We start from the raw sequence: 115,343 nt of genomic DNA on the forward strand, positions 1-115,343 counted from the left end.
GCCAGTCGTCCAGCTCTGCATGGCTCAGTTGCGGGCACAACACCGGCTCAAAATGTGGATAACCGGACAGGGATGGGTAGGTCGGCTTGATCACGCGGCGGCGCAAGTGTTGTACCGCTTCGTCCCGGGCCGCCGGTTCGCCACACCACCACGATGGTAACGACGCCAGTTGCAGCGGTTGGCCGGTGAGATGCTGGCAGATGGCAGGCAAGAAGGCGTGCAGGCCGGGCGATTCGAGAAAACTTGAGCCCAGCGCATTGGCCATCAGTACTTTCCCGGCGCGTACGGCCTGCAACAGCCCGGGCACCCCCAGCGTGGAGTCCGGACGCAGTTCCAGCGGGTCGCAAAAATCATCATCCATAGCTTAGCGCAGAATAGCTTGTACCGGCTCCAGTCCGCGCAGGGTTTTCAGAAACACTTCGTTGCCGCGTACCGTCAGATCATTGCCGTTGACCAGCGGAATCCCGGTGTAACGCGCCAGATAGGTGTGTTCAAAATAAGTTTCGTTATGTGGCCCCGGAGTGAGCAGTACCACGCGCGGCGTGCCATCACCACGACGGCCAAACGGGCTGAGTCGATGAATGGTATTGAGCAACTGGCGGTAGCTGGAAGCCAGATGCTGCACTGGCATGTGTCGGAAGGCTTGCGGAAACAGCCGCGAGACGATCAACCGGTTTTCCAGCAGATAGCCAAGGCCCGAAGGCGCTTGCGTGCGCTGTGAGATCACGCGCCATTGGCCGTCGGGCGTGCGGGCGAGGTCAAAGGCTGCAATGTGCAGATAAATGCCGCCCGGTGGCGTATAGCCGTCTAACTGGCGCAGAAAACCGGGGTGGCCCAACACCAGCGCCCCCGGCAGCAAGCCTTGTTGCAGCAACTGGCGCGGCCCATAGGCATCGGCCAGGATGCTGTTGAGCAGCTGCGCGCGTTGTGCCACGCCTTGTTCGATCTGCCGCCATTCGGCCGGTGGCAGGATGAAGGGCAGGCTGTCCAGCGACCACGGCCGTGTGCTGCCATTCTGCTCGGCATAAATATTGTAGCTGATGCCATTGTCGCGAATCTGACACGCGGCATCGGCCGCCTTGCGTGCCATGTCGGCTGGGCTGGCATCACCCTCCAGCGCGGCAAACTGGTGCCAGTGAGCGCGTAGCCGCTGACCATCGCTCCATTCTCCATAGTGCCCGTCTGGCAGGTGCGAAGCGGCCGCTGACAACTGGTGTTGCAGCGTGTCGGGTGGCGGTGAAACGGGGCGGGTATCGGGCATGGTCAGGGCTACAGCTGTGAATCAATAACCTGCCCGACGCCAGCAGGCGAGCGGGCAGGGGCGACAGTCTAACGGTTGTCACGCCGCAGATCGAGCGGAAACGGGAATTCCAGCCTGAGCTCAGCGGGCACGACGCTGCCGGATGGGCATCGCGGTAGTGCGTGCCATGATTGAGCGCAACATGCGTCGACATCGGCGTGCTCCAGAAAACAACAACCGCGCCCGGTTGCGGATGCGGCCTTAGTGCGTGGCATGCTGGCCGGTCAGGAATTCGTAATGAATGCGCGATCCCAAGTCGTTGATGCGTTCCAGAAAATCGGTCAGAAAACTGTGCAGCCCGGTTTGCAGGATGTTGTCCAACCGGCCAAAGCGCAGTTCGGCATGCAATTTTCCGGCACGGCGCTGCGTCTCGCGCGACCGGCCATTGGCCACATGGTTGAGGTTGGATTCTACCTCGGCCATGCAGGCGCGTAGCGAGCGCGGCATGTCGCCACACAGGATCAGCAGCTCGGCCACCCGTTCCGGGGTAATTCCATGGCGGTAGACCTTGCGGTAGTTTTCAAATGCCGAGACCGAGCGCAGTAGCGAGGCCCAGTGATAGAAGTCACGCGGCAGGCTGTCTTGCAGCTCGCTATCGGTTTCGGCCAACGTATAACCTTGCGAGGGCAGGCTGTAGTTCATGTCCAGAATGCGCGCAGTGTTGTCGGCGCGCTCCAGAAAGGTGCCGAGACGGGCAAAGCGGAAGGCTTCATCGTTGAGCATGGTGCCAATCAGTACGCCGCGCGACAGGTGCGAGCGGAACTTGACCCATTCAAAGAATTCGCCCGGTGCCTTTTCATGCAGGCCGTCGTCCAGCAGCGCATTCAGCTCCAGCCAGGTGTAGTTATAGGTTTCCCACAACTCGGTGGTCAGCGCCCCGCGTACCGCGCGGGCATTTTCCCGCGCCGCGCGCAGACAGCAGTAAATGCTGGACAGATTGCTGGTGTCGCACATCATGAAATCCAGCACATTGCGTGAGCTGACCTGCTCATGCTTGGCGTGGAACAGCTCTTTCAGTTCCGACAGGTTGAGCATGGCGCTCCACATTTCGTCCGGCTGCGAACCCAGCGGCGACATGAGCGAGGTTTGCAGATTGGTGTCCAGCATGCGGGCGGTATTCTCGGCGCGCTCGACGTAGCGGGCCATCCAGTACAGGTGATCAGCGGTACTACTCAACATGATGTCTTACCCCTTTGTGCATGGGTTTCAAGTCTTGTGTGGTGTGCAACCGTGCGACGATGGATGTCGCCTTAACATTCCAGTACCCAGGTGTCCTTGGTGCCGCCGCCTTGCGACGAATTGACCACCAGCGAACCTTCTTTCAGTGCTACCCGGGTGAGCCCGCCCGGTACCACCGATACGTTTTTGCCAGACAACACAAATGGCCGCAGGTCGATATGGCGCGGCGCAATGCTTCCACAAACGTCGGGCAGGCCGATAGCGCCAGCGTTGGCTGGGCAATGTAATCGCCGGGATTTTGTTGCAGCAACTGGCGGAAACGTTCGATTTCCGCGTGAGTGGAGGCCGGTCCTACCAGCATGCCGTAGCCGTTCGGCGCCGTGAACTTCCTTGACCACCAATTCCGGCAGATGCGCCAATACATAAGCCAGATCGGCTTACTTGCGGCATTGCCGGTGGGCACGTTGTTGAGAATGGGTTTTTCGCCCAGATAAAACTGGATCATGTCCGGGACAAAGGTATAGATCGCCTTGTCGTCCGCTACGCCGGTGCCGATGGCATTGGCCAGCGTCACCCGTCCTTCGCGGTAGGCCGACATCAGCCCGGGTACCCCCAGCGCCGAATCGGGGCGGAACGCCAGCGGGTCGAGGAAATCGTCATCCAGCCGCCGGTAAATCACGTCCACACGTTGTGGCCCCTGCGTGGTCTGCATGTATACCGTGTGATCGTCGACAAACAGATCCTGACCTTCCACCAGCTCTACGCCCATCTGCTGGGCGAGGAAGGCGTGTTCAAAGTAGGCCGAGTTGTAAACGCCGGGCGTCAGCACCACCACCGTTGGCTCATCCACCCCTTGCGGTGCCACGGCGCGTAGCGAATCCAGCAGCAGATCAGGGTAATGCGCAATCGGAGCGATGCGATTGCTGACAAACAGCTCCGGAAACAGGCGCATCATCATCTTGCGGTTTTCCAGCATGTAGCTCACGCCAGAGGGCACGCGCAGGTTGTCTTCCAGCACGTAATACTCGCCACTGCCATCGGCGTTACCCGCCCGCACCACGTCAATACCGGCAATATGAGCGTAGACGTCGTTCGGCACGTCCAGCCCCTGCATTTCCGGCCGATATTGGCTGTTATTGTGGATGTACTCCGGCGGCACAATCCCAGCCTTGACGATTTCCTGATCGTGATACACGTCACGAATGAACAAGTTGAGCGCCCGTACCCTCTGTTTCAGCCCGGCTTGCAGGGTTTTCCACTCATGCGCCGGAATGATGCGCGGAATCTGGTCAAACGGAATCAGCCGTTCCGTCCCCGCGTCATCGCCATAAACCGCAAAGGTAATGCCCACGCGACGGAAGATGACATCCGCCTCCTTGCGCTTGCTTACGAGGAAATTGTCCGGCTGTTGTTGCAGCCAGTTGTAAAAGGTCTGGTAGTGGGGCCGGATGTCTCGGTTGGCCGAAAACATCTCATCAAACAAAACAGGCATGGCTCGGCTCCTTGCTCAAATTGGGTATTCCCAGAGTTAGCAAGATACGAACCAGCTTTTTTCGTCTTTGATGGCTAATAAACGGGGCAAAAGCCACGCGCCAAAGCATTGCCCGGGCCGTTGTGGTGCAGGACGGCGGGCGTGTGAGGCTATGCCGTTCGCTTATTGGGCGCGGTTGCGCCGCGCTTGGGCGTGCATGCCGAATGTGGGCGAGTATGGTGCGACGCGGTCCTCGTTCTTCACCTCACTCCTCCATGATTGGGTATATCGGTTCCTGTCGAATAACCGATTACACACAAATTCTGAAATGCTCGCATCGGATAAAGCAGGCTTGCTTGCGGTGCCCGGCATCCTGAATGCATTAGAGGGGGTCAGCGTATTTGCTCGGGCCAGATCAGCTCGTTGGGAGGAATACATGCCTCAAACAGTGGCTTACTAAACAAATAACCTTGAATCAGTCGTATCCCCATTTGCTGCAGGCACAGGAATTCATCGTTTGTTTCGACGCCTTCAGCAATGACGTCAATGTTTAATTCTTCACAGATGCGTGCGACTCCGCGGACAATGCTTTGCCGGGCGGGTCTTTGATCAATCTGGCGGATCAGATCCATATCCAGCTTGACGATGTCTGGTTGAAAATCCGCCAGTAAGTTCAGTCCGGCAAAACCCGCGCCGAAATCGTCGATGGCGGTTAGAAAGCCAATGCGCTGATACTCGCGCAGGACTTCGGCCAACCATTTGCCATCGTTGATTCGCTCACCTTCCACCGTTTCGAAAATAATGCGTTCGACCGGAAAATCATGATCGTGTGCCGCTTGCAGTGTGGTACGGATGCACAGTTCCGGACGATAGATGGCGTTGGGCATGAAGTTGATCGATAGCTTGGTCTGCATGTCCAGTTTGGCCGCTGTTTCTATGGCACGAACCCGACAGGACTGGTCAAAACGGTAGCGATTTTCATCGTTGACGCGAGCCAGTACGCTGGATGCACTTTCCCCGTTCGGACCACGTATCAGTGCCTCATGCGCAAAAACCTGCCGGGTCTCTATATCGACAATTGGCTGGTAGGCATAGCTGAAACTGAAATCGAGTCCCTGACCATTGCGGCAGGCGTCGCAGGCGCGACGGTTGATGGTGGGGGCGATATCTTGAGGTGGTTGGATAGGCTGCATCGCATACTCTCACTGGGGTGGCGTGATCCGTTGCCTAGTATACGGAATGGTGGCGGGAAACTCCTGCTTTTAACGACAGCGATGTATTGAAGGTCTGGTATCTACTGATGCGGCCTGTCGTTGTTTGGACGGCCGTTTAGCCCGTTGTTTCGCTCGCCGATAAAAAAAGCCGCAGAGAGCGGCTTTTTTTATGGATCAATAATGCTTGTCAAGCGTCTTCAGCCGGTTTGGCTTTGGCGGTTGCCTTGGGTTTTCTGGCTGGTTTGGCTTTGACTGTTGGCGCGTCTTCGGTTTGAATCGCGTCTTGTTCGGCAGCGGTTGCGGTCGCGTTGACGACGTCTTCTGCGGTGACCGGAGCCTGTTGTTCTGGTGCGATTTCGGTCAGCAGGTGTTCCAGTAGTTTGCTGCGGGCCGCAATGTGGTGATCGAAGCGCCAGTCACGCAGTAACTCAATGGCGACGTCGAAATAACGCATATCAATTTCATAGAGTGCGCTCAAGTCGAATGAGCGCCCCATCTCCAGCGCAGCGGCAAGCTCTTTCAGTACCTTGAGCTGATCCGGATCTTTGCCTTCTTCAATAAAACGGCGGATTTTCTTGGCGGCATTCATAGGAGAGGCTTCCTTCCTGTGTTTCTGAATAGGTCAGTGGCGATTATCTCAGCCAATTTTCGGGCGCGTGTTTTTTACCCGATTGTCTTGATCTTGTGGCGGCTAGGATGCCACAGGCTATAGTCATCATTCTGTTACATTTTTATGAATTTGCACGATTTATTTGGTGATTTCCATGGTTTGGCATGTGGCGCGATGGGGGAAGAAGTCATTGGGTATGCGTGACCTGAGCAGCCGGATGACGGGGCTGATGCGTTGTCTGCTCCACTATCCGGCTGTTGGCCCGAAGCTGGGACAGATATGTCAGTGTCGCCGGGCGAGTCAGAGACGGGCGGGCTGCCGCTTTCGCGCGCTGACACCGGCTGGGCTGCTTGCCTTGGTATCCCGTCAGGGCTGATGTTGGGTCAGGGCAGGTCGTCAGCGCAACGCTCGGCCGAGGAAGCGTGCATCATCCCGGTCGTGAGCGCGTTGGCGCACGCGTTGTTGCTTAAGCAACGTTCGGCGTTGCTTAGCTGGGGTTTGGCTACCGCGTACAGAAAACTTTCGTGCTGATCGCGGGCCTGCTTTCTGCGAACACTCAGAGGAATACGGAAACTCATCCCGGCACCTCTTTCTCACGTGATCTGACACCGTGCAATCGGATTTGTACCGACTATTGAAACTTGACTGTGTTTCAAACATTTGTAAAGACGTCGCTCGGGGAAATTTAGAAATTAGTGGATAAATTGATCACCGGTTTGGCATATTTGCACAGTTAGTCTAAATAGATTTTTATAGAATATTGTATGAATAAAACAGTCTAATTGGTTATATATTGCTGGGGTAGGATGTGTTCCGATCATGCAAGGCAAATAGGGGACACTATGGAGTTGGGATACGCGGCAGCTGGCCTGCTGGTGGGGTTCATCGTTGGTTTGACCGGAGTTGGTGGCGGCTCATTGATGACTCCTATCCTGCTGTGGTTTGGTATTTCCCCTTCCACTGCTGTCGGAACGGATTTGCTGTATGCCGCGATTACCAAGGCAGGCGGTGTAACGGTTCACAACAAGCAAAACCATGTGGACTGGGCCATTACCGGCTGGATGGCGGCGGGTAGTGTGCCTGCGGCGTTGGTGACGCTGTGGGCTCTGTCGGCTTTGCATTTGTCTTCGCATGTCTTGGACTCGGTTTTTAAACTGGTGTTGGGTGTGGCATTGCTGCTGACCGCCGTGGCCATTTTGCTCAAGCCTTACCTCATGCGCTGGTTGCATCGGGACAACATTGCCCAGTCCGATGACCCGGTCGTTCCCAAGGTTGTGCCGACTGTGCTGATCGGGTTGGGGCTGGGGGTGCTGGTTACATTGAGTTCGATTGGTGCCGGGGCATTGGGCACGCTGGCGCTGTTTTTGCTATACCCCAAGTTGCCGACGGCGCGTCTGGTGGGTACGGAAATCGCCCATGCGATTCCGCTAACGCTGGTGGCTTACTTGGGGCACGCCAGCATGGGGAATATCCATTATTTGCTGGTGGCCAATTTGCTGATGGGGTCGTTGCCGGGGATCTGGATGGGCAGCAAGCTGACTCGGCAACTGACTGATAGCTGGTTGCGTGTAGCGCTGGCTGTGATGCTGATGGTGATCGGCTCGAAATTGGTGTACTGAACAGACTGCCGTACAAATTAAGAGATTATTGGCACGCCGGGTTGTTTGTCCTCTAGTGACAGGATAGGCAACACGGCGTGTCTTTTTGTTTGTGCGGGAGGAGATGCATGGGGCAGGTTACGGCAGGCAAAAAGACGGCCCCTTTCGGGGCCCAAGATTGCACCTTCGCTCAGGAGGTAAGGAGGATCGTGACAGCCCGGCCAGCGGGGTGCGTTGATCCATCCTTGCCGGCTCACGGGCGCCGGGACTGGCGTCAGCAAGCTAGCTTTCAGTGTGCCTGCGGCGAGCCTTGGTCAACAGCCTGTTTGTTGGGCGTTTGTGTGACGTTCTGTGACGGTCAGCGCTCAAGCCCGGCTGACAGCCATTTGTGCTACAAGGTTGGCCGAAAAAGCGTGACGGCTAGACGCCCGGCAGTTTCTGGCGAATCAGGTCGCGCAGGGTGAAACGGTTCGGGTGGATGGCTTGCATCAGGCTGACAGGCAGCGGGGCCGGTTCGTTATCCAGATAGGCGGCCAGAATTTCACCCGACAGTGGTGCGGTAATCATGCCGCGCGAGCCGTGGGCCGTATTCACATACAAACCTTCGACCCGGGGCGCGGCGGTGTCGAGTTTGAGCGTCGCGTCTTTGGAGAGGGGCAGGTAGCTGTCGATGAAGTCCTGTTGTCGCACCACCGGCCCGATGATCGGCAGGTAGTCCGGACTGGTGCTGCGGAAGGCGGCTCGACCGGAAAGACCGGACAGTGACGGGGTGCCCAGCGCTTGCCACAGCTTGGGGGCCATCTGGGCCAGCATATCCGGGTTTTCCGGTGCTCGGCCGGTTCGACAGTCAGATCATCGGTATTGAATTTAAACGTGGCGCCCGTGCAGTGCTGGTTAAAACGGGTTTGCGAGATATAGCCTTCGCCACACAGCACGGTTTGTAAATGCTTACTTGCCGGTGTCGCCGCGGTGACGGTGACTTGGCCGCGGATGCGCTTGATCGGCAGATGGCTGGTGCTATCAAAGGCTGTGGTTTCTGCTCCGCCAGCCATCACCACGATTGCGCCAATGGCCAACGGTTGCTGGCTATCGTACGCCGTCCAGTTACGGGTAATCGGGTCCCAGTCCAGCTCCACCACATTGTGGCTGGTACGTATCTGAATATTGGGGTGATCAGTCAGTTGCCGGATCAATGCTGGTGGATTGAGCCAGCCGCCCTGTGGGAAGAACAGCCCGCCACAGGGAAGTTCAATGCCTGCTTGCAGGCTGGCGGCGTCAGCATCGAGTGCTTGCAATAAGTCGGCCGGTAAACCGCAGGTGGCCAGTTCCTGCTGTTTTTTGGCTTCGGCAGCCGAATGCGCCAGTTGCAATACGCCACATTGCTGCCAGGTTGCTTCACCTTGCGGTAGCTGGTTATGCAGCGTGCGCAGGGTATAAGCGTAGCCGGAAAGTACCAGTTGGGTCAGCGGGGTGAAATGCGCGGACAGCTTGGCATAGAGCACGCCTTGTGGATTGCCGGACGCGGCGCTGGCAAGGGCCGGTAGCCGCTCCAGCAGCGTGACTTGCCAGCCGCGCTTGGCCAGACTGTGAGCCGTGGCGGCACCGGCAATCCCGCCACCCACCAAAATCGCACTACGCTCGGCCGGGCGTTGGGCCGGGCGTGCAAACCATGGCGCCTGCCAGCTGCCGGGCGGCGCGGAAACCAGCTTACCGCAGCTCATCTCGCGCTTGGCGCCATATCCGGCCACTTTGTGCACGGCAAAACCGGCAGCGGCCAACCCCCGGCGCACCACGCCGGCGCTGGTAAAGGTGGCGAAGGTGGCCTCTGGGGCGGACAGCCGCGCCAATTGCGCAAATAACTGCGGTTGCCACATCTCCGGGTTCTTCGAGGGGGCAAATCCGTCCAGAAACCACGCGTCCACGCTGGCATCCAGCTGCGGCAAAGTCTCCAGCACATCGCCCACAATCAGGGTCAGCGTGACGCGTCCTTGTTGCAGAATCAGCCGGTGCCAGCCCGGTGTGAGCGTGCCATACTGACTTAGCAGTTCGCTGGCATGGGGAGCCAGTTCCGGCCACAAGGCCAGTGCCCCGGCGCAAATCGGCGGGAGCCAGCGGGTATTTTTCTGTGGAAACAAAATGCAGGCGGGCCGTGGCTGGAGCGTGTTCGACAAAACATTGCCACGCGGCCAGAAAATTCAGGCCGGTACCAAAGCCGGTTTCGCCGATGGTGAACTGTCCTTCTGCTGGCAGAGCGGCCCAGCGTTCGGCCAACTGATTGTGGCGCAGGAAGACGTGGCGCGTTTCCTCGAGTCCGGATGACTTGGAAAAATACACATCGCCAAACGTCGTGGAAACGGGTTGGCCATCTTGCCAATCGAGTTGTGCAAATGGATTCATGCGAGCAGTCAGAAGGCCGTACGGCGTGGAAACGGGGGATTATTCTACCGCAAACCATTCATGCCATAGGCGCGCTATCGGTAAAAAATCGACAGGATTCTTCATGCTGATCAAGCGATAGCGGCCGCGCGCGCGGTTTTTTTCTGATCGGATTTTTACGGTTGTGCCGGTGTGATGAATGGCCTGCTTGACCCATGACAAATCCTTAGGTCGCAGCCCTTGAAAAGCGCCAAAACTTTCCCAAGATTCGAGTTAACAGGATTAACAAGGAGTCTGTCTCATGCGATTTGAAAAGCTGACGACCAAGTTTCAACAGGCACTGGGCGATGCCCAGAGCCCGGCGCTGGCCCATGACAATGCCTATATCGAACCGTCCCACCTGCTGCTGGCCATGCTGGATGACAGCGAAGGGGGCGTGGGGAGTTTGCTGGCTCGTGCTTAGGCGTTAATGTGCCGGGGCTGAAAACGGCGCTGAATGCGGCCATTCAACGCCTGCCGCGCGTACAGGGCACGGGCGGCGAGGTTAATGTCTCGCGCGATTTGGGGAATTTGCTCAACCTGACCGACAAGGCAGCCATGAAGCGCGGCGACGAATTCATTGCCAGCGAATTGTTCCTTGCCGCGTTGGCCGAAGACAAGGGCGAAACCGGCCGGTTGTTGAAAGAACATGGCGGTTCGGCCAAGGCGATCGAAGCCGCGATCGAGGCGGTGCGTGGCGGCCAGAATGTGGGCAGTCAGGATGCCGAAAATCAGCGCGAGGCGTTGAAAAAGTACACGCTCGACCTGACCGAACGGGCACGTGACGGCAAGCTCGACCCGGTGATTGGCCGTGACGACGAAATCCGTCGTGCCATTCAGGTACTGCTGCGCCGCACCAAGAATAACCCGGTGCTGATCGGTGAACCGGGTGTGGGCAAAACCGCTATTGTCGAAGGTCTGGCACAGCGGATTGTCAACGGTGAAGTGCCGGATTCTCTCAAAAACAAACGCCTGCTGGTGCTGGATTTGGCGGCTCTCATTGCCGGTGCCAAGTTCCGTGGTGAGTTTGAGGAACGGCTGAAAGCGGTGCTCAATGATCTGTCCAAGGATGATGGTCAGACGCTGATTTTCATCGACGAAATTCATACGCTGGTGGGGGCGGGTAAGGCTGACGGGGCGATGGATGCCTACAATATGCTCAAACCAGCGCTGGCGCGCGGTGAACTGCACTGCATTGGCGCGACCACGTTGGACGAGTATCGCAAGTACATTGAGAAGGATGCGGCGCTGGAGCGGCGTTTCCAGAAGGTGCTGGTGGATGAGCCGTCGGTGGAAGACACCATCGCCATCCTGCGCGGCTTGCAGGAAAAATACGAAATCCATCATGGCGTGGACATTACCGACCCGGCTATCGTCGCCGCCGCGGAGTTGTCGCATCGCTATATTACCGACCGTTTTCTGCCGGACAAGGCCATTGACCTGATTGACGAGGCCGCCAGCCGCATCAAGATGGAGCTGGATTCCAAGCCGGAAGAAATGGACCGGCTGGATCGCCGTCTGATTCAGCTCAAGATCGAACGCGAAGCGGTGAGGAAGGAAACTGACGAGGCATCGAAAAAACGCTTGCAACTGATCGAAGAGGAAATGGCGAAGCTGCAACGCGAATATGCCGATCTGGACGAAATCTGGACGGCAGAAAAGGCCTCCGTGCAGGGTAGCCAGAGCATCAAGGAAGAGATCGACCGGCTGAAAGTGGAAATGGACGATCTTAAGCGCAAGGGCGATTGGCAGAAGTTGGCCGAACTGCAGTATGGCAAGCTGCCGCAACTGGAGGCACGGCTGAAAGAGGCTGAAGCGTCTGGCACTGAAAGCAGCAAACCGAAGCGGTTGCTGCGCACACAGGTGGGCGCCGAGGAAATTGCCGAAGTGGTGAGCCGGGCTACCGGGATTCCGGTGTCGAAAATGCTGGAAGGCGAGCGCGAAAAATTGTTGCGCATGGAAAACGTGCTGCATGAACGCGTGGTGGGGCAGGACGAGGCGGTGCGCGCCGTGGCCGATGCCATCCGGCGTAGCCGCTCTGGCCTGGCTGATCCGAACAAGCCGTATGGTTCCTTCCTGTTTCTGGGGCCAACCGGCGTCGGCAAGACCGAGTTGTGCAAGACGCTGGCAAATTTCCTGTTCGACAGTGAAGAGCATCTGATCCGTATCGACATGTCGGAATACATGGAGAAGCATTCGGTGGCTCGCCTGATCGGGGCGCCTCCGGGCTATGTTGGTTACGAAGAGGGCGGTTATCTGACCGAGCAGGTGCGCCGCAAACCGTATAGCGTGATTCTGCTGGACGAAGTGGAAAAGGCTCATCCGGATGTGTTTAACATCCTGCTACAGGTCTTGGATGATGGCCGACTCACCGATGGGCAGGGGCGCACTGTCGATTTCAAGAACACCGTGATCGTGATGACCTCCAACATGGGTAGCCAGCAGATTCAGGCCATGGCGACCGATGATTATCAGGTGATCAAGCTGGCAGTAATGGCTGAGGTGAAAACGCATTTCCGTCCGGAGTTCATCAACCGTATCGATGAGGTGGTGGTGTTCCACGGGCTGGATGAGAAAAACATCAAGTCGATTGCACGCATTCAGCTCAAAGGGTTGGAGCAACGTTTGGCCAAGCTGGAGCTGGATTTGCAGGTTACCGACGATGCGCTGGGGTTGTTGTCCGAGGCTGGCTTCGATCCGGTTTATGGCGCACGTCCGCTCAAGCGGGCGATCCAGACCGAGCTGGAAAACCCGTTGGCCAAGGCGATTCTGGCTTCAAGTATCCGCCGCAGTCCACCATTGTGGTCGATGCCAAAGACAGTCAGCTGGTGTTCGGGTAAGAAGCGCTGCCGCATGGAAAAAAAGCCTATTGGTACTTTTTTGTACCCATACGGTAGATCATGCCGTTGGCGGGGTGAAGTCGGGATGACGATGGCAGCTTAACAAGTGATCATTTACCACCCCAACGGCTTGCAGGTAGGCATAGATGATGGTGCTGCCGACAAAATTCATCCCGGCCTGCTGCAGCGCTTTGCTGAGTCGATCCGACAGGTCGCTGCGTGCCGGAATGTCTGCCATGCTGGTGGGGCGGTTGATGATGGGGTGTGTTCCCACCTGCTGCCAGAGCCAGTTGGCAAAACTGCCATGCTCGCGCTGCAATTGCACAAAGACGCGAGCATTGCGGATGGCACTTTTCAATTTCAGACGGTTACGAATGATGGCGGGGTTGTGCATCAGCCGCTCGACATCCTCGTCCGTCATGGCCGCGACAGCGGCCGGGTCAAAACCGCAAAACGCTGCCCGATAGCCCTCGCGCTTGCGTAGCACGGTAATCCAGGCCAGACCGGCTTGAGCGCTTTCCAGTAGCAGCATCTCGAACAGTTTCTGGTCGTCATGCTCGGCAACGCCCCATTCCTGATCGTGATAGGCCGTATAGAGAGCATCGGAGCCGCACCATGGGCAGCGTGGCAGAGGCAGCGTCATGCGGTATTGATGGCCAAAAACTAGTTCTGGTTATGCAGCAGGATGTCGCAGTTCAGACCGGTTTTCTGCAGGCCCTTACGCGTTACCGTGTTGATCACCAGCGGGTTGCGGATATTGGCGCGCAACGAGCCGAGCAGTACCTGACCATCTTCTGACGGTTCTTTGTACAGCATGACCAGGATCACGGCTGGTTCCGGCGTTTGCAGCTCCAGCAATGCGGTTTCGTCATCGTTCAGATCGATTTCGTAACGCACGCCCAGTTTCAACGGGTTGGTCAGGCTGAAGGTGACATCGGCGTCATCCGGGGACTGCAACCAGTACAGATCTGGTTCGGTCTGGCTCTCATTATGAAACAACTTGAAGCGGGTGCAGTTTTCCAAGGCCGGAATGCCTTGCGGGAACGTGATGATGGTGGATTCGTCGATATCCACATTGCCCAACAGACTGGAGTCGAACCGCATGATGTGTCTCCCTGGTTGATCGTACCAAGCATTATGCATGAAACACGGGGCAAGAACGATCTGTCGTGTGCAAGGCGAGATGCAGAGGGGCTGGCTTGCCGCTAAAATCGGCAAATTATGGAATGTGTTGACCTTTATCCCCGTATCGAAACGGCGCTGACGTGCGCAGAGGTTGGCCGAAAACTGTCGCTGACGGTCGCGCTGGAGGCCGATTGGCAGGCGCAACGCTTGCGGCGTGACAACGCGGCGCCGCTGTATCGTTTGCCTGAGGCGGGGCGGCCGTTGCGCCCGCCGTTGGTGTCGCCCTCACAAGTGCCCAAGCGTTCGTTGGCCACCACAGAAGGCCATGCCGCGCTGATTCACGCCATTGCGCATATCGAATTCAATGCCATCAATCTGGCGCTGGATGCGGCGTGGCGCTTTCGCGACATGCCGGATGCCTTTATTGGTGACTGGCTGCGCATTGCGGCGGAAGAAGCTGGCCACTTTGCGCTGTTGCAGCAAAGGTTGGCCGAAATCGGTTATGCCTATGGTGATTTCCCCGCCCACGATGGGTTATGGTCGATGACTTACAAAACCGATCACGATCCGCTGGTGCGCATGGCACTGGTGCCGCGGGTGCTGGAGGCACGTGGGCTGGATGCCACGCCGGGAATCCAGCGGCGTTTGCAGAGTATGGGAGACCATGCTTCGGTGGCGATTCTGGATGTGGTATTGCGCGAGGAGATCGGCCACGTCAAGGTCGGCAATTACTGGTTTGCCTGGCTATGTCAACAACGTGGCCGGAGCCCTTGGCAACGTTTCGCCAGTTGCTGGCCGACTATGGGCTGGAGCAGTATCGCGGGCCGTATAATCTGCTGGCGCGTCAGCAGGCCGGGTTTTCGCCGAAGGAGCTGGAAATGCTGGAGCTGGCGCTATCAGCGCCGCACTGAGCGTGGTGACAGGTTGGCCGAATGAATGGGGAGCACATGATGTTTGCGACATTTTTCCTGCGATTGCAGCGACAGCGCCTGTTGGCGGGGTGGCTGGTGGTGTTGTCTACGCTGGTGTTTGTCATCGCCGCGGCGTTGTTGAACAGCGGCGATGGCGCGGTGAGCATGCTGCGTGGCCTGATCTGTGGAGTTTTGTGGCTGTTGGCACTGGTGGGGCAAATCACCGGCGTGTTGGCGCTAGCCCGAAAACCATGATGGAAAAGGGTATTTAAAACATAGGGTTAATGTTTTGGTTTGCCGTGGCGTCAGGCTTGACGACGGGCCAGCTTGCCGCGCATAATCGCGCCGCACAACCAAAAACAACGTGGGAAAACAAGGCTCCGCCAAGGCGTGGGGCCTTTTCATTTTTATCTTTCGGAGACGCCCCGTGATGGATTACCAGGCATTCCTGCGCCAGCTGGAAACCCACACCTTGCCGGTTGCCGATTTTAACCATCAGGCACATCTGTACGCCGCCCGGGCTTATCGCCGTCTGTATCCGGCGGGCGAGGCGGCCGTGCGGTGCTCGCGGGCGTTCTCACGTTACGTAATGGCCCAAGGGTCTATCCGGAAGTACCACCACTCGTTGACCATGGCCTTGCTGGCGATCCTCTATAGCCTACTGGATGCGTGCCCCGAACTGACCGAAGACTGGGACGCCTTTTGCCAGAATTGCACCGACGTGATCGAAGATGCGCGGGCGGTGGTGCTGGAACATTATTCTGCCGACAGGCTGGACGAGGAGGCGGCGCGCAAGGCGTTTGTGGCCCCGGACAAAAAACCGCTGCCCACGGCCTGTCTTTTGCACTGAAACACACGATAGCCATCAACATGAAATCACCGGAACTACTGTTGCCTGCGGGCACGTTGGACAAAATGCGCGCGGCCTATGATTTTGGCGCCGATGCGGTCTACGCTTACCAGCCGCGCTACAGCCTGCGGGCCCGCAATAACGACTTCAAACTGGAAGAACTGCAAGTCGGCATCGACGAAGCCCATGCGCGCGGCAAACTGTTTTTTGTTGCCAGCAACCTGCTGCCGCATAACAGCAAGGTCAAGACCTACATGGCCGACATGGAACCGGTCATTGCCATGAAGCCCGATGCGCTGATCATGGCCGACCCCGGCTTGATCATGATGGTGCGGGAAAAATGGCCGGAAGTGCCGATCCACCTGTCGGTACAGGCCAATACCGTCAACTACATGGGCGTCAAGTTCTGGCAGAAGATGGGCGTGTCGCGCATCATCCTGTCGCGCGAACTGAGCCCTGGACGAAATCGAGGATATTCGTCAGCAGTGTCCGGATATCGAGCTGGAAGTGTTCGTGCACGGAGCGCTGTGCATTGCCTACTCCGGCCGTTGCCTGCTGTCCGGTTATTTCAATCACCGCGACCCGAATCAGGGGACCTGCACCAACGCCTGTCGCTGGGACTACAAGGTGCATGACACCCAGGCTGACGATGCCGGTGATGTGCAGACCATCAAGTTTGATTTCAACAAGGCGCTGGAAGAAGCCAACCAGAGCTTTGCGTCCTGCGGCGGTGCCGAACGCCACCCGCTGGCCGACAAGACTTACCTGATCGAAGAGGGCAGCCGTCCGGGTGAACTGATGCCGATCATGGAAGACGAGCACGGCACCTACATCATGAACTCCAAGGACCTGCGTGCTGTGGAGCAGGTGGAAAAGCTGGTGAAAATTGGTGTGGACTCGCTGAAAATCGAAGGTCGTACCAAAAGTCTGTATTACGTGGCGCGTACCGCTCAGGTGTATCGCAAGGCGGTTGACGATGCAGTGGCCGGACGGCCGTTTGACTTGTCACTGTTGGCCGAACTGGATGGTCTGGCCAATCGTGGCTACACGCCGGGCTTTCTGGAGCGCCATCAGACGCAGGATTACCAGAATTACCTCACCGGCCATTCCAAGGCAAAACAGAGCCAGTACGTGGGCGACGTGCTGGAGGTGGATGCCGACGGCTGGGCGCTGATCGATGTGAAAAACCGCTTCGCACTGGGCGATCAGCTGGAAATCATCCACCCGAGCGGCAATCGTGTCATTACCCTCAACGTCATGACGCGTAACGGCGAGCCAGCGGAAGTGGCGCCCGGGAGCGGCGTAAAAGTGAAGATTCCGGGCATGCAAGGATTGGAAAAGGCACTGATTGCACGCCTCTTGTGATCAAATCTAGTGCAAGCCGTAACCGGCTTGGCGCATGAAAATGGGCGGACACCATGTGTTCGCCCATTTTTATTGTTTTGTCCGTTACCTTGTTAGGTTGTGTTGGTAGCTGTTGTAAGCGGCCTACGCTTTTTTTCCTGAGATATGTTGGCGAGAACCCCTCTGGACGGCGGCGTCCATTGCCCGTGGCCTCCAGCTTTGTTTGATCATATTTGATGTATGGATAGCCTACTGCTGCGCATGATCAGTGCGGCCAAGCCTTTGGAATATATGAGTTTTCTTTCCCCTCTGTAGTGCCTGCTTTGCCATCTTGTGCCCGGGCCGTGCGCATCGTTGTGCGTCAGCGCCGCGCCAGTGCGATCTGTTTTTTCCGCTGTTTTGACGCTTGTCATTTTTTGCACTGCAAAACGTAGAGTGATTGCGTGCTGATCGGGTTGCCGCTACAACTCTGTTCAGTGGCCAATGACTTGTGCATTTTCTTAAACGCGGTGTCGAGGTGGCGCAAAACGTCGAAATTGCCACGTGTTGTACAAGGTTGCACGGTTCTTGCTAGGTAGGAAACAACGGCGGATGACATCCGCTGGCAGTTGTGTCGGATTGAATGTCAATGCAGTGCGTGAGGGCCTGACTCGGTATCGGATCGGTCGGGCATGTATGGTCTTGCGATACAAAGGAAGCCGTATGATGAAGCAGAAACTCGCCATGAAAGTTGTCTGTTCTTTGCTGATGGTATTACCTAGTGCTTAAGCGTGCTGGCAGACAGCAAAGTGCTGAATGTCTATAACTGGTCCGACTATGTGGCCAAGGACACTGTACCCGGTTTTGGCAAAACCACGGGCATCAAGATCAAGTATGACGTCTATGACAGCAACGATACGCTGCAAGCCAAGTTGCTGACCGGGCGTTCTGGTTACGATGTGGTGACGCCTTCGGCCAACTACATGGGCAAGCAGATTGCGGCGGGGATTTATCAAAAGCTCGACAAGAGCAAGATTCCCAATCTGGCCAATCTTGATCCGGTACTGATGAAGCAGATTCAGGTCGCCGACCCGGGTAATGAACACGGTGTGCCGTGGGCCTGGGGACGATCGGCCCGGGTTATAACGTGACCAAGGCACGCGCGTTGCTCGGCAAGGATGTGCCGCTGGATAACTGGGATGTGTTGTTCAACCCCAAACACGTCTCCAAGCTCAAGAGCTGCGGCGTGTCCATGCTGGATAGCGCTGCCGATGTGTTTAGCGCGGCTCTGCACTATCTGGGCAAGGACCCCAACAGCAAGAATCCGGCCGACTATCAGGCCGCTTTTGAAATGCTGAAGAAGATCCGGCCGTCGATCACCCGCTTCAGTTCTTCCGGTTACATCAATGAACTGGCCAATGGCGACGTCTGTCTGGCCTACGGCTGGTCCGGTGATATCAACATCGCCAAACGCCGCGCCAAGGAAGCCAAGCGCAGTTACCAGCTGGCCTATTACATCCCCAAAGGCGGTGCGCCGATCTGGTTTGACATCATGGCCATCCCGAAAGATGCCAAGAATGTCGATGCCGCTTACAAGTGGATCAACTACGTCGAAGATCCCAAGGTTAACGCCGCCATCACCAATGAGGTGTTCTACCCTTCGGCCAACCTTGCCGCCCGCAAATACGTGAAGCCGGAAATCGCCAACGATCCGTCGATCTATCCGCCAGCTTCGGTCATCAAGACCTTGTTCCTGCAAACGCCGCTGCCAGCCAATATTACCCGGCTGGAAACGCGCTTGTGGACCCAGTTCAAGTCTGGGCGTTAATAGGGCCTGACACCTCGCTGCCCGCTTGATCGTGACGGGCGGCGAGGTGCAAGGTTGTCCGAAATCCATCGCCTGCCCAGTGCTGCCGTAGGGTAGAGGGCGGGCGCTTCATGGCAGCGGGCATGCTGACTGACAAGGTGGGCGGTAACATGAAAACGTGGCTGAAACGCTGGATACCTTCCGGCCGGACAACGGCGATCGGAATACCGTTTGTATTCCTGTTGCTGTTTTTCCTGATTCCATTCCTGCTGGTGATTTCCATCAGCTTTTCGCAGCAGCAGATGGGGATCCCTCCCTATTCGCCACTGACCAAATTCGAAGATGGTGTGTTCAGCCTGATGCTCAGCGTCAGCAATTACACCTTCGTGTTGAGTGACAGCCTGTACTTTGCGACCTATGTCAGCTCGGTACAGATTGCCTTTGTCTCCACGCTGATCTGTTTGCTGATTGGCTACCCCATGGCCTATTACATGGCGCGGGCGTCGGAAAGCAATCGCAACACCTTGATGTTGCTGGTGATGTTGCCGTTCTGGACGTCGTTTCTGATCCGCGTCTATGCCCGGGTGGGTATTCTGGAAAATGATGGCCTGCTCAACCACTTCCTGCTGTGGCTGGGAGTGATCAGTGAGCCGCTGCGCCTCTATCACACCAACTGGGGCACCTATATCGGCATGGTGTATTCCTACCTGCCGTTCATGATCATGCCGCTTTACGCGCATCTGGTAAAAATGGACATGACCCTGATTGAGGCCGCGTATGACCCGGGCGCCAAGCCGTGGAAAGCGTTTCTGACGGTAACTCTGCCGCTGTCCAAGAATGGCATCATCGCCGGTAGCCTGCTGGTGTTCATTCCGGCGGTGGGCGAGTACGTGATTCCGGAGCTGCTCGGCGGCGCCGATACCCTGATGATTGGCCGCGTCATGTGGAACGAATTCTTCAATAACATCGACTGGCCGATGGCGTCTGCCGTCACCTGCGCCATGGTGCTGTTGCTGCTGGTGCCGATGGCACTGTTTCAGCACTATCAAGTCAAAGACATGGAGAGCAAGCGATGATCAAGCCAAGCAAGCCATTGTCGTACACCGTGCTCGGGCTGGGGTATGCGTTCCTTTATCTGCCCATCCTGTTGTTGATCATCTATTCGTTTAACGAATCGCGGCTGGTGACCATCTGGTCCGGGTTTTCCTTCAAATGGTATGGCGCGCTGCTGGACGACGATGAACTGATGAGTGCCGCTGTGCTCAGCCTGAAAATTGCCCTGATGTCGGCGTTTGCTTCCATCATTCTCGGCACTGGGCCGGTTTTGTGCTGGCACGCTTTGGCCGTTTCCGCGGCTTCACCCTGTTCTTTTAAGCATGATCAATGCCCCGCTGGTGGTGCCCGAGGTGATTCAGGGTATTTCGCTGTTATTGCTGTTTGTCGCCATGGAGCAGTTCATCGGCTGGCCGCAGGGGCGGGGCATGCTTACCATCTGGATCGGCCATGTCATGTTGTGCATGTCGTATGTGGCCATCATCGTCCAGTCACGCGTCAAGGAGCTTAACCGCTCGCTGGAAGAAGCCGCCATGGACTTGGGTGCGCGCCCGCTCAAGGTGTTTTTCGTGATTACCTTGCCGCTCATTTCACAGGCGCTGGTATCCGGCTGGCTGCTGTCGTTTACCTTGTCGCTGGATGATCTGGTGCTAACCGCCTTCCTGTCTGGTCCGGGGTCTTCTACCTTGCCGCTGGTGGTGTTCTCCCGCGTGCGTCTGGGCCTGAATCCGGAAATGAACGCACTGGCTACCTTGTTCATTCTGGTGGTGTCGGTGGCGGTGATCGCGGCCAACTATTACATGCGTGCCTCCGAGCGCAAACGCGAACGCGAAATGCAGATGGCGTTCCAGCAAGGCTGATCGGGAACGCTCTCACCCACAAGGCAGCGCAAGCTGCCTTTCTTTTGCCAGCGCCAAGATGCCCGGCAAGGTTGGCCGAAAGCCTGCCGATTGGCGGAAGCCGGGTGGAGCAGACATTGCCCGAGGCTGGCGCGTAAGCTTACAATCGACGCCTAGCGATTTTTCGGCAGCAAAAACGGCAATTTGTTTTTGTTTCCATGGCAATTCTCGGGATTTACATGACTATTCTGCAACTGATCAATGCGCGTGTTCAGGCCGCGCTGGCCGCCAGCGCGCCGGACGCTCCCGCCGTGGTACAGCTTAGCCAGCAAGGCCGGTTTTGGCGATTACCAGGCCAACGGCGTAATGGGAGCGGCCAAGGCTCTCAAGACCAACCCGCGTGAACTGGCCCAGAAGGTGCTGGCCGCGCTGGATCTGAGCGATATTGCCGACAAGGTGGAAATCGCCGGTCCCGGCTTCATCAATATTCACCTGTCGCCAGACTATCTGGCACGCCGTGCCGAGGCTGCGCTGCATGACAGCAAGCTGGGTATCACCCCGGTGGCCGCACAACGCGTGATGGTGGAATATTCCTCGCCTAACCTTGCCAAGGAAATGCACGTTGGTCATTTGCGTTCCACCATCATCGGCGATGCGCTGGCACGGGTGCTGACGTTTATCGGCCATGACGTGGTGCGCGCCAACCATGTGGGCGACTGGGGCACGCAGTTTGGCATGCTGACCGCGTTTCTGGTGGAAAGCCGTCAGGCGGGCAGTGAGCTTGCGCTCAATGATCTGGAAGACTTCTACCGCAAGGCCAAGGTGCGTTTCGACGAAGATCCGGCCTTTGCCGACCGGGCGCGTGAGTACGTGGTCCGGCTGCAAGGCGGCGATGCCGAGGTACATAAACTGTGGGAACAGTTTGTCGATATTTCGCTGCGCCATTGCGAAGCGGTCTACCGCAAGCTCAATGTCGGCCTGACGCGCGAACATGTGCGCGGGGAATCAGCCTATAACGCCGACCTGCCGGTCATCTTACAAGCCTTGCGCGACAAGGGTCTGCTGGCCGACAGCGAAGGCGCCAAGGTGGTGTTCCTCGACGAATTCCGCACGCAGGAAGATCAGCCGATGGGCGTGATCATCCAGAAAAAGGACGGCGGTTATCTCTACACCACCACCGACCGGGGGCGATCCGCTATCGCCACAACGTACTGCATCTGGATCGTGTTATCTACGTGGTGGATGCGCGCCAGAGCCAGCATTTCCAGCAATTGTTCAGTATCAGCCACAAGGCCGGTTTCGCGCCGGACAGTATGAAGCTGGAACACGTCGGATTTGGCGTGATGATGGGTGACGACGGCAAGCCGTTCAAGACCCGGAGCGGCGGCACTGTTAAACTGATCGAGTTGCTGACCGAGGCGCAGGAACGTGCCTACGCGCTGGTTTCAGAAAAGAACCCGGACTTGTCGGAAGAGCAGAAACAGCAAATTGCCGAAGCGGTGGGCATCGGAGCGGTGAAATACGCCGATCTGTCCAAAAACCGCATGAGCGATTACATCTTCAACTGGGACACCATGCTGGCGTTCGAGGGCAATACCGCGCCTTACCTGCAGTATGCCTACACCCGCGTGCAAAGCGTGTTCCGCAAGGCAGATGACTACGATGCCCGGGCACCGGTAATCATCACCGAAGCGGCCGAGAAACAACTGGCCGTGGCGCTGGCGCAGTTTGAGGACACCCTCAACGCGGTGGCCGAGGGTTGCTACCCGCATTACCTCAGCCAGTACTTGTACCATATCGCCACGCTGTTCTCGCGTTTCTACGAAGCCTGCCCGATTCTCAAGAGCGAAGGTTCCGTGCGCGCCAGCCGCTTGCAACTGGCCGCCCTGACAGCCAAGACCTTGAAAACCGGCCTCGACCTGCTCGGTATCAAGGTACTGGAAACCATGTAATTCCGTCACCAGCCCAAAGGTTGGCCGAAAAACAAAACGCCCGCGGCAGCACCATCGGGCGTTTTTTTATGGTGTTCGGCCAACTTCAAGCGCCGTCGCCGATGGCCTTTGTGCTCTCCAGCAGCCAGTCGCGGGCTGCGCCTTGTACGTGTGGCAGCAGCCGTTGCCGTACTTCGGCGTGATAGGCGTTGAGCCAGTCGATTTCATCCGTGCGCAGCAACTCAAACGCAATGCAGCGGGTGTCGATCGGGCACAAGGTCAGGGTTTCAAAGCGCAGAAAATCGCCAAAATCGCTGCGCCCATCTTCCACATTCAAAACCAGGTTCTCGATGCGAATGCCCCAGCGGCCGGGACGGTACAGACCCGGTTCCACCGAGGTGATCATGCCCGGCAGCATGGCCATATCCGGGTTGGGCTGACTGCGCGAGATGGATTGTGGCCCTTCATGCACGTTGAGAAAGTAGCCGACACCGTGACCGGTACCGTGGCCGTAATCCAGTTGGTGCTGCCAAAGTGGTGCACGGGCCAGAGCATCCAGCATCGGTGCGAGTGTGCCGCGCGGAAAGCGGGCGCTAGCCGGGCGATATGGCCCTTTAATACCAGCGTGAAATCACGTTTTTGCTCGGCACTCGGGGTGCCTACTGCCACCACACGGGTAATGTCTGTCGTGCCATTCAGATATTGCCCACCCGAGTCGATCAGTAACAGGCCGTTGCCACAAATGGAGGCATGGTGTTCCGGCGTGGCACGATAATGGGGCAAGGCGCCATTGGCATTAAAGCAATGGTGGCAAAACTGGGCGAAACAAAGTGCGGTTGCCGGGCGCGGGCGGCGGTAATCTGTTCGTCGATGGTCAGCTCAGTCATCGGCTCGCGGTTGACCGCCTGACTGAACCAGGCGAAAAACTCACACAAGGCGGCGCCGTCCTGTTCCATGGCGCGGCGTACCTGTTGCGCCTCAGCTGGCGTTTTGCAGGCTTTGAGTAGTGTGCTGGGATTGCTCGCTTCGATCACTGGCAAGGTGGCGGGGATGGCTCGTCGCAGGCCCTGCGTGACGCGGCGTGGGTCAAGTAGCAAGCGTTGTCCTGCTGGCAATGCCGCCAGCGCTGCCTTGATCTGTTCATATTCGGCCAACACCACGCCATCTTCGGCCAACTTGCCAGCCAGCTCTGCTGGAATCTTGCCAGAACTCACAAACAAGGTTGCCTGTTGTTGGCCGATCAAGGCGTGCGCGAGGAAGACCGGGTTGTAACTGACATCGGCGCCGCGCAGGTTGAACAGCCAGGCAATGTCATCCAGCGTCGAGATCAGGTGCCAGTCGGCGTCCGCTTGGCGCATAGTGCGGCGAACCTGTTCCAGCTTGTCGGCGCGGCTTTGCGGGGCAAACGGGCTGACGTGTTCATAGACCGCTGCCGTCGGGAGCGCGGGGCGCGACGGATTAACCCGCTGCAGTAAATCCAGCTGGCTGTTCAGCGCAATGCCATGCGCGGCCAGCCGGCGTTGCAATGACTCGGCCAATGCCAGTGACAACACATCGCCATCGACGGCAACCGTTTGCCCGCGCGTGAGGTGGTTCGCCAGCCAATCCAGATGTTCGTCACTGCTGGCGTTAAGCACTTTCATCAGGGCGATACCACTGCCAGCCAGCTCTTTTTGTGCCTGTTCCCAATAACGGCTATCGGCCCATAAACCGGCAAAATCCGGGGTCACGATCAGCATGCCCATGGAGCCGGTAAAACCGGATAGCCATTGTTAAGCTTTTCCAGCGCTCCGGCAGATACTCCGACAAGTGCGGGTCGGACGAGGGCACCAGGCAGGCATCGACACCCGCTCCTTGCATGGCCAGCCGCAGGGACTGGATGCGTTGTCGGATCAAATCGTGCGGAAGAAAATCGGTAAGCATGGCGGGCTAACAAGTGAGGTGATAGTAATAAGTATTGTGGTAGCCAGCGCCGAGACTGACAAGGATGCGCCAGCGTAGAGGAATAAGCCAAACAAAAAACCGGGCACAAGGCCCGGTTTTGATGTGGCTGAATGATCCGCGATCAGGCGCGTTCCACTGCCAGAGCGACGCCCATGCCGCCACCAATGCACAAGGTGGCCAAGCCTTTCTTGGCATCGCGGCGCTGCATTTCGTGCAGCAGGGTGACCGAGGATACGGCAGCCAGACGCGCCAATCGGGTGACCCATGGCGATAGCGCCACCGTTGACGTTGACTTTGTCAGCACTCCAGCCCAGTTCGCGGGCAACGCCCAGAGCCTGAGCAGCAAAGGCTTCGTTGGCTTCTACCAGATCCAGATCATCGACCGACCAGCCAGCCTTGGCCAGAGCCTTGCGGGTGGCAGCAACCGGGCCGATGCCCATGATTTCCGGTTCGCAACCGGTCAGCGCATACGACTTGATGGTTGCCAACGGCTTCAGACCCAGTTCGGCAGCCTTCTTGGCGCTCATCAGCATGACAGCAGCAGCACCATCGTTGATACCGGAGGCGTTACCGGCGGTAACGGTGCCGTCTTTCTTGAATGCCGGGCGTAGCTTGGCCAGCGTTTCGGCCGTTGTGCCCTTGATGTATTCGTCGCTATCGAAGACAACCGGGTCGCCCTTGCGTTGCGGTACCAATACCGGAACGATCTCGTCCTTGAACTTGCCAGCCTTTTGCGCAGCTTCGGCACGGTTTTGCGAAGCCAGTGCCAGAGCGTCCTGCTCTTCGCGCGTAATACCGTATTTGGCGGCGACGTTTTCGGCGGTAATCCCCATGTGGTACTGGTTGTATACGTCCGTCAGGCCGTCGGCCACCATGGTATCTACCAGCTGGGCGTTACCCATGCGGAAGCCATCGCGGGAGCCCGGCAGGATATGCGGGGACATCGACATGCTTTCCTGACCACCGGCAATCACGATTTCCGAGTCGCCGGTAGCAATGGCCTGGGCACCCAGATGCACCGCGCGCAGGCCGGAGCCACATACTACGTTCAGGGTGGAAGCCGGGGTGCTGACCGGCAGGCCAGCCTTGATCAAGGCCTGACGGGCCGGGTTCTGACCCACGCCTACAGTGAGTACCGGCCGAGAATCACTTCGCTGACGTCTTCAGCTTTTACGCCGGTTTTTGCCAGCAAGCTCTTGATTACCGTAGCGCCCAGTTCCGGGGCGGGGACTTTGGCTAGCGAGCCTCCAAAACTGCCAACGGCAGTGCGGCTAGCGGCAACAATGACGACTTCTTGCATGCGGTTTCTCCGTGTTGTGGTGTTACAGGCAGATAACTGCCCATATCAAACAAGGGCTCCGGCTATATGACCAGCCGGAGCGGTAAAGCAATTACTGTAGGCAGGCCACCACCGTCGGCATGGATTTGGCCAGTACATAGGTACCCGGTGCCGGGCAAAGCGGCGGTAGTTCCTTGTTGCCCGTGCTCTTGGGCGCGGCCACTTTCTTGCCGGATTGCGGTGCCAACCGGGCATCCCAGTCTTTCCACCAGCTGCCGGGACGGCTTTCGGCTTTTTCAAACCAGATTTCCGGATCATCCTGCAGCTCTTCGTTGACCCAGTAGTTACGTTTGTCCTTGGTAACTGGGTTGATCGAGAAGTTCGATATGACCAGAAGCACCCAGTACATAGCGGATGGACGGCGCGCCTGTCAGGTATTTTATGCCGGAATAGACTGTTTTCCACGGAACAATGTGATCTTCACGTGCCGCGAACAAATACATCGGCACATCCAGCTTGGAAATATCGATGGATACGCCGCACAAATTCAGGGCGCCCGGCCGGATCAACGAGTTGTTCTGGTAGAACTCGCGCAGGAAGAAGGTGTGCATCGGCAACGGCAGATCGACCGAGTCGTTGTTCCAGTACAGCAGGTCAAACGGTGGCGGAGTTTTGCCCATCAGGTAGTTGTTGACCACGTAGTTCCAGATCAGATCGTTGGCGCGCAGGCTGGCAAACGTACGGCCAATTTCGCGGCCGCTGACGATGCCGCCGTTGGCGATCTTGGCTTCCCGCGCTTCCAGCAGGCGATCATCGATAAACACCTTGACTTCACCGGGTTGGCGTGGTCGATCATCGAGGTCATCAGCGTGGCGGAATCAAACCATTTCAGTCCGCGAGCCTGCATCACGCACATGGCTGTGGTCAGAATGACGCCGCCAATGCAGAACGCCAGCACGTTCATGGTGGGCTGTTTGGTGATCTTGCGTACCGCTTCGGCGGCTGCAATCACGCCTTTTTCGATATAGGTTTCCCGGGTGAACTGCTTCATTTCCGGTACGGCTGAACGCCAGCTGACCAGAAATACCTTGTAACCCTGAGCGACAAAGTGGCGCACCATTGAGTTATCCGGTTGCAGGTCCATCAGGTAATACTTGTTGACGCACGGCGGTACGATCAGCAGCGGTTTTTCATAGACTTGCTCGGTGGTCGGCGTGTATTGAATCAGCTCCAGCAGTTCGTTGCGGAATACCACTTCGCCCGGGGTGGTGGCGATATTCTTGCCGATTTCAAATTTGCTTTCGTCCGACATGGAGATGTGGCCTTTTTGCACATCGTCCATCATGTTCTTCATGCCCTCGACCAAGCTCTCGCCCTTGGTTTCAATGGCGCGCTTGATGACTTCCGGGTTGGTCAGCATGAAATTGGTGGGGGACATGGCGTCCAGATACTGGCGGGTGGCAAAGGCTAGCCGTTCTTTCGATTCGCCTTGTAGTTGCGCCTGATCCACCAGCTCGGTCATCCACTTCGAGGTTTGCAGGTAGCTTTGTTTCAGGAAGCTGTAGAACGGGTTTTCGTTCCATTCCGGGGCGGCAAAGCGTCGGTCGTTGACCGGCGCAGCTTCCGGTTCCGGCTCTTTTTCTGCCCCAAAAACTGCATCCACAGGTTCATCTGCTGCTGGTACAGATTGCTTTGCATCGCCACAAACTGGTTGGCGCCGTTCAGCATCTGCGACCAGGCGTCCGTCATCGGGTTGGCCGGAACACCATTGTTGGCAGGCAATCCACCGGTAAACGTATTGACGAATTGCTGCATCCACTTCTGATTGGTCTCGGAGAGATTGGAAAAGAAGTTTTCCAGAGAGGCGTTGGTGTCTTGGGTCAAGGTGATCTCCTTAACGTGCAGTGATGTGTGGTGGATTATGCTTGCCAGACCCGGTTGCCTGAGATCAGCCACGATGAGCTTGGCGTATGCAACAGACTGTAACAGGTCTGTATGACATTTTCACGGGGGTGTGTGTTCCGCAGCAAAATAATATGTGACAGCGTTCTGGTGCTTGGGGTGGCTTGGCACGCCATGATCATGTGCGGCCTTATAGTGAATCCAGTCGGGCGACCAAGGTGTGCGCTCGTAAGCGCTGGGGACATCTGCAATAATCGCTCTCCCGGTAATTAGGAGGCAAGACGATGGCTGAGGTAAAACTGGAGGGCGTGGACGTCCGTGTGGGCAATATCTTTTGCATCGGGCGCAATTACGCCGCACACGCGGCGGAGCTTGGCAATCAGGTGGAGCAAGAGCCGCTGGTGTTTCTGAAACCTACCTCGGCGTTGCTGATGACGGGGCAGCCGATCCATTTGCCTGATTACTCGTCGGACGTGCATCACGAATGTGAAATGGTGCTGCTGGTGGGCAAGGGCGGGGTTGATATCCCTGCCGATCAGGCCTTGTCACATCTTGCTTAGCTACGGGATCGGTCTGGACCTTACGGCGCGAGATGTGCAGTCGGTGCTGAAGCAGAAGGGCTTGCCATGGACCAAGGGCAAAGGTTTCCGTGGCGCGGCCTGTGTGTCGGACTTTGTTGCGGCAGAGAAAATCACCGATCCGCAACAGCTGTCATTCTCGCTTACGGTCAATGGCCAAGCGCGCCGGTGCAGGTAACACTGCGCTGATGCTGTTCCCGGTGGCTACCCAGATCAGTTACCTGTCGCACGTGTATGGCCTGTCGGCGGGCGATTTGATTTACACCGGCACTCCGGCCGGTGTGGCGGCGATGCATTCTGGCGATGTGCTGGAGTTGTCGCTGGCCGACCTCGTCAGCGCGCGCTGGGAGGTGGCCTGATGTCTCAGCCCATGTTGGCCGAAGAAGGGGATGACAAGGTTCGGCTCGACAAATGGTTGTGGGCGGCCCGCTTCTTCAAGACGCGCCAGTTGGCGCATGAAGCGTTGGAGCTTGGTCGGGTGACGGTAAATGGCGATCGGGTAAAGGCCTCGCGCATGATCAAACCGGGTGATCGTCTGCTGCTGCGCATCAATCAGCTCGAATACCATGTGCAAGTGCTGGCATTGGCCACCCAGCGTCGTCCGGCGCGGGAAGCGCAATGCCTGTATCACGAGGATGAGGCGTCGATACAGGCGCGCGAGCAGCGTCAGGCCTTGCTGAAGGCCGAGCATGCCAGCTTTCCGCATGGCGATGGCCGTCCGACGAAAAAGGCGCGCCGCGAAATCTCCCGTTTCAAGGACTCGTACTAGCGGTGGCAAGGTTGGCCGAAAGCCCGGCGAGCATGTTAAAGCTTACCAGTAACGGCAACACTGATGCCGTTTGCGCTGTTTTACTTCTGCTATTTTGCGTTTCAGGGCGTGTTCAATCCGTTCTGGGGTTTGTATTTGCAGTCGTTGTCATTCACGCCGTGGCAGATTTCGGTGCTGGTGGCGCTATCCACCTTGGCGCGTATTGTGGCGCCGGGGTTTTGGGGCTGGCTGGCTGATCGTCAGCAGCGGCGGCGGCCCATTGTCATTGCGACATCGCTGGCGGCGGCCGCCATCTTTGCCTTGGTTGGCCAGTTGCATTCCTTCGCCGGAGTGTTTGTCACGCTGGCTCTGGCGTTGTTCTTCTGGGCAGCGTCCTTGCCGCTGGTGGAGGCCAGTACCGCCCGGCTGACGCGCGCCCAGCCGGGCCGTTATAGCCGGGTGCGGGTGTGGGGCTCCATCGGTTTTGTCGTTGCTGCCACGCTGGGAGGTTATGCGCTGGAGTGGCTGTCGCTGGCCTGTCTGCCGTGGCTGGCGTTGGGCGGCTTGATGGTGGTGGCGCTGGTCGCCTTCAAACTGCCCGAGGTCGCCTGTCACAGTGCCGCAGACGAGGCGGCTTCCATCTGGCTCACCCTGCGTCAGCCCAAGGTGCTTGCCCTGTTTGGCTGTTGCTTCCTCATGGCGTTTGCCCATGGCCCGTATTACACCTTCTACTCTATCGGCCTGAAGGACGCTGGCTATGGGAAAAGCCTGATCGGCCTGCTGTGGTCATGTGGCGTGGTCAGCGAGATCCTGATTTTCCTCGCCATGCCGCGCATCATGGGGAAACTGTCGCTGGAACGGCTGATGCAGCTATCGTTGCTAGCGGCCGTGTTGCGTTTTGGCCTGATTGCCGGTTGGGTCGGCATCCCGCTGGTGGCATTTGGGGCGCAGACGCTGCATGCCCTGACTTTTGCCTTGCATCATGCTGCTTCGATCGGTTTGATTCATCGGATGTTTGCACCACAGCATCATGGCCGGGCGCAGGGGCTGTATATCATTGCTTCGTTCGGTTTGGGTGGCAGCGGTGGTGGGCTGCTGGCTGGGTTACTGTGGCCGCAAGGTGGTGTCTGCGCGACATTTGCTCTGTCGGCGCTGGTGGCTCTGTTGGGGGTGCTGGTCAGCCTGAAATGGCTGTCGCCCAGCCGTGAAAGTCACTAAATCGGACAGCCTGTCCAAAATATTGGACAAACCGTCCAAGCTGTCGTAAGCCTTGTATGACGCGGGTTTGCCGTTTTTTCGGGCGAGATTTGGCGCTCGGCCAAACCAGACTTGTAACAAGGTTAGACACTATGACAGAATGACTTCATCCACGGACCGCAACAGCTGGTCGAGCCCGCTTGCCGGGGCGGCTGGCCTTGCTGTCCTCTTCGTATTTCGAGACTCAGAAAAGACAAAGAGACATGACGGCGCAGACCCTGTATGACAAGCTGTGGGAAAGCCATGTGGTACGCGAGGAAGCCGATGGTACGGTACTCCTCTACATCGATCGCCATTTGGTCCATGAAGTTACCAGCCCGCAGGCTTTTGAAGGCCTGAAACTGGCTAATCGTTCACTGTGGCGCAAGGATTCCATCGTCTCCACGGCGGACCACAACACCCCGACCGACCATTGGGACGAAGGCATCAAAGACCCGATTTCCCGTCAGCAGGTTGAAACACTGGATGCCAACATCAAGGCATTTGGCGCACTGGCTTACTTCCCGTTCAAGGACAAAGGGCAGGGGATTGTGCATGTGATGGGCCCGGAGCAGGGCGCGACGCTGCCCGGCATGACCGTGGTGTGTGGGGACAGCCACACCTCCACGCATGGCGCCTTCGGTGCGCTGGCTCATGGGATTGGCACCTCCGAAGTGGAACACGTCATGGCAACGCAGTGTCTGGTTGCCAAGAAGTCCAAGAACATGCTGGTCAAGGTTGAAGGCGTGCTGGGCAAGGGCGTAACCGCCAAGGATGTGGCTTTGGCCATCATCGGCAAGATCGGCACCGCCGGTGGTACCGGTTATGCCATCGAATTTGGCGGTTCCGCCATCCGTAGCCTGTCGGTCGAAGGCCGCATGACCTTGTGCAACATGGCCATTGAAGCCGGTGCCCGTTCCGGCATGGTCGCCGTCGATGAAAAAACCATCGAGTATGTCAAAGGCCGTCCGTTTGCCCCCAAGGGCGTAGACTGGGATCAGGCCGTGGCGTACTGGAATACGCTGCATTCCGACGAAGGCGCCCAGTTCGACGCGGTGGTTGAACTTGCCGCCGAGGCGATCAAGCCGCAAGTTACCCGGGGTACCTCGCCGGAAATGGTGCTGGATATTGATGGTTGCGTGCCGGATCCGGCCAAGGTGTCCGACCCGGTGAAAAAGGCCGGTATCGAACGCGCCTTGTCGTACATGGGCTTGCAGGCCAATACGCCGATCAATCAGATTGCGGTGGATGTGGTATTCATCGGCTCCTGTACCAATTCGCGCATTGAAGATTTGCGTGAAGCGGCCACGGTTGCCCGCGGTCGTCAGAAGGCTGCCAACGTCAAGCAGGTGCTGGTGGTGCCGGGTTCTGGTCTGGTCAAGGCACAAGCCGAGGCCGAAGGTCTGGACAAGGTGTTTATCGCCGCTGGTTTTGAATGGCGCGAACCGGGCTGTTCCATGTGTCTGGCGATGAACGCCGACCGTCTCAATCCGGGCGAGCGCTGCGCTTCCACCTCCAACCGCAACTTTGAGGGCCGTCAAGGCCAAGGCGGGCGTACCCATCTGGTCAGCCCGGCGATGGCTGCTGCGGCCGCAGTGACCGGCCACTTCGTCGATGTGCGTTCACTCTGAGGACGTGACGATGAAACTGAAACTACTGGTCGTGCTGGCAGCCGGTCTGCTGCTGGCAGGGTGTAACACAGTATCGGGCGTTGGCAAGGACATCCGCAGCGCAGGTTCGGCTATCGAAAGAGCGGCAAAATGAAAGCATTTACAACACTTGACGGGCTGGTGTGCCCGCTGGATCGCGCCAATGTGGATACTGACGCGATTATTCCCAAGCAGTTTTTGAAATCCATCAAGCGTTCCGGCTTTGGCCCGAACCTGTTTGATGAATGGCGTTATCTCGACCACGGCGAGCCGGGCATGGATAACAGCAAGCGCCCGCTCAACCCGGATTTCGTGCTGAATTTCCCGCGCTATCGTGGTGCTCAGGTGCTGCTGGCGCGCGAAAACTTCGGCTGCGGGTCCAGCCGTGAACATGCGCCGTGGGCGCTGGAAGATTACGGCTTCCGCGTGGTGATTGCCCCCAGCTTTGCCGACATTTTCTTCAATAACTGCTTCAAGAACGGCGTCGTGCCCATCGTGCAGCCGGTGGAGGTCGTGGATCAGTTGTTTGCCGAATGTCAGGCCAACGAAGGCTATCGCCTGACGGTTGATCTGGCGGCACAAACCGTGACCACGCCGTCCGGCGCGAGCTTCGGCTTTGACATTACCGCGCACCGCAAGCATTGTCTGCTTAACGGGCTGGATGAAATCGGCCTGACCTTGCAGCATGCTGACGAAATCAAGGCGTTTGAAGCCAAGCGTCGCCAGCAACAGCCTTGGCTGTTTGCCTGAGTCGCACCACTATTGCCTCAAGGTTGGCCGAAAGGCCAGCTAACGGAAGCGGCGTAGCCAACGGCTCGCCGTTTCTTGCTGAATCTGACGGGAAAAAATCATGAAAATTGCAGTCTTGCCGGGTGACGGCATCGGTCCGGAAATCATTGCACAAGCCAAGCGCGTTCTGGACGTCCTGCGTCAGGAAGGCCTGCCTATCGAGATGGAAGAGGCTCCGCTGGGTGGCGCCGCTTACGATGCTTTCGGCCAACCTTATCCGGCCGTGACGCAAAAATTGTGTCGTGAAGCCGATGCCGTGCTGCTGGGCGCCGTTGGTGGTCCGCAATATGACAAGCTGGATCGTCCGCTGCGTCCGGAACGTGGGCTGCTGGCCATCCGCAAGGATCTGAACCTGTTTGCCAACCTGCGCCCGGCCATCCTTTATCCGGAATTGGCCAATGCGTCCACCCTGAAGCCGGAAGTGGTGTCCGGGCTGGATATCATGATTGTGCGCGAGCTGACTGGCGACATCTATTTCGGCCAACCGCGCGGCATCGCTGTGAATGAACTGGGCGAGCGCGAAGCCTACAACACCATGCGTTACAGCGAGAGCGAAATCCGCCGCATTGCCCATGTTGCTTTCGGCATCGCCATGAAGCGCAACAAAAAGCTGTGTTCGGTAGACAAGGCCAACGTATTGGAAACCACCGAGTTCTGGAAAGAAATCATGATCGACGTGGCCAAACAGTATCCGGAAGTGGAACTGTCGCACATGTATGTCGATAACGCCGCCATGCAGCTGGTGCGCAATCCCAAGCAGTTCGATGTCGTGGTCACCGGTAACATCTTTGGCGATATCCTGTCGGATGAAGCGTCCATGTTGACCGGTTCGATCGGCATGTTGCCGTCGGCATCGCTGGATCAGAACAACAAGGGTCTGTACGAGCCTAGCCATGGTTCCGCCCCGGATATCGCTTAAGAAGAATCTGGCCAACCCGCTGGCCACCATCCTGTCTGCCGCCATGATGCTGCGCTATACCTTCAATCAGGAAGCGGCTGCGCTGCGCGTGGAAGATGCAGTCAAGACGGTACTCAAGCAAGGCTACCGTACGGCAGATATTTACGAAGAAGGTTGTCGCAAAGTGTCGTGCTCGGAAATGGGCGACGCGGTGGTTGCTGCCTTGTAATCATGCCCACAACAGGGCTTTAGGGTCATCCCTCTTGCCCGTGGCAGGTTCTGCCCGCACAATCCAAAAAAATAACTGGCCCGTCCTGTCAAACAGTACGGGCCACAACTGACTTTAAAGAGACCATCAGGAGATTCCCGTGAGAGTAGGCTTTGTAGGCTGGCGTGGCATGGTTGGTTCCGTGCTCATGCAACGCATGCGTGAAGAAAACGATTTTGCCGTCATCGACGAACCGGTGTTTTTCACCACCTCCAACGTCGGCGGCAAGGCTCCGGATATCGGCCGCGAGTTGCCGCCGCTGAAAGACGCCAAGAGCATTGATGAACTCAAGGCCATGGACGCCATCGTCACCTGTCAGGGCGGCGACTATACCAGCGAGATTTTCCCCAAGCTGCGGGCCGCTGGCTGGAATGGCTACTGGATTGATGCCGCCTCCACGCTGCGCATGGACGACAAGGCCATCATCATCCTGGACCCGGTCAACAAGAACGTCATCGAAGATGGTCTGGCGCGTGGCGTAAAAGACTACATCGGTGGTAACTGTACCGTATCGCTGATGTTGATGGCGTTGGGTGGCCTGTTCCAGAACGATCTGGTGGAATGGGTAACCTCGATGACCTATCAGGCTGCCTCTGGTGCTGGCGCACAAAACATGCGCGAGCTGCTCACCAGCATGGGCGCGATCAACGCTCAGGTTTCCGGTTTGCTGGCCGATCCGGCGTCGGCAATTCTTGATATCGACCGCAAGGTTTCCGATTTCCTGCGTTCCGATGCTTACCCAAGCCAGAACTTTGGCGTGCCGCTGGTTAAACAGCCTGATTCCGTGGATCGACAAAGACCGGGTAATGGTCAATCCAAGGAAGAATGGAAGGGCGGCGTCGAAACCAACAAGATTCTCGGTCGTTCGGCCAACCCTATCCCGGTGGATGGTTTGTGCGTGCGCGTCGGCTCGATGCGTTGCCACAGCCGGGCGCTGACCATCAAGCTGAAGAAAGATGTTCCGCTGGATGAAATCGAAGCCATGCTGGCTGCTGCCAACCCGTGGGCCAAGGTTATCCCGAACGAACGCGATGCCTCGATGAAAGAACTGACACCGGCCGCCATTACCGGTACGCTGACCACACCGGTCGGCCGCCTGCGCAAGCTGGCCATGGGTGGCGAATACCTGTCTGCCTTCACCGTGGGCGATCAGCTGCTGTGGGGTGCGGCCGAACCGTTGCGCCGTATGTTGCGCATTCTGATTGAGCGTTAAAATAGCGCTCAACCCTTTAATCGGTCCCGTACCGGATTGCATGTTACGAAAGGGCGCTCAGGCGCCCTTTCTTTTGTCAGGATTTAAAATGTCTCACTCGATTCAGCTTGCCGTTGTTGGCGCCACTAGCCTGATTGGTCAGGCCATTCTCGACCTGTTGGCCGAACGCCAATTGCCATTGGCCCGGGTTTTTGCCGTGGATGGCGCGGAACATGATGGTGCCACCGTGTCATACGGCAATCTGGAGCTGGATGTACACCCTATCGACGATTTCAACTTTGAAAATGTCGGCTTGGCCATTTTTGCAGCAGGTAGCGAATTGGCACGTCAATATGTGCCACAAGCGCGTGCGGCGGGTGCCAGCGTGGTTGATTTCAGTGCGGCCTTCCGTCAAAGTGACGCGGTGCCGCTGGTAATCCCGGCGATTAATGGCGAACAACTGCAGGAGTTGGCCGAAGCGGCATTGGTGGCTGCTCCCAACTGTACCGTAACCCCGCTGGCCTTGGCCTTGCAGCCATTACTGCCGCTCGGACTGGAACGGTTGACGGTGTCCACCTATCAGTCAGTCTCCGGCATGGGGCAAGCGGCCATGGAAGAATTGGCCGAGCAGACCACCTCGCTGTTTTCCCAGCGTGATGCTGAACCAACATTGTTTCCCAAGCGCATTGCCTTCAATCTGCTGCCGCAAGTGGGTGAGCTGGACGAAAATGGCGTAGCCGAGGAGGAGCAGTCGGTCAGAGCTGAATTGCGACGGCTGTTCGATTTACCGCAACTGCCAATTGAAGCAACATGTGTCCGTGTGCCGGTATTTTTTGGTCATGCCTGGTCAGTCAGCGTCAAGCTTTCCCAGAATGTTGATCTTCAACAAATCCGTCAGCGCTTGCTTGCGGCAGGCTTGCAAGTGGTGAGTAGCCGGACCATGGCGGCTACATTACCCCGATGGAAGCGACCGGCAATAACGGCATCTGGATCAGTCGGCTGCGCTACAACGATGATGTACTGTGTTTCTGGCTAAGCGCTGATAATGTCCGGGTGGGGGCGGCTCTCAACTGCGTATTGTTGGCCGAAGCCCTGCTGCAACAGGCAACGCAGGTGAAATAAAAAAAACGGTTCAGGAATCGGCTGGCTTTGTGGTTATGTAATCTAGCTAAAAATGATTCCCGGGCCTAATATGGCGATTAATCCCGATTTCCGTGCAAATCGGGACGTCATATCCAACAAGATCAATTCAAGTGCCGGAAGGTGGACAGTGAGAAATCAGGCTAAATTGAAGCTCAGCGTGCTGGCAGTGGCTATGGTGTGCTCGGCACACGTCTGGGCAGGTCTCGGGAAAATCAGTGTCAAATCCCATCTGGGTGATCCGTTCCGCGCCGATATCCTGTTGTCCGGTGTGCGTGGGGCCGATCTGGATGGCGCTCGGGTAGGTTTGGCAGACATCAATACCTTCCGTGACCTGAATGTCGATTATTCCGGCATCTTGTCTTCACTGCGTTTTTCTTTGGTACGCGGCGCCAATGGCGCAGCGATTCGCGTTTCATCTTCTGCGCCGATCAACGAGCCTTATTTGCGTTTTGTGGTAGAGGCCAGAACTTCGGCTGGTCGTTCCGTACGCGAATATACCGTGCTGCTTGATCCTGCAGATTACTCCAGCGGCAGCAGCGGTCGTGGCATTGTTCAGGATTTGCCGCGCTATGCGGATGACAACCTGTCGCGCCAATATCGTCGGCCTGTCGCTCGGGCAAACCACCGTATTGAGCTGCCGGGAACCATGCGCACGACACCGGGCATGACGTTGCGCAGCTTGGCATCACAAGTAAAGCCTGGCGTGTCGCTCAATCAGACCATGGCTGCCATTGTGCAAGCCAACCCTCAGGCCTTTATTGATGGCAACCCGGACCGGATGAGAGCTGGGGTGGCGATCAAGGTGCCCTCGGCTGGAAAAATCAAGACGCTGGCGAATAACCGTCCCGCTGGCACACTGAGTCAGGCACGCTCCTCGACCGCTGAGACCGCACAGCTTCCGGCAGTGGTATCGCCAGAAGCGAAAGCGGGTTCCCGCAAAGGTGGCGATGTACTCAAACTGGTGCCAGCTGAAACTGGTGGCGCAGCCGACAGCAAGTTGTCTGACTTGCAACGTCAGGTAGCCATGCGCGAACAGTCGCTCAAGGATGCGGAAGCCCGGATCAGTGCACTGGAAGAAAAACTTAAAGCCCTGCAGACGGGCAAGCCGATGGCTGAAGCCGCCTCGGCCCCTGCTGCACTGAATGTTCCGGTGCAGGCGGCAAGCACTCCTGCTGTTCATAAACCGGCTGCGACGCCGCTTACCACCCGAAAAAACAAGTTACTGCTCCAGCTGCTCCGGCTCAGCGTTCCCTGGCTGGATGCCCTGTTGGATAACCTGCCCCTGATCGGCGGTGGTGTGGGGGCGGTTGGTCTGTTGGCGGCATTGGGGATTATGGTCACTCTATGCCGTAAATCGGCCGGTGATGGCTTAAACCTGCCAACACAAGGCGCTGGAGCTGTGCTGGGACGCGATGCCATTACCAATATCCATTCTGGACAGGCGTCCGCCGTGGGTGGTCACTCTTTCATGAGTAACTTCACACAGGCATCGGGCGCCATTGATGCGGCGGAAGTCGATCCAGTGGCCGAAGCCGAGGTTTACATGGCTTACGGGCGCGATGCCCGAGCCGAGGAAATCCTCAAGGATGCCTTGAACAAGGATCCTGCGCGTCATGAAGTCCGCCTCAAATTGATGGAAATTTATGCGGCGCGCCCTGACGTAGCCAGTTTCGAAAAATTGGCCAAAGAACTGCATGTGGCAACCGATGGCCGCGGAGCCTTGTGGGCCAAGGCTGCCGCCTTGGGGCTGGGGCTGGACCCGGCTAATCCTCTCTATCAGACTTCGTCTGAAGCGGGGAGTGCCGAGCAAGCGGCTACAGCGGCTCCGGCCATTGACCTCGATCAGGAACTGTTTGGCGCCCTGGATGCTGCTGCTGAAGTACCCGCAGAAGCTCCGGCGGAGCCACGGCTGGAAGACATGGTGGGTGCCACCACTCCAGCCAGTGACGCTGCGGATGAAAATGATCCGTTGCGGGCGGCATTACTGGAAACGCCAACTAGCCCGGAAGTTAGCACCGAACCAGAACCGGTGGCTCAGAATGACAACATGCTGGACTTCGATATCGAATCGTTGCTGGCTCCTGCAGCTGAATCGACTGTTGCACCGGCCGAACCGGTTGAGGAGAAGCCTGAGCCTGCCGCGGATAATCTGCTGGATTTCGACTTCAATCTTGAGTCATTGAATCAGGCTGCCGCTGCCGTGCAACCGGCAGATACGGAAGTCGGCATTCTGGAGGCTCCGCCGGAATCAGCCGATACGGCAGCAACCGGATTCGAATCTCTGTATCAAGAAGCTGCAACGCCTCCGGCAAGTGCCGCTACCCCGTCTCACGAGGGAATGACCGTGCTGGATGATCCGCTGTCCACCAAACTCGATTTGGCCAAAGTGTACCTTGACATGGGCGACCGTGATGGCGCGCGTGAAGTATTGGAGGATTTGGTGAGTGAGGCTCAGGGTGCCTTGAAGGATGAGGCCCAAACGCTGCTGACCAAAATCAGCACTTAAATCGGTGATGCGGCCAATATGGCAGGGTTCAGGGAGAGGTGACAGCTCTCCCGCTGTTGTCTTGGCGCAGGCTGTTGGAATTAACGATGTCAAAGCATAAGTTGGTGCCGCTGGCCGTCATAATGATGGCCTTGGGGGCGACGCCGGCGCTGGCTGGTCTGGGTCCGATCAAGGTGCTTTCGTCAGCAGGCGAGGCGTTTGAGGCGGAGATTCCAGTTCTGGATGAAAATCCGCAGGGCGCTGTGGTTGTCCGTCTGGCGGATCGTAATCATTATTCCTTGATCGCTCCCTACACGATTTCGGCGGAACGCCTGCATTTTTCTTTGCTGCGCCGTGCTGATGGTGTGGTCAGTAAGGTGCGGGTGAGTGGCCCGAGCGACTTTCCTGAACCGCTGTTAAATTTTGCGGTGGAGATGAGCTGGCCTGCGGGCCGGGTAGTGCGCGAGTTTGAGGTGGACTACCTGCGTGATGGCCCACATCACAAGAAAAAATCCCCGATCCATGATGATAACGGCAAAAAGCTGTGCCGGTGGAACCGGTCCATCGACTGGATAACCTCGGCTTGGGAGAGCTAACGGTCAAGTCGCGGCTTGGTGAACCCATGTTGGCCGAATTGGAACTGTTTGGCTCAGCGTTGCGACCGGACAAGGCATTGCATGTTGCGGTGTTCGCCGATTCTCCAGTCGAGAACGCTTCCCCTAGCGCGGCCCAGCGTCATTGGAGTGCCTCGGTGACGCACCGATTGCTCAAACGGGCATCTGGGCATTTTGTGTTGCAACTCCGCTCCAGCGAGCCAGTGACTGACCCCGTTCTTGCTTTCCGTCTGGAAGTGGCAATTGCCAACGTGAAAGCCCAAAAGCAATTCTTGCTGCTGCTGGAACCGCAAGTAGAGAGCCACCGCGCACCTGATGCCAACAAACATGTCGCACGGCGCTCACGGCCGGTGTCTCATGGTGTCAATCATGGGCTGAAAGCCTATCGTGTGGTGCAAGGCGATACACTGTCTTCCATTGCCCAGCGTATCAAAGGGCACGGTACGGTTGTTGATATTGTCCGTCAGCTCTATCGAGCCAACCCACAAGCCTTTGCGAATAGCAGTCCCAATAGTCTGCAAGCCGGTGCCCTGTTGCACTATCCTGCCGAGTGGGGCTTGCCGGAAACCTATCTGGTGACGCCTGAGGCTGAGCGTCATGCGTCTGCCGCTACCGCGCCAGCAGCGAAAATCAGTGCGGCGTCAGCCGCTACGGTTGGCAGTAGGTCGGCATCCCAACCCCATGCTGCAGCATCAATCACCAAACCACTATCAGTTCCGGTCGCTACGCTTGAACAGCAGTTGAAGCAACAGGACAAGGTGCTGGAACGGGTCGGGGCCAAAGCCGGGATTCTGGAAGATCGCTTGCGCAAACTGTCTGTGGCTGAATCTCGGCCAGCCTCATCTGCTGTTGCCTCTGCCGGTTCGGTTGCTCCGGCTCCGGTTGCCATGGCGAGACCAAGCACCCCACCGGCCAAACCTGTTGCGGCATCCATGCCATCCACCCAGCCGGTATTGGATGACGACGACCATCGCATGTTATACGGCGGTGCGGCGGCAACAACATTATTGGCTGCCTTGCTGTTGCTGCGCCAGCGGCAGAAAAAGCGTGCCGTTGCCGGTCTTGCCGCAGCGGGTCAGGCATCGTCGAGCGGGAAGGGTGAATCGTTGCATGGTGCCTCGCTGTTCTTTGAGGGGGATAACCTGTCTGGCAGCGAGTTGGTTGAGTTGACCGGAGACGATCCGATCGCTGAAGCGGAAGTCTATATGGCTTACGGACGGACTGATCAGGCGTTGGAGGTGTTGCGGGAAGGGCTGGTTCGTGAGCCGCTGCGTCAGGACTTACGCTACAAGCTGTTGGAAGTGTTGGCGGCGCAGCCAGATCTGGATGTGTTTATTGCCGAAGCGACCTCGGCCAAAGGGATTTTGGGTCATAGTGGTTTGCTCTGGCAGCGTGTCTGTGAACTGGGCCAGAAGGTGGCTCCGGATCATCCGCTGTTTGTATTGCTTAAGCAATGCCGATGTCTGAGGCGGTAAGCCTGGCTGAAGCCGCATCCGTGCGGGTGCCCGAACCGGTTGTCGTCAAGCCCTCAAGGTTGGCCGAATTACCGAAAGGTAATGATGAACTCGCCAGCGTGCAGCCAGTGCCTGCTGTTGCACCAGCGCTGCCTGTTGAAGTAGAGGCAGATCAGGTTACGCCGTCAGTCGTGCCCGTTGCTGCTGAGTTGGCGCAACCTTCGGTGGTGCCGCCCGCTGCGTTTGAAAACAAGCCCGCAGCAGAATACGAAACTGAAGAATCGTTGCCTCATCCATCGACCGCAGCGGGAACTGTAATCACTGGTGCCGCTATCACCACGCCAGCGGGGGACCCCGAGATGTCCGAGATCGATGCCAAATTGGAATTGGCCAAACTCTATCGGGAAATGGGTGACAACGATGCCGCGTTGGCGTTGATGGCGGAAATTGGCGCTCAGTGGTAGCTGTGCTTTCTTGCTGGCTGGTGGACTCCCTCATCGCGCCAGCTTTATCAGCCTGGAATCATGGTGGACGTTGTTCTCCTTATTTGGGGAAAATAGCACCGTTGTGCAGTCGCTGATGCGCTGTGCAGCGCGACTTGCTATGCGTGGTGGCGTAATCCAATGGCGCATTACCCGCCAGATAAGGTAGAGTTAAAGCTTTGCGCGGAGAGGGCGGCGACGGTAACCTCTGCATCAAAACCGGGTAAAGCAATGAAAGTGTGGGTATGAGAATCGCGCTGGGGCTGGAATATGATGGCCGCGCATTTGCTTAAGCTGGCAGTCACAGCCGCATGGTAATACGGTACAAGACCGGCTCAATCTGGCCGTGAGTGCGATTGCCAGCGAACCCGTCACGACGGTGGCGGCAGGTCGTACCGATGCTGGCGTACATGCCTCGATGCAGGTTGTTCATTTTGACACCACGGCACAACGTTCACTGAATGCCCGGGTTCGTGGGGTCAATGCCTTGTTACCGCCAGAGGTGGCCGTGGTGTGGTCGCGCGAGGTGGATGATTCGTTTCATGCGCGTTTCTCGGCGTTTTCCCGTTCATATAGTTATTTCCTGCTGACCCACCCGGTACGTCCTTGTCTGCTCGCGGGTAAGCTCGGTTGGTTTCATCAAGAGTTGGACCGGCGGCCATGCGCGATGCGGCTGGTTATCTGTTGGGTGAGCATGATTTTTCCAGCTTTCGCGCGGCGGAGTGTCAGGCAAAATCACCGGTCAAACATTTGCAGCGACTGGACATCACCGAGCAGGACGGGCTGATTCGTTTCGACCTGTTGGCCAATGCCTTCTTGCATCACATGGTGCGCAATCTGGTCGGCGCTTTGGTCTATGTCGGCAAGGGCGCGTTGTCGCCGCAAGGGTTGGCCGAACTGCTGGCCGCGCGCCAGCGTACCAAGGCGCCGCCGACTTTCATGCCGGATGGCCTGTATCTGACCGGCGTGGGTTATCCCGAAAACTTTGATTTGCCTTCGCACTCCAGTGCGGCACGGCTGGCATTATGGAGGTGAATGTGCGTCCGCGTATCAAGATCTGCGGTATTACCCGCCCGGAGGATGGCGTCGCGGCCGCTCGTCTGGGTGCCGATGCCATCGGTCTGGTGTTTTATGACAAAAGCCCGCGTCACGTTACCTTGGAGCAGGCGCGGGCGGTGATTGCCGCACTGCCGCCGTTTGTCACGGTGGTGGCTTTGTTTGTTGACCCGTCTCGTGCATGTGTGGAGCAGGTGCTTGCCGCCTGCGCGATTGACGTTTTGCAGTTTCATGGTGACGAGACGGCGGATTTCTGTCGCTCGTTTCATCGCCCCTATCTCAAGGCGGTACGCGTACGGCCGGGTGTGGATTTGCTAGAATGGTCGGCTCGGTATCCGGATGCGCGGGGTTTGTTGACCGATGCCTTTGTCGATGGCGCACATGGCGGAACCGGAACGACCTTTGACTGGACCTTGCTACCGGAGCAGCTGCCACTGCCGCTGATCCTGTCTGGCGGGCTGGACGAACATAATGTGGCCGAAGCGGTGCGCCGGGTGGCGCCTGCAGCGGTTGACGTTTCCAGCGGAGTGGAAGCGTCCAAGGGAATCAAGGATGCAGCCAGAATGGCTGCGTTTATATCAGGAGCAAGGCATGGATCAGTATGATCTTCCGGACGCCCGCGGCCATTTCGGCCCATATGGCGGCGTCTATGTCGCCGAAACGCTGATGGCGGCACTTGAAGAATTGAAAGCAGAATACGCACGTGCCAAGGCCGACCCGGCCTTCTGGGAAGAATATCGCTACGAGCTGAAGCACTATGTTGGTAAGCCTTCACCGGTTTATCACGCCAAACGCTGGTCGGAATTGCTGGGTGGTGCGCAGATTTACTTCAAGCGAGAAGACCTGAACCACACTGGCGCGCACAAGATCAACAACACCATCGGCCAAGCCTTGTTGGCCCGCCGCATGGGCAAGAAGCGGGTGATTGCGGAAACCGGTGCCGGTCAGCATGGCGTGGCCTCGGCCACAGTGGCAGCGCGCTATGGCATGGAATGCGTGGTGTACATGGGGGCAGAGGACGTCAAGCGTCAGTCGCCCAATGTGTATCGCATGAAGCTGCTGGGTGCCACGGTGGTGCCGGTTGAGTCGGGCTCGAAAACCCTGAAGGATGCGCTCAATGAAGCGATGCGTGACTGGGTGACCAACGTTGACAGTACGTTCTACATTCTTGGTACAGCCAGCCCCGCATCCCTATCCGATGCTGGTGCGCGACTTCCAGTCAGTGATTGGCGAAGAAGCCAAGGTGCAGATGCCGGAGATGATCGGCCGTCAGCCAGATGTGGTGGTGGCCTGTGTTGGCGGTGGCTCCAACGCCATCGGCATGTTCTATCCGTATGTGGGCGTGGACGGTGTGCGGCTGGTTGGCGTTGAAGCCGGTGGCCCGGGAGTCTCCAGTGGCAAGCATGCGGCCCCGTTGTCGGCCGGAACGCCGGGTGTGCTGCATGGCTTCAAGAGCTACCTGATGCAGGACGAGAACGGCCAGATTATTGAAACCCATTCGGTTTCGGCCGGGCTGGATTACCCCGGTGTCGGTCCTGAACACAGTTACCTCAAGGACATTGGCCGGGCGGAGTACGAAGCCGTCAACGACGATGAGGCGCTCAAGGCGTTCCACGATTGTTGTCACTTTGAGGGCATCATCCCGGCACTGGAGTCCAGCCATGCCACGGCCGGGCCGCCAAAACGGCGCCCACTATGCGCAAGGATCAGGTGATTCTGGTGAATTTGTCCGGCCGTGGTGACAAGGATATCAATACGGTTGCCGCGCTGTCCGGCATCAGCTTGTAAGAGGAACGCATGTCACGTATTGCCAACTGTTTTGCTGCCCTGAACGGCAAGAAGGCGCTGATTCCCTTCATTACGGCGGGTGATCCGCAGCCAGCGGTTACCGTCGAACTGATGCACGGTCTGGTAGATGGTGGTGCCGATATCATTGAACTGGGTGTGCCGTTTTCCGACCCGATGGCCGATGGCCCGGTGATCCAGCGTGCGTCGGAGCGGGCTCTGGCTCACCGCGTGGGGTTGAAGAATGTACTGGAGATGGTGGCGGAATTCCGTCAGCGTAACAACACCACTCCGGTGGTGCTGATGGGCTATCTCAATCCGGTTTGCGCCATGGGGTATACCCGCTTTGCCGAGCAGGCCAAGGCGGCTAAGCGTGGATGGTGTCCTGACGGTGGATTGTCCGCCGGAAGAAGCGCCCGAGTTGTCTGCCGCGCTGACTGGCGCCGGGCTGGATCCGGTGTTCCTGATCGCGCCGACCACTCCGCTGGAACGTGTCAAGGAAATTGCCCGCCATGCCCGTGGTTATGTCTACTATGTGTCGCTAAAAGGCGTGACGGGTGCGGGAAATCTGGACATTGACGACGTAGCGCGTAAAATTGCCGCCCTTAGAGAATATATTCAGGTCCCTATCGGCGTCGGTTTTGGTATTCGCGACGGTGCCACGGCCAAGGCAATCTCGGTTACGGCCGATGCGGTGGTGGTAGGGAGCCGACTGGTTCAGGAAATCGAGGCGGCAACACCTGAAACTGCCAAAGAGCGGTTGACCCGATTAGTGGCGGAACTGAAAACCGCCATCCTTTGAGAACAGGCCATGCGGGGCATTTGCCCCGTTAACGGATGTTCGGCCAACCCCGGTTGTGCCGGGCAGGATTAGCAAGGAGTCTGCATGAGCTGGTTAAACAAGCTCCTCCCGCCAAAAATCAAGCGCGAAGGCCGCGCTGACAAACCGTCCTCCGTTCCGGAAGGTTTGTGGAGTAAGTGCCCGGCCTGTGAGGCCGTGCTGTATTACACCGATCTGGAAAGCAATCTGCAGGTTTGCCCCAAGTGCAATCATCACCATCCGGTGTCGGCACGTGAGCGTTTGAACCTGTTGCTGGATGAAGAAGGTCGCCACGAACTGGGCGCCGAAATTCGCCCGGTGGATATTCTGAAGTTCAAGGACAGCAAGAAATATCCGGATCGACTGACGGCAGCCAAGAGCAGCACCGGCGAAGACGATGCGCTGGTGGTGATGCAAGGCAGTATTCACGCCATTCCGGCGGTGGTGGCTGCTTTTGAATTCAAGTTTATTGGCGGCTCCATGGGTGCCGTAGTCGGCGAGCGCTTTGTGCGTGGCGTGCAGGCTGCGGTGGAGGCGCGCGCGCCGTTTATCTGCGTGGCGGCCTCCGGTGGTGCCCGTATGCAGGAAGGCCTTAATTCATTGATGCAGATGGCCAAGACCAGCGCCGCGCTGCAGCTGTTGACGGATGCCAAACTGCCGTTCATCTCGATCCTGACCGACCCGACCATGGGTGGGGTATCCGCCTCGTTTGCCTTCCGGGCGACGTGGTGATTGGTGAACCGGGCGCGCTGATTGGCTTTGCTTACCCGCGCGTGATTGAACAGACGGTACGTGAAACCTTGCCGGAAGGCTTCCAGCGGGCGGAGTTCCTGCTGGACAAAGGGGCGATCGACATGATCGTTGATCGTCGTCAGCTCAAGCGCAAGGTAGCCGAACTGGTGTCGATGTTGTTGCGGGCACCGGCTGTGGCCTGAGCCTGATCTGCTTGTGTAAAGAAAAGCCCCGAGTCGATGCTCGGGGCTTTTTGTTGTGCCCATATCAGGTTGGCCGAAACGTTTCGGCCAACTTGCTTAGCATCCATCAGTACAGTACGCGGCAGCGCAGGGTGCCTTCGATCTGATGCAGGGCTTCCAGTGCCGCCCGGCTGGCGGCGCTGTCAGTGTCAATTACGACATAACCGATATCCGCGGTGGTTTGCAGATACTGGCTGGCGATATTGACGCCCAAAGCGGAAAACGCCTCGTTGATGCGTGCCAGAATGCCGGGCTGGTTGCGGTGAATATGCAGCAACCGGCATTTGCCCGGATGCGCCGGGAGCGACACTTCCGGGAAGTTGACTGCCGTCAGCGTGGAGCCGTTGTTGCTGTATTTCACCAGCTTGGCGGCCACTTCGCCGCCGATGTTGGCCTGTGCTTCCAGTGTGCTGCCGCCGATGTGTGGCGTCAGGATCACGTTGTCAAAGGCGCGCAGCGGCGAGACAAATTCATCACCACTGCCTTCCGGCTCCAGCGGAAAGACATCAATGGCCGCACCGGCCAGATGCTGGCTGCGCAATGCCTGCGCCAGTGCTTCGATCACCACCACGGTGCCGCGCGAGGCGTTGATCAAGTGCGCGCCGGGTTTCATGGCGGCCAGTTCCGCCTCGCCAATCATGTCCTTGGTTTGTACGGTTTCCGGCACATGCAGCGTGACCACGTCGGACTGGTTGAGCAGTTCGGCCAACGTAGCCACTTGTTGGCTGTTGCCCAGCGGCAGCTTGTTCTCGATATCGTAGAACACCACCTTCATTCCCATGGCTTCGGCCAACACGCCCACCTGTGTGCCGATATGCCCATAGCCGACAATACCCAGCGTCTTGCCGCGCACCTCGTAGCTGCCTTCGGCCGATTTGCTCCAGCCACCTTGATGGGTGAGGGCGTTCTTGTGCGGAATGCCGCGCATCAGCATGACGGTTTCGGCAATCACCAGTTCGGCGACCGAACGGGTATTGGAAAACGGTGCATTGAACACCGGGATGCCACGCAGGGCTGCCGCACGGAGGTCAACCTGATTGGTGCCAATGCAGAAGCAGCCAATCGCCATCAGCTTGTGGGCGCCCGCCAGCACGGTGGCGTTCAGCTGGGTGCGTGAGCGGATGCCGACAATATGTGCGTCGGCAATCCGTTCCAGCAGTTCGTCCTGCGGCAGGGCTTTCTTGTGGAATTCGATCTGGTGGTAGCCATCCTGACGAAAGGTATCCAGCGCACTCTGGTGCACGCCTTCCAGCAGTAAAACTTTGATCTTGTCCTTGGCGAGCGATACGGTTTGCATGCGTGGCTCCTTATTTGTTGACTAAATCACTCAACTATTATTACTCTACAATCCAACTTTTGACCAGAGAAGAATCATGCTTGATGCCCGCCTGTTGTCCGAGTTGTCGACCCTGTTTGCCGAAGGCGACATGGCGACCGATGCCGACACGCTGCTGCGCTATGGACTGGACTGGACGCGTTATTTCACGCCGCATGCCAGTGCCGTGGTGTTTCCGCGCCGCGTGGAGCAGGTGGTGGCGCTGGTGCGCTGGGCCGGGCGAGAAGGTGTCGCGCTAGTGCCTTCCGGCGGACGCACCGGTTTATCCGGTGGCGCTGTGGCCGCTGCTTACGAGGTGGTGGTGTCGTTTGACCGCCTGCAGGCGATCAGCGATTTCGATCCGGTCAACCGTACCGTACGCTGTCAGGCCGGGGTGATTACCCGGCAACTGCAGCAATTTGCCGAGCAACACGGCTTGTATTACCCGGTGGATTTTGCCTCCAGCGGCTCCAGCCAGATTGGCGGCAATATTTCCACCAATGCTGGCGGAATCAAGGTGGTGCGCTATGGCATGACTCGCGAGTGGGTGGCCGGGCTGACCGTGGTGACGGGCAGTGGCGAGGTGCTGGAGCTGAACAACGGGCTGGCCAAGAACAATACTGGCTATGACTTGCGCCACCTGTTCATCGGTGCAGAGGGCACCTTGGGCTTTATTGTCGATGCCACCATCAAGCTGGTGCGCCCGCCTACAGAGCTGGCCGTGATGGTGCTGGCGGTGCCGCAACTGTCTGGCATCATGCAGATCTTCAATGCCTTCCGTGGCCAGCTGGATCTGACCGCGTTTGAGTTTTTTTCGGAAAAAGCACTGCGACATGTGCTGGCGCGTGGGCACGTAGCGCGCCCGTTTGACGAAGCGGCCGAGTATTACGTATTGCTGGAGTTTGAAAAGCTGACCGAGCACACCGAAGGTCAGGCTCTGGCGCTGTTTGAACAGTGCGCCGAGCAGGGCTGGCTGGTGGATGGCGTGCTGTCACAATCCGGGCAGCAGGCGGCGGAGCTATGGCGCTTGCGCGAAGACATCAGTGAATCCATTACGCCTTACACACCCTACAAGAACGACATTGCCATTACCGTGAGCCGGGTGCTCGGCGTTTGTCGAACAGTTGGATGCCCTGCTCGCGCGTGAGTATCCGCATTTCGAGGTAGTGTGGTTTGGTCATATTGGCGATGGCAATCTGCACATCAACGTACTCAAACCTGCTGAACTGACGGTGGATGAGTTCCGTCGGGCTTGTGAACGCGTCAATCAGCACGTGTTTGCGCTGGTGCGGGTGTTCAAGGGCAGCATGTCGGCCGAGCACGGAGTCGGGTTGCTCAAGCGTGATTATCTGGAGGTGACGCGCAGCCCGGCGGAAATTGCGCTGATGCACGGCATCAAGCAGGTGTTCGATCCGCACGGCATCATGAACCCCGGCAAACTGTTGCCTAAAAAATAGGCGGCCATGGAAAGATTGAGAGAAAACAGCAGCTTGTGCAGGTTGTCCACACTCTGTCACCAGCCCTGTTCACGGGCAGTGTGGAAAAGCGAAGCTTCTTGCAAAAAAGTGACTGTTTTGTGAGCGCCGTAGCGAAGTCATTAAGTTGTAATGGTTTTTTTTGAGCTTACTACGGTTATCCACAGGGTTATCCCAAAATTTTGTGGATAGTCACCAGGTTGGCCGAATGTCAGCGGGCAGCTGATGCCCCATTCGGCCAACCGTGACGGCGCACTAGCCGAGGGCTTCCAGTTGTTCCTGCACGTCCATCCGGGCTTCTTCCACTTCGGCCAACTGGCTGCTGATTTCACCCTGTTCGCGCGTGACGCTGGCCAGCTTGCCTTTGTTGGCATCGCTGTAAGCTTCTTCCGACGCCAGAAACGCTTCCATCTCGGCTTTCTGGCGCGACAGCTGCTCCAGTTCCTTTTCCAGCTTGTTCAGGCGGCTGAGCAGTGGTTTCTTCAGCGCAGACAAGCGCTGGCGTTCTTCTGCTTCCTGACGCTTCTGTTCCTTGCGGTTGACACTCTGGCCATCCTCGGTAGAGGGTTTGCCGGTTTCGGCCAACTGTTCCAGACGCCACTGACGATAATCTTCCAGATCGCCATCAAACGGCTGCACCGTACCGTTACTTACCAGCCAGAAGGTGTCGGTGGTGGATTCGAGCAGGCTGCGGTCGTGAGACACCACAATCAGCGCGCCGCTGAAGTCCTGTAGCGCCAGCGTCAGCGCGTGGCGCATTTCCAGATCAAGGTGGTTGGTTGGTTCATCCAGCAGCAACAGGTTGGGTTTTTGCCAGACAATGATCGCCAGCGCCAAGCGTGCCTTCTCGCCGCCAGACATCGGGCCGACCGGATCGGTGGCAGCGTCACCGCGGAAATTGAAACCGCCAAGAAAGCTGCGCAGTTCCAGTTCGCGGGTAGTGGGCGCCAGCCGCTGCATGTGTTGCAGCGGCGATTCATCCATGCGCAGGCTTTCCAGCTGGTGCTGGGCAAAATAGCCAATCTTCAGTGTCTGCGCCTTGGTCACCTGTCCAGATAGGGCCGGTAGATCACCCGCCAGCAGTTTTACCAGCGTCGATTTACCCGCGCCGTTTACCCCCAGCAGGCCAATGCGGCTGCTTACTTCCACCGACAGATTCAGCCCGTGCAGGATGGCGTTGTGGTTGTAGCCGATATCCACCTGTTCCAGCCGCAGCAGCGGGTTGGGCAGGTTGTCCGGGTTGTCGAAGTGGAAGTCAAACGGCGAATGTACATGCGCCGGAGCAATGCGTTCCAGTTTTTCCAGTGCCTTCACCCTGCTTTGCGCCTGACGTGCCTTGGTGGCTTTGGCCTTGAAGCGGGTGATGAACGATTCCAGATGGGCGATCTGGCGCTGTTGTTTGTCGTAATCGGCCTGCTGCCGCACCAGCCGCTCGGCACGCATGCTTTCAAACTGGCTGTAATTGCCGGTATAGAGCGTCAGTGTCTGGTTGGCGACTTCGACGATATGGCTGGTCACGTTATCCAGAAAATCGCGGTCATGGGAAATCAACAGCAAGGTGCCGGGGTAGCCCTTCAGCCAGTCTTCTAGCCACAGCACGGTTTCCAGATCCGGTGGTTGGTCGGCTCGTCCAGCAGCAGCAAATCGGAACGGCACATCAAGGCCTGCGCCAGGTTCAAGCGCATGCGCCAGCCGCCGGAAAAGCTGGAAACGGGATGCTGGTGGCTGGCGGTGTCAAAGCCCAGACCGGTGAGGAGCTTAGCCCGGGCCGGGGCGGAGTACGCCTCGATGTGGGCCAGCTCGCTGTGCAGGTGGCCGATGGCGCTGCCGTCGTTGCGCTGTTCGGCTTCGGCCAACTGTTGTTCCAGCTGGCGCAGTTCGTGGTCGCCATCCAGGACGTAATCGATGGTAAGCCGTTCCAGTGCCGGGGTTTCTTGTGCTACGTGCGCCACCGTCCACTGCGCCGGAATGCTGACATCGCTTAACATCGGCATGCAATTGCCCCATCAGCAGGGCAAACAGGCTGGATTTGCTTAAGCGCCGTTGGCACCAACGACGCCCACTTTGTTGCCGGGATTGATCGTGGCGTTGGCGTCAACCAGCAGTTCCTTGAGCCCGCGGCGCAGGGTCAGGTTTTTTACTTGAATCATGAAGAGCCTGAGATGGGGATTTAAACGGCGGGTAAACTCGAGAGGTCCCAACGCGGTTTAACGCTGAATTCTCGCGTGGCGTGGGCAAATTTCAGGCGCATGGCACCGGCAAAGGCAATCATCGCACCGTTGTCGGTGCAGAGCGCCAGCGGCGGGTAGAACACCTCAAAGCGGCGTTTGCGCGCGGCCTCGTTCAGCGCGGCCCGCAATTGCTTGTTAGCGCCCACGCCGCTTACCACCACCAGCCGTTTCATGCCGCTTTGTTTCAGCGCCTTGAGCGATTTTTGTACCAGCACCTCGACAATCGCCTCCTGAAACGCGCGGCAAATGTCACGCCGGGTCTGGTCGTCGATCTGGCCCAGCTCGGCTTCCACCTGCTTGGTGAGCGTCAAGACAGCAGTTTTGAGACCAGAGAAACTCATGTCCAGATTTTGCGTATGCAGCATCGGGCGCGGCAGGGTAAAGCGCGTTGGGTCGCCGCTTTCGGCCAACCTTGATAACTCCGGCCCGCCCGGATAGGGAATCCCCAGCAGCTTGGCGGTTTTGTCAAACGCTTCACCGGCCGCATCGTCCAGCGTTTCGCCCAGTACCTGATAATCGCCGATGCCACGTACGGCCATCAGTTGCGTATGGCCGCCCGATACCAGTAGTGCAATAAACGGAAACTCCGGTTTGGGTTCGGCCAACAATGGCGACAGCAAATGGCCTTCCAGATGGTGCACGCCGACCACCGGAATATTCAGACCAAACGCCAGCGCATTGGCGACGCTGGCGCCAACCAGTAACGCGCCGCCCAACCCGGGGCCCGGGTGTAGGCAATGGCATCCAGTTCTGCCAGCGTCTTGCCTAAGCATCGGCCGGGCAGGCTTCGGTAAGTGGAATGACGCGCCGGATATGGTCGCGGCTGGCCAGCTCCGGTACCACGCCGCCGTATTCGGCATGCATGGCCATTTGTGTGTGAAGTTGATGGGCAATCAGCCCGGCTTCGGTGTCATAAAGTGCAACGCCGGTTTCGTCGCACGACGATTCAATACCCAATACCAGCATGAGGTACCCAGTTATAACGGGACAATCTTTTCATTTTACCGGTGAATCTTTGTCAGGCCCAAATCGGGAATGATAGTCTTGAGCGTTACCAAGCCGTTTTGGCTCGTCAAAACGCGAGAACATGTTGCAAGGAAACAGAATGAAAGCAAGGCTCAAGTGGGTGGATGGCGTGTGTTTCATGGGCGAAAGTGGCAGCGGCCACGCCGTGGTGATGGATGGCGCACCAGAAGGTGGTGGCCGTAATCTGGGCCCGCGCCCGATGGAGTTGCTGTTGCTTGGCACTGCCGGGTGTACCAGCTATGACGTGATGACCATTCTGCGCAAATCCCGTCAGGACGTGACGGATTGCTGGGTAGAGATGGATGCCGAACGTGCCGAGGTCGAGCCCAAGGTTTTCACCAAAATCCACTTTCATTTTGTCGTGGTCGGCAACAATCTCAAGCCGGAAGTCATTGAACGGGCCATCAAGCTGTCGGCCGAAAAATACTGCTCCGCTTCCATCATGCTGGGCAAAACGGCGGAGATTACCCACGACTTTGAAGTACGCGCCGCCTGATTTCGCATCCGTAACAACGTCCTGCCAAACGGCCAGTGCTGACAAGCGCTGGCCGTTTTTGTTTGCTGCCGTACCGTTTGCAACCCGGCGGCAAAAGTTGCCGCTCTGTGGGCGCTCAGGGCAAAACCCCTTGTTCCTATTGCGAGTATCTTTTTCAAGATGGCTGATTTTATTGGGTTTTAAATATTGGCACGAATTGTGCTAATAGATTGGCGTTCAGGAGACGGTAATGCTAGACAAGATCGATCAGTACTTTGACTTACAGCAAAAGGCACTCAGCCTGCGGGCGTATCGCGCCGAAGTCGTTGCCAGCAATATCGCCAACGCGGAAACGCCGAATTACAAGTCGGTTGATTTCGATTTCCGTCAGGCCTTGCAGTCGGCAACTCATGCGCAGAGTCAGGGAAATCTGGCCTTGTCTGCCACCGATGCCCGCCATTTCAATGGCTCGGCTAACTCTGCTGCAGCCGCCAATGGCGCCAAACTGCAATACCGGACAGCCGTGCAGCCTAGCCTCGACGGCAACACGGTGGATATGGATATCGAGCGTGCCGCATTTACCGACAACGCCCTCAAATATCAGTCCACGCTGACGTTCCTGAACAAGAAAATCAGCAATCTGGTCGATGCCATCAAGGGAGGTGCGTAATCGTGTCGCTCTCTAGCGTGTTTACCATTGTAAGCTTCGGCACTGACGGCCCAGTCCATGCGGCTTAACGTTGTTGCCAGCAATATTGCCAATGCTGAAAGTGCGACCAGCTCCACCGGTCAGCCTTATAAAGGGCGGCATGTCGTGTTTACCGCCGTACCCGTGTCCACTTCGCAGCCGCAGGTTGCTGGTGTGCGGGTGACGTCGGTGGTGGAGGACCAGTCGCCGCCGCGCCTGAAATATGACCCCAGTAACCCGCTGGCCGACGAAAAGGGCTATGTGAACATGCCCAATGTCAATCCGGTAGAAGAGATGGCCGACATGATCTCTGCCTCGCGTTCCTACCAGACCAACGTGGAAATGATGAATACCGCTAAAACCCTGCTGCAAAAAACCTTGCAGCTGGGCCAGTAACAGGAAAGGTTGACGCGCCATGACCAGCTCAGTGACTTCCAGCTCCAGCAGCAATCCCTATGACATCATCAATGGTACGACTTCCTCATCCGGGAGTAGCTCGGGCACTAATAGTGCACAACAGATTCAGGATCAGTTCCTCAAGCTGCTGACTACGCAGTTGCAGGCTCAAGACCCGCTTAATCCGATGGACAATAGCCAGATGACCAGTCAGATGGCGCAGATTAGTCAGGTCTCCGGGCTGGAGAAACTCAATACGTCGATGCAGGCCCTGATTCAGTCACAGGCGGCCAACCAGTCGATGATGGCCGCGTCCACCATCGGGCGGCAAGCGCTGGTAGCCGGTAACCAATTGGCTTTGTCCTCCGGCGCGGCACAAGGTGCGGTGATGCTCAGTGGTGCGGCAGACAAGTTGACCATCAATATCAAAAACGCCAATGGTGTGGTGGTGGATACGCTGACGGTCAACAAGGCCTCGGCAGGGATGAACAGCTTTAGCTGGGATGGCAAGGACGCCAGTGGTCAGACGTTGGCCGATGGCAATTACACCTTTGAAGCCCGGGCAACAGGTGGGGCCTCCTCCGGTTCCAGTGCCGTAACGGCTACGCCATTCAATAACCAGAAGATCTCGGCTGTTGCCCGGGATCAGGGGACGCCGCAGCTGGTGTTCACCAACGGTTCTCGTGCGGCATTGAGCGATGTCGCTCAGTTGTCCTGATCACAGCCTCTTAAGCACTCGCGGATTCTCAAGGAAACAACATGGGCTTTCAACAAGGTTTGAGCGGTCTGTCCTCGGCATCGAAGCAGCTGGATGTGATCGGTAACAACGTTGCCAATACCAGCACGGTGGGCTTCAAGGAATCCCGTGCCGAATTTGCCGACATGTACGCTTCCAACTTCTATGGCGTAGCCAGTACGCAGACAGGTATCGGCTCACGTACAGCGGCGGTCACGCAGTCGATCACCCGGGGTAACGTTACGGCGACAGGCCGTAGCCTTGATTTGGCCATCAATAACAACGGCTTCTTCGTGGTCAAGCAGCCAGCCTCCGGCACCGGTCAGGCCGGGGCGCTGCTGTATACCCGTAATGGCCAGTTTCAGGTTGATCGTGACGGCTATCTGGTCAATGGCACCGACCGCTTGCAGGGCTGGATGGCAAACAACGGTGTGGTCACGCAAGGCCCGGTATCGGACTTGCAATTGCAAACCAATCTGATCTCGCCGAAACAAACCTCGACAGTCAGCATGGGCGTGAATCTTGATTCGCGTCTGACCTCGCCGACGGTATCGCCACTTGATCCGACCAATACCAATTCGTTTAACTGGTCCAATGCGACGACGGCATACGATAGCCCTGGGTAACTCGCATGACCTGACGCTGTACTATGTCAAAGGTACCGCTACGGCTGCTGGTACTCCTTGGACAGTTACGGCTTATGTGGACGGTAATGCCACTGGCAACAGCACGACGCTGAACTTTGATACCAGCGGTAATCTGATCACCACCCCGGCTCCGACATTGTCGGTTTCCTATACGGCAAGCTACGGCCAATGGCTCTTCCTCCCCGATTGCCTTGACGGTTGATTACACCGGCTCGACTCAGGTGGCGCAAGGTGCGTCCACCAACACTTTGACTTCGGATGGTTATGCCGCTGGTTCCCTCAAGGCCATCAATATTGACCAGACCGGCATCATCCGAGGCCAGCTTTACCAATGGACAGACACGTACCATTGGTCAGGTAGCGTTGGCTAACTTTACCAACCAGCAAGGTTTGCAGTCGGTTGGTGGTAACCGCTGGCAAGAATCGTATGCTTCTGGCCCGGTCAGCTTCAATGCGCCCGGAGTGGGGAATGCTTAAGCACGATTCAGTCCTCCGCGCTGGAAGACTCCAACGTGGATTTGACCGCAGAGCTGGTCAACATGATTACCGCCCAGCGCTTCTATCAGGCAAACGCCCAGACCATCAAGACGCAGGATACCTTGCTGCAAACCTTGATCAACCTGCGTTAATGCTTTAGCTAAAGGCTCATACTGATGGACCGCATGCTGTTTCTGGCCATGAATGGCGCCAAACATGTTGCCCGGCAGCAGGCGACCACAGCCAATAATCTGGCTAACGTTAATACCAATGGTTTCAAGGCCGATCTGGTGTCCTTCCGGGCCTTGCCGGTCGTCGGCGATGGCGCCCCAACCCGCACGTATGTGGTCGACAACACGGTTGGTCATGATTTAAGCCGGGGCAGCTTGTTGCATACCGGCAATGCCAGTGATTTTGCCATCGGCTCCCCCGGCTTTTTTGCCGTCCAGGCGCCGGATGGTAGCGAGGCATATAGCCGGGATGGTGGTTATGTGCTGGATACCACCGGCATGATGCGCACTCGCACCGGGTTACCAATTCTTGGCGATGGCGGTCCCATTACGGTTCCCACCGGCATGCGTGTGCAACTGGGTGAAGATGGCTCGGTGATGGCGACTCCCCAGTCCGGCACAGACAGAACGCCACAGCTAGTCGGGCAGATCAAGATGGTCAACCCGACGGCCAAGGAGGTGTACAAAGGCGAAGACGGTTTGTTCCGCATTAACGGCGGTGGCACCGCGCAGGCTGATGCCAATGTCAAACTGGTGCCGGAAACGCTGGAGTCCAGCAATGTCAATGCCGTCGAAAGCCTGGTACAGATGATTTCACACGGCCGTCAGTACGACCTTAACGTCAAGCTGATGCAAAGTTCCGACCAAAATGACCAGAAAGCTACCCAGCTGCTGGCCATGGGCTAATAAGTTGGGCGACACCGGCCCTGATTAGATCGACAGGATAAAACCATCATGATGCGCGCCCTCTACATTGCCAAAACTGGCATGGATTCCAGCCAGTTCCAGCTGGACGTCGTCTCCAATAACCTGGCTAACGTCAATACCAAAGGGTTTAAACGTGGCCGAGGCAATATTTGAAGATCTGTATTACCAGACCTTGCGTCAGCCGGGTGCTCAATTGGCCAACGGCAATACCACGCCGACCGGGCTGCAGGTAGGTACGGGTGCCACGCCGGTGGCCACCAGCCGTATCCACTCGCAAGGTAACCTGATGCAGACCGATCAGTCGTTGGATTTGGCAATTACCGGTGATGGTTTTTTCCGTATTTCTCTACCGGATGGCACAACAGCCTATACCCGCGATGGTGAATTCAAGCGCAATGCCAATGGTGATGTGGTGACGGCTGATGGCTATTCGATGAACCCCAACATCAACATTCCGTCCGGTGCCACGCAGATCACCATCTCCACTGGCGGCGTCGTGCAGTATTTTCTGCCGAATAACCCTGCGGCTCAGACGGCAGGGACGATCCAGCTGACCACATTCATTAACCCGCAAGGGCTGGAAAGCATGGGGAATAACCTGTACCTGCAATCTGCCGCTTCCGGAGATCCGCAGGATGGTGATCCGAACACCGATAGCCGTGGTCAGGTCAAGCAGGGGTTTCTGGAAGATTCCAACGTCAATGTGACGGAAGAACTGGTCAAGATGATTCAGGCTCAGCGTTCGTTCGAAATGAACTCACGTGCGATCAAAACCGCCGACGAAATGTTGCAGCGCATTGCGCAGTTGTAATCCAATGATTAGCGGGATCGTGTCATGAAGCGTTTGTTGAGTATCTTGACCTCATTTCTGGTGTTGAGCGGCTGTGCGGTACAGGAGCCGCCACTGGTACATAGTCCGATGACGGCCCGGCCGCAGCCTGTGGCCGCGACAGTTCCGGCTAACGGGTCCATCTTCCGGTGGCCAATTACCGTCCGCTGTTTGAAGATAAAATGCCAGCGCTGGTCGGAGATACTCTCACGGTTACGATTCAGGAAAAATCGGCGACATCGACTTCGGAACAAACAACGGGTGACCGCAAAAACTCCATCAGCGAGAGCGTTGATGCCAGCCTGAAGTTACCGTTTGTGCCAGGATATCTGGAAAAAGCGCTGGCTGGAACTTCTCTTTCGGCCAACGGTGCAGCCAGTTTGAGTGGTAAAGGCAATAATCAGGTGGCTACATCATTTGTCAGCTCGATTACCGTGACAGTGATTGAAGTATTGTCGAATGGCAATCTGGTGGTCAGCGGCGAGAAGCAGGTGCGCGTTAACGGTGATACGGAGTCCATCCGGCTGTCCGGTGTGCTGAACCCACGGGATATTGGCCCGGATCGGTCGGTGTCATCGCTGAAACTGGCTGATGCGCGTATCGAGCAACAAACCAAGGGCAATAACCGGCTGTATACCGAGCCGGGTTGGCTGACCAAGTTTTTCCTGAGCGTACTGCCTTTCTGATAGGCTGCTGTCTTTGTGGTAAGGGTTGGTGGTGATGAAACGATTTTTACTGGGCTGGGTTTTGCTTTTGTGCGTGATGAATACCGTACTGGCCTCTCAGCGCCTGAAAGAGATTGCCAATATCGGTGGCGTGCGCCCCAACCAGTTGATCGGTTATGGCTTGGTGGTTGGTCTGGACGGCAGTGGCGATAAAGTCAGCTCCTCGCCTTTTACCGGCCAATCCATGTCTAACATGCTTAACCAGCTGGGCGTGCAGATTCCGGCAGGTACCAAGCTTGATCCCAAGAATGTGGCTGCCGTTTCGTTGACGGCCACGTTGCCACCCTTTGCTCGCCGTGGTCAGGCGATTGATGTTACCGCTTCATCCATTGGTGATGCCAAGAGCTTGCGTGGCGGTACCTTGCTGCTGTCCCCCTTGAAAGGGGCTGATGGTCAAGTCTATGCCATGGCTCAGGGTAATGTCGTGGTGGGCGGGGCTGGAGCATCGGCGGGTGGCAGTAAGGCACAGGTCAATCAGTTGAGCGTTGGCCGAATTCCTGCTTAAGCGCTACGGTTGAACGTGAAGTACCGACTGCCTTGGGTAATGGCGAGTTTATCAATCTGGAATTGCAAGAAGCAGACTTCACGACGGCCAATCGGGTGGTGCATGCCATTAACCGGGAGTTTGGTGCCGGTACGGCACGTGCCGTGGATGGCCGCCTGGTTGAAGTGCGTGCGCCGTTTGATACCAATCAGCGCGTACAGTTTCTGTCGCGAATGGAAAATATTGCCGTTGATCCGGCAGAAGTTTCCCCCTCTGGTTATCATCAATGCCCGTACCGGTTCCATCGTCATGAACCGGGCGGTGCGTCTGGAGCCATGCGCCATTTCCCATGGCAACCTCTCGGTTTCCGTGAGCAATACCCCGCAAGTCAGTCAGCCGAATCCCTTGTCTGGCGGTTCTACCGTGGCAACCAATCAGGCCAATGTCAACATCAAGAGCGATGGTGGCAAGGTAATCCGGGTGCCGAAGGGGGCCAATCTCTCGCAAGTGGTGAGCGCGCTGAACGCCGTTGGTGCCACGCCTCAGGATTTGGTATCGATCCTGCAGGCCATGAAAGCGGCCGGTTCCCTGAAGGCCGATTTGCAAATTATCTGATTCTTCTGCAAGCTGAAAAAGCGGCCACCAGGCCGCTTTTTTTATTGGCCCGGTTTTTGCTATAAAGGCCGTGGGAGTGAGCCGATGAATATACCTTTTTCCAACAAATACTCGTCATCTGACGCATTAGCCAATCAGTTGGCAATTGACCCGACGCAGCTATCCGGGTTGCAGCGTAAAGCGGATAAAGACCCGAAGGCAGCGGTGCGTGAAGTGGCGGGGCAGTTTGAAGCGTTACTCATGGGAACGTTGGTAAAGGCCATGCGTGAAACCAAGCTGGATGGAGAAGAGGATTCCAGCGATATGGACACCTATCGCAGCATGCTCGATCAGCAGATGGTGCAGTCACTTTCCAAGACTGGCATGGGCTTGGGGGATGTGTTGTACCGGCAGATTGCCAAGTCGGCTCATCTCGACACGACCAACGATACAAAAACCGAGTATCTGGCACCAAGTCCATCATTGAACACGCAGTCGCTGCCCACGCGGGCACTCAAGGCATATCAGCAGGCGCAGAATGCAACAGCTTCTGCTGTGGTTAGCGATCCTGCCGCGACAGCAGGTGCGGCGGTTGGCACGACATCTTCGACCAGTGGCAAAAGTTTTGCCAAGGTCATGTTGCCGCATGCTCGTAATGCGGCCAACCAGCTGGGCGTGGCTCCTGAGTTTGTCGTTGCCCATGCCGCACTGGAAAGTGGTTGGGGAAAGCGTTCAATCAAGAATTCTGATGGCAGTGAAAGTCATAACCTGTTTGGCATCAAGGCGGGTGGCGACTGGCAGGGCGCCACGACTAATGTGCTGACAACGGAATATGTGAATGGAACCCCGCAAAAGAGAGTGGAGAAATTCCGTTCATATGGTTCCTACGCCGAAGCGTTTTCTGACTATGCCAATCTGCTCAAGGATTCGCCGCGTTATCGCAACGCGCTGAATCAGGGGCAGAACATGTACGGGTTTGCCCAAGGCTTGCAAACCGGCGGCTATGCCACCGACCCGCGTTATGCGCGCAAGTTGGTTGATGTGGCCACTTCCGTACTCTCCCAGTCGGTTCGTAGCTGAGTTCAAGTTTTTATCTGGCCAGCCGATAAAGACACAGAGGATAAATTATGGGTTCCAGTATTTTCAGCATCGGTGTCAGCGGACTGAACGCCGCACAGACCGCGCTTTCGGTGGTTGGGCACAATATTGCCAACGTCAATACCGTAAGCTACACCCGTCAATCGATCAGTCAGGCCGCTCGCTTGCCGCAAGATATGGGCTTCGGTTTTGTCGGTAAAGGCGTGGATGTGACTCAGGTTGCTCGCAGTTACGATCAGTATCTGGATAAGCAGGTTCTGAATGCGCAAACCAACAGTAATTATTACTCTAGCCAAGTCTCTCAGCTTAATCAGATCAACAATCTGTTGGCCGATTCCTCTGTCGGTCTGACTCCGGCATTGCAGGATTTTTTTGGTAGCTTGCAGACACTGACGCAAGACCCGTCTTCCATTCCTAGCCGTCAGACCGTGATAAACATGTCGCAGGCGCTGGCGACCAAGTTTCGTACCATCGATAGTCGATTACAGGAAATTACCTCCGGTACCAATGGTCAGATTGCTTCTACGGTGGACAGTATCAATGCCATCGCTGACAAAATCGCCGGTTTGAATTCCCAGATTGCAGCGATGACCGGTGGTCAACAAGACAGTGTTCCCAACGATTTGCTGGATCAGCGCGACAATGCCATGCAAGAGTTGAATAAACTCGTCAAGGCAAAGGCTGTCACCCAGTCGGATGGGACCTATACCGTGTTTATCGGTAATGGTCAGTCTCTGATCCTGGGTAATACCGTAACTCATCTGGCGACCCAGAAAGATCCTGCTGATCCGACATCGTTGCAATTGGTTTACCCGAATGCCAATGGTACTAACACGCTGATTCCAAACAACCTGATTGATGGTGGGGATTTGGGCGGGTTGCTGAATTTCCGTGATGGCGCACTGTTGTCTACTCGGCAGCAGTTAGGGACGTTGGCGATCGATTTTTCTACCGCCATGAATTACCAGCATGAATTGGGCCGGGATCTGTCTGGGCAGCAAGGTGGCGCCCTATTTAATGATCTCACTTCCTATGCAAGCCATCCTCAGGATGCCGCTGGTAATCTGCAAGTATTGCTGTCAGATCCGAGTAAATTAGCCGTTTCTTCTTCTCTGCAACTGGATACGACGGCGGGGGGGATTACCCCTTCGAGTAGTGGGGTTAGCCTGAGTGGGGCGTGGGCAAGCGTACCGGTAGTTATGGTTGGACTAGCACTTCTACGCCGCCAGATGTGACAACGCATCCAGCGTATGGCTTGACGGGGTTGACTGTCACCGCTACCTCTACCACGAGTATTTCTGCAACGATTACAGGTACCAATGGTGGTGGCCCTTACTCAGTGGTGGCAGACCCCAATGTCACTAATGGCTATAAGCTGATGGATAACTCTACCCCGGCACAAGATTTAGGGATTGGCTTCAAGCTGTCTGGGCAGATGCAGGCTGGGATGGTGATCAATATCGGCACGGTACCATTAAATACCGTGGCATCTGGTGAGAACAGTAACTTGCTGGAGATGGCCAAGCTGCAAACGCGAGCCATAGTTGACGGTAAGAAAGATGGCACAAATTCTGGATTGCAATCTTTCCAGACTTATTATTCCACTACCGTCAGTTACGTTGGTAACGTGACGAATACCGCACAATTATCATCGTCGGCAATGGATACTACGCTACAGCAAGTTACTACAACCCGTTCCAATGCGACCGGGGTGAATCTGGATCAGGAAGCGGCCGATTTGTTGAAATATCAGCAGGCATATCAAGCATCGAGTAAAGTCATTCAAATTGCGCAGGATCTATTTTCCCGTTTGCTTCAATTGGGTGGATCCTGAGTTTGGCGGAGTTGAACCATGAGAGTTAGCACAGCGAGTTCATTTATGTCTGGAGTGTATGATATGCAGTCTCTGCAGTCATCACTACAGAAATTACAATTGCAGCTGGATACTCAGAAACGTGTTGTGACGCAAGCTGGATGATCCTGTTGCAGCTGCCCGTGTCTTGCAGCTGAGTCAATCAGATGGTCGTAATACGCAATTTATTGCCAATAGTCAGGCCGTGGAGTCTTCACTTTCCATTTCTGAAACTTCGCTGACCAATGCTTCTAATCTGCTGACCAATCTGAAAAGCCTGGCTATTCAGGCAGGGGATGGAGCATTGGCTACCACCCAGTTGCAGATGATCCAGAAACAAGTGCAGGAAGGCATTTCCGAGATGGCCGGGTATGCCAATGCGACTGATGGCCGCGGTAACTATCTTTTCAGTGGCAATAAGATCAGCTCTGCGGCGTACGTGGTTGATAGTAATTACAATGCCACTTACCAAGGCGATACGGGGCAGCGTGATGTACAGATTAGTGCGGCACGCCAAATGCAGATATCCGAAGCAGGGAGTTCGGTTTTTGGTGATACTGGCAGCCCTACTGCAGTATTCGACGTGCTGAAAAAATTTAATGATTTACTTGGGCAAAGCCCGAAGCCAGCCACCTACGCTTCTGATTTGTCGAGTATTATGTCCGGGATTGATTCAGTACAGAAAAACGTACTGACGGGTATTGCCTCCATTGGTGCTCGTCGCCAAGAGAATGATAATGTAAAGAGTATGGATGAGGACTTGAAATTGCAGTATCGGTCCAGTATCAGTGATTTGCAGGATCTGGATGTGACCAAGGCCATCAGTGATTTTACCATGACGCAAAACTCACTGAAATATAGTCAACTCACTTACAGCAAAGTTACCGCGTTGTCGTTGTTTAACTATATTTCATAATTCGGTTTTTTAAATAAAAGCCATTCCATTTCTTTGGGGTGGCTTTTTATCTTTTGGGATATAAAAGAAGCGGGGCTCATTGAAGATGATTGGTTGCTAAATCATTCTCCTGAATACTTTTTAATGGAGATAATGTATTTTTCTATCCAGATGTGTTTGAGTCTCTGGAATTTCGGCCAACCTTGTCGCTTAAGGTTGGCCGAACCTTTTGATCTTCATTCCAGCCAGTTGGGTGTGCGCTTTTCGATAAAAGCATTAACGCCTTCGCGGCCTTCACTGCCATGGCGAGTTTCGACGAGGCGCTTAATGGTCAGTTCCAGCGACTCATGGCTTAGCGGTTGGCTGCCAATATCATTTACCAGCTGTTTGGCTTGCAGCATCGCCTGTGGCCCATTCAGTAGCATTAGCCTGACGGCGTGTTCCACCGCCATGTCGATTTCATCGTTTTCTACGACCTGGTGTATTAACCCTAATCGTTTGGCTTTGCTTAAGCATTGAAGCGCTCTGCGGTGACAAAGTAACGCCGTGCAGCGCGTTGACCGATAGCGCGGATCACATAGGGGGCGGCGACGGCGGGGATGAGTCCGAGTTTTACTTCGGAAAAGCTGAACAGGGCTTCCGAAACGCCAATGGCAAGATCGCAGCACGCCACCAAGCCAACACTCATCCCAAACGCTGAACCCTGAACCCGTGCGATGGTTGGTTTGGGCAGGTTGTCCAGCGTGCTGAGCAAGCGTGATGATAACCGGGCTTCGCGTTCTATTTCCGCCGGGCTGAATTCGGCCAACCGCTGAATCCACTGCATGTCGTGCCCGGCCGAAAAGCTGATGCCTTGCCCGGTCAGGATAACGACCTTGACACTGCTGTCTTCGGCCAACGTTTCCAAGGTGGCGATCAGTAGATCGATCGTTTCATGGTCCAGTGCGTTATGCAGCTCGGCTCGATTGAGTGTCACGGTTGCCACGCCGCGTGAATCGACACTGAGCAGGATGGGTTCCATTTTCATGTTGTTCTCCTTTGTTGGCGTGTGGTTTTGTTTGTTGTTATTGATCAGCCCCGGTTATCCGGGGCGGCAGAAGCGGCTGATGGCATGGCTGAATGCTTCTGCCGCTTCGATATGCAAGACATGGCGTATGGGATCACTTCCAGCTTGGCGCCCAGCAGGCGTTCCTGAATCAATTCCGCCTGATAGCGTGGGGTGAGGCGGTCTTCGTTGCCAACGAGGATGAGCGTCGGCACGGTTAGCGTGTGCAGCCAGTTACGGGCATCGTGCTCTTTCACGCCATTGATCAGGCGGACCACGGCGTTCCAGTCCAGCATGCCTGCCATTTGTTTCAATCCTTCCAGCATGGCGCTATTGGCGGCCGGGAAACGGCTGGAGAATAGCCGGGGAATGCTGATGGTCTCGCGCAGGTCCAGTCCTCCTGCCTTGTGTGCGGCGATCCAGCTATCGCTGATACGCTGGCTGGCTTCATCAGACCAGGCCAAGGTAGACGCCAATATCAGTTTCAGAATGCGAGCCCGGAAACGACGGGCAAAGTGCTGGGCGACCATACCACCGTATGACAGTCCTACCAGATAAAAACGTTCGATGCAGAGGTGATCAATCAGCTGCATGGCCATGTCGGCCTGTTCGGTCAATGTGTATTTTTCGCCAGCCGGGCGGTCGCTTTGTCCTTGCCCGAGAAAGTCGAAGCGCAGCAGTCGATATTGGGTTTGCAGAATCGGTAGAAGTAACGTCCAGGGCGGGCGTGGACATGGTGATGCCGTTGAACAATACCAGGACGGGACGTTCGACCTGATCACCAAATTCGTAATAGACCTGATGGCCGTTAAGCGTGGCGTAGGGCATACACTGTCCTTGTGGAGCGATGCGGGTTGTCGGAGCGGCACATAGGATGGGTGTGATGATTCATTCTGCATGCTCTTGCGTCTTCTCACCAGTACTCTGTGCTAGCCCGAAGCGAATTTCATGTCATTTAACCGAGTTGTCATCTTCTCTGGGTAGAGTTGGCGTTTAGTCTGATTTTTGGCTGGTTACTTGTCTATGAATACATCGCGTATGGCTGAGCCGTGCCCGGATAGCTCTCGCTGTCGTGAGCTGGAATCCATTATTCAGCAACGCCAGCTACAACCCGTCTTTCAGCCGATTGTCGATCTGGATTCCGGAGTAATTCTGGGATACGAAGGCTTGATTCGTGGCCCGTCGAATAGTCCGCTGCATTCTCCGGTCAATTTGTTTGAACAGGCACAACGCTGCCACATGACGGTGTTGCTTGATCAGACTTGCCGTCGCATTACCATGGAAAGTTTTGTCGGCCATCAGCTTTCCGGCTTGCTGTTTCTTAATGTCAGTCCGGAAAGCCTGTTGGCTCCCGACCATAAGCCCGGTGAAACGCTGGCGTTTCTCAAATGTATCGGGCTGGATTCCAAGCGCATCATCATCGAGTTGACCGAAACCCAGCCCAATGGCGATTACGACGCCTTGCGGGAGGCGACCAGTCACTATCGTGACAGCGGTTTTCGCATTGCGCTGGATGATTTGGGCGAAGGGTTTTCCAACCTGCGGCGCTGGTCGGAATTGCGTCCGGATTTTGTCAAACTCGACAAGCATTTTGTCCAGAACATTCATCACGATCCACTCAAGGAACAGTTTGTCCGCTCGATGGTGGACATCGCCCGCCAGTCCGGAGCCATGCTGGTGGCCGAGGGGATTGAATGTGTGGCCGAACTGCGTGTCTTGCGCCGTTTGGGCGTGCGCTATGGCCAAGGGTATTTGTTGGCGCGCCCCAGCCCGGTGCCGGTGCAGGGACGGCATATTACCGTGCCCGGCGTGGAGTGGGCGGGTGGCAGCCGTACCCGTCTGCATTGGCGCCATCAGCCGCGCGCTGGCGATCTGCTGATCGACGTGCCGACGCTGGCACCGTCAGTGCCCAATGAAGAGGCTTACCGCCTGTTTGCCAGTGATCCCAATCGCTTTGCCATTCCAGTGGTGGAACGTGGCATCCCGGTGGGATTGCTGCGTCGTCATCATTTGCTGGAAAGTTTTGCCCGGCCTTTCAATCGTGAACTGTATGGCAAAAAGCCGTGTGCGGTGATGATGGACAAGCAGCCACTGATCGTCAGTGCCGACATGAGTGTGCATGAATTGTCCAATCTGGTGGTGGCGTCAGAGCATCGTCATCTGGTAGATGGTTTCATCATTACCGAACAGGGCGGTTATCTGGGCATGGGGACGGGGTTTGACCTGATGCGCAAGATTACCGAGCTGCAGATATCCGCGGCGCGCTATGCCAACCCGCTGACCGGGTTACCCGGCAATGTACCGATCAGTGAAACCGTAGACCGCTTGCTGGAGGCACAGGTGCCGTTTGTGGTGGCTCATGCCGATCTGGATAACTTCAAGCCGTTTAATGATTTATACGGCTACGCTGCGGGTGACGGCCTGATTGAGCTGGTGGGGCAGCTGTTGAGCGTACATGTGGATTCGGATCGTGACTTTGTCGGCCATATTGGCGGGGATGATTTTGTCGTGCTGATGCAATCGTCAGACTGGGAAGCGCGGCTGCATGGCATGCTTGAGGCGTTTGATGAAGCGGTGAAAATGCATTTTGAGCCACAGCATTTGGCGGCTGGTGGCTTTGAGGTGGCTGGCCGCACCGGTGAGGTCATGTTCTTTCCCTTGACCTCTTTGTCGGTGGGGGTGATCAAGGTTGCCCCCGGCCGTTATCTGTCTCATCACGAAATTGGTTCTGCCACGGCTGAAGCGAAAAAGATGGCCAAGAAAGCGCCGGGCAGCAGCCTGTTTGTGGAGCGCTTAGCAGCCAGTGCCGGGGCGTGGTATGACCAAATCTGGTGCGAGTTTGATCAATTCGAAGGTCTGATTTCCTATTATCAAGCCATTCTGGCTTTTTCGTGTTGTTCATTTGATCATGGTGCGGGAAAGCCACAGCTTGGCTTCCTCTCGCAACCTGACATTCTCTGCAGGCTTGTCAAATTTATTAAACGTCAGCTAGCCTAACCCGGCAAACTACTGTGTTTCCCAATATTAGTTGGTTTTACTGCTGATTCGGTGGCACGGTTTGTCCTCATCTTAGCGGTGCGTCGTTGAGTGTTTTTTGGTGTGCTGCTATGCGCGGGGGCGCTGTTGTCAGGATCTTGAGTTTGCGTTGAATCTGGCTGGGAGCAGTTCTTGCTTACCTGTTGCGGTAAGGATGCGCCGACGAGAAGTGATCTGTCGCCAAGGCGGGCGCTTTGTTCTGTTCGGGCCACACATGCCATCATTTACGGCCGCGCGCGGCTGGATATCAGTTGGAGGAGTGCAATCATGACGCAAGCTGTTGCTGCCGCTACATCGGTTCAAGCCACACCGCCGGTGGCCAAGGCAGTGCCCGGAAGCATGGGATCGGATCAGCCGTATCTGCGGATTGCCGGAGTCGTGAAGAGATTTGGCGATCATGTTGCGGTCGACGGGGTGGACCTCGACATTCACCAGCATGAAATCTTTGCCCTGCTGGGTAGCTCCGGCTGTGGCAAGTCGACGCTGCTGCGCATGTTGGCCGGTATGGAAACCCCATCGGCGGGGAAGATCATTCTGGACGGGCAGGAGCTCAACCGGCTGCAGCCGTATGAACGGCCGGTCAACATGATGTTCCAGAGCTATGCGCTGTTTCCGCACATGACGGTTGAGCAGAACATTGCCTTTGGTCTCAAGCAGGACGGCTTGGGCAGCCGTGATATCAGTGATCGTGTGATGGAAATGCTGGACTTGGTGCAGATGCGCAAATACGCCACGCGCAAGCCGCATCAGCTGTCCGGCGGTCAGCAGCAACGGGTGGCGCTGGCCCGCAGTCTGGCCAAGCGCCCCAAGCTGTTGCTGCTGGACGAACCGCTGGGCGCGCTGGACAAGAAACTGCGGCAGCAAACCCAGCTGGAGCTGGTTAATACCATTGAGCAAGTCGGGGTGACCTGCATCATGGTGACGCACGATCAGGAAGAGGCCATGACCATGGCCAGCCGCATTGGCATCATGAGCGAAGGCTCCTTGTTGCAGGTGGGGACGCCGACAGAAATCTATGAGTATCCCAACTGTCGCTTTACCGCTGAATTCATCGGCGAAACCAATATTTTCGAAGGCCCGGTCGTTTTGGATGAGCCGGATCGGGTGGAAATTGATGCCGCTGAACTGGGGGGCCGGGTAAGCATTGATCATGGCATCACCGGGCCTAAGGGGATGCAGGTTTGGGCCAGTATCCGGCCGGAAGACGTGCGGCTGGACCTCAAACCGCTGGCGGCGGGGCCGAACCGGGCAAGCGGGGTGGTGGAGGAGATTGCCTATATGGGCAGCTACTCGATTTACCACGTCAAACTGTCCACCGGCAAAATCGTGCAATCGGTCGTGCCGTCGTCGCGCTGGTACGATGCCGGAGAAACCGCTCCCACCGGGGCGATACCGTATTTGTCAGCTGGCGAGAGGATGTGCCGGTGGTATTGACGCGCTGATCGGGGCGTTGGCGGCTACACCTCGGGGCCGGTTCATGGCGCGTGGCAGTTTGTCACGCCGGATGATCCGGCCCTGTTGTTGTGTTGTCTTAAGCCTAAAAGCCGGGCGCTGCTGGCTGCTAAAAAGCGGTTACAACAATTCATCAAATTTTTACTTGTCGGGGGTGGGTATGTTGTTAAAATCCGCGCTCGTTTGGCGTAAAAAACGCGCACAATACGTGATTGTTTCGCTCCGACATCCTTGGCACACCAAAAGCTTATAGCCCGAACGCCGCGCACTAAGGAGCGGGTTTATCCATCGATTCATTGAGGGAAAACTCATGGCTTGGTCCGTAGCCGACAGCCGAAGTCTGTATGGCATCCAGCATTGGGGCGCGGGGTATTTTGATGTAGGGGACAATGGCTGCGTCACGGTGCGCCCCAACACCCGTCAGCAAAAAGAAATTGATCTGTTTGATCTGGTGTACCAGTTGTCTGGCCGTGGGCTGGACCTGCCTTTGCTGGTGCGTTTCCCCGATATTCTGCAAGACCGGGTCACCCGCTTGTGTCGCGCATTTGATGGCGCCATTGCCGCGCAGGGGTATGGCAACCAGTACACGGCTATCTATCCGGTCAAGGTCAATCAGCAGGAAGCCGTCATCAAGAACATCATCGCCACACAGGCGGTGTCGATTGGGCTGGAGGCGGGCTCCAAGCCTGAACTGATGGCTGTGCTGGCGCTGGCTCCGCGCGGCGGTACCATCATCTGTAACGGTTACAAGGATCGCGATTTCATCCGGTTGGCGCTGATTGGCCAGAAGCTGGGGCATCAGGTGTTCATCGTGATCGAGAAAGAGTCCGAGGTGGACCTGGTGATCGAGGAGGCGCACAAGCTGTCTGTTCGGCCAACCTTGGGCATGCGTGTGCGTCTGTCATCGCTGGCGTCCAGCAAATGGGCCGATACCGGTGGCGACAAGGGCAAGTTTGGCTTGTCGGCAGCGCAGCTGATTTCGGCGGCCGAGAAGCTGGAAGCGGTGGGCATGGCTGACTGTGTCCGGCTGATGCACTTCCACATGGGCTCGCAGATTGCCAATATCGGCGACTATCGCCCGGGTTTCCGCGAAGCCCTGCGCTATTTTGCCGAACTGCGCTCGCTCGGTTTGCCGATTGACCATGTTGATGTCGGCGGCGGCTTGGGGGTGGATTACGATGGCACCCATTCGCGCAATGCCAGTTCGATCAATTACGACATGGACGAATACGCGCAGGTGATCGTGTCGATGTTGGCCGAATTCTGCAATGAAAACGCCATTCCGCACCCGCGCATCTTGTCCGAATCCGGGCGTGCCATGACCGCGCACCATGCCGTGCTGATCATGAATGTCACCGACGTGGAGCGCCTGCCGGACAGCTTGCCGGAGGTGGACGATGTGGCCAGCCCTGGCGTTGCCGGTACGCAAGCTGTACGACCTGATGAGCCTGACCAACGAAGAAATGGTCACGGAAATCTATTACCGTGCTTAAGCCATTATGTCGGGCTGGTGGCGGAGATGTACGCAGAAGGCCGGTTGTCGCTGCGGGAAAAAGCGTTGGCCGAACAGATTCATGCTGCGCTGTGCGTAAGCGTCTGCATAGCCAATTACAAGCCAGCCAGCGCTCGCAACGTCAGGTGTACGACGAGTTGACCGACAAGCTGGCCGACAAGTATTTCTGCAATTTCTCGGTCTTCCAGAGTTTGCCGGATACCGGGCGATTGATCAGGTACTGCCGATCATGCCGTTGCACCGGTTGGCCGAACAGCCGACACGCCGCGCGGTGTTGCAGGATCTGACTTGCGACTCCGATGGCAAGGTCAAGCTGTATGCTGACCAGCAGAGTATCGAATCCAGCATGTCGGTGCATGATATCCAGCCGGGCCAGCCGTATCTAGTGGCGGTATTTCTGGTTGGGGCGTATCAGGAAATTCTGGGTGACATGCACAACCTGTTTGGCGATACCGACTCGGTCAACGTCTATGTGCGCGAAGGCGGCAAGCTGGAGTTCTCCGGGGTGGAAGAGCATGACACCATCGAAGACATGCTGCGCTACGTGCACCTGTCACCGGAAGAAATCCTCAACTGCTATGAGGCCAAGTCGCGTGCGACCAATCTGCCGTACGAAGAGCGCAATATCTACTTTGCCGAGTTCTGTCGCGGGCTGAAGCAGTCGTCCTATCTGTCCATGTGACGCGCTAAGGGTCATCGGACAAAGCCGCTTTCGAGCGGCTTTTTTCTTGGCGGCGTGGCGGCTTTCGGCCAACCTGATGAGGCAAGAGCAGGACGGCAGGCGCGTGGAAAATGCTGGATGCTCCGGATTGACAGCCGCCACCGCCCACGTCAGGCTGACGCCATTTATGCAAGCGGGAGAGAGTGATGCCCTCGGTGGAATTGGTGAACGGGTTGGCCGAACGGCTGGCCCAGCAGCAAACGCTGGTGCTGGATGGTGCGATGGCCACCGAACTGGAGCAGCGTGGCTGCGATCTGAATGACCCGTTATGGTCGGCGCGCGTGCTGATTGAGCAGCCGGAACTGATCCGCGCTGTGCATCTCGATTACCTCAAGGCCGGGGCGGACATCATCACCTCGGCCAGTTATCAGGCCACTTTTCAGGGCTTTGCCCGTCGCGGGTACGACCATGCCCAGTCGGTGGCGCTGATGCAGCGTTCGATCACGCTGGCGCTGGAAGCGCGTGATGAATTCTGGGCTGCCCCGGCCAATCGCGTTGGCCGTCAGCGACCGCTGGTGGCGGCATCGGTAGGCCCGTATGGCGCCATGTTGGCCGACGGTTCCGAATATCGCGGCCACTATGGCCTGACGATTGAACAGCTGATGGATTTCCATCGCGAGCGCCCGGCGATTTTTCTGAACGCCGGGGCAGACCTGCTGGCTTGTGAAACCTTGCCCTGCCCGGAGGAAGCCATCGCCTTGGGTCGATTGTTGGCCGAAGAATTCCCGCAGGCTGCCGCCCTGGATCAGCTTTTCCTGCCGCGATGCGCACCATGTGTCGCAGGGCGAGCGGCTGGATGAGTGTCTGGCGCAACTGGCCGGTTTCCCGCAGATCGTTGCCGTGGGTGTCAACTGCTCGGCACCGGAATTTATCGATAGTCTTTTGGACGATGCCCGTGCCGCCAGCGCCAAGCCGCTGTTGGTCTATCCCAATTCCGGCGAAATCTATGACCCGACCAGTAAATGCTGGCATGGCAGCGCAGAAGACGATTCATTTGCCCGCATGGCGGCAACCTGGCACCAGCATGGCGCTCGTCTGATCGGCGGCTGCTGCCGTACCACCCCAGCCGATATTCGCGCCGTGACGGCATTGCTGCGGCCACATTGAGGCTATCTTGCGTGGCCTTTGCGCCATAAAAACAGAGCGCCGTTACCGGCATAAAACCGGAACGGCGCCCTGATCGCGTACATGGTACTTAGATTTTATGTGCCTTGTCGCACGGCTCGCTTTCCGTGCGGGTCAGCAATTCCATCACCTGATGTGAAGCACTTTCCATACGTTGCAGCGCCTGTTGTGTGCCAGCCATGTCACCGGCCGGAAGGCCTGAATGGCTTCCTTGCCGAACTCGTGGACATGGGCGTGTGGCGTTTCCAACTGGCTGAAGACCGGGGTGCCTTTACATTGCTGATGGCCACGTCCTTCGTAATACCATTTGCCCAAGCGGCAATTCTGGTGCGACGACAATTGCGCCGCATCCAGCGTGCTTTGGCTGATCATGGCGCGGTAGATATCCAGCTTGAACACCACGTGGTCGAGCTTCACCACTTCCATGAAGCTGGTGTTGGTGCCTTGCGAAATGACGCGGGCCATTTGTTCGCTGACATCCACCATTTCGCGAATGGTTTCGGCGGTGGCAAGGCCGGTGTCGCGATAGCCTTCGGCGTGCTGCGCGGCTTCTGTTACCTGATCCTTGGTGCTGGAGGACGCGGTTTCCACATCGCTCACCAGCGAGGCAATTTCGTTAGTGGCGGTGGCCGTGCGTTCGGCCAACTTGCGCACTTCGTCAGCCACCACGGCAAAACCACGACCCATTTCACCGGCGCGCGCCGCTTCGATGGCGGCATTGAGCGCCAACAGGTTGGTCTGGTCGGCCACGTCCTTGATCAACTGGACAAACTGGCGGATTTGCCCTGTTTTGCTGTTGAGCGCATCCATGGCTTCGGCGGTACGTTTTTGTGCCACTACGATTTCATTGATGCTGTTGGCCAGCCCGTCCACTGCCGTGCGTGTGGTATGCAGCGTGGAAACGGCATCGGCCGCCGTCGTAAAGTGGCTGTCCATCAACTGGGCCAAGTCGGCAAACGAAGCCCGGATACCGGTTACCCCTTCGCAGAACTCACCAAATGGTTGAATGTAGCTGTCCTGCTTTTGCTGACGCTGCTGGTGTTGTTGCTGCTCCAGTAGCACTTGTTGATGCATTTGGCGCGTGGCATCCAGTTCTCGCTGTAATTGCTGGTTCTCTTGTTGCAATTGCGCGTGGCGCTCTTGTAACTCGGCCAGTTGGCGTTTTGTGGCTCCGAACATGGGTGGGCTCCCGGTAAAAAAAGTGAGTCGATCGTTATTTTTGCTTAATTCTTTTTAACTGAATTCAGTCTAAAACGAGCGACTGACTGTAAGCAAATTAGTCAGAACACTGTTTGATCTGGCACAGATTTGGATGGGAAGGCAGGCCGGTTCCGGGCGCCCAGAACCGGCCTGCAGTGACAAAACGAGGAGCGGCGGCTTCAGATCAGCCGCATCTTGAACAAGCGGCCCTTGATCTTGCTTTGGCTCAGGCGATCGTACGCTTGCTGCACGATATGCCGATCCAGCGCCACAAAACTGGCAAACTCCAGCACGTTGATCTTGCCAACCTGGTTACCGGCAATACCGGCGTCACCGGTCAAGGCGCCCAGAATGTCACCGGGGCGCAACTTGTCGCGTTTGCCGCCTAAGCAATCTCCAACGTCACCATCGGTGGCACCAGTGGCCCGCCGGGAGCTGGGGTGAGTTCGTTGGTATCGGCCCAGGTCAATTCTGACTGCTGATAGTTTTCGATCAGCACCGGGCGCTTGGCATCGGAATCGGTGGTCAGCGTCAGGGCCAGACCATGCTGGTCGCCACGACCGGTACGGCCGATACGGTGGATGTGGATTTCCGGGTCATGCGTCACATCCACGTTGATGACCAGATCCAGTTCCTTGATGTCCAGCCCGCGGGCGGCTACATCGGTGGCGACCAGTACCGTGGTGCTTTTATTGGCAAAGCGCAGCAGAATCTGGTCGCGTTCGCGTTGTTCCAGTTCGCCATACAGCGCCAGAGCCGAGAAGCCGCGGGCCTGTAACTCGGTGACCAGTTCCTTGCAGCGTGCTTTGGTGTTGCAAAATGCCAGTGCAGAGGTTGGCCGAACGTGCTGCAGAATTCGGGAGACAGTCTCCAGCCGGGTTTCCGGTTTAACCTTGTAGAACCATTGTTCGATGTGTTCGGCGTTGTGCAACGCTTCGACTTTTACTTCTACCGGACGGCGCAGGAACTGCGCACTGGCCTTGCGGATGTTGTCCGGATAGGTGGCAGAGAACAGCAGGGTCTGGCGGCTTTTCGGGCAGGCGCGCACGATGCCGAGCAATTTCTTCAATGAAGCCCATGTCGATCATGCGGTCGGCCTCGTCCAGCACCAGCGTTTTGACATTGGACAAGTCCAGCGTCTGGCGAAACAGGTGGTCTTGCAGGCGTCCCGGTGTGCCCACCACGATATGCGCGCCGTGTTCCAGCGACCCCACTTGTGGCCCCATCGGCGTGCCGCCACACAGCGTAATTACCTTGATATTGTCGATGCCACGGGCGAGGCGGCGGATTTCCTGCGCCACCTGATCGGCCAGTTCACGGGTGGGGCACAGCACCAGCCCTTGTACGGCAAACCAGCGCGGATTGAGGTTGGCCAATAGTCCCAGACCAAAGGCGGCGGTCTTGCCGCTACCGGTCTTGGCCTGCGCGATCAGGTCTTGTCCTTCCAGAATGACCGGCAGGCTTTCGGCCTGAATGGCGGTCATGCTGTGGTAACCCGTGCTATCCAGGTTGGAGAGAAGTTCTGTTGATAACGGCAGGGCGGAAAAAGAGGCTTTTTTCACAATGACTTGGCGCGATAAGGTGGGACGGGTGGCGAGTGTAACAAATGCGCCCGACTGCGCCAATGACTGTTTGGGGAGAGTGTCCCGCCGGCAGGCTGCCAGCGGGACGACAGGATCAGACTTTAAAACGCGAGACCGAATCGCGCAGGGCATCGGCCGGGCGTTGCAGCTCTTCGGCGGCCGATACGGTTTGCTGGATCGCGACATCGTTATCGTGTGCCATGGCGGCAATGGCTTCGATGTTCTGCGCCATGCCGTAAGCACTGCTTTGCCGTTGCTGCTCGGTAACGTTGACGATCTGGTCCAGCCCGTTGCGTACCGCTGCCACCGAGGTGGTAGCCGCATCCAGTACGCTGGCCACATTCTGGGCAGACTGATGACTGGAAGCCAGATGCTCAAGGCTGGCGCTGACGGCCGACCGCACTGCATCGGTTTTCTTGTTCAGCGCCGCCGTGACAACGTCGATCTCGTTGGCTGATTGCCCCGATTTTTCGGCCAACTTGCGTACTTCATCCGCCACCACGGCAAAGCCGCGGCCAGCTTCATCCGGCACGAGCCGCCTCGATGGCGGCATTCAATGCCAACAGGTTGGTCTGGTCGGCAATATCGCGTACCTGACGGGTCATTTCGGTAATCGATGCGGTCGCAGACACCAGCTCGGACTCTTCCTGTGCCATCAGCTGTACCGCTTTTTCTACCTGATTGACGTCACTTTGCAGCCGCGCCAGGCTTTGCCGTCCCTGTTCCGAATGAGTCAGGCTCTCGCCCGAACGCTCGTGCACGGTCTGGGCGTTGCTGGCGATGTCGCCAATATGGCTAAGCCAGTGCGTCCACCTGCTGGGCAGCCGCTTCCGATTGGGCATTTTGCTGATGAGAGCCATCGGCCGGGCGGGCCGAGCCGTGGGTGAGTTGATGCGCCGCATCGGTAACGGCCTTGGCCGAATCGCCCACATGGCGGACCAAATCGGCAATAGTGGCCAGCATGCGATTGAAGCTGGCGGCCGTGGTGCCGATTTCATCGCGATGGCTGGCGTCCAGCCGGAAGGTCAGATCGCCTTCGCCCTTGGCCAGCAGCGTCAGGCTTTCCGACATGGCAAGCAGCGGCCGGGTGACCACGCGGCGAACAAACAGGAATACCACCAGCATCAGCGGTAACGACACGATCAGGGCAAACAGAATGCTCTTGTTACGGAACAGGCTAACGGCATCGTTGGTCTTCTCCAGCGAGATTTTCATGCTGACGGCGCCCAGCGGGGTCTTGGCCGCGACCGGTGGCAGGACATGCAGTTCTTGCCCAGATAGTTCGGCGCGGCCAGCGCCGGGTACACCACGCGCAGGTGTTGTCCCAGTTCCGGGGTGGTCGCAATTTCGATGCGTGGCTTGCCATCGGCCAACGCGGCCCGTTCCAGCTCGTCGCGCGGTTGTGCTTCGCTACCGGCACCCGGGCCAAATTGCTTGACCACGGCGGCGCCGCGGATCACGCGTAAATCGCGCACGGCGGAGAGTTCCTTGATCTGGTCAAGGAATACGTTGCGTTGTGCGACGGTGCCGGTGATCATCATGCCGGTCAGCCCGGCCATGGTCATCTCGTTCATGCTGTGCGCCATGTCTTTGGCCTGATCGATGGCAATGTCGCGGCTGACTTGGGTTTGCCACGCGATGACACCACTCCAGGCCACGACGAGGCATAACCATACCGCACCGGTTAGTCGCAGCCAGATGGGCCAATCAGAAAGTTTACGCATGGTTGCCTTCCGGCTACCTGACGGTAGCCGTCCTCCCTTGATAAATTGTGTGCATGACGGACTTGCCGGTCTGAGGTGAAACCAGAGTATGAGGTTGCTCATCCGGCATGATTTTGTACTGGTCAAGCGTAGCGCAGTCGACTTGGCGTCGCCAAGGCCCAATTATGGATTGGATGCGCGCCTGCCACAGCCAGTCATGATAAATGTGAATTCTTTCCATTTCTTGTCTTTTGTCAGGTAATCACCGTTTTATCTTTCACCGGATGTTGAGGTAACCGGCCAGCAGCGCGCGGCAGGGGATGGTTTCTATCCTGGCGACGCTATTGGCCCTGCCCCGGCGGGTCGCATCCAGAGTGGTTTTCTGCAACAATCCTCCGCCTTGGGCGACCGTGGTATCGGGTTGCTGTGGTGCAATGGAACAAAGGAGTGGGTATGGCGCAGCATAGAGTGGCGATCGTCGGAGGCGGTCCGGCGGGGTTGATGGCCGCCGAATGGTTGTCGTCCCATGGCGTGGCGGTGGATATCTACGATGCCATGCCATCGGTGGGCCGTAAATTCTTGCTGGCCGGTGTTGGCGGCATGAACATTACCCACTCCGAGCCAGCTGAACCGTTCTTGTCGCGCTATGGCGCGCGTTGCGATGAACTGGCGCCGGTGTTGCAATCATTTGGGGCTCCGCAATTGCGCGAGTGGGTGCATGGCCTTGGGGTGGAAACGTTTGTCGGCAGCTCCGGCCGGGTCTTCCCGCGCGAGATGAAGGCCGCGCCGCTATTGCGCGCCCTGGCTGGCACGTTTGCGTGCAAATGGCGTGAGAATCCATGTGCGACATCGCTGGCTGGGCTGGACGACAGACGGTGCGCTGCGCTTTGCCTCGCCGGAAGGTGAGATCACTGTACAGGCCGATGCGGTGTTGCTGGCGCTGGGCGGCGGTAGTTGGAAAAAACTTGGCTCCGATGGTGCATGGGTGCCAACGTTGGCCGAAAAGGGCGTCGAGGTGGCTCCATTGCAACCTTCCAACTGTGGTTTCGATGCCGATTGGAGCGAGCACTTTGCAGAGAAGTATGCTGGTACGCCGCTAAAATCCATTGTGCTGGAATTTACCGACTACGCCGGTCAGACCGTGCGTAAACAGGGAGAGTGTGTGGTCACCCGTACCGGTATGGAAGGTAGCCTGATTTATGCCTTTTCTGCGGCCGTGCGCGATACGATTACGGCCTTCGGCCATGCCACTGTCTATATCGATTTGTTGCCGGGGCACGCGGCGGAGCGGGTGGTGGCGGAAGTTAGCCATCCACGCGGTTCGCGTTCCCTGGTCCAGCCATTTGCAAAGCCGTCTTGGCCTGAAAGGTGTTAAGGTCGGATTGCTGCACGAGTGTCTGAGCAAGGAAGAATTTCACGACCCGGTGCGTTTGGCGGAGGCGATCAAGCGTTTGCCGGTCACGTTCCGGCGGCCCCGGCCACTGGATGAGGCGATCAGCACCGGTGGCGGGGTGCGTTTTGAGGCGATGAATGGCCAATTGATGCTGGGCGCGCTGCCCGGCGTGTTTTGCGCGGGAGAAATGCTGGATTGGGAAGCACCTACCGGTGGCTATCTGTTGACGGCTTGTTTTGCCACCGGACGGGCTGCTGCAGAGGGGGTGCTGCAGTGGTTAGCCGCCCGTTAGGGATTGCCTGAAATAACTAATCATGCAGAGTTTGATGTAAATCAAACTCTGCATTTTTTTTGTGGCAGGCTATGCTGAATTCAAGGCTGCTCCGAATCCTGACTGATGCCGGGCAAAATTAAAGAGCCGCACGCGTTGGCTGGTGCTGAGCCAGCCGTTTCATGTCCTCGTTTGACTGAAGGAGTTGTCATCATGAAACTGGATCACTTCAATGAGGTGGCTGATCTCATCGGCCTGAAAAAACGCCCCCGCGAAGCCGTGTGGCTGATGGAGGTAGAGGGCATGACCGGCTATTACGCAGCCCGGCAGATGGATTTGAGCGAGTCTACGGTGTCACGTGCGCATTCCCGGTTCCGTAAAGCACTGAAACAGGTGAATTCACTGTCCCGGTTTTTGCCGCTGTGAAGCCTTGTGCATGATCAATAGTTGGCCGAAGTGGCAACGGCACGGTAGGTTTTGTTATCGGGCACATGCCCGTCGCATGGCTGGGGGTGAAGGTAGTTCTGGCGTGCTGCGCTGTTGATCGGCCTGCATTCAACAGACTCCGTGTGACGCTGTGCTTGTACAAGCCAGTGATACGGACCGTTATTTTCGGTCAGCAATATTGCTGATTACACAAAACTACGGCCAACCGTTAACGAGCGGTTGGCCGTGTCATTATCAAGCGTCAGAACCGATCAGAACGCATCAGCCGGGATGCGTACGCAACCTTCCATCAGTACCCGGGCGCTACGGCTCATAACAGCCTTGGTGACGGTCCATTCGCCATCGACGATTTTTGCCGCCGCGCCGACGCGCAGGGTACCGGACGGATGGCCGAAGGTCACCGCTTCACGCTCACCGCCGCCTAAGCCAGATTGACCAGCGTGCCCGGCACCGCCGCTGCGGTGGCGATGGCTACCGAAGCGGTGCCCATCATGGCATGGTGCAACTTGCCCATCGACAGTGCACGGACCAGTACGTCGATCTCGGACGCGGCGATTAGTTTGCCACTGGAGGCAACGTAGTCGGTCGGCGGGGCGACGAAGGCGATCTTCGGCGTGTGCTGGCGCGCCGCAGCTTCGGAGATGTCCGAGATCAGCCCCATCTTCAGCGCACCGTAGGCACGCATGGTCTCGAAGCGCGCCAGCGCTTCGGCATCGGAGTTGATGTCCTTCTGCAGCTCGGTGCCGGTGTAGCCGATGTCGGCGGCGTTGACGAAGATGGTCGGGATGCCGGAGTTGATCATGGTGGCCTTGAAGGTGCCAATGCCCGGTACTTCCAGATCGTCCACCACATTGCCGGTGGGGAACATCGAGCCTTCGCCGTCGGCCGGGTCCATGAACTCAATGACTACCTCGGCGGCCGGGAAGGTCACGCCGTCCAGCTCGAAGTCGCCGATTTCCTGTACCTGACCATCGGTGATCGGTACGTGGGCGATGATGGTCTTGCCGATGTTCTTCTGCCAGATACGTACGGTACAGATGCCGTTCTGCGGGATGCGTGCGGCATCGACCAAGGCCGCCGCTGATGGCAAAGGCACCAACCGCAGCGGTCAGGTTGCCGCAGTTGCCGGACCAGTCGACGAACGCCTTGTTGATCGCCACCTGACCAAACAGGTAGTCAACGTCGTGATCCGGCTGCTCGCTCTTGGCGACGATTACGGTCTTGGATGTGCTGGAGGTAGCGCCGCCCATGCCGTCGATTTGCTGGCCGTACGGGTCCGGGCTGCCGATGACGCGCAGCAGCAGCTTGTCGCGCGCCTCACCCGGTACTTGTGCGCGCTCGGGAAGGTCTTGCAGACGGAAGAACACTCCTTTGCTGGTGCCGCCACGAATATAGGTCGCTGGAATCTTGATCTGGGGTAGGTGAGCCATGTAGAGATTTTCCTGATGAGACTGAACCAGATTCAGCCTGCACGAAAAAACAGGCCAGTACCACCGTGCTACTCACCTGACCACAATATGGCAGGCGGCAAGCGGCAGTACTGACCCGGTCGCAGTGAGTATTAGGCAGTCGTCGTCGACTCGAGGAAGTCCTGCGCAAAGCGTTGCAGCACGCCGCCTGAGCTTCGTAGATCGACACTTCTTCTGCCGTATCCAGACGGCAGGTCACCGGTACTTCGACGCGTTCGCCATTCTTGCGATGGATGATCAGCGTAAGCGTGGCACGCGGCGTGCGTTCGCCGATCACGTCGAAGGTTTCCGTGCCATCAATACCCAGCGTCTTGCGGTTGACGCCGGGCTTGAACTCCAGTGGCAACACGCCCATGCCGATCAGGTTGGTGCGGTGGATGCGCTCGAAACCTTCGGCAACGATGGCTTCGACACCGGCCAGACGTACACCCTTGGCAGCCCAGTCACGCGAGGAGCCCTGACCGTAGTCGGCACCGGCGATGATGATCAGCGGCTGCTTGCGGTTCATGTAGGTTTCAATGCCTTCCCACATGCGCATCACTTTGCCGTCTGGTTCCACACGGGTCAGAGAACCCTGCTTTACGCTGCCATCTTCGTTCAGCACCATCTCGTTGAAGAGTTTGGGGTTGGCAAAGGTGGCGCGCTGGGCGGTCAGGTGGTCACCCCGGTGGGTAGCGTAGGAGTTAAAGTCTTCCTCTGGTAGCCCCATCTTGGCCAGATATTCCCCCGCTGCGCTGTTGGCCAAAATGGCGTTGGACGGCGACAGGTGATCGGTGGTGATGTTGTCCGGCAGTACGGCAAGCGGGCGCATGCCCTTGAGCGTGCGTTCGCCAGCCAGTGCACCTTCCCAGTACGGCGGACGACGAATATAGGTACTCATCGGGCGCCAGTCATACAGCGGGCTCTTGGCTTCTTCTACCGTGCCCAGATCGAACATCGGGATGTAGACCGATTTGAATTGTTCCGGCTTGACGCTGCGGGCCACGATGGCATCGATTTCTTCGTCGCTCGGCCACAGGTCTTTCAGGGTAATCGGCTGGCCGTTCTGATCATGACCCAGTACATCCTTCTCGATATCGAAACGGATGGTACCGGCAATGGCGTAGGCGACCACCAGCGGTGGCGAGGCCAGGAATGCCTGCTTGGCATACGGGTGAATCCGGCCGTCGAAGTTACGGTTACCGGACAGTACGGCCGTCGTGTAGAGGTCGCGCTCGATGATTTCCTGCTGGATCTTGGGATCAAGCGCGCCGGACATGCCGTTACAGGTGGTGCAGGCATAAGCCACGATGCCAAAGCCGAGTTGCTCCAGTTCCGGCAGCAAGCCCTCTTCCAGATACAGCTTGGCAACCTTGGAACCGGGGGCGAACGAAGTTTTCACCCACGGTTTGCGCGTCAGGCCCAGCTTGTTGGCGTTACGTGCCAGCAGGGCGGCGGCAATCACGTTACGTGGGTTGGAGGTGTTGGTGCAGCTGGTGATGGCGGCGATGATTACCGCGCCGTCCGGCAGCAGGCCCTTGGCTTCTTCCGTGCGAGCTTCGGCCAACTTGGCCTCGTCGGCGATGCCGCGCTCGTGCAGGGCAGAAGTCGGCAGGCGCTTGTGCGGATTGGATGGGCCTGCCATGTTGCGCACCACGGTGGAGAGATCAAACTCCAGTACCCGTTCGTATTCGGCGTTAACCAGTGCATCGGCCCACAGACCGGATGTTTTCGCGTAACGTTCCACCAGATCGACCTGTTCCGGCTCGCGCCCGGTCAGCTTCAGGTAGTCGATGGTTTGCTGGTCGATATAGAACATTGCCGCAGTGGCGCCGTATTCCGGGCACATGTTGGAAATGGTGGCGCGGTCACCAATACTCAGGCTGGCAGCACCGTCGCCGAAGAATTCGACGTACGCGCCCACCACGCGCTCTTTGCGCAGGAATTCGGTCAGGGCCAGTACGATATCGGTGGCGGTGATGCCGCTTTGGCGTTTGCCGGTGAGCTTGACGCCAACGATATCCGGCAGACGCATCATTGAGGCACGGCCCAGCATGACGGTTTCGGCTTCCAGCCCCCCACGCCAACGGCAATCACGCCCAGAGCATCGACGTGTGGTGTGTGGCTATCCGTGCCGACACAGGTATCAGGGAATGCTACACCGTCACGTACTTGAATCACCGGCGACATTTTTTCCAGATTGATCTGGTGCATGATGCCGTTGCTTAAGCCGGGATGACGTCCACGTTCTTGAACGCGGTACGGGTCCAGTTGATGAAGTGGAAACGGTCTTCGTTGCGCCGCTCTTCGATGGCGCGGTTTTTTTCAAAGGCGTTGGGATCAAAACCACCGCACTCCACCGCCAGCGAGTGGTCGACAATCAGCTGGGTCGGTACCACCGGGTTAACCAGTGCCGGGTCGCCACCCGGTCGGCGATGGCGTCGCGCAGGCCTAAGCCAGATCGACCAGTGCAGTTTGGCCCAGAATGTCATGGCACACCACGCGCGCCGGGTACCACGGAAAATCCAGATCGCGCTTGCGTTCGATGAGCTGTTTCAGCGAGTCGGTCAGCGTGGCCGGGTCGCAACGGCGTACCAGGTTTTCGGCCAACACGCGCGAGGTGTACGGCAACTTGTCATAGGAGCCGGGCTGGATGGCCTCGACCGCCGCACGCGTGTCAAAGTAATCAAGCTGGGTACCGGGTAGGGAAATGCGGTGTGCAGTATTCATGGCGTAGGGCGAATAAGTAATGATCGGTATCAGAATCAGGGGCGTGACTGGCTAACTGCCAGCACGCCCCTTGCCATTAGCGCTGTTCGATCGGAACGAACACCGGTCTTCCGGACCAGTATAGTTGGCCGAAGGACGGATGATTTTGCCATCCTGACGCTGTTCGATCACATGTGCGCTCCAGCCTGCGGTGCGGGCGATCACAAACAGCGGGGTAAACATGGCGGTCGGCACACCCAGCATGTGGTAGGACACGGCGCTGAACCAGTCGAGGTTCGGGAACATCTTCTTCACCTCGGCCATGACGCTTTCCAGACGCTCGGCGATGTTGAACATCTTCATGTCACCGGCCTGCTGCGACAGGTTGTGTGCCACGTCCTTGATGACCTTGTTGCGCGGGTCGGAAATGGTGTAGACCGGGTGGCCAAAGCCGATGACCACTTCTTTTTTCTCTACACGGGCACGAATGTCGGCTTCAGCCTCATCCGGGTTTTCGTAGCGCTTTTGCACTTCAAATGCCACTTCATTGGCGCCGCCGTGTTTCGGGCCGCGCAGGGCGCCGATGGCACCGGTAATGCTGGAGTAAACATCCGAACCGGTACCGGCAATGACGCGCGCGGTAAAGGTGGAGGCGTTGAATTCGTGCTCTGCATACAGAATCAGCGAAATATGCATTGCCTTGACCCATTCGGCCGACGGTTTTTCACCGTGCAGCAGGTGCAGGAAATGGCCGCCGATGGTGTCGTCGTCGGTTTCGACGTTAATGCGTTTGCCGTTGGTGCTGAAGTGGTACCAGTACAGCAGCATGGAGCCGAGCGAGGCCATCAGGCGGTCGGCAATGTCACGCGCGCCAGCCAGGTTATGGTCGTCTTTTTCCGGCAGGGCGCAGCCCAGTGCGGAAACGCCGGTGCGCATCACGTCCATCGGGTGCGAGTTGGCTTAAGCAGGGCTTCCAGTACGGCCTTGACGGAGGAAGGCAGGCCACGCAGGGCTTTCAGCTTCTTCTTGTAAACGGTCAGTTCGGCTTTGTTGGGCAGTTTGCCGTGTACCAGCAGATAAGCCACTTCCTCGAATTCGCAATTCGGGGCGAGATCGAGAATGTCATAACCACGGTAGTGCAAGTCGTTGCCGCTGCGGCCTACCGTGCAAAGCGCGGTGTTGCTTAGCGGCGATGCCGGACAGAGCGACCGATTTTTTGGGTTTGCTGGTTACTGCTGCTTCACTCATGCCATGTCTCCTTAATCATCATATCGTGCGTCGAAAGACAGCAAGGCCGTGCCCTGCTGCCATCGGGCGGGAGGTGGAACCTCGTTTCGGTCTGTGGGCAGACCTGTTTATTTGTTTTTTCTTCCGGGCGAACAATGCGTCCAGTTTTTGTTCGTAGGCGTGATAGTCGAGGTGATCGTACAGTTCCATCCGGGTTTGCATGGTGTCGACCACGTTCTGCTGCGTGCCGTCGCGGCGGATGGCGCCGTAGACATTGAGTGCCGCCTTGCTCATGGCGCGGAAGGCGGAGAGCGGATACAACACCATGGCGACGCCGTTTTCACCCAGTTCCTGCGTGGTATAGAGCGGGGTGGCGCCAAATTCGGTAATGTTGGCCAGTACCGGCACTTTGACTGCAGCGGCAAATTTCTTGTACATCGCCAGGTCGGTCATGGCTTCCGGGAAGATCATGTCGGCACCGGCTTCCACACACGCCACGGCGCGTTCGATGGCGGCATCCAGACCTTCCACGGCCAGAGCGTCGGTGCGGGCCATGATGACGAAACTGTCATCGCGACGGGCATCGGTCGCCGCCTTGATGCGGTCAACCATTTCGCCTTGGCTGACGATGGCCTTGTTCGGGCGGTGGCCACAGCGTTTTTGCTGAACCTGATCTTCAATGTGCACGGCTGCCGCGGCTTTTTCCGAGCTCTTGATGGCACGGGCGATGTTGAACGCACCGCCCCAGCCGGTATCGATGTCTACCAGCAACGGCAGGTCAGTGGTGTCGGTGATGCGGCGTACGTCGATCAGCACATCTTCCAGCGTGGTGATGCCCAAATCCGGGATGCCGCAGGAGCAGGCCGCTACGCCGCCGCCGGACAGGTACAAGGCCTTGAAACCGGAATGTTCAGCCAGACGGGCCGCGTAGGCATTGACCGCCCCCACCACCTGCAAAGGTTTTTCTTGTTCTACTGCCGGGGCGAAAACGTTGACCGGCTGTGCTCATTCTTTGTCTCCTCCAACCATGAGTTTGGTGTCTTGCCATTAATTCGAGCAAGTGCTTGGTTGGAATGTAAATCATGCCGAGCGATATGGCAAGAGGCAAGGGCACGGATTCATGTTTGGCTCAAGGTCTGCTATGTTTGCGCGGTAACAGCTCGGGGGAACTCATCCATCACGCTACGGTCTAGTGTGTGTCAGCGTCGCCACCACACTATTAGACAGACAGGTGCGGCAAATCAGGGAGCATAACAACGACATGAGTGATCGTGAGATCGATCAACAGTTGGTGGAGCGTGCCCAGCGAGGTGAAAAACGAGCTTTTGACCTGCTTGTTGCCAAGTACCAGCGGCGTCTCGCCCGGCTTTTGTCACGGTTTATCCGTGACGGCTCCGACATTGAAGATGTAACGCAAGAAGCGTTTGTCAAAGCGTATCGCGCCCTGCCGTCGTTTCGCGGGGAAAGTGCGTTTTATACATGGCTGTACCGAATCGGCATCAACACCGCCAAGAATTTTCTCAGCGCCAACGGACGGCGTCCGGTGGTGAACAGCGAGATCGAAGACGAAGACGGTGAAACCTTCGATCTGGCCTCGCAGGTTCCCGACCTCAATACGCCGGAAACCGAGCTGATGAACAAGCAAATTCTGGCTACGGTCAATACGGCGGTGGAGGCTTTGCCGGAGGAGTTGCGCACGGCCATTTCGCTCAGGGAAATGGATGGTTTGTCGTACGACGAAATCGCCAAGGTGATGAATTGTCCGATCGGCACCGTGCGTTCGCGTATCTTCCGGGCGCGTGAGGCGATTGCTGCCGAATTGCGGCCTTTGCTGGATACGGCCGAAAACAAAAGGTGGTAAGTGATGAAAGAAACAATCTCCGCTTTGGTGGACGATGAGCTGGATGAGCAGGCAGCCAACGCGCTCATTGCAACGCTCAGTTCGGATGAGGCGCTCAAGTCCTGTTGGGATGAGTACCATTTGATTGGCGATGCCATGCGGGCCAATTCGCAAATCGGCATCAATGTCCGTCAACAGGTGGCACAAAGGTTGGCCGAAGAACCCACCGTTCTGGCACCACGCCGCTGGTTTGGCCCCGGCCATGGGCATGGCCGGAAATTGGGCGCCGTGGCGCTGGCCGCCAGCGTCAGCTTTGCCGCTGTCGTCGCCCTGGCAGCAGTTGGCGCACAACGATGCGGCCGTCGCCGTGGTGGCTGACCGCGGAGTGCCGGTGACGTCAGCCGTGGCAACGCCTGCGGCGGATGACCCCTATCTGCTGGCGCATCAGGAAATGACGGCAGACCAGAATATCCAGAAAGTCTCTTACGGCAATGGAGCAGGGCATTGATGCGTCTGACTGTTCTGACGGGCCTGTTGCTGCTGGGCGCCGCCCGGGTGGCTCAGGCCGACGATGATTGGGCCATGTTGCGCAAGGTGGCCCAGTCTGGCCGCCAGCAAGCCCTGACCGGCACTTACCTTCACCAAATGAACGGTGCGCTGGAAACCTTCCGCATCGTCCGCGGCATGCAGGGTGATGCCGTACAGGAAAAACGCTGGGCACTGGATGGCCCTTCGCGGGAGATCGTGCGTAGTGGCGTTGATCTGGCCTGTTTTGCGCCGGACAAGCGCGCGTTGATGGCGGCCAAAGTGAGTGCCATGCGCCTGTTTCCCGCCTTGTTGCCCGATGAAATGGCCGATATTGCCCAGTCTTATACCATCCGGAAAAACGGTGCTGACCGCGTAGCACAGCGTGACTGCAACTGGCTTGAACTCAAACCGCGGGACAAGCAACGCTACAGCATGAAATTATGCGTGGAGCCGGGTTCGGCCTTGCCGCTGAAAGTCATGACGGTGAATAACCGTGGTGAAACGGTGGAGCAATTTGCTTTCACCGAAGTAGATTTGACCGCGCCCAAGGACAAGAGCGTTTACCGTCCGCGTTACAAGCAAAGCTACGTGTTACGCAACGCCAGCATGCAGCCGCTGCCGATGTGGCGGCCAGCAGTGGGGTTTCCGGGCTGCCGCAAGGGTTCCGCCTGTTGCGAGCCGTGCAGCGCAACCTTCCCGGGCAAACCGACAAGAGCGTGCACCATCTGGTGTATAGCGACGGGCTGGTGATGATGTCGCTGTTTGTCGAGCGGCGGATAATCGTGCCGACAAGGTTATCAATCTGCACGGTGCCATCAACATGGCCAGCTTAAGCATGATGGTGGCGGGCACCAGTTGACGCTGGTGGGAGATATGCCACCGCCCGCCATTGTCAACATGCTGAAAAATCTCAGGGTGTCGTTGCACTAACACCAGAGCCGTCGTTGCAAGGTGCGATACTATCTTTTGCACTATTTGGCTGGTAAGCGAGAGTCATCTCATGCCCGGCCAGTTTGCTGTTATCTGTTATCCCATCAAGATGGAGCAATCATGTCGATCAAGAAACTGATTATTTCCGCGTCGCTGGCCGCCTCTGTCCTGGCTGGTCAGGTGTATGCGGCCGAGTTGTCGTCGCTTAAGCGACGTTGCCGGACTTTACCCGCATCGTGGCGAGTGAAGGCAAGGCGGTGGTCAACATCAGCACCACTTCTACGGTGCGTGAAGCGGTGAATACCCTGCCTGACGAGTTGAGCGGTGACCCGTTCTTTGAGTTTTTCCGCCAGTTTGCTCCTCCGCGTCAGCAGGAACATCAGGAGCGTTCGCTTGGCTCCGGCTTCATCATTTCCCCTGATGGCTATGTGATGACCAACGCGCACGTGGTGGCACGGGCAGACGAAATTACCGTCACGCTGACCGACAAACGCGAATACAAGGCGAAGGTGATTGGTTCGGATGCTCGCTCCGACGTGGCCTTGCTGAAAATCGATGCGACCAATCTGCCAGTGGTGCGCCTGAGCCGCAACGCCAGTGTGCAGGTGGGGGAATGGGTGTTGGCGATTGGTTCGCCGTTTGGCTTTGAGAATACCGCCACGTCCGGCATCGTTTCCGGCAAGAACCGCCTGCTGCCGGACGAAAACTTTGTGCCGTTCATTCAGACCGATGCGGCGGTCAATCCCGGCAATTCGGGTGGGCCGCTGTTTAACCTGCGGGGGGAAGTGATCGGCATCAATTCACAGATCTACAGCCGCTCCGGTGGTTTCATGGGCATCTCGTTCTCCATTCCGATCGATGTGGCGATGAATGTGGTGGAGCAGCTCAAAACCAAAGGCAAGGTGACGCGTGGCCGGGTGGGCGTATCGATTCAGGAGCTGAACAAGGATTTGGCTGCTTCGTTCGGGCTTGAGCGGTTAGCTGGGGCATTGATCAATGCCGTGGAGAAAAACAGCCCGGCAGCCAAGGCCGGTTTGCATCCCGGGGATATCGTGCTCAAGGTGGGTGGTCAGCCGCTGGATTCGGCTAGCGATCTGCCGCGTCTGATTGGCAGCATCCAGCCGGGCAAAACCGTGGTGCTGGATATCTGGCGCCATCGGGCTGTGACAGCGGTGCGCGTCGTGCCGGAGGAACTGAAGGATGAGGATGCTCGCAGTGTGCAGCGTGAGTACCGTACGCCGCGCCGTGCCGAGCCGGAATCGCAGGCGGTTAGCCAGTTGGGGTTGCTGCTGTCCGAGTTGACCCCGGCACAGCGTTCCCAGCTTGGTGTCGAATATGGTTTGCTTGTGCGTCAGGCCAAAGGTGCGGCGGCGCGTGCCGGACTACAGCCGGGAGATGTGATTGTCGGCGTGGCCGGTGAGGCGCTTACCAGTGCCAAACAGTTCAAGTCGGCCGTGACGGGAGTGCGCCGGGGCGCTACCATCGCGCTGCAGGTGATGCGTCGAGGGGTGACGCAATTTGTACCGTTAACCGTGGGTGAAGCCGAATGAAACTGACGTTGTATTTCCGCGAGTATTGCAGTTTGTGCCATGCCATGTTGGCCGAACTCAAGCCATGGCAAGCCAAATATGGCTTTGAACTGGAGGTGTTGGATGTGGATGCCGACCCGCTGCTCGAGGAGAAATACAACGAACTGGTGCCCGTGCTGATGCAGGGGGAGACCGAAATCTGTCACTGGCATCTTGATGCGCCGCGCCTGGCTGCATGTTTGGCTGCACAGCCGGACGAAATCGGCTAAAATCCGCGCCAGTGTGAGTTGTCAAGGGCACCCTTGCGTGCCCTTATTTTTTGCTGGATACCGATGAAAAACATTCGAAATTTCTCGATCATTGCCCATATTGACCACGGTAAATCTACCCGGCCGACCGGTTTATCCAGTTTTGCGGCGGCCTGGATGCCCGCGAAATGAGCGCGCAAGTGCTTGACTCGATGGATATCGAAAAAGAGCGCGGCATTACCATCAAGGCGCAGACGGCCGCGCTGCATTACAAGGCGCGCGACGGTCAAATCTACAACCTGAACCTGATTGATACTCCGGGACACGTCGATTTCTCTTATGAAGTGTCGCGCTCGCTCTCGGCCTGCGAAGGCGCTTTGCTGGTGGTGGATGCTTCGCAAGGCGTGGAAGCGCAAACCGTGGCCAACTGTTACACCGCCATTGATCTGGGCGTGGAAGTGGTGCCGGTACTCAACAAGATTGACTTGCTGGCGGCCGAGCCGGAACGGGTAAGTCAGGAAATTGAAGACATCATCGGTATCGAGGCGATCGATGCCGTGCGGGCGTCGGCCAAGTCGGGCATTGGCATCGAGGATATTCTGGAAACGGTGATCAGCAAGATTCCGCCGCCCAAGGGTGATCCGGATGGCCCGCTCAAGGCCTTGATCGTCGATTCCTGGTTCGACAACTATGTCGGCGTGGTGATGCTGGTGCGTCTGGTGGACGGCAAGGTCAAGCCCAAGGACAAGATCAAGTTCATGGCTACCGGCGCGGAGCATCTGGTGGAGCAGGTGGGGGTGTTCACGCCCAAGTCGGTGGCGCGTGCCAGCCTGCAAGCGGGTGAGGTGGGCTTTATCATCGCCTAAGCATCAAGGAACTGAAGTCTGCCAAGGTGGGCGATACCATCACGCTTTCGGCCAACCCTGCCAGCGAAGCGCTGCCGGGTTTCAAGGAAGTGCAGTCGCAGGTGTTTGCCGGGTTGTATCCGGTGGAATCTCACGATTACGATTCGCTGCGCGATGCACTGGAAAAACTGCAGCTGAACGATGCATCGCTCAGGTTTGAGCCGGAAGTCTCGCAGGCATTGGGCTTTGGCTTCCGCTGTGGCTTCCGGGCCTGTTGCACCGGAGATCGTGCAGGAGCGGCTGGAGCGCGAATTTGACATGGATCTCATCACCACCGCGCCGACGGTGGTGTACGAAGTGGTGATGAAGGGCGGCGAAGTGGTGCAGGTGGAAAACCCGTCCAAACTGCCTGATCCTGGCCTGTACGAAGAAATCCGTGAGCCGATCATTACCTCGCACATTCTGGTGCCGCAGGACTACGTCGGCGCCGTGATGACGCTGTGCAACCAGAAGCGTGGTGTGCAGAAGAACATGCAGTACATGGGTCGGCAGGTGATGCTCAGTTATGAAATGCCGATGAACGAAGTAGTGATGGATTTCTTCGATAAGCTCAAATCCACCAGCCGTGGCTATGCCTCGCTCGACTACGAGTTCAAGGAATTCCGGGCGGCCGATCTGGTTAAGCTGGATATTCTGGTCAACGGCGAGCGTGTTGATGCGCTATCGCTTATTGTGCATCGCCAGTCTGCGCAGTATCGTGGGCGGGAATTGGCGGCAAAGATGCGCGAACTGATTCCGCGGCAGATGTTCGATATTGCCGTGCAGGCGGCCATTGGCAGCCACATCATCGCGCGTGAAACCATCAAGGCGTTGCGCAAGAACGTACTGGCCAAGTGTTACGGTGGCGATATTACCCGTAAGAAGAAACTGCTGGAGAAGCAGAAGGCCGGTAAAAAACGAATGAAACAGGTGGGTAACGTGGAGATTCCGCAAGCTGCGTTCCTTGCCATTTTGCAGGTGGGGGATAAATAAGTGGGTGCAAACCTGTTCTGGATATTTGTCGTGGTCGCTGTGCTGGGCATTTTGCTGATTGCCTTTGGCGGCCGTAAAGAGCTGGGCGACAAGGACTGGCTAAGCGGGTATCCAGTGGGGCTATCTGGCACTGGTGATCGGTGCCTTTGGGGCCATGTCCAGCTTCATGAGCTTTTCTGCCGTGATGCTGGTGTTTGTGCTGGTGACTGGCGTGGTGTGGGCGCTGGACAAATGGCTGCTGGCTGGCAAGCGTGAGCCCGGTGCCGAGCCGAATCACTTTGTCGATTACTCCCGCGGCTTTTTTCCGGTCATTCTGGTGGTGTTCCTGCTGCGCTCGTTCGTGGCTGAACCGTTCCAGATTCCATCCAGTTCGATGCGCCCGGGGTTGGTGGTTGGTGACTTCATCTTGGTCAACAAGTTTACCTATGGGCTGCGCGTGCCGGTGCTCAACACGGTTTTCCTGCCAGTGAGCAAGGTGGAACATGGGGATGTGGTGGTGTTTAACTTCCCACCCAATCCCAAGGTCAACTATATCAAGCGGGTTATCGGTTTGGCTTAGCGATACGGTGGAATACCGCAACAAACGCCTGACCGTGAATGGCCAAGCCGTGAAGGATTTGCCGGATGGTTCTTATGACTATCTGGAGCAGGGGCTGGCCATGATCCATAACGACCAGTTCAAGGAAACGCTGGCAAGAGCTTCAAGGTACTGAATATTCCGGAGGCTCCGGTTCTGGCGCCCAGTCAGGTGATGGATTTCCCCTATCGTGATCAATGCCAGTATGATGACAATGGCTTTAAGTGCCGTGTGCCTGCTGGCCACTACTTCATGATGGGCGACAACCGTGATAACAGTCTGGATGGCCGCTACTGGGGCTTTGTCGACGACAAACTGATGGTGGGCAAGGCGTTCATGGTGTGGATGAACTTCCACGATTTGTCACGCATCGGCCACACCATCCACTGATTGGCCCGTGCAGGACTGCGACGCGGATAACATAACAACGGGGTGGAAAATGAAGCGACAACAAGGGTTAACGATTGTTTCCATTTTGTTCGTGATGATGGTGGTTGGCTTGGCCGTCATGCTGGTTTTCAAGCTGATCCCGGTTTATAGCGAATATGGCGAGATCCGCAAAACCGTGTCGGCGCTTGCCTCGGAAGGTGGCAAGAGCGAGTATGACATTCGCCGCGAGTTTACTAACCGTGCGGCAGTGGGAGACATCAGCTCCATCAAGGCGGATAATCTGGTGGTGGTAAGTGAAGGTGGTTCGGTATTTGTCCGGGCCACGTACCGCCGGGAAGTTCCCCTCTTTGCTAACGTCAGCCTGGTGTTCGACTTCGACACCCGGTGCAGGCAAATCGCCCCAACAATAACGCCGTGACTCAAACCGATAACCGCTTCCGGCGCCTCTGCGAGGCGCTGGATTATTTTTTCCTGAAGCCTCAATTGCTGCATCAGGCCATGACGCACCGCAGTTTTGGCACGCCCAATAACGAACGCCCTGGAATTCATTGGCGACAGCATCCTCAACTACACTGTAGCGCGCATGCTGTTTGACCAGTTTCCCAAACTGACCGAAGGCGAGTTGTCGCGTTTGCGCGCCAACCTGGTCAACCAGAATACGTTGGCCGAAATCGCCCATGACCTGAAACTGGGGGATTACCTTTTCCTTGGCGAGGGTGAACTGAAAAGTGGCGGGTTCAACCGTCCTTCCATTCTGGCCGATGCGCTGGAAGCCACGTTTGCCGCCGTCAGCCTGGATTCTGGTTTTCTGGCGGCAGAGCAAGTGGTACGACGGCTGTACCAATCGCGTGTGGAATCGATTGATACCACCAAGCAGGCCAAAGATGCCAAGACCCGGCTGCAGGAAGCTCTGCAGGCCCGCAAGCTGGCACTACCCAAATACCGCATCCTGATGCAGACCGGCGAGGCCCACGAGCAGTGGTTCAAGGTGGTGTGCGATCTGGGTGACCTGATGATCGAATCCACCGGTGAAGGCAGCAGCCGTTACGCGCGGCCGAGCAGCAAGCGGCTGAAGCGGCCTTGCCGTTGCTGGAGCAGAAACTGGTGGCAAGCAAGAAACGTAAATGACAGAAACTCACGCTTACCATTGCGGCTTTGTGGCCATCGTCGGACGTCCTAACGTGGGCAAGTCCACGTTGATGAATCATCTGATCGGCCAGAAAATCAGCATCACCTCCAAAAAGGCGCAGACCACACGCCACCGTGTGACCGGTATTCATACCGATGACAACGCGCAGTTCGTGTTTGTCGATACCCCGGGGTTCCAGACCTATCACAAGGGGGCGCTGAATGAAACGCTCAACAAGAGCGTGAAGGATTCGCTGGCCAATGTGGATTGTGTGCTGTTTTTGCTGGAAGCCATGCGTTTTACTGCCGCCGACCGTGAAGTGATGGCGCTGTTGCCCAAGCGCACGCCGGTGATTCTGGTCGTCAACAAGCTGGACAAGGCCAAGGACAAGGCTGCACTGGACGCGTTTATCCAGACGGTGAAGGCAGAGTTCCCCTTTGCTTCTTCCGAAGTGGTCAGCGCCAAGCATGGCCAGAGGTTGGCCGAACTCTTGGAGCAGGTGCGCCCCTATTTGCCGGAATCCATGCCGCTGTATCCGGAAGACATGGTCACCGACAAGAGTGAGCGCTTCCTTGCGGCGGAAATCGTGCGCGAAAAGCTGTTCCGCTATCTGGGGGAAGAGCTGCCCTACGAGATGAATGTCGAAGTGGAGCAGTTTGAAATGGATGGGGCATTGCGCCGCATCTATATCGCTGTACTGGTCGACAAAGAGAACCAGAAGGCCATCGTGATTGGCCGCGGCGGTGAGAAGCTCAAGAAGATTTCTACCGAAGCGCGCCCGGACATGGAAAAGCTGTTTGACGGCAAGGTGTTTCTCGAAGTGTGGGTCAAGGTCAAATCCGGTTGGGCCGATGATGTGCGCTTCTTGCGAGAGTTTGGCCTGGATTAAGCCGCCATGCCGGTTCGTATCCCGCCACCGCCTTATTGGGCGGTGATTTTTTCCTCGCAACTGCGAAGCGACGAGCCGCGTTATGCCGAGATGGCCGACCGCATGGTACGGCTGGCGCAAACGCAGCCGGGGTTTCTTGGCGTGGAAAGCAGTCACCGGGACGAGCACGGCAATGGCATTACCGTATCGTACTGGGAAAGTGTGGAGGCCATTGCGGCCGGCGCCAGCACGCCGAACATCTGGTGGCGCAACAGCTTGGCCGTGAGGTCTGGTACCAGTCTTTTTCGTTGCGCGTGGCCCATGTCGAGCGGGCTTATGATTTTTCCCGGAATGACGAGGCATGAGCCAGGGCAAGGTTGACCGGCAACTGGCCTACGTGCTGCATGCACAGCCCTACCGTGAAACCAGCCTGCTGGTGGAAGTGCTGACGCGTGATTACGGACGTTTTTCTCTGGTAGCGCGTGGCGCGCGCCGCCCGCGGGCCGATTTGCGCGGCATATTGCTGCCGTTTCAGCCGCTGACGCTGGCCTGGTTTGGCAAGAATGAAGTGCGCACCTTGCATACCGCCGAGTGGAATGGCGGGGTGCCGCAGTTGTCCGGCTTGCCGTTGATTTGCGGTTTTTATCTGAACGAGCTATGGATGAAACTAACGGCGCGTGATGATCCGCAGCCGGAAGCGTTTGCCATTTACGATCAGGCGGTGCGCGGATTGGCGCGTTCTGCCGGATTGGCAACGGTGTTGCGGCGTTACGAACTGGGTATTTTGCGCGAGATGGGCTACGTGCTTAAGCACTGGATCGTGATGGTCATGGTCAGCCGATTATGGCTTCGGCCAACTATCTGTGTGCGGCCGGTGCCGCGCCGGAACTGGATCAGGGGCAACCGCTGATCGGCCAGCTGGCACAAGTGCGTGGCAGTTCGCTACTGGCCATGGCGCGGGATGATTTTTCGGACAAGACGACTAGGCTGGAGGCGCGTGCCTTGCTGCGTGTCTGGCTGACCGGCTTGTTGGGGGCGGAGCCGCTGGCTTCGCGTGAACTGTTGCAGGCCATTAACGCGCTCTCCGATTGAGCGCAGGCCTGTGGTGCCACACTTCCGTCGGCCGGGCCATATGTCTGGGCGACGTTCATGGCTCTGGGAGCAATAATGATTCTGCTTGGTGTCAATATCGATCATGTAGCCACGCTGCGCCGGGCGCGTGGCACCCGTTACCCTAGCCCGATAGAAGCGGCGCTGGTGGCGGAAACGGCTTAGCGCCGACCTGATTACCCTGCATTTGCGCGAGGATCGCCGGCATATTCAGGATGCCGATGTGGTGGCCATGCGTCAGGTCATCAAGACGCGCATGAATCTGGAAATGGCGATGACGCCGGAGATGCTGGCCAATGCGCTGGCTGTCAAACCGGATGATGTCTGTCTGGTGCCGGAAAAGCGCGAGGAAGTGACGACCGAGGGCGGTCTGGACGTGATTCGCTACTTTGATCAGGTGCAGGAGTATACCAAGGCCCTGAGTGAAGCCGGGATTCGGGTGTCGATCTTTATCGACCCGGACACGCAGCAGATTGAATCGGCCCATGAGGCTGGCGCGCGGGTGATCGAGCTGCACACCGGCGCGTATGCCGATGCGCCTACTGCGGCACAGCAGGCGGTGGAACTCAATCGTATCCGCCATGCGGCGATGTTTGGCGTGCATCAGGGCATGGTGGTGAATGCTTACCACGGCTTGAGTTATCACAATGTCAAACCGGTGGCCGAGATTCCGGAAATCTCCGAACTCAACATCGGCCACGCCATCATCAGCCAAGCGTTGTTTGTTGGCCTGCCACAAGCGGTGCGCGACATGAAGGCGCTGATGGTCGAAGGTAACGCGACGCGCACCTGTAAGCCGGAGCAGGGATGATTTACGGTATTGGCACCGATCTGGTGGAAATCGCCCGTATGCATTCATTGCTGCAACGCTGGGGCGACAGCATCGGACGGCGCCTGTTGGCCGCTAGCGAGCTGCCCGACTTTGCCCGTGCCGTCGATCCGGCGCGCCTGTTGGCCAAGCGTTTTGCTGCCAAGGAAGCGCTGGCCAAGGCACTGGGCACCGGCGTGCGGGCACCGGTGTTGTTGACGGCGATGGCCGTGTCGCATGATGCCTTGGGCAAACCGGTGTTCGAGTTGGCGCCGCCCTTGCAACAGTGGTTGGCTGAACGTGGTATCGGCCATTGCCATCTTTCGATTAGTGACGAGCGTGAGCACGCGCTCGCTTTTGTGGTTCTGGAAAGCGTTTCGGCCAACCTTGCCACTTCCTGATGGATTCCTCATGTCTCAACTGACTCTTGCGCGCGGCCCGGTAATGGTGGACGTGGCTGGCCCGGCGCTCACCGATGCCGAACGCGCCCGGCTGTGCCACCCGCTGGTGGGCGGTGTGATTCTGTTTCGCCGCAATTTCCAATCGATTGAACAGCTCAAGGCGCTGACGGCCGAGATTCACGCGTTGCGCCACCCGGCGTTGCTGATTGCCGTCGATCACGAGGGCGGACGCGTGCAGCGCTTTCTGGACGGTTTCACCCGTTTGCCGCCGATGCGGGTGCTGGGCGAAGCGTGCGAGCGCGATGCAGGCACCGCCAAGCAGTTGGCCGAACAGGCGGGTTATGTTCTGGCGGCAGAATTGCGCGCCTGTGGCGTGGATTTGTCGTTTACTCCGGTGCTGGATCTGGACTGGCAGCAATGCGCGGTGATTGGCAATCGCGCCTTCCATCGCGATCCGGCCGTGGTGAGCGAACTGGCGCTGGCATTGCAACGCGGGCTGGCACGCGGTGGCATGGCTACCTGTGGCAAGCATTTCCCCGGCCACGGTTTTGTCGCAGGTGACAGCCACCATGTCATGCCGGTGGACGCGCGCACTCTGGAGCAACTGCGGCAGGACGATCTGGTGCCGTTTGCCCGCCTCAGTCAGGCCGGGCTGACTTCGGTGATGCCAGCGCACGTGGTCTATCCGGCCGTGGACAGCCAACCGGCCGGGTTCTCGTCGCGCTGGTTGCAAGACATCCTGCGCGGCGAACTGGGTTTTGACGGCGTGATTTTCTCCGACGATCTAGGGATGGAAGGAGCCGCCGCCGCCGGTGGGTTCGTGGCGCGGGCCGATGCCGCGCTGAAGGCTGGCTGCGATATGGTGTTGGTCTGCAACCAGCCAGCGCGCGCCGACGAGGTGTTGGCGGGCTTGGTGCCGCCTCCGCAACCACGGCTGGCTGAGCGGCTGCAACGCATGGCGGGACAGGGCGAGGCGGCCGATTGGCAGGCGGTGCTTGCCAGTGCCGATTTTGCCGTCGCCCGTGCGCAGGTGGCGGCACTGGCCATGCCAAAAGACGCCATGGCAGGCCCGGCGGTGGGCGAGGCCAATTGAACATAGCAAGCCAATGAGCAGCTAAAAAGCCGGTCACATGACCGGCTTTTTTATTGGGCAGGGTTGGCCGAAAGCCGCGTCAGCGCGGCAGGTCGTTCCAGTTTTTCATCAGCCGTTTCATGGAGACCGGATACGGCGTTTTCAGCTCCTGAGCAAACAGGCTGACGCGCAATTCCTCGATTTGCCAGCGGAAGTCCAGCAACTCGGCCGACGGTTCGCCACGGTCCACCTCGGCGGCGACACGCTGTTCCCATTTTTGCCAGAGTTCGCGGATTTCCGCTCCGCGCTGGCCATCGCGTTGCGGGTTGGCTTAAGCTGTTTGTCCAGCCGCATGCCCATGGCCTTGATGTAGCGCGTTAAGTGCGGGAGCTGGCTCCACGGCGTGGCGGCGAGAAAACCCGGATAAACCAGTTTGCCCAGTTGCTGTTGCAGCTCGGCCCCCAGCTTGTGCTTTTGCAGGCGTGGCCACAGCGCGTTGTATTCGCCGCCGATCTGGTTCAGGTATTGGGTGACGGCCTGAATCACCGCCGGTAGCCGGGTGCGTGCGCGGGCTTTTTGCTCGTTGAAGGCTTTTTCACTACGAGGCAGCGGGTCGTCACCGATGAAGGCGCGATCGCAGATGCAGGCGATGGCATCGGCCAGCAGCTGATCGACGTTGGCCACGTTACGTAGTTGCAGGCCGATCTGGGTCATGCCGGGCAGGCCCTTGCCCAGTTGTTTCATCTGTTCCTTCAACTGCAATTGCAGCAGACGGATCACGCCCTTGCGGTGTGCTCGTTCGGCCGCCAGCTCGGTATCGTACAAACGTAGCGCGACGCGGCCTTCTTCTTCCAGCGTCAGCGCCGGGTAGCCGGTGAGTTGCTGACGGCCACGGGCAAACTGGATGGAGGCGGGCAGTTCGCCCAGATCCCAGCTGACCACGTTGTCGCGTTCGAATTCGCTGCTGGTATCGCGGAAGGTGAGTTGCGCCGCCTGACCAAACTGTTTTTGCAGCGCCAGCACATCCCGTCCCAGCCCGATTTCCTGCTTGCCGTCATCGATGATGCGGAAGTTGAACAGCAGGTGGGCGGGCAGGGTGGCCAGATCAAAGTCCGCCGGATCAACCTTGACTCCACCGGTTTCGCGCAGGATGAAGCGTGCCAGCTGCGGCGCGATCGGCAGGGTTTGGTCAGGGTTGGCCGAAAGGAAGCGGGTGACAAAATCCGGCACCGGCACACAGCAGCGGCGAATCTGCTTGGGCAGACTCTTGATCATGGCCTGCAGTTTTTCGCGGATCATGCCGGGGACCAGCCATTCGAACGGCGCCGGTTCCAGCCGGTTGAGGATGGCCAGCGGCACGTCCACGGTGACGCCATCCAGCGGATGGTTGGGTTCAAAGCGGTATTTCAGGCGCAATTTGCCGTCGTCCACTTCCAGCCATTCCGGAAACTGGTTTTCCGTCACGTGCTGGGCGGCGTGGCGCATCAGTTCATCGCGCGTCAGGAACAGCCGTTTGGGTTCGTTTTTTTCCGCTTCCTTGCGCCAGGCTTCAAAGCTGGCGGCGTCCACCACGTCAGTAAGCAGACGTTCGGCGTAGAAGGCAAACAGGGCTTCCTCATCCACCAGCACGTCCTGACGGCGGGCCTTGTGTTCCAGTTGTTCCACCTGCCGGATCAGTTGTTGATTGTGCTGGAAGAACGGCGCCGGGCTGCTGTAGTCCATCGCCACCAGCGCGCCTCGGATAAACAGTTCGCGCGCTTCTTCCGGCGCGATGCGGCCGTAGCTGACCGGGCGGCGCGGGATTAGCGGCAGGCTGAACAGCGTGACGCGTTCGCTGGCCACCACTTCGCCGCGTGCCTTGTCCCAGTGCGGATCAAAGTAGTGGTACTTGACCAGATGCGGCGCCAGTTTTTCCACCCATTCCGGTTCGATCTTGCCCACGCAGCGTGCGTAGAGCTTGCTGGTTTCCATCAGCTCTGCCGCCACCAGCCACTTCGGTTTGGCCTTTTTCAGGCCGGAGCCGGGGAAAATGTGGAAATGCAGGCCACGCGTACCCAGATAGTCGTCGCCTTCCAGTGACTTCATGCCCAGATTGCCGATCAGGCCGGTGATCAGCGCTTTATGCAGCCCTTCGTAAGCGACGGCATTCAGCTGCTGGCGTTTCTTTTCGCTCATGGTCTGTTGGGCGCTGGTGTCAGGGGCGGCGTGGGCAGCTTCGCGCTGGATCAGCCCCATGTCGGCGGCGATTTCGGCCAACTGTCCGTGCAGCTCGCGCCATTCGCGCAGGCGCAGGTACGAGAGGAAATGCTCGTGGCACAGGTTGAGCAACTGGCGGTTGGATTTCTTGTGCTTGAGCGCGTCGCTGAAGAAATCCCACAGATGCAGGTACGACAGGAAGTCAGACTTGTCGTCGTTGAAGCGTGCCTGGGCGCGCTCGGCGGCATCGCGTGCCTCGAACGGCCGCTCGCGTGGGTCCTGAATCGACAGCGCGGCAGCGATGATCAGCACTTCGCGCACGCACTGGTATTCCCGCCCGGCCAGCAGCATACGGCCAATCTTGGGGTCTACCGGCAGGCGCGCCAGTTCTTTGCCGATGGCGGTGAGTTCGCTCTTGTCATCCACCGCCCCCAGTTCGGTCAGTACCGGTAGCCGTCGGCGATCAGGCGGCTGGACGGCGGCTCAATAAACGGGAAGTCATCCACCCGGCCCAGACGCAGCGCGGCCATGCGCAGGATGACGGCGGCCGGTTGGAGCGCACGATTTCCGGGTCGGTAAACGCTGGGCGCGCGTTGAAGTCTTCTTCGCTATACAGCCGGATGCACACCCCGGCCTGAACCCGACCGCAACGGCTTAACCCCGTTGGCGCGCGGCCGCCTGCGAGATGTTTTCCACCTGCAATTGTTCGACCTTGGCGCGCGGCGAGTAGCGGTTGATCCGCGCATGGCCAGTGTCGATCACGTACTTGATGCCGGGAACGGTGAGCGAAGTTTCCGCCACGTTGGTGGCCAGCACGATGCGTCGGCCACCGGAAGGTTTGAAGATTTTTTGCTGGTCTTCGTTCGACAGGCGGGCAAACAGCGGCAGGATTTCATAGCCACGAATCCCGGATTTGCGCAGTTTTTCTGCCGTGTCGCGGATTTCACGCTCGCCCGGCAGGAACACCAGCATGTCGCCGGGGCCAAGGCGCGACAGCTCGTCCACTGCGCCGACGATGGCATCTTCCATTTCCACTTCGCGCTCGTCTTCGTCGCGTTCGGCCAACGGGCGGTAGCGGACTTCCACCGGATAGGTGCGGCCGGAAACCTCAATCACCGGTGCGTTGTTGAAGTGGCGGGAAAAGCGGTCGGCATCGATGGTGGCCGAAGTGATGATGACTTTCAGCTCCGGCCGACGCGGCAGCAGTTGCTTGAGAAAGCCCAGCAGGAAGTCGATGTTGAGGCTGCGTTCATGCGCCTCGTCAATGATGATCGTGTCGTAGTTTTCCAGATAGCGGTCGGTCTGGGTTTCGGCCAACAGGATGCCGTCGGTCATCAGTTTGACCACCGAACGCTCGGACAGCTTGTCGGTAAAACGCACCTTGAAACCGACGTGTTCGCCCAGCGGGCTGCCCAACTCCTGCGCGATGCGAGTGGCAACCGAGCGTGCTGCCAGCCGTGGCTGGGTGTGGCCGATCAGGCCATACACGCCGCGTCCCAGTTCCAGACAGATCTTGGGGATCTGCGTGGTTTTGCCCGAGCCGGTTTCACCGCAGATGATGACCACCTGATGCGCGCTGATCGCCGCCTTGATGTCGTCCAGCTTCTGGTTGACGGGCAGTGCGTCGTCAAACTGCGGTTGCGGCAGATGGGCGCGGCGGGTGGCGGCGCGCTGGCTGGAGCGGTCGATCTGGCTGGCGATGTCGGCTAACAGTTTGTCCGTTGGCTGCTGGAGTTTGAGTCGTTCCTGCGCATCGGACAGTTTGCGCCGCAGGCCATGGCGGTCGCGGATCAGACAGGTGGACAGGGCAGCTTTGAGTTCGGACAACGGGCGGGTGGTGGTCATGCGTGAGAAAGATCGGCAAAAACAGGACAGCCGCCAGTATACCAGAGCGCAGGGGCCGGGATTCTGGCCAAGGTTGGCCGAAAGGCCGGTGATGGGGGCGGAAGCCCCCGGCCAGCGGCGTGGTCGGGGGATGAGAGTGTGTAATCAGTCGTGAACCGGTGCGGGCGACAGGGCGCGGCGCACAGTGTCTTCGTCCAGCGCACTCGAGCAAAGCTCGATAAAGCGGTAGGCGTAGCTGCGCAGATAATGGCCACGGCGTATCGCCAGTCGCGTGGTCTGGCTGCCAAACAGCGCTGGTCCCGGCAGCTCGGTAATGCCCTGATCGCGTGCCGGATCGACCGCCATGTTGGCGACAATGCCAATCCCCATGCCCAGTTCGACATAGGTTTTGATCACGTCGGCATCCAGTGCCGCCATGACGATATCCGGCGATAGCCCAGCCTCGGCAAAGCTGCGGTCGATTTGCGCGCGGCCGGTAAAGCCTTGGTGATACGTCACCAGCGGGTAGTCGCTCAGCGCTTCCAGCGTGAGCGGCTGCACCTGTTGCAGCGGGTGGTCGTTGGGGGCAATCACGGTATGGTGCCAGCTGTAATAGGGGAACGACACCAGATCGGGCACGTCGGCCACCGCCTCGGTAGCGATGCCGATGTCGGCCTCGCCATCCAGTAGCAGGCGAACCAGTTCGTCCGGGCTGGCCTGATGCAGCACCAGATGCACGCGCGGATAGGCCTGTTTGAAAGCGGTAACCACGCGCGGCAACGCATAACGCGCCCTGGGTGTGGGTGGTGGCCACGGTGAGCTGGCCCTGATCGCGCTGGCTGAACTGTTCGGCCAACCTTTTGATGTTGCTTAGGCGTCCAGCAGCATGCGTTCCACGATGGTCAGCAGCTCCTTGCCCGGATCGGTCAGGCCAAGAAAGCGTTTGCCCTTGCGCACAAACAGCTCAACGCCCAGTTCGTCTTCCAGATCCTTGATGTGTTTGCTGACCCCGGACTGCGAGGTGAACAGCGCATTGGCCACTTCGGTCAGGTTGAAGTTCTGCCGGACGGTTTCCCGGATAATGCGTAATTGCTGGAAATTCATTGCACACCTGCCGTTTCCTGTTGCGCAAACACGCGTACCGAGCGTGGTTGCAGTCGTACTGCTGTACCGGTTTGCAGCAGCGGATTGTTTTGCCGTTCGTGCTTACCAGTTCCACATCAAAATGCTGCCCGGCCACACTGTCGGTGCCTTCCAGTTCCACCCGGGTGAGGGCGCCCAGCGTCAGGACGCGGGTGATGCGGGCGGGTAAGCCTGCGCCCTCGGCGGGCAGAATGTCCAGCTCATGCGGCCGCACAAAGCCCACCACCTCATGGCCGTGCTCATGCTCCGGCGTTGCGGTGGGCAGCGTGGTGCCGCCCAGATCGATACCCTGTGGCGTACTGACTCCGGCAAAGCGATTGGCCGTGCCGAGAAACCCGTAGACGAACGACGTGGCCGGGTGGCGATACACCTCATCCGGCGTGCCGATCTGCTCGACCTTGCCGTGGTTCATCAGCACCACGCGGTCGGCCACTTCCAGTGCTTCTTCCTGATCATGGGTGACAAAGATCGAGGTGATGTGCAGCTCGTCGTGCAGACGGCGCAGCCAGCGGCGTAGTTCCTTGCGCACCTTGGCATCCAATGCGCCAAACGGCTCGTCCAGCAGCAGTACGCGCGGCTCGACCGCCAGTGCGCGTGCCGGGGCAATACGTTGGCGCTGGCCGCCGGAGAGCTGGGCCGGGAAGCGGTCGGCCAGCCAGTCCAGCTGCACCAGTTGCAGCAGCTCGTGCACTTTGCGTTTGATCTCCGCTTCCTGCGGGCGCTCTTTGCGCGGCTTCATGCGCAGGCCAAACGCCACGTTGTCGAACACCGACATGTGGCGGAACAGCGCATAGTGCTGGAAGACAAATCCCACTTGTCGTTCGCGCACATGGGTGAGTGAGGCGTCTTCGCCATCCAGCAGCACCGTGCCGCTGTCGGCCTGTTCCAGCCCGGCGATTACGCGCAGCAGCGTGGTTTTACCGCAGCCGGACGGACCGAGCAGGGCCACCAGCTCGCCGCTGTTGAAATCCAGAGACAGGTTGTCCAGCGCCACAAACGAACCAAACGTCTTGTTGATGTGTTGTACCTGAATGCTCATGTCAGTCTTCCTGTGCCACGGCCGGGCGCGGCTCACTTGCCATTCCACCCAGCTCTTGATGATCAGCGTAACCAGCGCCAGCATGGCCAGCAGCGATGCCACGGCAAAAGCGGCCGCAAAGTTGTATTCGTTGTAAAGAATTTCCACGTGCAGCGGCAGCGTGTTGGTTTCGCCACGGATATGCCCCGATACCACCGACACGGCGCCAAATTCACCCATGGCGCGCGCGTTGCTGAGAATCACGCCATACAGCAGCGCCCACTTGATGTTGGGTAAGGTGACATGGCGGAACACTTGCCAGCCACGAGCCCCCAGTACCACCGCCGCTTCTTCTTCCTCGCGCCCTTGCGCCTGCATCAGCGGAATCAGCTCGCGGGCGATAAACGGCACGGTGACAAAAATGGTGGCCAGCACAATGCCCGGCACGGCAAAGATGATCTTGATGTCGTAACTGTCCAGCCACGGGCCCAGCCAGCCGTGCGTGCTGAACACCAGCACGTAGATCAGGCCCGCCACCACTGGCGACACGGAAAACGGCAGATCAATCAGGGTGATCAGCAACTGCTTGCCACGGAAATCAAAACGCGTGATCGACCAGGCGGCTGCCACGCCAAACAGCAGGTTGAGCGGCACCGCAATGGCGGCGGCTGTCAGGGTTAGCCAGATGGCGGAGCGTGCCTCCGGTTCGGTAATCGCTTCCAGATAGGTATCCCAGCCTTTGGCGAGGGCCTCGACAAATACCACCAGCAGCGGCAATACCAGAAACACGGCGAAGAAGCCGAGCGCCACGGTCAGAATCAGCGCCTTCACCCAGCGCGGTTCGCGGGTAGCCTCGCGCTGCTCCAGCAGCCCGGCGCGTTGCTGTGTCAAATGCAAAGATGTCGCACCAGCCATTATTCGCTCCTTCCATGACGACGGGCCGTCCAGGCCTGCAGCGCATTGATGGCCAGCAACAGCAGGAAGGACACCACCAGCATGACCGAGGCGATGGCGGTAGCCCCGGCATAGTCATACTGTTCCAGCTTGCTGATGATCATCAGCGGCGTAATCTCCGACACCATCGGAATATTGCCGAGCAATGAAAATCACCGAGCCGTATTCCCCCACCGCACGGGCAAACGCCAGAGCAAAGCCGGTCATCAGCGCCGGTTGCAACATCGGCAAGATGACATGGCGGAAGGTTTGCCAACGATCCGCCCCTAGGCAGGTGGCGGCTTCCTCCAGCTCGCTATCCAGATCCTGCAAAACCGGTTGTACGGTACGCACCACAAACGGCAGGCCAATAAACACCAGTGCCACCAGTACGCCGAGCGGGCCAAAGGCAATCTTGATGCCCAGTGGTTCCAGATACTGTCCCAGCCAGCCATTGCTAAGCATACAACGCGGTCAGGGCAATGCCGAGCGACCGCCGTGGGCAGGGCAAAGGGCAGGTCGACCAGAGCATCCACCAGTTTTTTACCGGGGAAGCGGTAGCGCACCAGCGACCGAGGCCAACAGCAGGCCAAATACGCTATTAATCGCCGCGGCCAGCAGCGCCATGCCAAAACTCAGCCGGTAAGACGCGAGCACGCGCGGCGCCGTGACGGTTTGCCAGAAATCGGCCCATGGCAAGGTAGCCGTCTTGAGAAACACGGCTGCCAGCGGAATGAGCACGATCAACGACAGGTAAGTGAGGGTGTAACCCAGCGACAGGCCAAAGCCGGGCAGAACACGCGGCAGGGTCGGTGATTTCATACGTCGACCTCCGCGGGGCAATGAGGATAAGCAAGCATGCAGACATCCTTATCTAAATAACTGTAAACAGGATATTGGCTGCCGCCTTATTCTAAAAATAATGATTTCTTCGTTGCTTATTCAATAATCGGGAAAGTGATTCTGGATTTTTTATATAACCGTACGTTATTAATTTTTGGCATAAGCGGAACGCGCTTATCCCGGTTATCGGGATAGGGCGGCAAAGGCAGGGCAAGGGGAGAAAACAGGATGAATCTCAGAACGAACCCAGCAGCCAGCCTTCGTTTTGCTGACGTAACTGCTGGAAAATTTCCAGCAACTGGCGTTGCTGACTGGGGCTGCCTGACTGGGTTTTAAGCGTTTCGAAACGACTGCCCCACGCATTGGCCAGTGTGACACTGGTACTGAAGCGTGGCAGCCAGGGCATCGGGCGGTGGGCACACCACCACGCTGGGAAACGGCAACAGCGCTGGCGATGTGCTGCCTTCCTGTGGCATTACCAGTAACGCCCCATAGCAGCGATCCGCGTGCTGCACGGCCAGCTGCAGTGCTTGCGCGCAGGCGTGGCCAAACGCAATCAGCCACAGGTTGCCGGTATGCTGTGACAGCCATTCGGCCAACCCTTGTGTATCGGTCAGATGGGTGGCCGACAGGGCTGCCACCAGTTGGCTCTCCAGCGTCTCACCACCATCGTGTTGCCCGGAGAGCAAAACGATGGTGGTGGCGGGGGTGGCCGGGGTATCAGTGGGCTTGAATCTGGTCAAAGATGCCACCGTCGTCAAAATGCACCTTCTGGGCTTTGGCCCAGCCACCAAATACGCCATCAATGGTAAACAGCTTGACCTTGGTAAAGGCGTGGGCATATTTGGCAGCCACCTTCGGATCGCGCGGCCGGTAATAGTTTTGCGCGGCAATCTCTTGGCCTTCCGGTGAATACAGATAGCGCAGATAGGCTTCCGCTTCCTTGCGGCTGCCGTGTTTGTCCACCACCTTGTCCACCAGGCTGACCGAAGGTTCGGCCAGAATCGACACCGACGGCGTCACGATCTCGAATTTGTCCGGCCCCAGCTCCCGGGTGGCCAGATAGGCTTCGTTTTCCCACGAAACCAGCACATCGCCGATCTGGCGCTGGGCAAAGGTAATCAACGAACCGCGTGCGCCAGAGTCCAGTACCTTGACGTTGCCATACACCTTTTTGACAAACTCGCGCGCTTTGGCCGGGCTGCCCCCCGGCTGTTTCAGCGCGTAGCCCCGTGCAGCCAGATAGTTCCAGCGGGCGCCGCCGCCGGTTTTCGGATTGGGAGTCACGATACTGATACCGGGGCGGGCGAGGTCGTTCCAGTCGCGGATGTGCTTGGGGTTGCCCTTGCGCACCAGAAACACAATGGTCGAGGTATAAGGCGATGAGTTATTGGGCAGGCGTTTTTGCCAGTCGGCTTAGGCAGCAGATTGGCTTTTTGATGCAGGGCATCGATGTCGTTGGCCAGTGCCAGCGTCACCACATCGGCTTCTAGCCCGTCAATCACCGCGCGGGCCTGTTTGCCGGAGCCGCCATGTGACTGCTTGATGCTGACGGTTTCTCCCGTTTTGGCTTTCCAGTACTTGGCAAACGCCTTGTTGAAGTCCTGATACAGCTCGCGCGTCGGGTCATACGACACATTCAGCAGGTTGATGTCGGCAAACGCCGGGGCGGCGCTACCGGCCAACAGCGCCAGCGCCATGGCAAGAGTGGTGCAACGTTGAAAAGTCATGGGCGATCCTGAAAGTTGCCTACGGCAGTGGCAGCGGCCCTCCGCTATGCATAATCAAGCAGAGGGCCGCCTCTGGGCGTTAGTGAGAATGGATCTGGTCAAACACGCCGCCATCGGCAAAGTGTGTTTTCTGCGCTTTTTGCCAGCCGCCAAACACGCTGTCGATGGTAAACAGCTTCACCTTGGCAAACTGGTTGGCATATTGCGCGGCAATTTTCGGGTCGCGTGGGCGATAGAAGTTATGCGCGGCAATGATCTGCCCTTGCGGGGAATACAGATAATGCAGGTACGCTTCGGCCACTTTGCGCGTGCCGTGCTTGTCCACCACCTTGTCCACCACGCTGACCGGCGGTTCGGCCAGAATCGAGAGTGACGGCGTGACGATATCGAACTTGCCCGGCAGCTCCTTGGTGGAGAGGTAGGCTTCGTTTTCCCGGTGCAATCAGCACGTCGCCGATCTGGCGCTGGGTAAAGGTGATGGTCGCCCCGCGAGCGCCGGAATCGAGTACCTTCACGTTGCCATACAGCTTGCGGACAAACTCCTTGGCCTTGGTGGCATTACCCCCCGGCTGTTTCAGTGCATAACCCCGGGCGGCCAGATAATTCCAGCGGGCGCCGCCACTGGTTTTCGGGTTGGGGCTGACCACTTCCACGCCCGGCTTGATCAAGTCGTTCCAGTCCTTGATGTGTTTCGGGTTGCCCTTGCGCACCAGAAACACAATGGTCGAGGTATAAGGCGACGAATTATTGGGCAGCCGTTTTTGCCAGGTGGCAGGTAACAGATTGCCGTTTTGATGCAGGGCATCGATGTCATAGCCCAGCGCCAGCGTCACTACATCAGCCTCCAGCCCGTCAATCACCGAACGGGCCTGTTTACCGGAGCCTCCATGTGACTGCTTGATGGTGATGCTTTCGCCGGTTTTGCTCTTCCAGTAGCTGGCAAAGCTCTTGTTGAAATCCTGATACAGCTCGCGCGTCGGATCATACGACACGTTCAATAGCGTAACACTGGCAAGGGCCGGGGCGGCGGCACCAGCCAACAGGGTGAGGGCGGTGGCAATCGTAGTGAGACGGCGAAGCAGCATCTTGTTTTCCTTTGTTTTCAGGTGGGTGCTTAAGCTAACTTTACTGTGCACCTCTTAGTCTAAGAACAAATAAAAACAGAGAAACTAATTCAATTTAGTGATAAACCAATAAGTAATCGGTCATAGGGCGGCCGGGCCGCCTCGTTCGCTCGCTCAGGCCGCCTGTTGAAACTGGCGCACGCTGCTGCCCAGATCGGACATCAGTCCATCCAGCCGGTGCGTGGCATCGGCAATGATCTGTGTTTCGCCGGAGAGTGCCCGCGTGGCCTCGCCAACCGCGTTGATGTTGTCGGCAAACTGGGCAAACCCCTGGTTCTGCCGGGTTTCTGCCTGCGCTACTTCGGCCAGCAAGTGGGCCGGGTATGGCTTTCCTGAATGATGCCGTGCAGTTTTTCCTGCGCCTCTACCGTGTGGTGGCGTCCGGCCTGCAACTGCTGGCTACCTTCGCGCATCGCCACCATGGCCTGATTGGTGCCGTCGATGATCAGGTCAATCTTCGATTCGATATCCAGCGTGGCGTTTTGCGTACGTTCGGCCAACTTGCGCACTTCATCCGCCACCACGGCAAATCCGCGGCCAAATTCACCGGCGCGCGCGGCTTCAATGGCCGCGTTGAGCGCCAGCAGATTGGTCTGGTCGGCAATGTCACGAATCAGCTGCACGATGCCACTCACTTCATCACTGCGCTGGCCCAGTTCCTCCAGCCGTTGCGCGGCATGGCCAATGGCGTCCTTGGCCTGGTTTAGTTGTAACACCGCCTGATGCATGACTTCGCCCCCGGTATTGGCCGCTTGCCCGGCGTTGTCGGCCAGTCGCGTGGCACTGCCGGTTTGCTCGGCATTCTGGCGGGTGACAACGGCCATCTGCTGGGTGACTTGCACCATGTCATCGGCACGGTGACGCTGTTCGGTCATGGTGCGGGCCATCAGCGTGGTGCTGGAGGCAATCTCGCGGCTGGCGCTGGAAGCGGCATGAATGGAGCGGGTGACTTGCGTCATCATGATCTGCATCGCCTCGGCCGTGCGTTCCGATTCACCGCGCGCCTGTTCCAGCGCCGTCAGGCTTTTTACCTTGGCCTTGTCAAACGCCATGGCCAGACACAGCACCACCAGCGTCAGCCCGGCCAGAGATTTGGCTTGCAACAGCGGCACCTCGGCGCGGTCGATCGGTACCGGCGGTAGCTGTCCGGGCGTAGCCGACAGCAGGAAAAATACGCCCAGCCCTGCCAGCGTCAGCAGCATCCAGACGATGCCGGAACGACGCGAGGCGACAAAAATCGCGGTGAACGGGATCGAGGCAAACCAGACGATGCTGGTGGAAAGAATGCCGCCGTTGACATACACCATCCAGCACACCATGGCATACATGCACGCCACGATGAACTCCGCTGTTAGCCGCACGCCCCCGGTGAGTTTCAGCAGCAGCGGGCCCAACAGCAGCCCCAACCCACCCAGTGCAATGCCGATACTCATCGCCACGTGGTGCAGCATCCAGTATTCCACCGCAAACAGCGGGGCGAGGGCACCGGCAATCAGCCCGACGCCGACCACGGTGCGGGCCTTGATGACCTGTTCGTTGGATTGGCGAATGCTGTGGGGAATAAACCACTCGGTCAGTGTTGATGCAGCCATGTCTCTCTCTTCCTTCTTCGTGTTGTGTGGTGTGCTGGCGCTGTCCGCCGCATCATCGGCTGGGTCGGCAGCGCTCTATCTCGTGTGACATCACATTCTTTCGGCCAACGTTCCGGCCGCGATGTGTTGTTGTCTGGGAAGGGCTTGAAACTGGAACGACCTGTTTGTAATGGTTATCGATAAATTGGTCGCTGCATCAATCTAAAACAAATGTTTGATTGATTCAACCGGCAAAAGAAAAACCGGCCAGTTGGCCGGTTTCGGGTGTGGCAGATACAGCAGGTGATCAGCTGTTGGCTTTGTTCTGATCGGCCTGAATCGCCGTCAGGGCAATGGTGTAGACGATGTCATCCACCAGCGCACCGCGTGACAGGTCGTTCACCGGTTTGCGCAAGCCTTGTAGCATCGGCCCAACACTGACCACGTTGGCCGAACGCTGCACGGCTTTGTAGGTAGTGTTGCCGGTGTTGAGGTCCGGGAACACAAACACCGTGGCGCGACCGGCCACCGTGCTGTCCGGCGCCTTTTGCCGACCCACGCTTTCCACGCTGGCCGCGTCGTATTGCATCGGGCCATCAATCTCCAGATCCGGGCGTTTTTCGCGTGCCAGACGGGTGGCCTCGCGTACTTTTTCCACGTCACTGCCACTGCCGGATGAACCGGTCGAGTAGGAGATCATGGCTACGCGCGGCGGAATGCCAAAGGCGGCGGCAGAATCGGCCGACTGGATGGCAATGTCAGCCAGTTCTTCGGCGCTCGGGTCTGGGTTGACGGCGCAGTCGCCATACACCAGTACCTGTTCCGGCATTAGCATGAAAAACACGCTGGATACCAGCTTGGAACCGGGGGCGGTCTTGATCAGTTGCAAGGCCGGGCGGATGGTGTTGGCGGTGGTGTGCACTGCGCCGGAAACCAGACCGTCCACTTCGTCCAGCGCCAGCATCATGGTGCCCATCACCACGTTGTCCTGCAGCTGTTCTTCCGCGCCCAGCTCGGTCAGGCCTTTGCCCTTGCGCAGTTCCACCATCGGGCCGACGTAGTGCTTGCGCACGGCGTTCGGGTCCATGATTTCCAGCGATTCGGGCAACTGTACGCCTTGTGCTTCGGCAACTTGGCGGATCTCGGTCGGGTTGCCGATCAGTACGCAGCGGGCGATGCCTTTTTCATGGCAGATCGCTGCCGCTTTGATGGTGCGCGGCTCGTTACCTTCCGGCAGCACAATGCGTTTGTTGGCACTGCGCGCATTTTCCATCAGCTGGAAGCGGAAGGCCGGTGGCGGGAAGCGTTTTTCGCGCGGTTCGCCCACACGTTGTTTCAGCGCGCTGGTGTCCAGATGTTCTGCTACAAATTCGATGACCCGTTCCATGCGATCGAGATCGTCCGGCGGCACTTGGCGGCTCATTGCGCCCAGCGTGCTGGCGGTATCGAAGGTGCTCAGATCGGTCATCATTACCGGCAGGCCGCTGTTGAAGGCTTGCTGGCACAATTGCTGAATGCGCTGGTCCGGCAGCGAATCGCAGGAGAACAGCAGGCTTAACCAGCGGCACGCCGTTCATGGCGGCCATACAGGTCGCCATGACAATATCTTCGCGCTCGCCCGGCGTTACCATCAACGCACCCGGCTTGAGCAGCTGAACGACATTGGGAGCAGTACGCCCGGCCACGACAATGCTGCGCACCCGACGGCGTGTCAGTTGACCGGAGTGCAGCAGACGTACTTTCAGGTAGTTGGCAACATCCAGCGTACGCGGCGCCAGCAGTTCCATTTCCTGCGGAATGGCACCAATCAGCGGCAGGCGGCGGCCTTGCAGGTGATGGCTGGCCTCATGGATTTCCATTTCCAGCTGTTTGGTGTCAACGCCCTTGGCGACGCGGTTAAGGATATAACCGGCCATCTGTTCCACCTGGCTGCCAAAGGTCTGGATGCTCATGTCCAGCTGTTCGGCAATTTCATGGCTGGCCAACTGGTCTGCCGCGCCGACCAGAATGGTTTGTGCCTGCAGGTTGCGGGCAATCTTGGTATTGAGGAAGGTGGAGTAGACCTTTTTGCGGTCCGGTACCAGACCTTCGACAATCATCAGGTCCACGTCCTGCGCCGCGCTTTGATACAGCGAGACCACTTCTTCCATCAATTGATCGACCGGCCTTGCGACAACAGGTGTTCCACCCGTTCCATCGACAGCGGTTTGGGCGGATTCAGGTGACAGATGGCATGGGCAAAGTGGGTGGAGCATTCCTGCTCGCTGGTGCTGCCCTGTGCGATTGGTTTGACAAAACCAACGCGCAAGCCAGAACGTTCCGGGCGCGGATCATCCCCAGCGCCACGGAGGTCAGCCCGGCATCGAAACCGATGGGGGCAAGGAAATACGTAAGCATGTTCAATCCTTCAGGCGGCCAGTGCCGGGCGGCACTGGCTCGAGCGTACTAGCGGCGACTCAGCATTCCAGCTTGGCAAGCTGGGCGGTATCCAGAGCAATCATCAGTTCTTCGTTGGTCGGCACCACCATGATGGGGATGCTGCCGTCGGCGTTGATGAAGCCCTGCTTGCCGCCGACGAATTCACGGTTGGCTTCGTCGTTCAGCTTATAGCCGAAATGTTCCAGCCACATGATGGCGCGCGAACGTACCCAAACCGAGTTTTCGCCAATCCCGCCAGTGAACACCAGACCATCCACCCGGCCTACCGCAACCATCTGGCCAGCAATGTACTTGGCCAGGCGATAGCAGAATTTTTCCAGTGCGATGCGGGCGCCGTTGTGGCCTTGTTCGGCGGCTTCCTGCAGGACGCGGCAATCGCTGCTCAGGCCGGACAGGCCGAGTAGACCCGAACGCTTGTTCAGCATGTCGTTGATTTCCAGCGCGGTCATGCCACGTTCGTTGGCGAGGTGACCATACAAGCCCGGATCGACGTCGCCGGAGCGGGTGCCCATGACCAGGCCTTCCAACGGGGTCATGCCCATGGTGGTGTCGACGCTGATGCCGTTACGAACGGCGCACAGGCTGGCACCGTTGCCCGGTGGGCGCAGACCAGGTGCACCACGCTCAGCGGTTTGCCCAGCATGTTGGCGGCTTGTTGCGCCACATAGCGATAGCTGGTGCCGTGGAAGCCATAGCGGCGTACGCCGTTTTCCCGATAGATTTCGCGCGGAATGGCATAGTAGTAGGCATGTTCCGGCATGGTCTGGTGGAAAGCCGTGTCGAAGACGGCGGTGTGCACCAGATCCGGAAAGTGTTCCCTGGGCAACGCGAATCCCCAGCAAGGCCGCCGGGTTATGCAGCGGTGCCAGCTTGGAACAGGCTTCGATGCTGTTGAGAACCGACTCGGTGATGATGGCCGAGGTGCGGAACTGTTCACCGCCGTGTACCACGCGATGGCCAACGGCCCGAATGGTTTCCAGCAGATGCACGGCCTTGAGCTTGTCGATAATTGACGACATGGCCGCCGCATGGCTGCTTTCAGTGAGTTTGAGCGTGGATTTTTCGTCGTTGAACTTGAAGGTGACGCAACCGCCGTCCATGCCGAGCTTTTCGGCCAACCCTGAAATGCTTACTGCATGGGTGCGGGTGTCAATAACGGCAAACTTGAGGGAGGAGCTACCACAGTTGATGACTAGAATAGTTGAATTCATAACGAGCCACGTTCCGGTATATATGTTTATTGTGTATGAAACGGCATTTCAGGACAGGCTTCTGCAAATGCGTGATGTCTCATTCCTTATAAGTATGGTTAGTGAGTAGGCATTATTCCTGTAGGGGAAGGTGTTTCCCATTACAGATTTGTTTTGTCCGGCTTGTGGCCCTAAGTGCCAGCCTCTCACTCCTTTGTGCTGCAAGCATATCACCTCGTTTTGTTCATTTCTAATGTTGCGTTGCCATGGCGCCCTCAACTAAGGTGATTTTGTGAAGTGGGGTTATCCCTAGCGGGCGCGCTGGCCGCCCGGCGGCAGGCGTGCGACAAAGGCGAAAAAATATGATTTACGGCAAGGCAGCGGGAATTTTTTAGGTAAAAGGCTTGCCCCCCCAAAGGGGGCGGGCATAATCCGCCCCTCGAATCCAAGGGGGATTCGGCGTTGTTTTTTAAAAAGAAAGTTCCGTAAACTCGTCACGAGCGAGATTCGGCTGGTCTTATATCTTCTTCCACGGAGGTGTGGGAATAATGTCTGATCTGGCTTCTCCGCAGATGCTGCAAGCGTCTGCCGCCCAGCTCCCGATTTTTACCTATTTTGATCCGGCTTATTACAACCTTGAGCAGCAGGTACTGTTTGCCGATGCCCCGCAGTATTACGGCCACGAACTGATGGTGCCCAATGCTCGGCGACTATCACACGCTGGACTGGCTCGGGCACGGCAAGATGCTCAAGAATGTGGATGGCCAGATCAAACTGATTTCCAATGTCTGCCGTCACCGTCAGGCCATCATCTATAAAGGTCGTGGCAACGGTAACCATATCGTCTGCAACCTGCATGGCTGGACTTATGGCAACGATGGCCAACTGGTGGGCGCGCCGCATTTTCCGCAAACACCGTGCCTCAACCTGAACCAGACCGAGCTGGTGCGCTGGAACGGCCTGCTGTTTGACGCCAAGCGTGACATCCTGCGTGATCTGCAAAAGCTCGGGGTGGCTCATCATCTGTCGTTTGATGGTTACGCTTTCCATTCCACGCATACCACCGAATATGACTTCAACTGGAAGACCTTCATTGAAGTGTATTCCGAGGACTACCACGTCGATCCGTTCCATCCGGGCCCGGGCAATTTCGTCAATTGCGCCGACCTGCGTTGGGAGTGGGGCGATCAGTACCACGTGCAAACCGTGGGCGTGAAAAACCAGCTGGCCCGTTCCGGCTCCAAGGTTTATGGCAAGTGGCATGAACAGGTGCGTCGCCGTTTTGAGGAACAGCAACCGGAGTTTGGTGCCATCTGGCTGACTTACTACCCCAACATCATGGTGGAATGGTATCCGCATGTATTGGTGGTAAGCGTCGCCATTCCGCGCGGGCCGGAGCAGTGCACGGTGATTACCGAATTCTATTATCCGGAAGACGTGGTGTACTTCGAGCCGGAATTTGTCGAAGCCGAGCAGGCCGCTTATTTCGAAACGGCCAAGGAAGACGACGAAATCTGCTATCGCATGCACGAAGGCCGCAAAGCCCTGTGGCTGCGTGGTGAAAGCGAAGTTGGTCCATACCAGTCGCCCACCGAAGAAGGCATGCAGCACTTCCACGAGTTCTATCGTCGGCAAATGGGTCAACACCTGGTTGGCTAACGGTACTGTTTCAGTGCACAATACCGGGGCGCGGATTTCCGCGCCTTTTTGTTTGTCCGGACGGTATGTCTTACTTACTACGTCATGTTGTATCCCCCTGCCTGTTGATCGGCTTGCTGGCCAGCTCCTCCGCTTGGGCGGCAACCTATACCGATACCTCTCATCAGTTCAGCTTTAACGTGCCCGCTTGCTGGAAAGTGCGCCCGGGTGTGCTGGAGGGGAAACAGGTGTTGCGGGTGATTCCTCCAAAAGCCGATCAGCGCGAACGGGCGGCGATTGAAGTGTATGTGCTCACGCGCAAGCAGAACCGGCGCGAAACCCCGGATCACTGGTCACGGCAACTGCGCAAGGCCGATGGTGATCGTGAAGCGGCCTCGGTGCTGAAACTGAGCGCGCGGCCAGCGCGGCTGGTGGCGGAATACCGCGAAGGGCGCATCGTGGCCAGTGGCTTGTGGATTGTGCGGCATAACTTGCAGGTCTTGCTGCCGGGCAACGGCAAACACATGCTGGAGGCGCGCTGTGCCGCCAATGCCTCGGAATTCAAAACCTACCGGCGCCAGATGGAGTCGGTGTGCCTGTCGGTGAACTGGTTGCATCCATGATGAGTAGTAAGGCCGTTTCGGCCAACCCCATTTGGCGTCGTCTGACGCTAGCCGAGATCTGGCGCCGGATTCGCACCGGCCAACTGGGCGTTAAGCTGGATGTTGCTCGCCGCACTGTTTTTTGCGCTGATGAGCATGTTCGTGAAGTTGGGGGCCTCATCTTATGGTTCGGTGGAACTGCTGTTCTGGCGCACGCTGATCGGTGCCGTCTGTCTGGGCAGCGTCATGGCCTGGCGCGGGCAGTCGCC

General features: G+C 57.7%; 95 protein-coding genes and 41 pseudogenes (2 of these 136 running past the window's edge). 82 read left to right on the plus strand and 54 right to left on the minus strand.

The genetic code is table 11. The features are described from left to right. The 6 genes and pseudogenes from GKE73_RS24055 to GKE73_RS16795 all read right to left on the minus strand — a co-directional run. Positions 1 to 1,261: pseudogene (locus GKE73_RS24055) on the minus strand (circularly permuted type 2 ATP-grasp protein) (its annotated part extends 167 nt beyond the left edge of the window); the annotation flags it as partial. 240 nt (positions 1,262 to 1,501) lie between these two features. After that, the gene (locus tag GKE73_RS16775) at positions 1,502 to 2,479 is read right to left on the minus strand and encodes an alpha-E domain-containing protein (RefSeq protein WP_230370846.1); all 978 of its coding nucleotides are present in this window, start codon (positions 2,477 to 2,479) and stop codon (positions 1,502 to 1,504) included. Between the two features lie 71 nt (positions 2,480 to 2,550). Then, positions 2,551 to 3,971, minus strand: a pseudogene (locus GKE73_RS16780) (circularly permuted type 2 ATP-grasp protein). 371 nt (positions 3,972 to 4,342) lie between these two features. After that, complete coding sequence (locus GKE73_RS16785) at positions 4,343 to 5,143, minus strand: EAL domain-containing protein (RefSeq protein WP_230370848.1); 801 nt, start codon at positions 5,141 to 5,143, stop codon at positions 4,343 to 4,345. Positions 5,144 to 5,351: 208 nt separating this feature from the next. Continuing rightward, on the minus strand, positions 5,352 to 5,753 hold the full coding sequence (locus GKE73_RS16790; RefSeq protein ID WP_230370849.1) for a hypothetical protein: 402 nt from the start codon (positions 5,751 to 5,753) through the stop codon (positions 5,352 to 5,354). Between the two features lie 404 nt (positions 5,754 to 6,157). After that, the gene (locus GKE73_RS16795) at positions 6,158 to 6,352 is read right to left on the minus strand and encodes a hypothetical protein (RefSeq protein WP_230370850.1); all 195 of its coding nucleotides are present in this window, start codon (positions 6,350 to 6,352) and stop codon (positions 6,158 to 6,160) included. Positions 6,353 to 6,616: 264 nt separating this feature from the next. On the opposite strand from GKE73_RS16795, the gene GKE73_RS16800 reads away from it, so the two are divergent. Next, positions 6,617 to 7,393, plus strand: a complete 777-nt coding sequence (locus GKE73_RS16800) for a sulfite exporter TauE/SafE family protein (protein WP_230370851.1) — start codon at positions 6,617 to 6,619, stop codon at positions 7,391 to 7,393. A gap of 399 nt (positions 7,394 to 7,792) precedes the next feature. Here GKE73_RS16800 and GKE73_RS24060 read toward each other — a convergent pair whose 3' ends face one another. Then, entirely contained in the window at positions 7,793 to 8,185 is a 393-nt protein-coding gene (locus tag GKE73_RS24060; RefSeq protein WP_312854497.1) for an FAD-dependent oxidoreductase, read from the minus strand. Between the two features lie 68 nt (positions 8,186 to 8,253). Next, positions 8,254 to 9,543, minus strand: a pseudogene (mnmC1, locus tag GKE73_RS16805) (FAD-dependent 5-carboxymethylaminomethyl-2-thiouridine(34) oxidoreductase MnmC1); the annotation flags it as partial. Between mnmC1 and GKE73_RS16810 the strand changes: the two are divergent. After that, the gene (locus GKE73_RS16810; RefSeq protein WP_230370852.1) at positions 9,509 to 9,691 is read left to right on the plus strand and encodes a hypothetical protein; all 183 of its coding nucleotides are present in this window, start codon (positions 9,509 to 9,511) and stop codon (positions 9,689 to 9,691) included. The pseudogene mnmC1 and the gene GKE73_RS16810 sit on opposite strands and share 35 nt — an antisense overlap. Positions 9,692 to 10,049: 358 nt before the next feature. Then, positions 10,050 to 12,627: pseudogene (gene clpB / locus GKE73_RS16815) on the plus strand (ATP-dependent chaperone ClpB). A gap of 58 nt (positions 12,628 to 12,685) precedes the next feature. Here the strand turns inward: clpB and GKE73_RS16820 are convergent. Both GKE73_RS16820 and fliW read right to left on the minus strand, forming a co-directional pair. After that, the gene (locus GKE73_RS16820; RefSeq protein WP_230370853.1) at positions 12,686 to 13,270 is read right to left on the minus strand and encodes a DNA-3-methyladenine glycosylase I; all 585 of its coding nucleotides are present in this window, start codon (positions 13,268 to 13,270) and stop codon (positions 12,686 to 12,688) included. A 20-nt stretch (positions 13,271 to 13,290) separates the two neighbouring features. Continuing rightward, complete coding sequence (gene fliW, locus GKE73_RS16825; protein ID WP_230370854.1) at positions 13,291 to 13,731, minus strand: flagellar assembly protein FliW; 441 nt, start codon at positions 13,729 to 13,731, stop codon at positions 13,291 to 13,293. Between the two features lie 117 nt (positions 13,732 to 13,848). On the opposite strand from fliW, the gene GKE73_RS16830 reads away from it, so the two are divergent. From GKE73_RS16830 to argS, 9 genes and pseudogenes are all read left to right on the plus strand, one after another. Further along, positions 13,849 to 14,688: a ferritin-like domain-containing protein gene (locus GKE73_RS16830; protein ID WP_230370855.1), complete on the plus strand. Its 840-nt coding sequence runs from the start codon at positions 13,849 to 13,851 to the stop codon at positions 14,686 to 14,688. A gap of 14 nt (positions 14,689 to 14,702) precedes the next feature. Then, positions 14,703 to 14,918 (plus strand): hypothetical protein, encoded by a 216-nt coding sequence (locus GKE73_RS16835; protein ID WP_230370856.1) that lies wholly within the window; start codon positions 14,703 to 14,705, stop codon positions 14,916 to 14,918. A 175-nt stretch (positions 14,919 to 15,093) separates the two neighbouring features. Further along, the gene (locus GKE73_RS16840) at positions 15,094 to 15,513 is read left to right on the plus strand and encodes a hypothetical protein (protein WP_230370857.1); all 420 of its coding nucleotides are present in this window, start codon (positions 15,094 to 15,096) and stop codon (positions 15,511 to 15,513) included. Positions 15,514 to 15,533: 20 nt separating this feature from the next. Further along, positions 15,534 to 16,878 (plus strand): annotated as a pseudogene (gene trhP / locus GKE73_RS16845) (prephenate-dependent tRNA uridine(34) hydroxylase TrhP). A 749-nt stretch (positions 16,879 to 17,627) separates the two neighbouring features. Beyond that, the gene (locus tag GKE73_RS16850; RefSeq protein WP_230370858.1) at positions 17,628 to 17,987 is read left to right on the plus strand and encodes an extracellular solute-binding protein; all 360 of its coding nucleotides are present in this window, start codon (positions 17,628 to 17,630) and stop codon (positions 17,985 to 17,987) included. After that, positions 17,951 to 18,664 (plus strand): extracellular solute-binding protein, encoded by a 714-nt coding sequence (locus tag GKE73_RS16855; RefSeq protein ID WP_230370859.1) that lies wholly within the window; start codon positions 17,951 to 17,953, stop codon positions 18,662 to 18,664. Before GKE73_RS16850 ends, GKE73_RS16855 begins: the two co-directional genes overlap by 37 nt. A gap of 149 nt (positions 18,665 to 18,813) precedes the next feature. After that, positions 18,814 to 19,719 carry an ABC transporter permease subunit gene (locus tag GKE73_RS16860; RefSeq protein WP_230371512.1) on the plus strand — a complete coding sequence of 302 codons (906 nt, stop codon included), beginning with the start codon at positions 18,814 to 18,816 and terminating at the stop codon, positions 19,717 to 19,719. After that, positions 19,716 to 20,556 (plus strand): annotated as a pseudogene (locus GKE73_RS16865) (ABC transporter permease subunit). Before GKE73_RS16860 ends, GKE73_RS16865 begins: the two are co-directional and overlap by 4 nt. Positions 20,557 to 20,774: 218 nt before the next feature. After that, positions 20,775 to 22,487: pseudogene (gene argS / locus GKE73_RS16870) on the plus strand (arginine--tRNA ligase). Between the two features lie 85 nt (positions 22,488 to 22,572). Here argS and GKE73_RS16875 read toward each other — a convergent pair. The 6 genes and pseudogenes from GKE73_RS16875 to GKE73_RS16900 form a co-directional block, all read right to left on the minus strand. Then, positions 22,573 to 24,389, minus strand: a pseudogene (locus GKE73_RS16875) (aminopeptidase P family protein). A 142-nt stretch (positions 24,390 to 24,531) separates the two neighbouring features. Then, positions 24,532 to 25,710 (minus strand): annotated as a pseudogene (locus GKE73_RS16880) (acetyl-CoA C-acetyltransferase). A gap of 91 nt (positions 25,711 to 25,801) precedes the next feature. After that, positions 25,802 to 26,089, minus strand: a complete 288-nt coding sequence (locus GKE73_RS16885; RefSeq protein WP_230370860.1) for a hypothetical protein — start codon at positions 26,087 to 26,089, stop codon at positions 25,802 to 25,804. Beyond that, a complete protein-coding gene (locus tag GKE73_RS16890; RefSeq protein ID WP_230370861.1) occupies positions 26,034 to 26,513 on the minus strand; it encodes an alpha/beta fold hydrolase in 480 nt (159 codons plus the stop codon). Before GKE73_RS16890 ends, GKE73_RS16885 begins: the two co-directional genes overlap by 56 nt. Further along, positions 26,399 to 27,352, minus strand: a complete 954-nt coding sequence (locus GKE73_RS16895) for a PHA/PHB synthase family protein (RefSeq protein ID WP_230370862.1) — start codon at positions 27,350 to 27,352, stop codon at positions 26,399 to 26,401. Before GKE73_RS16895 ends, GKE73_RS16890 begins: the two co-directional genes overlap by 115 nt. After that, on the minus strand, positions 27,241 to 27,573 hold the full coding sequence (locus GKE73_RS16900) for a hypothetical protein (RefSeq protein ID WP_230370863.1): 333 nt from the start codon (positions 27,571 to 27,573) through the stop codon (positions 27,241 to 27,243). Before GKE73_RS16900 ends, GKE73_RS16895 begins: the two co-directional genes overlap by 112 nt. 302 nt (positions 27,574 to 27,875) lie before the next feature. Here GKE73_RS16900 and GKE73_RS16905 point away from each other — a divergent pair. From GKE73_RS16905 to accD, 18 genes and pseudogenes are all read left to right on the plus strand, one after another. After that, a pseudogene (locus GKE73_RS16905) lies at positions 27,876 to 28,528 on the plus strand (fumarylacetoacetate hydrolase family protein). Beyond that, positions 28,528 to 28,938, plus strand: coding sequence for an Hsp15 family ribosome-associated heat shock protein (locus GKE73_RS16910; protein ID WP_230370864.1), 411 nt, complete (start codon positions 28,528 to 28,530; stop codon positions 28,936 to 28,938). Before GKE73_RS16905 ends, GKE73_RS16910 begins: the two are co-directional and overlap by 1 nt. A gap of 63 nt (positions 28,939 to 29,001) precedes the next feature. Continuing rightward, on the plus strand, positions 29,002 to 30,135 hold the full coding sequence (locus GKE73_RS16915) for an MFS transporter (protein ID WP_230370865.1): 1,134 nt from the start codon (positions 29,002 to 29,004) through the stop codon (positions 30,133 to 30,135). 242 nt (positions 30,136 to 30,377) lie between these two features. Further along, the gene (leuC, locus tag GKE73_RS16920) at positions 30,378 to 31,784 is read left to right on the plus strand and encodes a 3-isopropylmalate dehydratase large subunit (RefSeq protein ID WP_230370866.1); all 1,407 of its coding nucleotides are present in this window, start codon (positions 30,378 to 30,380) and stop codon (positions 31,782 to 31,784) included. Between the two features lie 10 nt (positions 31,785 to 31,794). Next, positions 31,795 to 31,917 carry an entericidin A/B family lipoprotein gene (locus GKE73_RS16925; RefSeq protein WP_230370867.1) on the plus strand — a complete coding sequence of 41 codons (123 nt, stop codon included), beginning with the start codon at positions 31,795 to 31,797 and terminating at the stop codon, positions 31,915 to 31,917. Beyond that, the gene (leuD, locus tag GKE73_RS16930) at positions 31,914 to 32,552 is read left to right on the plus strand and encodes a 3-isopropylmalate dehydratase small subunit (protein WP_230370868.1); all 639 of its coding nucleotides are present in this window, start codon (positions 31,914 to 31,916) and stop codon (positions 32,550 to 32,552) included. The genes GKE73_RS16925 and leuD overlap by 4 nt, the downstream gene beginning before the upstream one ends. A gap of 100 nt (positions 32,553 to 32,652) precedes the next feature. Continuing rightward, a pseudogene (gene leuB / locus GKE73_RS16935) lies at positions 32,653 to 33,718 on the plus strand (3-isopropylmalate dehydrogenase). 139 nt (positions 33,719 to 33,857) lie between these two features. Then, positions 33,858 to 34,970 carry an aspartate-semialdehyde dehydrogenase gene (asd, locus tag GKE73_RS16940; RefSeq protein WP_230370869.1) on the plus strand — a complete coding sequence of 371 codons (1,113 nt, stop codon included), beginning with the start codon at positions 33,858 to 33,860 and terminating at the stop codon, positions 34,968 to 34,970. Positions 34,971 to 35,058: 88 nt separating this feature from the next. After that, entirely contained in the window at positions 35,059 to 35,985 is a 927-nt protein-coding gene (locus GKE73_RS16945) for an aspartate-semialdehyde dehydrogenase (protein ID WP_230370870.1), read from the plus strand. A 264-nt stretch (positions 35,986 to 36,249) separates the two neighbouring features. Continuing rightward, a complete protein-coding gene (locus GKE73_RS16950) occupies positions 36,250 to 38,598 on the plus strand; it encodes a motility hub landmark protein FimV (RefSeq protein WP_230370871.1) in 2,349 nt (782 codons plus the stop codon). A gap of 104 nt (positions 38,599 to 38,702) precedes the next feature. After that, a complete protein-coding gene (locus GKE73_RS16955; protein WP_230370872.1) occupies positions 38,703 to 39,173 on the plus strand; it encodes a type IV pilus assembly protein FimV in 471 nt (156 codons plus the stop codon). Next, positions 39,128 to 40,666: a type IV pilus assembly protein FimV gene (locus GKE73_RS16960; RefSeq protein ID WP_230370873.1), complete on the plus strand. Its 1,539-nt coding sequence runs from the start codon at positions 39,128 to 39,130 to the stop codon at positions 40,664 to 40,666. The genes GKE73_RS16955 and GKE73_RS16960 overlap by 46 nt, the downstream gene beginning before the upstream one ends. Then, positions 40,651 to 41,109: a hypothetical protein gene (locus tag GKE73_RS16965; protein WP_230370874.1), complete on the plus strand. Its 459-nt coding sequence runs from the start codon at positions 40,651 to 40,653 to the stop codon at positions 41,107 to 41,109. The genes GKE73_RS16960 and GKE73_RS16965 overlap by 16 nt, the downstream gene beginning before the upstream one ends. A 263-nt stretch (positions 41,110 to 41,372) precedes the next feature. Then, positions 41,373 to 42,162 (plus strand): annotated as a pseudogene (gene truA, locus GKE73_RS16970) (tRNA pseudouridine(38-40) synthase TruA). Positions 42,163 to 42,164: 2 nt separating this feature from the next. Next, positions 42,165 to 42,788 carry a phosphoribosylanthranilate isomerase gene (locus tag GKE73_RS16975; protein ID WP_376767377.1) on the plus strand — a complete coding sequence of 208 codons (624 nt, stop codon included), beginning with the start codon at positions 42,165 to 42,167 and terminating at the stop codon, positions 42,786 to 42,788. Beyond that, a pseudogene (trpB, locus tag GKE73_RS16980) lies at positions 42,775 to 43,971 on the plus strand (tryptophan synthase subunit beta). Before GKE73_RS16975 ends, trpB begins: the two are co-directional and overlap by 14 nt. A gap of 9 nt (positions 43,972 to 43,980) precedes the next feature. Beyond that, positions 43,981 to 44,770 (plus strand): annotated as a pseudogene (gene trpA / locus GKE73_RS16985) (tryptophan synthase subunit alpha). Between the two features lie 84 nt (positions 44,771 to 44,854). Further along, positions 44,855 to 45,723 (plus strand): annotated as a pseudogene (accD, locus tag GKE73_RS16990) (acetyl-CoA carboxylase, carboxyltransferase subunit beta). 106 nt (positions 45,724 to 45,829) lie between these two features. On the opposite strand, the gene serA reads toward accD, so the two are convergent. Then, on the minus strand, positions 45,830 to 47,059 hold the full coding sequence (gene serA, locus GKE73_RS16995) for a phosphoglycerate dehydrogenase (RefSeq protein ID WP_230370876.1): 1,230 nt from the start codon (positions 47,057 to 47,059) through the stop codon (positions 45,830 to 45,832). Positions 47,060 to 47,135: 76 nt separating this feature from the next. Between serA and GKE73_RS17000 the strand changes: the two genes are divergently transcribed. Together GKE73_RS17000 and GKE73_RS24065 are read left to right on the plus strand one after the other, a co-directional pair. Next, positions 47,136 to 48,224: an FAD-binding oxidoreductase gene (locus tag GKE73_RS17000; RefSeq protein ID WP_280954995.1), complete on the plus strand. Its 1,089-nt coding sequence runs from the start codon at positions 47,136 to 47,138 to the stop codon at positions 48,222 to 48,224. Continuing rightward, positions 48,202 to 48,534, plus strand: a complete 333-nt coding sequence (locus GKE73_RS24065) for an FAD-binding oxidoreductase (RefSeq protein ID WP_280954996.1) — start codon at positions 48,202 to 48,204, stop codon at positions 48,532 to 48,534. The genes GKE73_RS17000 and GKE73_RS24065 overlap by 23 nt, the downstream gene beginning before the upstream one ends. A 273-nt stretch (positions 48,535 to 48,807) precedes the next feature. Here GKE73_RS24065 and GKE73_RS17005 read toward each other — a convergent pair. Both GKE73_RS17005 and tsaD read right to left on the minus strand, forming a co-directional pair. Then, positions 48,808 to 50,702, minus strand: a pseudogene (locus tag GKE73_RS17005) (ATP-binding cassette domain-containing protein). Between the two features lie 20 nt (positions 50,703 to 50,722). Continuing rightward, positions 50,723 to 51,749: pseudogene (tsaD, locus tag GKE73_RS17010) on the minus strand (tRNA (adenosine(37)-N6)-threonylcarbamoyltransferase complex transferase subunit TsaD). A 139-nt stretch (positions 51,750 to 51,888) separates the two neighbouring features. Here tsaD and GKE73_RS17015 point away from each other — a divergent pair. From GKE73_RS17015 to GKE73_RS17095, 19 genes and pseudogenes are all read left to right on the plus strand, one after another. Next, positions 51,889 to 52,305: an OsmC family protein gene (locus tag GKE73_RS17015; protein WP_230370877.1), complete on the plus strand. Its 417-nt coding sequence runs from the start codon at positions 51,889 to 51,891 to the stop codon at positions 52,303 to 52,305. Positions 52,306 to 52,534: 229 nt separating this feature from the next. Further along, a complete protein-coding gene (flgB, locus tag GKE73_RS17020; RefSeq protein ID WP_230370878.1) occupies positions 52,535 to 52,954 on the plus strand; it encodes a flagellar basal body rod protein FlgB in 420 nt (139 codons plus the stop codon). A 2-nt stretch (positions 52,955 to 52,956) separates the two neighbouring features. Next, positions 52,957 to 53,368: pseudogene (gene flgC / locus GKE73_RS17025) on the plus strand (flagellar basal body rod protein FlgC). 19 nt (positions 53,369 to 53,387) lie between these two features. After that, complete coding sequence (locus tag GKE73_RS17030; RefSeq protein WP_230370880.1) at positions 53,388 to 54,086, plus strand: flagellar hook assembly protein FlgD; 699 nt, start codon at positions 53,388 to 53,390, stop codon at positions 54,084 to 54,086. Positions 54,087 to 54,127: 41 nt separating this feature from the next. After that, the gene (locus tag GKE73_RS17035; RefSeq protein ID WP_230370881.1) at positions 54,128 to 54,730 is read left to right on the plus strand and encodes a flagellar hook-basal body complex protein; all 603 of its coding nucleotides are present in this window, start codon (positions 54,128 to 54,130) and stop codon (positions 54,728 to 54,730) included. After that, a complete protein-coding gene (locus tag GKE73_RS17040) occupies positions 54,699 to 54,953 on the plus strand; it encodes a flagellar basal body FlgE domain-containing protein (RefSeq protein WP_230370882.1) in 255 nt (84 codons plus the stop codon). Before GKE73_RS17035 ends, GKE73_RS17040 begins: the two co-directional genes overlap by 32 nt. Positions 54,954 to 55,015: 62 nt before the next feature. Beyond that, complete coding sequence (locus GKE73_RS17045; protein ID WP_230370883.1) at positions 55,016 to 55,228, plus strand: hypothetical protein; 213 nt, start codon at positions 55,016 to 55,018, stop codon at positions 55,226 to 55,228. Between the two features lie 35 nt (positions 55,229 to 55,263). Next, positions 55,264 to 55,380, plus strand: coding sequence for a flagellar basal body rod C-terminal domain-containing protein (locus GKE73_RS17050; RefSeq protein ID WP_230370884.1), 117 nt, complete (start codon positions 55,264 to 55,266; stop codon positions 55,378 to 55,380). A 24-nt stretch (positions 55,381 to 55,404) separates the two neighbouring features. Beyond that, complete coding sequence (flgF, locus tag GKE73_RS17055) at positions 55,405 to 56,145, plus strand: flagellar basal-body rod protein FlgF (RefSeq protein WP_230370885.1); 741 nt, start codon at positions 55,405 to 55,407, stop codon at positions 56,143 to 56,145. A 48-nt stretch (positions 56,146 to 56,193) separates the two neighbouring features. Next, positions 56,194 to 56,319, plus strand: coding sequence for a flagellar basal body protein (locus GKE73_RS26735; protein ID WP_230370886.1), 126 nt, complete (start codon positions 56,194 to 56,196; stop codon positions 56,317 to 56,319). After that, positions 56,300 to 56,977, plus strand: coding sequence for a flagellar basal-body rod protein FlgG (flgG, locus tag GKE73_RS17065; protein WP_230370887.1), 678 nt, complete (start codon positions 56,300 to 56,302; stop codon positions 56,975 to 56,977). Before GKE73_RS26735 ends, flgG begins: the two co-directional genes overlap by 20 nt. 167 nt (positions 56,978 to 57,144) lie before the next feature. Next, positions 57,145 to 57,681: a flagellar basal body L-ring protein FlgH gene (locus GKE73_RS17070; protein ID WP_230370888.1), complete on the plus strand. Its 537-nt coding sequence runs from the start codon at positions 57,145 to 57,147 to the stop codon at positions 57,679 to 57,681. A 34-nt stretch (positions 57,682 to 57,715) separates the two neighbouring features. Next, positions 57,716 to 58,225 carry a flagellar basal body P-ring protein FlgI gene (locus GKE73_RS24070; protein WP_280954997.1) on the plus strand — a complete coding sequence of 170 codons (510 nt, stop codon included), beginning with the start codon at positions 57,716 to 57,718 and terminating at the stop codon, positions 58,223 to 58,225. A gap of 62 nt (positions 58,226 to 58,287) precedes the next feature. After that, a pseudogene (locus GKE73_RS24075) lies at positions 58,288 to 58,395 on the plus strand (flagellar basal body P-ring protein FlgI); the annotation flags it as partial. Positions 58,396 to 58,447: 52 nt separating this feature from the next. Next, complete coding sequence (locus GKE73_RS24080; protein WP_280954998.1) at positions 58,448 to 58,819, plus strand: flagellar basal body P-ring protein FlgI; 372 nt, start codon at positions 58,448 to 58,450, stop codon at positions 58,817 to 58,819. An 84-nt stretch (positions 58,820 to 58,903) separates the two neighbouring features. Next, positions 58,904 to 59,878 carry a flagellar assembly peptidoglycan hydrolase FlgJ gene (flgJ, locus tag GKE73_RS17080; RefSeq protein ID WP_230370889.1) on the plus strand — a complete coding sequence of 325 codons (975 nt, stop codon included), beginning with the start codon at positions 58,904 to 58,906 and terminating at the stop codon, positions 59,876 to 59,878. Between the two features lie 47 nt (positions 59,879 to 59,925). Further along, the gene (gene flgK / locus GKE73_RS17085; protein WP_230370890.1) at positions 59,926 to 61,131 is read left to right on the plus strand and encodes a flagellar hook-associated protein FlgK; all 1,206 of its coding nucleotides are present in this window, start codon (positions 59,926 to 59,928) and stop codon (positions 61,129 to 61,131) included. Beyond that, the gene (locus GKE73_RS25050; protein ID WP_230370891.1) at positions 61,128 to 61,730 is read left to right on the plus strand and encodes a flagellar basal body rod C-terminal domain-containing protein; all 603 of its coding nucleotides are present in this window, start codon (positions 61,128 to 61,130) and stop codon (positions 61,728 to 61,730) included. Before flgK ends, GKE73_RS25050 begins: the two co-directional genes overlap by 4 nt. A 166-nt stretch (positions 61,731 to 61,896) precedes the next feature. Continuing rightward, entirely contained in the window at positions 61,897 to 62,664 is a 768-nt protein-coding gene (locus GKE73_RS17095; RefSeq protein WP_230370892.1) for a flagellin N-terminal helical domain-containing protein, read from the plus strand. A 215-nt stretch (positions 62,665 to 62,879) separates the two neighbouring features. Here the strand turns inward: GKE73_RS17095 and GKE73_RS24085 are convergent, their stop codons facing one another. From GKE73_RS24085 to GKE73_RS17105, 3 genes are read right to left on the minus strand one after another with little or no spacing between them, the layout of a single operon-like run. Next, entirely contained in the window at positions 62,880 to 63,095 is a 216-nt protein-coding gene (locus GKE73_RS24085; protein ID WP_280954999.1) for a Clp protease/crotonase-like domain-containing protein, read from the minus strand. 56 nt (positions 63,096 to 63,151) lie between these two features. Next, positions 63,152 to 63,670: an enoyl-CoA hydratase-related protein gene (locus GKE73_RS17100; protein WP_280955000.1), complete on the minus strand. Its 519-nt coding sequence runs from the start codon at positions 63,668 to 63,670 to the stop codon at positions 63,152 to 63,154. A 44-nt stretch (positions 63,671 to 63,714) separates the two neighbouring features. Continuing rightward, a complete protein-coding gene (locus GKE73_RS17105) occupies positions 63,715 to 64,470 on the minus strand; it encodes an alpha/beta fold hydrolase (RefSeq protein WP_230370893.1) in 756 nt (251 codons plus the stop codon). Between the two features lie 241 nt (positions 64,471 to 64,711). Here GKE73_RS17105 and GKE73_RS17110 point away from each other — a divergent pair, with 241 nt between their 5' ends. The 6 genes and pseudogenes from GKE73_RS17110 (at position 64,712) to GKE73_RS24090 (ending at position 71,517) form a co-directional block, all read left to right on the plus strand. Next, the gene (locus GKE73_RS17110; RefSeq protein ID WP_230370894.1) at positions 64,712 to 66,685 is read left to right on the plus strand and encodes a GGDEF domain-containing protein; all 1,974 of its coding nucleotides are present in this window, start codon (positions 64,712 to 64,714) and stop codon (positions 66,683 to 66,685) included. 378 nt (positions 66,686 to 67,063) lie between these two features. Next, positions 67,064 to 68,166, plus strand: a pseudogene (locus tag GKE73_RS17115) (ABC transporter ATP-binding protein). Between the two features lie 320 nt (positions 68,167 to 68,486). Further along, entirely contained in the window at positions 68,487 to 69,830 is a 1,344-nt protein-coding gene (gene speA / locus GKE73_RS17120) for a biosynthetic arginine decarboxylase (protein WP_230370895.1), read from the plus strand. An 88-nt stretch (positions 69,831 to 69,918) separates the two neighbouring features. Next, on the plus strand, positions 69,919 to 70,371 hold the full coding sequence (locus GKE73_RS17125; protein ID WP_230370896.1) for a type III PLP-dependent enzyme domain-containing protein: 453 nt from the start codon (positions 69,919 to 69,921) through the stop codon (positions 70,369 to 70,371). 185 nt (positions 70,372 to 70,556) lie between these two features. Next, complete coding sequence (gene mmuM / locus GKE73_RS17130; protein WP_280955001.1) at positions 70,557 to 71,210, plus strand: homocysteine S-methyltransferase; 654 nt, start codon at positions 70,557 to 70,559, stop codon at positions 71,208 to 71,210. Next, complete coding sequence (locus GKE73_RS24090) at positions 71,185 to 71,517, plus strand: homocysteine S-methyltransferase family protein (RefSeq protein ID WP_312854498.1); 333 nt, start codon at positions 71,185 to 71,187, stop codon at positions 71,515 to 71,517. Before mmuM ends, GKE73_RS24090 begins: the two co-directional genes overlap by 26 nt. A gap of 144 nt (positions 71,518 to 71,661) precedes the next feature. On the opposite strand, the gene GKE73_RS26740 is transcribed toward GKE73_RS24090, so the two are convergent. The 10 genes and pseudogenes from GKE73_RS26740 to GKE73_RS17170 all read right to left on the minus strand — a co-directional run bounded on the left by GKE73_RS26740 (position 71,662) and on the right by GKE73_RS17170 (position 76,042). Beyond that, a complete protein-coding gene (locus GKE73_RS26740; RefSeq protein ID WP_446686353.1) occupies positions 71,662 to 72,021 on the minus strand; it encodes a CZB domain-containing protein in 360 nt (119 codons plus the stop codon). A gap of 18 nt (positions 72,022 to 72,039) precedes the next feature. Next, positions 72,040 to 72,300 (minus strand): annotated as a pseudogene (locus GKE73_RS26745) (methyl-accepting chemotaxis protein); the annotation flags it as partial. Between the two features lie 614 nt (positions 72,301 to 72,914). Further along, a complete protein-coding gene (locus tag GKE73_RS17145) occupies positions 72,915 to 73,205 on the minus strand; it encodes a DbpA RNA binding domain-containing protein (protein ID WP_312854586.1) in 291 nt (96 codons plus the stop codon). After that, complete coding sequence (locus GKE73_RS17150; RefSeq protein ID WP_230370898.1) at positions 73,121 to 73,666, minus strand: helicase-related protein; 546 nt, start codon at positions 73,664 to 73,666, stop codon at positions 73,121 to 73,123. The genes GKE73_RS17145 and GKE73_RS17150 overlap by 85 nt, the downstream gene beginning before the upstream one ends. After that, positions 73,623 to 74,219: a DEAD/DEAH box helicase gene (locus GKE73_RS17155; protein WP_230370899.1), complete on the minus strand. Its 597-nt coding sequence runs from the start codon at positions 74,217 to 74,219 to the stop codon at positions 73,623 to 73,625. Before GKE73_RS17155 ends, GKE73_RS17150 begins: the two co-directional genes overlap by 44 nt. A gap of 193 nt (positions 74,220 to 74,412) precedes the next feature. Next, positions 74,413 to 74,817 carry a methyl-accepting chemotaxis protein gene (locus tag GKE73_RS24100; RefSeq protein WP_446686354.1) on the minus strand — a complete coding sequence of 135 codons (405 nt, stop codon included), beginning with the start codon at positions 74,815 to 74,817 and terminating at the stop codon, positions 74,413 to 74,415. Continuing rightward, positions 74,790 to 74,908: pseudogene (locus tag GKE73_RS26750) on the minus strand (methyl-accepting chemotaxis protein); the annotation flags it as partial. The pseudogene GKE73_RS26750 and the gene GKE73_RS24100, both read right to left, overlap by 28 nt. Further along, positions 74,903 to 75,220, minus strand: a pseudogene (locus tag GKE73_RS24105) (hypothetical protein); the annotation flags it as partial. The pseudogenes GKE73_RS24105 and GKE73_RS26750, both read right to left, overlap by 6 nt. Continuing rightward, positions 75,114 to 75,533 (minus strand): HAMP domain-containing protein, encoded by a 420-nt coding sequence (locus GKE73_RS17165; protein ID WP_230370900.1) that lies wholly within the window; start codon positions 75,531 to 75,533, stop codon positions 75,114 to 75,116. The pseudogene GKE73_RS24105 and the gene GKE73_RS17165, both read right to left, overlap by 107 nt. Further along, positions 75,530 to 76,042, minus strand: coding sequence for a hypothetical protein (locus GKE73_RS17170; RefSeq protein ID WP_230370901.1), 513 nt, complete (start codon positions 76,040 to 76,042; stop codon positions 75,530 to 75,532). Before GKE73_RS17170 ends, GKE73_RS17165 begins: the two co-directional genes overlap by 4 nt. A 432-nt stretch (positions 76,043 to 76,474) precedes the next feature. Here GKE73_RS17170 and GKE73_RS24110 point away from each other — a divergent pair, with 432 nt between their 5' ends. From GKE73_RS24110 to GKE73_RS17180, 4 genes are all read left to right on the plus strand, one after another. Beyond that, on the plus strand, positions 76,475 to 76,927 hold the full coding sequence (locus GKE73_RS24110; RefSeq protein ID WP_280955005.1) for an NAD(P)/FAD-dependent oxidoreductase: 453 nt from the start codon (positions 76,475 to 76,477) through the stop codon (positions 76,925 to 76,927). Beyond that, a complete protein-coding gene (locus tag GKE73_RS26115) occupies positions 76,851 to 77,396 on the plus strand; it encodes a Rossmann-fold NAD(P)-binding domain-containing protein (protein ID WP_376767378.1) in 546 nt (181 codons plus the stop codon). The genes GKE73_RS24110 and GKE73_RS26115 overlap by 77 nt, the downstream gene beginning before the upstream one ends. Beyond that, positions 77,365 to 77,706 (plus strand): NAD(P)/FAD-dependent oxidoreductase, encoded by a 342-nt coding sequence (locus GKE73_RS26120; RefSeq protein WP_376767379.1) that lies wholly within the window; start codon positions 77,365 to 77,367, stop codon positions 77,704 to 77,706. The genes GKE73_RS26115 and GKE73_RS26120 overlap by 32 nt, the downstream gene beginning before the upstream one ends. A 192-nt stretch (positions 77,707 to 77,898) precedes the next feature. Further along, positions 77,899 to 78,111, plus strand: coding sequence for a sigma factor-like helix-turn-helix DNA-binding protein (locus GKE73_RS17180; RefSeq protein ID WP_230370902.1), 213 nt, complete (start codon positions 77,899 to 77,901; stop codon positions 78,109 to 78,111). A gap of 272 nt (positions 78,112 to 78,383) precedes the next feature. Here the strand turns inward: GKE73_RS17180 and prpF are convergent. From prpF to prpB, 4 pseudogenes are all read right to left on the minus strand, one after another. Further along, positions 78,384 to 79,562 (minus strand): annotated as a pseudogene (prpF, locus tag GKE73_RS17185) (2-methylaconitate cis-trans isomerase PrpF). A gap of 131 nt (positions 79,563 to 79,693) precedes the next feature. Then, positions 79,694 to 82,310: pseudogene (gene acnD / locus GKE73_RS17190) on the minus strand (Fe/S-dependent 2-methylisocitrate dehydratase AcnD). Positions 82,311 to 82,386: 76 nt separating this feature from the next. Then, a pseudogene (gene prpC / locus GKE73_RS17195) lies at positions 82,387 to 83,537 on the minus strand (bifunctional 2-methylcitrate synthase/citrate synthase). A 123-nt stretch (positions 83,538 to 83,660) separates the two neighbouring features. Continuing rightward, positions 83,661 to 84,473: pseudogene (prpB, locus tag GKE73_RS17200) on the minus strand (methylisocitrate lyase); the annotation flags it as partial. Positions 84,474 to 84,777: 304 nt separating this feature from the next. On the opposite strand from prpB, the gene rpoE reads away from it, so the two are divergent. The 18 genes and pseudogenes from rpoE to nagZ all read left to right on the plus strand — a co-directional run bounded on the left by rpoE (position 84,778) and on the right by nagZ (position 96,844). Beyond that, a complete protein-coding gene (rpoE, locus tag GKE73_RS17205) occupies positions 84,778 to 85,377 on the plus strand; it encodes an RNA polymerase sigma factor RpoE (RefSeq protein WP_230370903.1) in 600 nt (199 codons plus the stop codon). A gap of 3 nt (positions 85,378 to 85,380) precedes the next feature. Then, positions 85,381 to 85,734: a sigma-E factor negative regulatory protein gene (locus tag GKE73_RS17210; protein WP_230370904.1), complete on the plus strand. Its 354-nt coding sequence runs from the start codon at positions 85,381 to 85,383 to the stop codon at positions 85,732 to 85,734. Then, a complete protein-coding gene (locus GKE73_RS17215) occupies positions 85,727 to 85,864 on the plus strand; it encodes a hypothetical protein (RefSeq protein ID WP_230370905.1) in 138 nt (45 codons plus the stop codon). The genes GKE73_RS17210 and GKE73_RS17215 overlap by 8 nt, the downstream gene beginning before the upstream one ends. Further along, positions 85,864 to 86,634 (plus strand): sigma-E factor regulatory protein RseB domain-containing protein, encoded by a 771-nt coding sequence (locus tag GKE73_RS25055; RefSeq protein WP_230370906.1) that lies wholly within the window; start codon positions 85,864 to 85,866, stop codon positions 86,632 to 86,634. The genes GKE73_RS17215 and GKE73_RS25055 overlap by 1 nt, the downstream gene beginning before the upstream one ends. Further along, on the plus strand, positions 86,565 to 86,717 hold the full coding sequence (locus GKE73_RS17225) for a hypothetical protein (protein WP_230370907.1): 153 nt from the start codon (positions 86,565 to 86,567) through the stop codon (positions 86,715 to 86,717). The genes GKE73_RS25055 and GKE73_RS17225 overlap by 70 nt, the downstream gene beginning before the upstream one ends. A gap of 312 nt (positions 86,718 to 87,029) precedes the next feature. After that, positions 87,030 to 88,364, plus strand: coding sequence for a DegQ family serine endoprotease (locus GKE73_RS17230; RefSeq protein ID WP_230370908.1), 1,335 nt, complete (start codon positions 87,030 to 87,032; stop codon positions 88,362 to 88,364). After that, positions 88,361 to 88,612, plus strand: a complete 252-nt coding sequence (locus GKE73_RS17235; protein ID WP_230370909.1) for a glutaredoxin family protein — start codon at positions 88,361 to 88,363, stop codon at positions 88,610 to 88,612. The genes GKE73_RS17230 and GKE73_RS17235 overlap by 4 nt, the downstream gene beginning before the upstream one ends. Before the next feature lie 63 nt (positions 88,613 to 88,675). Further along, positions 88,676 to 90,468 (plus strand): annotated as a pseudogene (gene lepA, locus GKE73_RS17240) (translation elongation factor 4). After that, positions 90,469 to 91,435: pseudogene (gene lepB / locus GKE73_RS26125) on the plus strand (signal peptidase I). 49 nt (positions 91,436 to 91,484) lie between these two features. Beyond that, positions 91,485 to 91,853, plus strand: coding sequence for a DUF4845 domain-containing protein (locus tag GKE73_RS17250; protein ID WP_230370910.1), 369 nt, complete (start codon positions 91,485 to 91,487; stop codon positions 91,851 to 91,853). Next, positions 91,850 to 92,563, plus strand: a pseudogene (gene rnc / locus GKE73_RS17255) (ribonuclease III). Before GKE73_RS17250 ends, rnc begins: the two are co-directional and overlap by 4 nt. After that, positions 92,560 to 93,453: a GTPase Era gene (gene era / locus GKE73_RS17260; RefSeq protein ID WP_230370911.1), complete on the plus strand. Its 894-nt coding sequence runs from the start codon at positions 92,560 to 92,562 to the stop codon at positions 93,451 to 93,453. The pseudogene rnc and the gene era overlap by 4 nt, the downstream one beginning before the upstream one ends. Positions 93,454 to 93,459: 6 nt before the next feature. Next, complete coding sequence (locus tag GKE73_RS17265; protein WP_230370912.1) at positions 93,460 to 93,813, plus strand: antibiotic biosynthesis monooxygenase family protein; 354 nt, start codon at positions 93,460 to 93,462, stop codon at positions 93,811 to 93,813. Continuing rightward, entirely contained in the window at positions 93,794 to 94,342 is a 549-nt protein-coding gene (recO, locus tag GKE73_RS17270; protein ID WP_230370913.1) for a DNA repair protein RecO, read from the plus strand. The genes GKE73_RS17265 and recO overlap by 20 nt, the downstream gene beginning before the upstream one ends. Continuing rightward, positions 94,276 to 94,524, plus strand: coding sequence for a hypothetical protein (locus tag GKE73_RS17275; RefSeq protein WP_230370914.1), 249 nt, complete (start codon positions 94,276 to 94,278; stop codon positions 94,522 to 94,524). The genes recO and GKE73_RS17275 overlap by 67 nt, the downstream gene beginning before the upstream one ends. 78 nt (positions 94,525 to 94,602) lie before the next feature. Next, positions 94,603 to 95,353 (plus strand): annotated as a pseudogene (gene pdxJ / locus GKE73_RS17280) (pyridoxine 5'-phosphate synthase). Beyond that, positions 95,350 to 95,751 (plus strand): holo-ACP synthase, encoded by a 402-nt coding sequence (gene acpS, locus GKE73_RS17285; RefSeq protein ID WP_230370915.1) that lies wholly within the window; start codon positions 95,350 to 95,352, stop codon positions 95,749 to 95,751. Before pdxJ ends, acpS begins: the two are co-directional and overlap by 4 nt. Before the next feature lie 10 nt (positions 95,752 to 95,761). Then, entirely contained in the window at positions 95,762 to 96,844 is a 1,083-nt protein-coding gene (nagZ, locus tag GKE73_RS17290; RefSeq protein ID WP_230370916.1) for a beta-N-acetylhexosaminidase, read from the plus strand. Positions 96,845 to 96,923: 79 nt separating this feature from the next. Here the strand turns inward: nagZ and GKE73_RS25075 are convergent, their stop codons facing one another. From GKE73_RS25075 to GKE73_RS17375, 18 genes and pseudogenes are all read right to left on the minus strand, one after another. Further along, positions 96,924 to 97,073: a DUF3418 domain-containing protein gene (locus tag GKE73_RS25075; RefSeq protein ID WP_376767380.1), complete on the minus strand. Its 150-nt coding sequence runs from the start codon at positions 97,071 to 97,073 to the stop codon at positions 96,924 to 96,926. Between the two features lie 110 nt (positions 97,074 to 97,183). After that, positions 97,184 to 99,445 (minus strand): annotated as a pseudogene (gene hrpA, locus GKE73_RS25080) (ATP-dependent RNA helicase HrpA); the annotation flags it as partial. Beyond that, positions 99,440 to 100,678: pseudogene (hrpA, locus tag GKE73_RS25085) on the minus strand (ATP-dependent RNA helicase HrpA); the annotation flags it as partial. The pseudogenes hrpA (GKE73_RS25085) and hrpA (GKE73_RS25080), both read right to left, overlap by 6 nt. 54 nt (positions 100,679 to 100,732) lie before the next feature. Further along, a pseudogene (locus GKE73_RS27050) lies at positions 100,733 to 100,864 on the minus strand (hypothetical protein); the annotation flags it as partial. Between the two features lie 144 nt (positions 100,865 to 101,008). After that, positions 101,009 to 101,623, minus strand: coding sequence for a LysR substrate-binding domain-containing protein (locus GKE73_RS17310; protein ID WP_245393860.1), 615 nt, complete (start codon positions 101,621 to 101,623; stop codon positions 101,009 to 101,011). Positions 101,624 to 101,713: 90 nt separating this feature from the next. Beyond that, positions 101,714 to 101,884 carry a LysR family transcriptional regulator gene (locus GKE73_RS17315; protein ID WP_230371516.1) on the minus strand — a complete coding sequence of 57 codons (171 nt, stop codon included), beginning with the start codon at positions 101,882 to 101,884 and terminating at the stop codon, positions 101,714 to 101,716. A 59-nt stretch (positions 101,885 to 101,943) separates the two neighbouring features. Beyond that, a pseudogene (locus GKE73_RS17320) lies at positions 101,944 to 103,025 on the minus strand (sulfate/molybdate ABC transporter ATP-binding protein). 51 nt (positions 103,026 to 103,076) lie between these two features. Next, positions 103,077 to 103,919, minus strand: a pseudogene (gene cysW / locus GKE73_RS17325) (sulfate ABC transporter permease subunit CysW); the annotation flags it as partial. Beyond that, positions 103,919 to 104,759 (minus strand): annotated as a pseudogene (cysT, locus tag GKE73_RS17330) (sulfate ABC transporter permease subunit CysT). The pseudogenes cysT and cysW, both read right to left, overlap by 1 nt. A 353-nt stretch (positions 104,760 to 105,112) precedes the next feature. After that, positions 105,113 to 105,523 (minus strand): hypothetical protein, encoded by a 411-nt coding sequence (locus GKE73_RS17335; RefSeq protein WP_230370917.1) that lies wholly within the window; start codon positions 105,521 to 105,523, stop codon positions 105,113 to 105,115. After that, positions 105,501 to 106,510, minus strand: a pseudogene (locus GKE73_RS17340) (sulfate ABC transporter substrate-binding protein). Before GKE73_RS17340 ends, GKE73_RS17335 begins: the two are co-directional and overlap by 23 nt. Positions 106,511 to 106,589: 79 nt before the next feature. Further along, positions 106,590 to 107,595: pseudogene (locus GKE73_RS17345) on the minus strand (sulfate ABC transporter substrate-binding protein). A 153-nt stretch (positions 107,596 to 107,748) separates the two neighbouring features. Next, positions 107,749 to 107,946 carry a hypothetical protein gene (locus tag GKE73_RS17350; RefSeq protein ID WP_230370918.1) on the minus strand — a complete coding sequence of 66 codons (198 nt, stop codon included), beginning with the start codon at positions 107,944 to 107,946 and terminating at the stop codon, positions 107,749 to 107,751. Further along, positions 107,931 to 109,226, minus strand: a complete 1,296-nt coding sequence (locus GKE73_RS24115) for a methyl-accepting chemotaxis protein (RefSeq protein ID WP_280955006.1) — start codon at positions 109,224 to 109,226, stop codon at positions 107,931 to 107,933. Before GKE73_RS24115 ends, GKE73_RS17350 begins: the two co-directional genes overlap by 16 nt. A 286-nt stretch (positions 109,227 to 109,512) precedes the next feature. Then, positions 109,513 to 110,712, minus strand: a complete 1,200-nt coding sequence (pta, locus tag GKE73_RS17360) for a phosphate acetyltransferase (RefSeq protein WP_230370919.1) — start codon at positions 110,710 to 110,712, stop codon at positions 109,513 to 109,515. 118 nt (positions 110,713 to 110,830) lie between these two features. After that, positions 110,831 to 111,355 (minus strand): annotated as a pseudogene (locus tag GKE73_RS17365) (AAA family ATPase); the annotation flags it as partial. Further along, the gene (locus GKE73_RS17370; RefSeq protein WP_230370920.1) at positions 111,355 to 111,513 is read right to left on the minus strand and encodes a hypothetical protein; all 159 of its coding nucleotides are present in this window, start codon (positions 111,511 to 111,513) and stop codon (positions 111,355 to 111,357) included. The gene GKE73_RS17370 and the pseudogene GKE73_RS17365, both read right to left, overlap by 1 nt. A gap of 148 nt (positions 111,514 to 111,661) precedes the next feature. Beyond that, positions 111,662 to 112,855: pseudogene (locus GKE73_RS17375) on the minus strand (acetate kinase). A gap of 678 nt (positions 112,856 to 113,533) precedes the next feature. Here GKE73_RS17375 and GKE73_RS17380 point away from each other — a divergent pair. From GKE73_RS17380 to GKE73_RS17390, 3 genes are all read left to right on the plus strand, one after another. Beyond that, positions 113,534 to 114,493 carry an aromatic ring-hydroxylating oxygenase subunit alpha gene (locus GKE73_RS17380; protein ID WP_446686343.1) on the plus strand — a complete coding sequence of 320 codons (960 nt, stop codon included), beginning with the start codon at positions 113,534 to 113,536 and terminating at the stop codon, positions 114,491 to 114,493. 65 nt (positions 114,494 to 114,558) lie between these two features. After that, on the plus strand, positions 114,559 to 115,095 hold the full coding sequence (locus tag GKE73_RS17385) for a hypothetical protein (RefSeq protein ID WP_230370921.1): 537 nt from the start codon (positions 114,559 to 114,561) through the stop codon (positions 115,093 to 115,095). 99 nt (positions 115,096 to 115,194) lie between these two features. Beyond that, on the plus strand, positions 115,195 to 115,343 hold the 5' portion of the coding sequence (locus tag GKE73_RS17390; RefSeq protein WP_230370922.1) for an EamA family transporter. 214 nt of this gene lie beyond the right edge of the window; only the first 149 of its 363 coding nucleotides appear in the window; the start codon lies at positions 115,195 to 115,197; the stop codon falls past the right edge of the window.

This window comes from Paludibacterium denitrificans, assembly GCF_009707705.1.
In the GTDB taxonomy this organism is placed as follows: Bacteria; Pseudomonadota; Gammaproteobacteria; order Burkholderiales; family Chromobacteriaceae; genus Paludibacterium_A; species Paludibacterium_A denitrificans.

Coding starts and splice junctions, on each gene's coding strand:
- GKE73_RS17000 (WP_280954995.1), top strand. CDS start 47,136: ATGCTTGATGCCCGCCTGTTGTCCGAGTTGTCGACCCTGTTTGCCGAA.
- GKE73_RS24060 (WP_312854497.1), bottom strand. CDS start 8,185: ATGCTGGCCCAGATGGCCCCCAAGCTGTGGCAAGCGCTGGGCACCCCG.
- GKE73_RS17035 (WP_230370881.1), top strand. CDS start 54,128: ATGGGCTTTCAACAAGGTTTGAGCGGTCTGTCCTCGGCATCGAAGCAG.
- GKE73_RS17385 (WP_230370921.1), top strand. CDS start 114,559: ATGTCTTACTTACTACGTCATGTTGTATCCCCCTGCCTGTTGATCGGC.
- GKE73_RS17040 (WP_230370882.1), top strand. CDS start 54,699: ATGCGACGACGGCATACGATAGCCCTGGGTAACTCGCATGACCTGACG.
- GKE73_RS16830 (WP_230370855.1), top strand. CDS start 13,849: ATGGAATGTGTTGACCTTTATCCCCGTATCGAAACGGCGCTGACGTGC.
- nagZ (WP_230370916.1), top strand. CDS start 95,762: ATGTCTCAACTGACTCTTGCGCGCGGCCCGGTAATGGTGGACGTGGCT.
- GKE73_RS17210 (WP_230370904.1), top strand. CDS start 85,381: ATGAAAGAAACAATCTCCGCTTTGGTGGACGATGAGCTGGATGAGCAG.
- GKE73_RS17380 (WP_446686343.1), top strand. CDS start 113,534: ATGCTCGGCGACTATCACACGCTGGACTGGCTCGGGCACGGCAAGATG.
- GKE73_RS17045 (WP_230370883.1), top strand. CDS start 55,016: ATGCCGCTGGTTCCCTCAAGGCCATCAATATTGACCAGACCGGCATCA.
- GKE73_RS16965 (WP_230370874.1), top strand. CDS start 40,651: ATGTCTGAGGCGGTAAGCCTGGCTGAAGCCGCATCCGTGCGGGTGCCC.
- acpS (WP_230370915.1), top strand. CDS start 95,350: ATGATTTACGGTATTGGCACCGATCTGGTGGAAATCGCCCGTATGCAT.
- GKE73_RS25055 (WP_230370906.1), top strand. CDS start 85,864: ATGCGTCTGACTGTTCTGACGGGCCTGTTGCTGCTGGGCGCCGCCCGG.
- GKE73_RS16835 (WP_230370856.1), top strand. CDS start 14,703: ATGTTTGCGACATTTTTCCTGCGATTGCAGCGACAGCGCCTGTTGGCG.
- GKE73_RS16820 (WP_230370853.1), bottom strand. CDS start 13,270: ATGACGCTGCCTCTGCCACGCTGCCCATGGTGCGGCTCCGATGCTCTC.
- leuD (WP_230370868.1), top strand. CDS start 31,914: ATGAAAGCATTTACAACACTTGACGGGCTGGTGTGCCCGCTGGATCGC.
- GKE73_RS17170 (WP_230370901.1), bottom strand. CDS start 76,042: ATGCGTAAACTTTCTGATTGGCCCATCTGGCTGCGACTAACCGGTGCG.
- GKE73_RS24115 (WP_280955006.1), bottom strand. CDS start 109,226: ATGGCTGCATCAACACTGACCGAGTGGTTTATTCCCCACAGCATTCGC.
- GKE73_RS24070 (WP_280954997.1), top strand. CDS start 57,716: ATGAAACGATTTTTACTGGGCTGGGTTTTGCTTTTGTGCGTGATGAAT.
- GKE73_RS17125 (WP_230370896.1), top strand. CDS start 69,919: ATGCCGTTGCACCGGTTGGCCGAACAGCCGACACGCCGCGCGGTGTTG.
- speA (WP_230370895.1), top strand. CDS start 68,487: ATGGCTTGGTCCGTAGCCGACAGCCGAAGTCTGTATGGCATCCAGCAT.
- flgF (WP_230370885.1), top strand. CDS start 55,405: ATGGACCGCATGCTGTTTCTGGCCATGAATGGCGCCAAACATGTTGCC.
- GKE73_RS24085 (WP_280954999.1), bottom strand. CDS start 63,095: ATGGCGGTGGAACACGCCGTCAGGCTAATGCTACTGAATGGGCCACAG.
- era (WP_230370911.1), top strand. CDS start 92,560: ATGACAGAAACTCACGCTTACCATTGCGGCTTTGTGGCCATCGTCGGA.
- flgB (WP_230370878.1), top strand. CDS start 52,535: ATGCTAGACAAGATCGATCAGTACTTTGACTTACAGCAAAAGGCACTC.
- GKE73_RS17180 (WP_230370902.1), top strand. CDS start 77,899: ATGAAACTGGATCACTTCAATGAGGTGGCTGATCTCATCGGCCTGAAA.
- GKE73_RS24110 (WP_280955005.1), top strand. CDS start 76,475: ATGGCGCAGCATAGAGTGGCGATCGTCGGAGGCGGTCCGGCGGGGTTG.
- GKE73_RS16795 (WP_230370850.1), bottom strand. CDS start 6,352: ATGAGTTTCCGTATTCCTCTGAGTGTTCGCAGAAAGCAGGCCCGCGAT.
- GKE73_RS16945 (WP_230370870.1), top strand. CDS start 35,059: ATGTCTCACTCGATTCAGCTTGCCGTTGTTGGCGCCACTAGCCTGATT.
- GKE73_RS16785 (WP_230370848.1), bottom strand. CDS start 5,143: ATGCAGCCTATCCAACCACCTCAAGATATCGCCCCCACCATCAACCGT.
- mmuM (WP_280955001.1), top strand. CDS start 70,557: ATGCCCTCGGTGGAATTGGTGAACGGGTTGGCCGAACGGCTGGCCCAG.
- GKE73_RS17015 (WP_230370877.1), top strand. CDS start 51,889: ATGAAAGCAAGGCTCAAGTGGGTGGATGGCGTGTGTTTCATGGGCGAA.
- GKE73_RS17110 (WP_230370894.1), top strand. CDS start 64,712: ATGAATACATCGCGTATGGCTGAGCCGTGCCCGGATAGCTCTCGCTGT.
- GKE73_RS17235 (WP_230370909.1), top strand. CDS start 88,361: ATGAAACTGACGTTGTATTTCCGCGAGTATTGCAGTTTGTGCCATGCC.
- GKE73_RS16800 (WP_230370851.1), top strand. CDS start 6,617: ATGGAGTTGGGATACGCGGCAGCTGGCCTGCTGGTGGGGTTCATCGTT.
- GKE73_RS16775 (WP_230370846.1), bottom strand. CDS start 2,479: ATGTTGAGTAGTACCGCTGATCACCTGTACTGGATGGCCCGCTACGTC.
- GKE73_RS17250 (WP_230370910.1), top strand. CDS start 91,485: ATGAAGCGACAACAAGGGTTAACGATTGTTTCCATTTTGTTCGTGATG.
- GKE73_RS16790 (WP_230370849.1), bottom strand. CDS start 5,753: ATGAATGCCGCCAAGAAAATCCGCCGTTTTATTGAAGAAGGCAAAGAT.
- GKE73_RS16840 (WP_230370857.1), top strand. CDS start 15,094: ATGGATTACCAGGCATTCCTGCGCCAGCTGGAAACCCACACCTTGCCG.
- GKE73_RS17030 (WP_230370880.1), top strand. CDS start 53,388: ATGACCAGCTCAGTGACTTCCAGCTCCAGCAGCAATCCCTATGACATC.
- recO (WP_230370913.1), top strand. CDS start 93,794: ATGAGCCAGGGCAAGGTTGACCGGCAACTGGCCTACGTGCTGCATGCA.
- GKE73_RS17265 (WP_230370912.1), top strand. CDS start 93,460: ATGCCGGTTCGTATCCCGCCACCGCCTTATTGGGCGGTGATTTTTTCC.
- GKE73_RS17275 (WP_230370914.1), top strand. CDS start 94,276: ATGGCTTCGGCCAACTATCTGTGTGCGGCCGGTGCCGCGCCGGAACTG.
- GKE73_RS17100 (WP_280955000.1), bottom strand. CDS start 63,670: ATGAAAATGGAACCCATCCTGCTCAGTGTCGATTCACGCGGCGTGGCA.
- GKE73_RS16915 (WP_230370865.1), top strand. CDS start 29,002: ATGCCGTTTGCGCTGTTTTACTTCTGCTATTTTGCGTTTCAGGGCGTG.
- GKE73_RS26735 (WP_230370886.1), top strand. CDS start 56,194: ATGATGCGCGCCCTCTACATTGCCAAAACTGGCATGGATTCCAGCCAG.
- rpoE (WP_230370903.1), top strand. CDS start 84,778: ATGAGTGATCGTGAGATCGATCAACAGTTGGTGGAGCGTGCCCAGCGA.
- GKE73_RS17155 (WP_230370899.1), bottom strand. CDS start 74,219: ATGACCGCCATTCAGGCCGAAAGCCTGCCGGTCATTCTGGAAGGACAA.
- GKE73_RS17165 (WP_230370900.1), bottom strand. CDS start 75,533: ATGAAAATCTCGCTGGAGAAGACCAACGATGCCGTTAGCCTGTTCCGT.
- flgK (WP_230370890.1), top strand. CDS start 59,926: ATGGGTTCCAGTATTTTCAGCATCGGTGTCAGCGGACTGAACGCCGCA.
- GKE73_RS16810 (WP_230370852.1), top strand. CDS start 9,509: ATGCAGGCGGGCCGTGGCTGGAGCGTGTTCGACAAAACATTGCCACGC.
- leuC (WP_230370866.1), top strand. CDS start 30,378: ATGACGGCGCAGACCCTGTATGACAAGCTGTGGGAAAGCCATGTGGTA.
- GKE73_RS16860 (WP_230371512.1), top strand. CDS start 18,814: ATGAAAACGTGGCTGAAACGCTGGATACCTTCCGGCCGGACAACGGCG.
- GKE73_RS16925 (WP_230370867.1), top strand. CDS start 31,795: ATGAAACTGAAACTACTGGTCGTGCTGGCAGCCGGTCTGCTGCTGGCA.
- GKE73_RS26740 (WP_446686353.1), bottom strand. CDS start 72,021: ATGGTGGATGTCAGCGAACAAATGGCCCGCGTCATTTCGCAAGGCACC.
- fliW (WP_230370854.1), bottom strand. CDS start 13,731: ATGCGGTTCGACTCCAGTCTGTTGGGCAATGTGGATATCGACGAATCC.
- GKE73_RS16910 (WP_230370864.1), top strand. CDS start 28,528: ATGTCTCAGCCCATGTTGGCCGAAGAAGGGGATGACAAGGTTCGGCTC.
- flgJ (WP_230370889.1), top strand. CDS start 58,904: ATGAATATACCTTTTTCCAACAAATACTCGTCATCTGACGCATTAGCC.
- serA (WP_230370876.1), bottom strand. CDS start 47,059: ATGCAAACCGTATCGCTCGCCAAGGACAAGATCAAAGTTTTACTGCTG.